The 115,343-nt window shown below is 64.7% G+C and carries 106 protein-coding genes, 1 tRNA gene, 1 other RNA gene and 6 pseudogenes (1 of these 114 only partly in view); 44 read left to right on the forward strand and 70 right to left on the reverse strand.

All coding sequences use genetic code 11. The features are described from left to right. On the forward strand, positions 1-952 hold the 3' portion of the coding sequence (gene lnt / locus E3O28_RS00295; RefSeq protein WP_241972946.1) for an apolipoprotein N-acyltransferase. 593 nt of this gene lie to the left of the window's left edge; the window shows 952 of its 1,545 coding nt (coding positions 594-1,545); its start codon lies beyond the left edge, outside the window; the stop codon is at positions 950-952. A gap of 34 nt (positions 953-986) precedes the next feature. Here the strand turns inward: lnt and E3O28_RS00300 are convergent, their stop codons facing one another. The 4 genes from E3O28_RS00300 to E3O28_RS00315 all read right to left on the reverse strand — a co-directional run bounded on the left by E3O28_RS00300 (position 987) and on the right by E3O28_RS00315 (position 3,679). Further along, a complete protein-coding gene (locus E3O28_RS00300; protein WP_104102069.1) occupies positions 987-1,352 on the reverse strand; it encodes an RNA polymerase-binding protein RbpA in 366 nt (121 codons plus the stop codon). A 90-nt stretch (positions 1,353-1,442) separates the two neighbouring features. After that, positions 1,443-2,186 carry a glycerophosphodiester phosphodiesterase family protein gene (locus tag E3O28_RS00305; RefSeq protein ID WP_134342887.1) on the reverse strand — a complete coding sequence of 248 codons (744 nt, stop codon included), beginning with the start codon at positions 2,184-2,186 and terminating at the stop codon, positions 1,443-1,445. Positions 2,187-2,192: 6 nt separating this feature from the next. After that, positions 2,193-3,209, reverse strand: a complete 1,017-nt coding sequence (locus tag E3O28_RS00310) for an SPFH domain-containing protein (RefSeq protein ID WP_134414990.1) — start codon at positions 3,207-3,209, stop codon at positions 2,193-2,195. Next, complete coding sequence (locus E3O28_RS00315) at positions 3,209-3,679, reverse strand: NfeD family protein (protein WP_174720217.1); 471 nt, start codon at positions 3,677-3,679, stop codon at positions 3,209-3,211. The genes E3O28_RS00310 and E3O28_RS00315 overlap by 1 nt, the downstream gene beginning before the upstream one ends. A 116-nt stretch (positions 3,680-3,795) precedes the next feature. Between E3O28_RS00315 and E3O28_RS00320 the strand changes: the two genes are divergently transcribed. After that, positions 3,796-4,587 (forward strand): SDR family oxidoreductase, encoded by a 792-nt coding sequence (locus tag E3O28_RS00320; protein WP_233191461.1) that lies wholly within the window; start codon positions 3,796-3,798, stop codon positions 4,585-4,587. 58 nt (positions 4,588-4,645) lie between these two features. On the opposite strand, the gene E3O28_RS00325 is transcribed toward E3O28_RS00320, so the two are convergent. The 5 genes from E3O28_RS00325 to dhaK all read right to left on the reverse strand — a co-directional run bounded on the left by E3O28_RS00325 (position 4,646) and on the right by dhaK (position 8,188). Continuing rightward, positions 4,646-5,170, reverse strand: a complete 525-nt coding sequence (locus tag E3O28_RS00325; protein WP_166784685.1) for a DUF308 domain-containing protein — start codon at positions 5,168-5,170, stop codon at positions 4,646-4,648. Positions 5,171-5,494: 324 nt separating this feature from the next. Beyond that, positions 5,495-5,707 (reverse strand): hypothetical protein, encoded by a 213-nt coding sequence (locus E3O28_RS00330; protein ID WP_134342890.1) that lies wholly within the window; start codon positions 5,705-5,707, stop codon positions 5,495-5,497. 133 nt (positions 5,708-5,840) lie between these two features. Next, a complete protein-coding gene (gene dhaM, locus E3O28_RS00335; RefSeq protein ID WP_104102056.1) occupies positions 5,841-6,527 on the reverse strand; it encodes a dihydroxyacetone kinase phosphoryl donor subunit DhaM in 687 nt (228 codons plus the stop codon). A gap of 1 nt (position 6,528) precedes the next feature. Next, a complete protein-coding gene (dhaL, locus tag E3O28_RS00340; protein ID WP_104102053.1) occupies positions 6,529-7,167 on the reverse strand; it encodes a dihydroxyacetone kinase subunit DhaL in 639 nt (212 codons plus the stop codon). 19 nt (positions 7,168-7,186) lie between these two features. After that, entirely contained in the window at positions 7,187-8,188 is a 1,002-nt protein-coding gene (gene dhaK, locus E3O28_RS00345; RefSeq protein ID WP_104102051.1) for a dihydroxyacetone kinase subunit DhaK, read from the reverse strand. 224 nt (positions 8,189-8,412) lie between these two features. Here dhaK and E3O28_RS00350 point away from each other — a divergent pair, with 224 nt between their 5' ends. Next, on the forward strand, positions 8,413-9,177 hold the full coding sequence (locus E3O28_RS00350) for an MIP/aquaporin family protein (RefSeq protein ID WP_104102049.1): 765 nt from the start codon (positions 8,413-8,415) through the stop codon (positions 9,175-9,177). Between the two features lie 123 nt (positions 9,178-9,300). Continuing rightward, a pseudogene (glpK, locus tag E3O28_RS00355) lies at positions 9,301-10,764 on the forward strand (glycerol kinase GlpK). A gap of 29 nt (positions 10,765-10,793) precedes the next feature. Here the strand turns inward: glpK and trpD are convergent. Then, positions 10,794-11,846, reverse strand: a complete 1,053-nt coding sequence (gene trpD, locus E3O28_RS00360; protein WP_104102046.1) for an anthranilate phosphoribosyltransferase — start codon at positions 11,844-11,846, stop codon at positions 10,794-10,796. Between the two features lie 144 nt (positions 11,847-11,990). Here trpD and E3O28_RS00365 point away from each other — a divergent pair, with 144 nt between their 5' ends. The 5 genes from E3O28_RS00365 to E3O28_RS00385 are packed head-to-tail and all read left to right on the forward strand — an operon-like array spanning position 11,991 to position 17,061. Beyond that, positions 11,991-12,620 (forward strand): heme-copper oxidase subunit III, encoded by a 630-nt coding sequence (locus E3O28_RS00365; RefSeq protein WP_233199315.1) that lies wholly within the window; start codon positions 11,991-11,993, stop codon positions 12,618-12,620. A 22-nt stretch (positions 12,621-12,642) separates the two neighbouring features. Then, positions 12,643-13,455, forward strand: coding sequence for a cytochrome c (locus tag E3O28_RS00370; RefSeq protein WP_104102040.1), 813 nt, complete (start codon positions 12,643-12,645; stop codon positions 13,453-13,455). A gap of 55 nt (positions 13,456-13,510) precedes the next feature. Next, positions 13,511-14,584, forward strand: coding sequence for a Rieske 2Fe-2S domain-containing protein (locus tag E3O28_RS00375; protein WP_104102037.1), 1,074 nt, complete (start codon positions 13,511-13,513; stop codon positions 14,582-14,584). 23 nt (positions 14,585-14,607) lie between these two features. Further along, positions 14,608-16,200 carry a ubiquinol-cytochrome c reductase cytochrome b subunit gene (locus tag E3O28_RS00380; protein WP_104102034.1) on the forward strand — a complete coding sequence of 531 codons (1,593 nt, stop codon included), beginning with the start codon at positions 14,608-14,610 and terminating at the stop codon, positions 16,198-16,200. Between the two features lie 30 nt (positions 16,201-16,230). Continuing rightward, positions 16,231-17,061 (forward strand): methyltransferase domain-containing protein, encoded by an 831-nt coding sequence (locus tag E3O28_RS00385; protein ID WP_104102031.1) that lies wholly within the window; start codon positions 16,231-16,233, stop codon positions 17,059-17,061. A gap of 280 nt (positions 17,062-17,341) precedes the next feature. Here E3O28_RS00385 and E3O28_RS00390 read toward each other — a convergent pair whose 3' ends face one another. From E3O28_RS00390 to E3O28_RS00410, 5 genes are all read right to left on the reverse strand, one after another. Beyond that, positions 17,342-17,764 carry a cytochrome c oxidase subunit 4 gene (locus E3O28_RS00390; protein ID WP_104102028.1) on the reverse strand — a complete coding sequence of 141 codons (423 nt, stop codon included), beginning with the start codon at positions 17,762-17,764 and terminating at the stop codon, positions 17,342-17,344. After that, entirely contained in the window at positions 17,765-19,507 is a 1,743-nt protein-coding gene (gene ctaD, locus E3O28_RS00395; RefSeq protein ID WP_104102025.1) for a cytochrome c oxidase subunit I, read from the reverse strand. It lies immediately after the preceding gene. A 3-nt stretch (positions 19,508-19,510) separates the two neighbouring features. Continuing rightward, positions 19,511-20,398, reverse strand: a complete 888-nt coding sequence (coxB, locus tag E3O28_RS00400; protein WP_104171124.1) for a cytochrome c oxidase subunit II — start codon at positions 20,396-20,398, stop codon at positions 19,511-19,513. A gap of 178 nt (positions 20,399-20,576) precedes the next feature. Next, positions 20,577-20,933, reverse strand: a complete 357-nt coding sequence (locus E3O28_RS00405) for an iron-sulfur cluster assembly accessory protein (protein WP_104102019.1) — start codon at positions 20,931-20,933, stop codon at positions 20,577-20,579. A 137-nt stretch (positions 20,934-21,070) separates the two neighbouring features. Further along, a complete protein-coding gene (locus E3O28_RS00410) occupies positions 21,071-22,492 on the reverse strand; it encodes a dipeptidase (protein ID WP_104102016.1) in 1,422 nt (473 codons plus the stop codon). 73 nt (positions 22,493-22,565) lie between these two features. On the opposite strand from E3O28_RS00410, the gene E3O28_RS00415 reads away from it, so the two are divergent. Next, on the forward strand, positions 22,566-23,126 hold the full coding sequence (locus E3O28_RS00415; RefSeq protein ID WP_104102013.1) for a DUF3043 domain-containing protein: 561 nt from the start codon (positions 22,566-22,568) through the stop codon (positions 23,124-23,126). Positions 23,127-23,146: 20 nt separating this feature from the next. Here E3O28_RS00415 and E3O28_RS00420 read toward each other — a convergent pair whose 3' ends face one another. Beyond that, positions 23,147-24,292: an alkaline phosphatase family protein gene (locus tag E3O28_RS00420; RefSeq protein ID WP_198411512.1), complete on the reverse strand. Its 1,146-nt coding sequence runs from the start codon at positions 24,290-24,292 to the stop codon at positions 23,147-23,149. A gap of 91 nt (positions 24,293-24,383) precedes the next feature. On the opposite strand from E3O28_RS00420, the gene E3O28_RS00425 reads away from it, so the two are divergent. Further along, entirely contained in the window at positions 24,384-26,867 is a 2,484-nt protein-coding gene (locus tag E3O28_RS00425; protein WP_104102007.1) for a DNA topoisomerase (ATP-hydrolyzing), read from the forward strand. A gap of 54 nt (positions 26,868-26,921) precedes the next feature. Next, the gene (locus E3O28_RS00430) at positions 26,922-27,620 is read left to right on the forward strand and encodes an SDR family NAD(P)-dependent oxidoreductase (protein WP_104102004.1); all 699 of its coding nucleotides are present in this window, start codon (positions 26,922-26,924) and stop codon (positions 27,618-27,620) included. Positions 27,621-27,638: 18 nt separating this feature from the next. Here the strand turns inward: E3O28_RS00430 and E3O28_RS00435 are convergent, their stop codons facing one another. After that, positions 27,639-29,720, reverse strand: a complete 2,082-nt coding sequence (locus E3O28_RS00435; protein ID WP_134373798.1) for a DNA topoisomerase IV subunit B — start codon at positions 29,718-29,720, stop codon at positions 27,639-27,641. A 173-nt stretch (positions 29,721-29,893) separates the two neighbouring features. Here E3O28_RS00435 and E3O28_RS00440 point away from each other — a divergent pair, with 173 nt between their 5' ends. Then, positions 29,894-30,130 (forward strand): hypothetical protein, encoded by a 237-nt coding sequence (locus E3O28_RS00440; RefSeq protein WP_104101999.1) that lies wholly within the window; start codon positions 29,894-29,896, stop codon positions 30,128-30,130. Between the two features lie 55 nt (positions 30,131-30,185). Here the strand turns inward: E3O28_RS00440 and E3O28_RS00445 are convergent, their stop codons facing one another. The 5 genes from E3O28_RS00445 to E3O28_RS00465 form a co-directional block, all read right to left on the reverse strand. After that, positions 30,186-30,914: a cobyric acid synthase gene (locus E3O28_RS00445; RefSeq protein ID WP_134414992.1), complete on the reverse strand. Its 729-nt coding sequence runs from the start codon at positions 30,912-30,914 to the stop codon at positions 30,186-30,188. Continuing rightward, positions 30,911-32,134, reverse strand: a complete 1,224-nt coding sequence (locus E3O28_RS00450; RefSeq protein ID WP_104101993.1) for a MurT ligase domain-containing protein — start codon at positions 32,132-32,134, stop codon at positions 30,911-30,913. The genes E3O28_RS00445 and E3O28_RS00450 overlap by 4 nt, the downstream gene beginning before the upstream one ends. Before the next feature lie 53 nt (positions 32,135-32,187). Further along, on the reverse strand, positions 32,188-33,495 hold the full coding sequence (locus E3O28_RS00455; protein ID WP_134570218.1) for an RNA polymerase sigma factor: 1,308 nt from the start codon (positions 33,493-33,495) through the stop codon (positions 32,188-32,190). 231 nt (positions 33,496-33,726) lie between these two features. After that, complete coding sequence (locus E3O28_RS00460; RefSeq protein ID WP_104101987.1) at positions 33,727-35,061, reverse strand: MFS transporter; 1,335 nt, start codon at positions 35,059-35,061, stop codon at positions 33,727-33,729. A gap of 54 nt (positions 35,062-35,115) precedes the next feature. Continuing rightward, a complete protein-coding gene (locus tag E3O28_RS00465) occupies positions 35,116-36,039 on the reverse strand; it encodes a PAC2 family protein (RefSeq protein WP_104101984.1) in 924 nt (307 codons plus the stop codon). Between the two features lie 96 nt (positions 36,040-36,135). Here E3O28_RS00465 and E3O28_RS00470 point away from each other — a divergent pair, with 96 nt between their 5' ends. The 3 genes from E3O28_RS00470 to E3O28_RS00480 all read left to right on the forward strand — a co-directional run bounded on the left by E3O28_RS00470 (position 36,136) and on the right by E3O28_RS00480 (position 40,669). Beyond that, positions 36,136-37,623, forward strand: a complete 1,488-nt coding sequence (locus E3O28_RS00470) for a leucyl aminopeptidase (protein WP_134414993.1) — start codon at positions 36,136-36,138, stop codon at positions 37,621-37,623. A gap of 99 nt (positions 37,624-37,722) precedes the next feature. After that, positions 37,723-39,093: a dihydrolipoyl dehydrogenase gene (lpdA, locus tag E3O28_RS00475; protein ID WP_104101978.1), complete on the forward strand. Its 1,371-nt coding sequence runs from the start codon at positions 37,723-37,725 to the stop codon at positions 39,091-39,093. Positions 39,094-39,163: 70 nt separating this feature from the next. Continuing rightward, on the forward strand, positions 39,164-40,669 hold the full coding sequence (locus E3O28_RS00480; RefSeq protein WP_134342903.1) for a 2-oxo acid dehydrogenase subunit E2: 1,506 nt from the start codon (positions 39,164-39,166) through the stop codon (positions 40,667-40,669). Here the strand turns inward: E3O28_RS00480 and E3O28_RS00485 are convergent. Beyond that, positions 40,666-42,273, reverse strand: coding sequence for a protein kinase (locus E3O28_RS00485; protein ID WP_166784686.1), 1,608 nt, complete (start codon positions 42,271-42,273; stop codon positions 40,666-40,668). The genes E3O28_RS00480 and E3O28_RS00485 overlap by 4 nt on opposite strands. A gap of 109 nt (positions 42,274-42,382) precedes the next feature. Here E3O28_RS00485 and lipB point away from each other — a divergent pair, with 109 nt between their 5' ends. From lipB to E3O28_RS00500, 3 genes are read left to right on the forward strand one after another with little or no spacing between them, the layout of a single operon-like run. After that, entirely contained in the window at positions 42,383-43,018 is a 636-nt protein-coding gene (lipB, locus tag E3O28_RS00490) for a lipoyl(octanoyl) transferase LipB (RefSeq protein WP_104101969.1), read from the forward strand. Further along, positions 43,015-44,004, forward strand: coding sequence for a lipoyl synthase (lipA, locus tag E3O28_RS00495; RefSeq protein ID WP_104101966.1), 990 nt, complete (start codon positions 43,015-43,017; stop codon positions 44,002-44,004). Before lipB ends, lipA begins: the two co-directional genes overlap by 4 nt. Before the next feature lie 48 nt (positions 44,005-44,052). Beyond that, positions 44,053-44,763 carry a DUF4191 domain-containing protein gene (locus tag E3O28_RS00500; RefSeq protein ID WP_104101963.1) on the forward strand — a complete coding sequence of 237 codons (711 nt, stop codon included), beginning with the start codon at positions 44,053-44,055 and terminating at the stop codon, positions 44,761-44,763. 22 nt (positions 44,764-44,785) lie between these two features. Here E3O28_RS00500 and E3O28_RS00505 read toward each other — a convergent pair whose 3' ends face one another. Then, positions 44,786-45,226: an RDD family protein gene (locus E3O28_RS00505; protein ID WP_134414995.1), complete on the reverse strand. Its 441-nt coding sequence runs from the start codon at positions 45,224-45,226 to the stop codon at positions 44,786-44,788. 144 nt (positions 45,227-45,370) lie between these two features. Here E3O28_RS00505 and glnA point away from each other — a divergent pair, with 144 nt between their 5' ends. Then, on the forward strand, positions 45,371-46,795 hold the full coding sequence (gene glnA, locus E3O28_RS00510) for a type I glutamate--ammonia ligase (RefSeq protein WP_104101957.1): 1,425 nt from the start codon (positions 45,371-45,373) through the stop codon (positions 46,793-46,795). Positions 46,796-46,876: 81 nt separating this feature from the next. On the opposite strand, the gene E3O28_RS00515 is transcribed toward glnA, so the two are convergent. Continuing rightward, positions 46,877-49,912 (reverse strand): bifunctional [glutamine synthetase] adenylyltransferase/[glutamine synthetase]-adenylyl-L-tyrosine phosphorylase, encoded by a 3,036-nt coding sequence (locus E3O28_RS00515; RefSeq protein WP_104101954.1) that lies wholly within the window; start codon positions 49,910-49,912, stop codon positions 46,877-46,879. Positions 49,913-49,931: 19 nt separating this feature from the next. Beyond that, a complete protein-coding gene (locus E3O28_RS00520; protein ID WP_104101951.1) occupies positions 49,932-51,269 on the reverse strand; it encodes a glutamine synthetase family protein in 1,338 nt (445 codons plus the stop codon). A gap of 101 nt (positions 51,270-51,370) precedes the next feature. Here E3O28_RS00520 and panB point away from each other — a divergent pair, with 101 nt between their 5' ends. Continuing rightward, complete coding sequence (panB, locus tag E3O28_RS00525) at positions 51,371-52,243, forward strand: 3-methyl-2-oxobutanoate hydroxymethyltransferase (RefSeq protein WP_134414996.1); 873 nt, start codon at positions 51,371-51,373, stop codon at positions 52,241-52,243. A gap of 18 nt (positions 52,244-52,261) precedes the next feature. Here panB and E3O28_RS00530 read toward each other — a convergent pair whose 3' ends face one another. Next, the gene (locus tag E3O28_RS00530) at positions 52,262-52,450 is read right to left on the reverse strand and encodes an SPOR domain-containing protein (protein ID WP_134414997.1); all 189 of its coding nucleotides are present in this window, start codon (positions 52,448-52,450) and stop codon (positions 52,262-52,264) included. A 12-nt stretch (positions 52,451-52,462) separates the two neighbouring features. On the opposite strand from E3O28_RS00530, the gene map reads away from it, so the two are divergent. Together map and ppgK are read left to right on the forward strand one after the other, a co-directional pair. Continuing rightward, positions 52,463-53,329, forward strand: coding sequence for a type I methionyl aminopeptidase (gene map / locus E3O28_RS00535; RefSeq protein WP_134401671.1), 867 nt, complete (start codon positions 52,463-52,465; stop codon positions 53,327-53,329). 19 nt (positions 53,330-53,348) lie between these two features. After that, on the forward strand, positions 53,349-54,113 hold the full coding sequence (gene ppgK / locus E3O28_RS00540; RefSeq protein WP_104101940.1) for a polyphosphate--glucose phosphotransferase: 765 nt from the start codon (positions 53,349-53,351) through the stop codon (positions 54,111-54,113). A 51-nt stretch (positions 54,114-54,164) separates the two neighbouring features. Here ppgK and rnpB read toward each other — a convergent pair. From rnpB to E3O28_RS00575, 7 genes are all read right to left on the reverse strand, one after another. Next, positions 54,165-54,541: RNase P RNA component class A (rnpB, locus tag E3O28_RS00545), an RNA gene on the reverse strand. Positions 54,542-54,585: 44 nt separating this feature from the next. Next, positions 54,586-55,323: a C4-type zinc ribbon domain-containing protein gene (locus tag E3O28_RS00550; RefSeq protein WP_104101937.1), complete on the reverse strand. Its 738-nt coding sequence runs from the start codon at positions 55,321-55,323 to the stop codon at positions 54,586-54,588. A gap of 68 nt (positions 55,324-55,391) precedes the next feature. After that, positions 55,392-56,213 (reverse strand): Nif3-like dinuclear metal center hexameric protein, encoded by an 822-nt coding sequence (locus tag E3O28_RS00555; protein ID WP_104101934.1) that lies wholly within the window; start codon positions 56,211-56,213, stop codon positions 55,392-55,394. 4 nt (positions 56,214-56,217) lie between these two features. After that, the gene (locus E3O28_RS00560; protein WP_241972947.1) at positions 56,218-56,736 is read right to left on the reverse strand and encodes a DMT family transporter; all 519 of its coding nucleotides are present in this window, start codon (positions 56,734-56,736) and stop codon (positions 56,218-56,220) included. Next, positions 56,733-57,236, reverse strand: a complete 504-nt coding sequence (locus E3O28_RS00565; RefSeq protein WP_104101929.1) for a DUF427 domain-containing protein — start codon at positions 57,234-57,236, stop codon at positions 56,733-56,735. The genes E3O28_RS00560 and E3O28_RS00565 overlap by 4 nt, the downstream gene beginning before the upstream one ends. Then, positions 57,233-57,916, reverse strand: a complete 684-nt coding sequence (locus tag E3O28_RS00570; RefSeq protein ID WP_104101926.1) for a response regulator transcription factor — start codon at positions 57,914-57,916, stop codon at positions 57,233-57,235. The genes E3O28_RS00565 and E3O28_RS00570 overlap by 4 nt, the downstream gene beginning before the upstream one ends. After that, positions 57,913-59,148, reverse strand: coding sequence for a histidine kinase (locus tag E3O28_RS00575; protein ID WP_134414998.1), 1,236 nt, complete (start codon positions 59,146-59,148; stop codon positions 57,913-57,915). Before E3O28_RS00575 ends, E3O28_RS00570 begins: the two co-directional genes overlap by 4 nt. Before the next feature lie 141 nt (positions 59,149-59,289). Between E3O28_RS00575 and E3O28_RS00580 the strand changes: the two genes are divergently transcribed. Together E3O28_RS00580 and E3O28_RS00585 are read left to right on the forward strand one after the other, a co-directional pair. After that, a complete protein-coding gene (locus E3O28_RS00580) occupies positions 59,290-60,204 on the forward strand; it encodes a universal stress protein (RefSeq protein WP_104101921.1) in 915 nt (304 codons plus the stop codon). After that, a complete protein-coding gene (locus E3O28_RS00585) occupies positions 60,201-60,911 on the forward strand; it encodes a universal stress protein (protein WP_134414999.1) in 711 nt (236 codons plus the stop codon). The genes E3O28_RS00580 and E3O28_RS00585 overlap by 4 nt, the downstream gene beginning before the upstream one ends. A 43-nt stretch (positions 60,912-60,954) precedes the next feature. On the opposite strand, the gene E3O28_RS00590 is transcribed toward E3O28_RS00585, so the two are convergent. From E3O28_RS00590 to E3O28_RS00625, 9 genes are all read right to left on the reverse strand, one after another. Then, positions 60,955-61,833, reverse strand: coding sequence for a universal stress protein (locus tag E3O28_RS00590; RefSeq protein ID WP_134401676.1), 879 nt, complete (start codon positions 61,831-61,833; stop codon positions 60,955-60,957). A 103-nt stretch (positions 61,834-61,936) separates the two neighbouring features. Then, a complete protein-coding gene (locus tag E3O28_RS00595) occupies positions 61,937-62,275 on the reverse strand; it encodes a hypothetical protein (protein WP_104171093.1) in 339 nt (112 codons plus the stop codon). A 79-nt stretch (positions 62,276-62,354) separates the two neighbouring features. Continuing rightward, positions 62,355-62,531, reverse strand: coding sequence for an ANTAR domain-containing protein (locus E3O28_RS16770; RefSeq protein ID WP_347232360.1), 177 nt, complete (start codon positions 62,529-62,531; stop codon positions 62,355-62,357). Continuing rightward, entirely contained in the window at positions 62,532-62,792 is a 261-nt protein-coding gene (locus E3O28_RS16775; protein ID WP_241972948.1) for a GAF domain-containing protein, read from the reverse strand. 396 nt (positions 62,793-63,188) lie between these two features. Continuing rightward, entirely contained in the window at positions 63,189-63,434 is a 246-nt protein-coding gene (locus tag E3O28_RS00605; protein WP_134415000.1) for a hypothetical protein, read from the reverse strand. A 267-nt stretch (positions 63,435-63,701) separates the two neighbouring features. Beyond that, a complete protein-coding gene (mtnN, locus tag E3O28_RS00610) occupies positions 63,702-64,427 on the reverse strand; it encodes a 5'-methylthioadenosine/S-adenosylhomocysteine nucleosidase (protein WP_134415001.1) in 726 nt (241 codons plus the stop codon). Then, positions 64,424-64,876, reverse strand: coding sequence for an S-ribosylhomocysteine lyase (locus E3O28_RS00615; protein ID WP_134415022.1), 453 nt, complete (start codon positions 64,874-64,876; stop codon positions 64,424-64,426). Before E3O28_RS00615 ends, mtnN begins: the two co-directional genes overlap by 4 nt. A gap of 86 nt (positions 64,877-64,962) precedes the next feature. Further along, positions 64,963-65,035, reverse strand: a tRNA-Val gene (locus E3O28_RS00620). 71 nt (positions 65,036-65,106) lie between these two features. Continuing rightward, positions 65,107-65,574 (reverse strand): peroxiredoxin, encoded by a 468-nt coding sequence (locus tag E3O28_RS00625; protein ID WP_104101900.1) that lies wholly within the window; start codon positions 65,572-65,574, stop codon positions 65,107-65,109. Between the two features lie 256 nt (positions 65,575-65,830). On the opposite strand from E3O28_RS00625, the gene aceE reads away from it, so the two are divergent. The 6 genes from aceE to E3O28_RS00655 all read left to right on the forward strand — a co-directional run bounded on the left by aceE (position 65,831) and on the right by E3O28_RS00655 (position 73,459). Further along, positions 65,831-68,557 (forward strand): pyruvate dehydrogenase (acetyl-transferring), homodimeric type, encoded by a 2,727-nt coding sequence (gene aceE, locus E3O28_RS00630; RefSeq protein ID WP_104101897.1) that lies wholly within the window; start codon positions 65,831-65,833, stop codon positions 68,555-68,557. Positions 68,558-68,565: 8 nt separating this feature from the next. Further along, the gene (locus tag E3O28_RS00635; RefSeq protein ID WP_134415002.1) at positions 68,566-69,771 is read left to right on the forward strand and encodes a helix-turn-helix domain-containing protein; all 1,206 of its coding nucleotides are present in this window, start codon (positions 68,566-68,568) and stop codon (positions 69,769-69,771) included. Positions 69,772-69,876: 105 nt separating this feature from the next. Further along, positions 69,877-70,803, forward strand: a complete 927-nt coding sequence (locus tag E3O28_RS00640; protein ID WP_104101893.1) for an ACP S-malonyltransferase — start codon at positions 69,877-69,879, stop codon at positions 70,801-70,803. 12 nt (positions 70,804-70,815) lie between these two features. Continuing rightward, entirely contained in the window at positions 70,816-71,820 is a 1,005-nt protein-coding gene (locus tag E3O28_RS00645; protein WP_134401680.1) for a beta-ketoacyl-ACP synthase III, read from the forward strand. Between the two features lie 64 nt (positions 71,821-71,884). After that, positions 71,885-72,133, forward strand: a complete 249-nt coding sequence (locus E3O28_RS00650; protein ID WP_104101888.1) for an acyl carrier protein — start codon at positions 71,885-71,887, stop codon at positions 72,131-72,133. 90 nt (positions 72,134-72,223) lie between these two features. Then, a complete protein-coding gene (locus E3O28_RS00655) occupies positions 72,224-73,459 on the forward strand; it encodes a beta-ketoacyl-[acyl-carrier-protein] synthase family protein (RefSeq protein WP_104101886.1) in 1,236 nt (411 codons plus the stop codon). A gap of 93 nt (positions 73,460-73,552) precedes the next feature. On the opposite strand, the gene E3O28_RS00660 is transcribed toward E3O28_RS00655, so the two are convergent. After that, positions 73,553-74,074, reverse strand: a complete 522-nt coding sequence (locus tag E3O28_RS00660; RefSeq protein WP_104101883.1) for a DUF3145 domain-containing protein — start codon at positions 74,072-74,074, stop codon at positions 73,553-73,555. 231 nt (positions 74,075-74,305) lie between these two features. Between E3O28_RS00660 and E3O28_RS00665 the strand changes: the two genes are divergently transcribed. Then, positions 74,306-74,890, forward strand: a complete 585-nt coding sequence (locus E3O28_RS00665; RefSeq protein ID WP_134401681.1) for a PadR family transcriptional regulator — start codon at positions 74,306-74,308, stop codon at positions 74,888-74,890. 51 nt (positions 74,891-74,941) lie between these two features. On the opposite strand, the gene E3O28_RS00670 is transcribed toward E3O28_RS00665, so the two are convergent. Both E3O28_RS00670 and E3O28_RS00675 read right to left on the reverse strand, forming a co-directional pair. After that, a complete protein-coding gene (locus tag E3O28_RS00670) occupies positions 74,942-76,726 on the reverse strand; it encodes a bifunctional 3'-5' exonuclease/DNA polymerase (RefSeq protein WP_233191458.1) in 1,785 nt (594 codons plus the stop codon). 58 nt (positions 76,727-76,784) lie between these two features. Further along, positions 76,785-77,474 (reverse strand): phosphoribosyltransferase family protein, encoded by a 690-nt coding sequence (locus E3O28_RS00675; RefSeq protein ID WP_134415003.1) that lies wholly within the window; start codon positions 77,472-77,474, stop codon positions 76,785-76,787. A gap of 229 nt (positions 77,475-77,703) precedes the next feature. On the opposite strand from E3O28_RS00675, the gene E3O28_RS00680 reads away from it, so the two are divergent. Next, a complete protein-coding gene (locus E3O28_RS00680) occupies positions 77,704-78,369 on the forward strand; it encodes a hypothetical protein (RefSeq protein WP_134415004.1) in 666 nt (221 codons plus the stop codon). Positions 78,370-78,413: 44 nt separating this feature from the next. After that, positions 78,414-78,617 carry a hypothetical protein gene (locus E3O28_RS00685; RefSeq protein ID WP_134415005.1) on the forward strand — a complete coding sequence of 68 codons (204 nt, stop codon included), beginning with the start codon at positions 78,414-78,416 and terminating at the stop codon, positions 78,615-78,617. A 359-nt stretch (positions 78,618-78,976) separates the two neighbouring features. Here the strand turns inward: E3O28_RS00685 and E3O28_RS00690 are convergent, their stop codons facing one another. Together E3O28_RS00690 and E3O28_RS00695 are read right to left on the reverse strand one after the other, a co-directional pair. Next, positions 78,977-79,864 carry a hypothetical protein gene (locus E3O28_RS00690; RefSeq protein WP_134415006.1) on the reverse strand — a complete coding sequence of 296 codons (888 nt, stop codon included), beginning with the start codon at positions 79,862-79,864 and terminating at the stop codon, positions 78,977-78,979. Positions 79,865-80,708: 844 nt separating this feature from the next. Further along, positions 80,709-81,110: a VOC family protein gene (locus E3O28_RS00695; protein WP_134371906.1), complete on the reverse strand. Its 402-nt coding sequence runs from the start codon at positions 81,108-81,110 to the stop codon at positions 80,709-80,711. Positions 81,111-81,536: 426 nt separating this feature from the next. Here E3O28_RS00695 and E3O28_RS00700 point away from each other — a divergent pair, with 426 nt between their 5' ends. After that, positions 81,537-81,863, forward strand: a complete 327-nt coding sequence (locus tag E3O28_RS00700; protein ID WP_198411513.1) for a hypothetical protein — start codon at positions 81,537-81,539, stop codon at positions 81,861-81,863. 107 nt (positions 81,864-81,970) lie between these two features. On the opposite strand, the gene E3O28_RS00705 is transcribed toward E3O28_RS00700, so the two are convergent. The 8 genes and pseudogenes from E3O28_RS00705 to E3O28_RS00740 form a co-directional block, all read right to left on the reverse strand. Next, positions 81,971-82,165 carry a hypothetical protein gene (locus tag E3O28_RS00705; RefSeq protein ID WP_134343049.1) on the reverse strand — a complete coding sequence of 65 codons (195 nt, stop codon included), beginning with the start codon at positions 82,163-82,165 and terminating at the stop codon, positions 81,971-81,973. Positions 82,166-83,353: 1,188 nt separating this feature from the next. Then, a pseudogene (locus E3O28_RS00710) lies at positions 83,354-83,674 on the reverse strand (hypothetical protein); the annotation flags it as partial. Between the two features lie 153 nt (positions 83,675-83,827). Beyond that, complete coding sequence (locus E3O28_RS00715; RefSeq protein WP_241972949.1) at positions 83,828-85,675, reverse strand: amino acid transporter; 1,848 nt, start codon at positions 85,673-85,675, stop codon at positions 83,828-83,830. A 244-nt stretch (positions 85,676-85,919) separates the two neighbouring features. Beyond that, positions 85,920-86,983 (reverse strand): annotated as a pseudogene (locus E3O28_RS00720) (magnesium and cobalt transport protein CorA). Positions 86,984-87,162: 179 nt separating this feature from the next. Continuing rightward, a pseudogene (locus E3O28_RS16780) lies at positions 87,163-87,966 on the reverse strand (magnesium transporter CorA family protein). 344 nt (positions 87,967-88,310) lie between these two features. Next, positions 88,311-88,592 carry a hypothetical protein gene (locus tag E3O28_RS16785; RefSeq protein ID WP_104101852.1) on the reverse strand — a complete coding sequence of 94 codons (282 nt, stop codon included), beginning with the start codon at positions 88,590-88,592 and terminating at the stop codon, positions 88,311-88,313. Positions 88,593-88,929: 337 nt separating this feature from the next. Beyond that, entirely contained in the window at positions 88,930-89,400 is a 471-nt protein-coding gene (locus E3O28_RS00735) for a class F sortase (protein ID WP_166785893.1), read from the reverse strand. Positions 89,401-89,660: 260 nt separating this feature from the next. Then, positions 89,661-90,431, reverse strand: a complete 771-nt coding sequence (locus tag E3O28_RS00740; protein WP_134415009.1) for a hypothetical protein — start codon at positions 90,429-90,431, stop codon at positions 89,661-89,663. A 393-nt stretch (positions 90,432-90,824) separates the two neighbouring features. Here E3O28_RS00740 and E3O28_RS00745 point away from each other — a divergent pair, with 393 nt between their 5' ends. Beyond that, on the forward strand, positions 90,825-91,058 hold the full coding sequence (locus tag E3O28_RS00745; protein WP_134415010.1) for a hypothetical protein: 234 nt from the start codon (positions 90,825-90,827) through the stop codon (positions 91,056-91,058). Positions 91,059-91,723: 665 nt separating this feature from the next. Here the strand turns inward: E3O28_RS00745 and E3O28_RS00750 are convergent. The 5 genes from E3O28_RS00750 to E3O28_RS00770 are packed head-to-tail and all read right to left on the reverse strand — an operon-like array spanning position 91,724 to position 99,769. Next, complete coding sequence (locus E3O28_RS00750) at positions 91,724-92,944, reverse strand: MFS transporter (RefSeq protein WP_104102218.1); 1,221 nt, start codon at positions 92,942-92,944, stop codon at positions 91,724-91,726. 27 nt (positions 92,945-92,971) lie between these two features. Beyond that, complete coding sequence (narI, locus tag E3O28_RS00755; RefSeq protein WP_104101842.1) at positions 92,972-93,727, reverse strand: respiratory nitrate reductase subunit gamma; 756 nt, start codon at positions 93,725-93,727, stop codon at positions 92,972-92,974. Further along, positions 93,727-94,374, reverse strand: a complete 648-nt coding sequence (gene narJ / locus E3O28_RS00760; protein ID WP_104171073.1) for a nitrate reductase molybdenum cofactor assembly chaperone — start codon at positions 94,372-94,374, stop codon at positions 93,727-93,729. Before narJ ends, narI begins: the two co-directional genes overlap by 1 nt. Further along, positions 94,371-96,092 (reverse strand): nitrate reductase subunit beta, encoded by a 1,722-nt coding sequence (gene narH, locus E3O28_RS00765; protein WP_104101839.1) that lies wholly within the window; start codon positions 96,090-96,092, stop codon positions 94,371-94,373. The genes narJ and narH overlap by 4 nt, the downstream gene beginning before the upstream one ends. After that, on the reverse strand, positions 96,092-99,769 hold the full coding sequence (locus tag E3O28_RS00770) for a nitrate reductase subunit alpha (RefSeq protein ID WP_241972952.1): 3,678 nt from the start codon (positions 99,767-99,769) through the stop codon (positions 96,092-96,094). Before E3O28_RS00770 ends, narH begins: the two co-directional genes overlap by 1 nt. 470 nt (positions 99,770-100,239) lie before the next feature. Between E3O28_RS00770 and E3O28_RS00775 the strand changes: the two genes are divergently transcribed. Next, on the forward strand, positions 100,240-101,088 hold the full coding sequence (locus E3O28_RS00775; RefSeq protein ID WP_104101834.1) for an alpha/beta hydrolase: 849 nt from the start codon (positions 100,240-100,242) through the stop codon (positions 101,086-101,088). A 50-nt stretch (positions 101,089-101,138) separates the two neighbouring features. Here the strand turns inward: E3O28_RS00775 and E3O28_RS00780 are convergent, their stop codons facing one another. Together E3O28_RS00780 and E3O28_RS00785 are read right to left on the reverse strand one after the other, a co-directional pair. Next, complete coding sequence (locus E3O28_RS00780; RefSeq protein WP_104101831.1) at positions 101,139-101,894, reverse strand: transposase; 756 nt, start codon at positions 101,892-101,894, stop codon at positions 101,139-101,141. Between the two features lie 649 nt (positions 101,895-102,543). Further along, positions 102,544-104,349, reverse strand: coding sequence for a choice-of-anchor L domain-containing protein (locus E3O28_RS00785; RefSeq protein WP_134415011.1), 1,806 nt, complete (start codon positions 104,347-104,349; stop codon positions 102,544-102,546). Between the two features lie 527 nt (positions 104,350-104,876). Between E3O28_RS00785 and E3O28_RS00795 the strand changes: the two genes are divergently transcribed. After that, positions 104,877-105,884, forward strand: a complete 1,008-nt coding sequence (locus tag E3O28_RS00795; RefSeq protein ID WP_134415012.1) for a transposase — start codon at positions 104,877-104,879, stop codon at positions 105,882-105,884. Positions 105,885-106,231: 347 nt separating this feature from the next. Here the strand turns inward: E3O28_RS00795 and E3O28_RS00800 are convergent, their stop codons facing one another. After that, positions 106,232-106,831, reverse strand: coding sequence for a TetR/AcrR family transcriptional regulator (locus E3O28_RS00800; RefSeq protein WP_104101824.1), 600 nt, complete (start codon positions 106,829-106,831; stop codon positions 106,232-106,234). 131 nt (positions 106,832-106,962) lie between these two features. On the opposite strand from E3O28_RS00800, the gene E3O28_RS00805 reads away from it, so the two are divergent. The 5 genes and pseudogenes from E3O28_RS00805 to E3O28_RS00825 form a co-directional block, all read left to right on the forward strand. Continuing rightward, positions 106,963-108,231, forward strand: coding sequence for a sugar ABC transporter substrate-binding protein (locus E3O28_RS00805; protein WP_241972950.1), 1,269 nt, complete (start codon positions 106,963-106,965; stop codon positions 108,229-108,231). Positions 108,232-108,332: 101 nt separating this feature from the next. Next, entirely contained in the window at positions 108,333-109,193 is an 861-nt protein-coding gene (locus E3O28_RS00810) for a sugar ABC transporter permease (RefSeq protein ID WP_233191454.1), read from the forward strand. A gap of 5 nt (positions 109,194-109,198) precedes the next feature. Beyond that, on the forward strand, positions 109,199-110,017 hold the full coding sequence (locus tag E3O28_RS00815) for a carbohydrate ABC transporter permease (RefSeq protein WP_104102212.1): 819 nt from the start codon (positions 109,199-109,201) through the stop codon (positions 110,015-110,017). A gap of 11 nt (positions 110,018-110,028) precedes the next feature. Further along, entirely contained in the window at positions 110,029-111,207 is a 1,179-nt protein-coding gene (locus tag E3O28_RS00820) for a family 1 glycosylhydrolase (protein ID WP_104101813.1), read from the forward strand. Between the two features lie 11 nt (positions 111,208-111,218). Then, positions 111,219-111,785: pseudogene (locus tag E3O28_RS00825) on the forward strand (transposase domain-containing protein); the annotation flags it as partial. Positions 111,786-111,882: 97 nt separating this feature from the next. Here the strand turns inward: E3O28_RS00825 and E3O28_RS00830 are convergent. Continuing rightward, positions 111,883-112,237, reverse strand: a pseudogene (locus E3O28_RS00830) (transposase); the annotation flags it as partial. 64 nt (positions 112,238-112,301) lie between these two features. Between E3O28_RS00830 and E3O28_RS00835 the strand changes: the two are divergent. Then, positions 112,302-112,655 carry a TetR/AcrR family transcriptional regulator C-terminal domain-containing protein gene (locus tag E3O28_RS00835; RefSeq protein ID WP_255409037.1) on the forward strand — a complete coding sequence of 118 codons (354 nt, stop codon included), beginning with the start codon at positions 112,302-112,304 and terminating at the stop codon, positions 112,653-112,655. Positions 112,656-112,664: 9 nt separating this feature from the next. Here the strand turns inward: E3O28_RS00835 and E3O28_RS00840 are convergent, their stop codons facing one another. The 5 genes from E3O28_RS00840 to E3O28_RS00855 form a co-directional block, all read right to left on the reverse strand. After that, the gene (locus E3O28_RS00840; RefSeq protein WP_134415015.1) at positions 112,665-113,120 is read right to left on the reverse strand and encodes a MazG-like family protein; all 456 of its coding nucleotides are present in this window, start codon (positions 113,118-113,120) and stop codon (positions 112,665-112,667) included. A gap of 226 nt (positions 113,121-113,346) precedes the next feature. Beyond that, positions 113,347-113,985 carry a GPP34 family phosphoprotein gene (locus E3O28_RS00845; protein WP_134415016.1) on the reverse strand — a complete coding sequence of 213 codons (639 nt, stop codon included), beginning with the start codon at positions 113,983-113,985 and terminating at the stop codon, positions 113,347-113,349. Between the two features lie 602 nt (positions 113,986-114,587). Then, positions 114,588-114,899, reverse strand: coding sequence for a DDE-type integrase/transposase/recombinase (locus E3O28_RS00850; RefSeq protein WP_166784689.1), 312 nt, complete (start codon positions 114,897-114,899; stop codon positions 114,588-114,590). 13 nt (positions 114,900-114,912) lie between these two features. Continuing rightward, positions 114,913-115,047 (reverse strand): hypothetical protein, encoded by a 135-nt coding sequence (locus E3O28_RS17160; protein WP_255570364.1) that lies wholly within the window; start codon positions 115,045-115,047, stop codon positions 114,913-114,915. A 49-nt stretch (positions 115,048-115,096) separates the two neighbouring features. Continuing rightward, on the reverse strand, positions 115,097-115,312 hold the full coding sequence (locus E3O28_RS00855; RefSeq protein ID WP_104101798.1) for a DUF2945 domain-containing protein: 216 nt from the start codon (positions 115,310-115,312) through the stop codon (positions 115,097-115,099). Positions 115,313-115,343: the final 31 nt, after the last annotated feature.

The raw sequence follows: 115,343 nt of genomic DNA on the forward strand, positions 1-115,343 counted from the left end.
CGTGCGCTCAGGCATCGCCGCAGGGACGATCGCGGTCGTATTGGTCGTACCGGCCTGGCCGACGGTACAGACGGGGGAGGTGCGTCTGGCTGCCATCCAGGGTGCATCGGATGCCGGTCTGTTCGCGCGCTACTCACCGGGGCAGATCCTGGCGGATCACACTTCGGCGACCTTGGCCGTCATCGACGAGGAGGTCGACTTCGTCGTGTGGCCGGAGAACGCCAGCGACATCGACCCCCTTCGTTCAACGGATGCCGCCAAGAACCTGGACTTCCTCAGCCGCCGGATGGGCGTCCCGATCATCGCGGGAGCGATAACGCAGCGGAACAACAAGATCTACAACAGCTCTCTGCTGTGGCAGGAGGGGGAGGGCGCCGTCGACATCTACGACAAGGTGCATCCGGTGCCCTTCGCGGAGTACATGCCGGACCGTGCGTTCTGGCGGCCATTTGCTCCCGAGCTGATCGACCTGGTCGCGCGCGACTACGCCATCGGCACCCGGGACAACGTTTTCGACATCAACGGGATCGTGGCGGGACTCGCCATCTGCTTCGATATCGCCGACGACCAGCTCGTTCAGGAAATGGTCGACGACAAAGCCGAGATCATCCTTGCCCAGACGAACAACGCCGACTTCGGCCGCACCGACGAGAGCGTGCAGCAGTTGGCCATCGCGCGACTCCGAGCCATCGAAGCCGGGCGCACGGTCGTGAATATCTCCACCGTGGGCACCAGCGCCATCATCACGCCGGATGGTGCCACGCTCGACAGTCTGCCGACCTGGCTGCCCGGAGCGATGGTGCAGTCAGTTCCCCTGAGCGACACGGTCACCCCCGCGATGGCTGCGGGACGGGTAATCGAGTGGCTGGTGTGCGGCCTCGGCCTTGCCGGGTTTGTACTGTGCTCTCGTAACGCGCTACGCGCCCGACGGAATCGGGCGCGTGGCATGTGATCCTGATCAGTTCAGCGGCACGAAAAAGAACCGATCAGGCGCCGATCTTCTGCTGTCCGCGACGCTCCCGCAGGAACGTCAGCCGTTCCTCAAGGAGTTCCTCGAGCTCGGCCCGGGTGCGTCGCTCCAGGAGCATGTCCCAATGCGTACGCGGTACTTTCTCGTCGGAATGGTCAACTATCACCGGTTTGGAGTCAACCAACCGGGTTGCTGTCTGTGAACAGAAGCGACATTCCCATTCGTCAGGAGCTTCCGCCTCTGCCGAGAAGATCATGACCGTCTCCCGTGCGCACGTCGCACACAGATACGTGTGACTAACTCGTGGTGAAAAGGTTACGCCCTCTTCGCTCTGAAGGCTTTGTGCGCCTAACCTCATGCCACGCAAACTGCGATCCGCCATCGTATGGTCTCCTCTCGCGATACAGCTTCTAGGTATAAACCATCAAGCTGGACGTTATCTTTCCGTTATGTGACTTCTCGGAGCGAACTCTCAGGCTCGCGCCGCGATGATCGCCACGGCCAGGTCGCACCGGTCGGTGACGATCCCGTCGACACCGAGGTCCAGGAGCCGGATCATGGACTCCGCATCGTTGATGGTCCAGACATGCACCTCCACCTCGGCCGCGTGCATGCCGCGAATGAAGCGGGGAGTGAGGATGCGAAGGAAACGAACCGACTCCGGCACCTGCACGGCGGCAAAGCTCCTCAGGGAGTGCCGAACCGGAGCGGCAAGGCCCAGTTCGGCGGCCAAAACGGCGCGCATCAAGACCGACGCGGATGCCGATGTGGCCACCCCGGGGAGCAGCGCAGCCGTGCGGCGACGGCGGTTCTCGGAGAAAGAGGTGATCAGCACCCGGTCGATGGCGCCGGCGTCCCGGACCGCCGCGGCCGTGGCCTCGACGGCGGCCAATGATTTGACGTCGATGTTGAACCGGGCCTCCGGGAAGACGTCAAGTCCCTCGCGAAGGGACGCGAAGGATTGCCCCTGACCGAGTCCGACCCGGCGCAGCTCGCCCATGGTGAGCTGATCGAGGCGAATGCGGGTTCCGGCCACGTCGTGTTCAGCGTCGTGGCTGAGCACGGCGATTCCGTCGTCCGTGGCGTGGACATCCGTCTCGATGTGGGTCGCGCCGACCGCGAGCGCGTGCCGGAACGCCAGCAGGGTGTTCTCCGGTGCATCAAGGGAGAGGCCGCGATGGGCGAAAACGCGCGGCCCGACCCCCTCGAGGTACATCGCCGCCTACGCCTCCGGGACGGCGGGGGGCCGGCCGGCCGGCCCGGCCGGCCCGGCCTGCCCGGTCTGCCCGGTCTGCGCGGTCTGCGCGGTCTGCGCGGTCTGCGCGGGGGCGGCCGAGCCGCCGACGGCATGGCCGAACGCCGCCCCGATGCCGTTCATCGCGGCGGTGAGTTCGCTGGGCACGATCCACAACTTGTTCGCACTGCCCTCCGCGAGCTTGGGGAGGGTCAGAAGGTACTGATAGGCCAGGAGCTTCGGATCCGGGTCACCGTCGTGGATCGCCCTGAATACCGTGGTGATGGCCTCCGCCTCACCCTGGGCGCGCAGAACGGCTGCCTTCGCGTCACCCTCCGCCGACAGGATGGCGGCCTGCCGAGCTCCCTCGGCCGTCAGAATCGCCGACTGCTTCGTGCCCTCGGCGGTCAGGATGACCGCGCGGCGGTCACGCTCGGCGCGCATCTGCTTCTCCATCGAATCCTGGATGGACAGGGGCGGGTCGATCGCCTTCAGCTCCACCCGTCCGACTCGGATACCCCACTTGCCGGTCGCCTCGTCCAGCACGATCCGTAGTTGCCCGTTGATATTGTCGCGGCTGGTCAGCGCCTCTTCAAGGTTGAGGCCACCGACCACATTGCGCAGGGTCGTCGTCGTGAGCTGCTCGACCGCGCCCAGGTAATTCGCGATTTCGTAGGTGGCGGCACGTGCATCCGTGACCTGAAAATAGACCACGGTGTCAATGGACACCACGAGATTGTCCTCCGTGATCACCGGCTGCGGGGGGAAGGAAACGACCTGTTCGCGCATGTCCAGCAAGGGTCGCACCCGGTCGATGAAGGGAACCAGGATGTTCAGGCCCGGCTCGAGCGTCTTGTGATACTTGCCCAGACGCTCGACGACGCCGGCGTTGGCCTGCGGGATGATCTTGATGGCCCGGACTAGAACGACGACGACGAACACCCCGAGTACCAAGAGGAGGGCGGCAATGAAGATTTGCCCAATGAATTCACCGGTGGAGAGCACTATGTGATGTTCCTTTCCGAGGGATGAACGACGGCGGTGGAGCCTTCGATCGCGGTCACGCGAACAATCTCACCGGGTTCGGCGGATTGCGTGTCGGTGTCGGGGGAGAGGCGGGCTGTCCAGGTTTCGCCGTTGGCCAGTTTGACCATTCCACCCGAGGGGCGAACGGTGGACAGTACTTGTGCGGTCATGCCGAGCAGTGCGGCGACATTGCTCGGTGTGTGATCGGCACCCTTCCTCATCAGCCGCAGGAGAACCGGGCGTATGAGCAGGATGAGGAGCACGGATACCACGGCGGCCGTGACGATCTGGAGCCACCACACGGCTCCCAGCAGGTTCGCCCCCAGGCCGGCCAGGCTTCCGACAGCAATCATCAGAAAGGTGAACTCGAGCGACAGCAGCTCGATGATCACGCAGACGAGGATGAAGACGAGCCACACGATCCACAAGTAGTCGGTCAGATCAGCCATCAATTTTGGAGCCTCTCACGTGACGTTTCCCTATCGAAGCTATCACCTGCTCGTTGGCCGGAGTCGAGACTGGCCGAGGCTGAGTCCCGCCGCTCATGTTGGTAGGGTTGGGCGTTGTGACTACTGCACCCAAAAATCCCCTCGACGCCGGCTCTCTCATCGGCAAACGCGCCCTGGTCACGGGGTCGTCCCGTGGTGTCGGAGCGGCCACCGTCGGCCTCCTCGCCGAGGCGGGCGCCAGCGTCGCGATCAACTTCCGTAACAAGGAGGCACGGGCGATCAAGGTCGCCGATGCGATCCGCGCCGCAGGTGGCACGGCAATCACGGTCGGTGCAGATCTGACGGATGCTGCATCCGTCGAGTCCATGTTCGAAACCATCCGTGCGGAGTTCGGCGGCCTCGACATCCTCGTCATGAACGCCTCCGGTGGCATGGAAAGCGGCATGGCCGAGGATTACGCCATGCAGCTGAACCGGGACGCCCAGGTCAACCTGCTGCACGCGGCACGGCCCTTGCTCGCTCCGGGTGCCCGCGTGGTGTTCGTCACCAGCCACCAGGCCCACTTCGTCGAGACCACGACCACCATGGCCGAATACGAGCCGGTCGCCCGGAGCAAGCGCGCCGGCGAGGACGCACTGCGCGCCCTCATCCCCGAGTTCGCCGAGGCCGGCATCGGTTTCGTCGTTGTCTCCGGCGACATCATTGAGGGCACGGTCACCGCCGTCCTGCTCGAGCGAGCCAGCCCGGGCACCATGACCGCGCGTAAGGATGCCGCCGGCCGGTTGTACAACGTCAGCGAATTCGGCGCCGAGGTTGCGTTGGCGGCCGTCGAGGCCGTGCCGGAGAACAACACCAGGTACGTCGGGGACATCGCGGACTACGTCGGCGAAGCCGCCAGTCGAAACTGACGTCGCGGGCAGCACGTGCAGTGCGGCCTGGCGAATGCCGTGCGGCCGCGCCGAGCGGCTACGCCGTATCGGGTGTCGCCGACCGGCCCCGGCCGAACATGAAGGCCTGCGCCAGTTGGATGATCCCGGACAGAACGAGGAACACTCCGCCGATCGTGACCAGAATGGTGACCGACTCGACGGGGGAGAAGAGCACCACGACGCCGGTCACGACGGCGATGGCGCCGAAGACCGCACCGAACCACCTGCTGGAGTCCCGAGCCGTCTCGACCAATCCGGCCACGCCTTCCACGATCCAGGAGATCCCGATGAGCATCCCGAGCACTGCCAGGATGTCCAAAGGGTTTCTGATTGCCATGATATCGCCCACGATCAGCAGCACGCCGAGCAGGATGTTCACAACCCGGCTACCGCCGGACGCACCCTGTGTGAATAATCCTCGGCCTACGTGAACAATGCCGCTGATCAAAAAGTACAGGCCGAACAGGATCTTGAGGGAGCCGACGGTGGCGTCCGGCCAGGACAGGATCAGGACGCCGACGACCAGGGCCAGCAGGCCGGTGCCAGCGATGGCCAGGCGCACACCGGTGATTTCTGACGTGCTGAGCGCTCTCTAATCCAACGACAGATCGAAGGCCGTAACGGTAGTGGGCATTTCAGCTGCCTCTCGGATTCTGGGAACGTGCCGTGCCGCACAAAGTAGTCGAGTCCGGCCAACACGTCCAGACCTCTCCACTGGTTGACCGATAATGCACATTATGTCAGCACAGACGATGCTTTCGCCTGACCAGGTGAGGCATAGGATCACTTCCGAAGCGTCATGCATCGTGCCGGAATGTGTCCAGCGGTGGATTAGGACCCTTGTGCAGACATTTGGCGACGGTTAGCCGAACCGCCGCCGCCGGACTCATTCTGGGCGGTCGATTTCCTTGTCGGTGTTCTCCGGTTCGTGCGGGCGCAGGACCATCCCGAATTCGTTCACGGGCAGGAACGCGTCCCGGTCCCACGCGCCCGGATGCGGCACGGGGCACGTAAGGATAGTGTCATGGGCGCCGCGCTCGATCAAATGTGCACGCATGGTCTGCCCACAGACCGGGCATTCCTTCAGATCAGTCGGCACGTCCGTATCCGCGAATCGCGGATCCACTCGGTCGGAGTGGCGAGTAGGACTGCTCACCGGCGGTTCCCTGTCTTTGTCCATGTGCTCAGACTACGCCGAGTTTCAAAATCGACCAGATGCGTGTGCTTTGCGTCTATTCTTCTCCGAAGCCCGATTCCAGAAGGTCTCCCAGAGCGGCTACGGCTGCCGCTCCGGCCTCATCCGAGGAGGAGATCTTCGCGGTCATGCCGCGGATGAGTCCGAGTGACATCACGGCGAGCAGACTGGATGCATCCCTGCCGTTCACGGTGACTCGTGCCTCGAACGTATTGGCGAGCTTCACGAAGTCAGCAGCCGGTCGGGCATGCAGACCATCCTTGTTCACCAGGGTAACGGTTCGCGTGACCACCGGCGGCAGCGCTGGTTCCGCCCCAGCTGCGGAGACGGCCCCGGCTGCGGATTGCGCGGCCCGCACGACAGACTCGATGTCTCCCCCAATCTCGGCGGCGGCGGCCGCAGCCACACCCCCCTCGACCAGAGGCGCATCCACGATTCGTACTCGGGCACGCGCCGCGTCTCCGAGGAAATCCAACGCGGTTTCGGCCGTCAGGATCGCGGAGCCCAGGTCGCAGAGGAGCACGACGCCGGCGCCGGCGTCAGCCTGTGCAATGCCGCTGACCACCTTCGTGAAGCTCGTGCCGATACCCCCGTCGTCTGTCCCACCGGCCGGGACCATCCTCGTTTGGGGTGCCATCTGAGTTGCCAGATCGAGGAGACCGTCGGCGATCTTCGAGCTGTGGGAGATGAAAACGAGGCCGACAAGCCCCTCTGTGGCGGTCATTTCAGGCGGTCGCTGCGGTGTCGGCAGCTGCTCGCAACAGCAGGGCCGAAGACTGCGCTCCCGGGTCGCGGTGACCGATGGCCCGTTCGCCGAGGTAGCTAGCCCGTCCCTTGCGCGCAACCCAGGGTTCCGTCGCCTCTGCCCCTGCCTCGGCGGCAGCTGCCGCCGCCATCAAAATCGCCAGGTCGTTCGCACCGTCGGCACGGGCTGCTTCGGCGGCGTCGACCGCCGGAGTCCAGGCATCGACCATGGTCTTGTCTCCGGGTTCCGCCTTGCCGCGCAGGACGATGCCGTCTCGCGCGGCCGCCAGGAATGCGACTAGAGCGGCCCCGTCAAGATCAGCCGAGCCGGTGATGGCCACGGCCGCCTTGAGGAACGCTGTTCCATACAGTGGACCCGCCGCACCGCCCACGGTTGAGATCAACGTGGTTGCGACGAGTTTGAAGACGTCCCCGGGGTTCGCCTCGGACGAAAGGTCATCGAGTTTCAACAGCACCGCCTGGAAACCGCGGTCCATGTTTTCGCCATGATCACCATCGCCGATTTCACGGTCCAGATCAATCAATTCCACACGGTGCTCATTCATTACCGCCGCGCTGGTCCTGATCCAGGCTTTCGCCCACGTGCCGTCTAGCTTCATTGGATCTCCTTCTACCGGCCTATCGTCCCCACCGTAGCGCTGCCGTCTGGACCGGCGCATCCCACAGGGCAGTCAGTTCGTCATCGAGTTTCAGCACGGTGATGGATGTTCCCTGCATCTCGAGAGACGTCGTAAAGTTCCCGACGAGTGTCCTGGATACTTCGATCCCCTGTTCGGCCAACACCTCGGCGGCCCGTCGAAACACGATGTACAGCTCGATTTGCGGTGTGCCGCCCATTCCGTTGACGAAGAGCAGCACCTCGTCCCCGGCTACGAACGGGATGTCCTCAAGGATAGGGCCGAGGAGCCGGTCGACGATGGCGTCGGCCGGCTCCAGCTTGATCCGCGCGCGCCCCGGCTCGCCGTGGATGCCGATCCCGATCTCTATCTCATCGTCGGCGAGCGTGAAGCTGCCTTCCCCGGCGTGGGGAACAACGCACGGCGTCAGCGCCACACCCATCGAACGCACACCGGAGATGACCCTCTCTGCGATCGCGGCGACAGTCTCCAGGGCGTCTCCGCGCTCAGCCGACGCTCCAGCGATCTTCTCGACCAGGACCGTTCCGGCCACGCCACGTCGCCCGGCCGTGTACAGCGAGTCCTTCACGGCGACGTCGTCGTTGACGATCACCGAGCGGACCTCGATTCCGTCCGCGGCGGCGAGGTCGGCGGCGGTCTCGAAATTCAAGACGTCCCCGGTGTAGTTCTTGACGATGTGGAGCACCCCCGCTCCCCCATCGACCGCCTTCGTCGCGGCGAGGATCGGGTCGGGTGTCGGTGAGGTGAAAACGGCCCCGGGTACGGCTGCGTCCAGCATCCCGAACCCGACGAACCCACCGTGAAGTGGCTCGTGTCCGCTTCCTCCTCCGCTGACCAGACCCACTTTCCCGGCAACGGGAGCTTCCGTGCGCACGATGTAGGTCGGTTCCGTCGAAATCCGGACGATATCGGCGTGGGCCGCGCCGAACCCGGCCACGGCCTCAGCGACGACGTTCTTGGGATCATTGACGAGTTTCTTCATGTCTCTTCCTTCGATCGAGGTGGTTGGACGGCCCGTCGACGGGCTGTTGTGGAGCGCTATGCACTTTAGGCTCAACCTACGCGCTGCCCTCGCTGCCGGTAAGGGGCGGTGAATTACGCGTCCACCGGCCCATTCCGCTGCGTTAATCGCCGCGCTATGGTAACGCCGATCGCTCACCGCTCTGGGTCGCTCCGGCATCTTCAGCCTCACCAAGAAAGGTCAACGTGGACAATATTGGAGTCGTATTCTTATCGGAAGTGCTGGGCACGGGGATACTCGTCCTCCTCGGAACCGGTGTGGTCGCCAACGTCGCGCTGGCCAAGAACAAGGGCCTCGGCGGCGGATTCCTCATGGTCACCATCGGGTGGGGTTTCGCGGTCTTCGCCGGTGTCATCGTCGCCTACAACTCTGGTGCACACCTTAACCCGGCAGTCACCCTCGGCCTGGTGACATCGGGTGCGACGGAGTTCGGTTCGGGCGTTCCCGTGAACTTCCTGTCTGTCCTCACCTACATCGCGGGTCAGCTCCTCGGCGCCTTCATCGGAGCCGTCTTTTGCTGGCTGGCCTACAAACAGCACTTCGACGCTGAGCCCAACTCCGCCAACAAACTCGGCGTCTTCTCGACCGGTCCGGCCATCCGCTCCTACGGATGGAACCTGACAACCGAGATCATCGGCACATTCGTGCTTGTCTTCGTCGTTCTGGCGTTCGGTGGCGGGCGCCAGGGCGAGAGTGGCGGACTGGCCGCGCTCGGCGCACTGCCCGTCGCGCTGCTAGTTATCGTCATCGGCACCTCGCTCGGTGGGCCGACCGGATACGCCATCAACCCGGCTCGTGACCTGGGGCCCCGCATCGCGCACTTCGTCCTGCCGATCAAGGGCAAGGGAACGTCTGATTGGGCCTATTCCTGGGTTCCTGTCGTGGGTCCGGTCATTGGCGGCATGCTCGCCGGATGGGCTTCCCTGTTCCTATTGCCCGTCCTCACGTAATCCTTCCCGCGGGCCGGTTCAGTCATTGAATCGGCCCGCGCTGTGTGGCTTCACGCAGCGGCGTGCGCCGCGTCAAGCACTGATTCTCGCAATCCAAGGAGGTATTCCAAGGCCGAAGACGTAATCGCAATCGCAATCGACCAGGGAACCACGAGTTCCCGAGCGATCATCATCGACAACGCAGGCTCGGTGATCGCGATCGGTCAGCTCGAGCACGAGCACGAGCACGAGCACGAGCACGAGCAGATCTTCCCTCGGGCCGGCTGGGTCGAGCACGACCCGATGGAAATTTGGGACAACACCCGTGAAGTGATCGGCCAGGCTTTGTCCAAGTTGAACCTGACTCGGCATGACATCGAGGCCGTGGGAATCACCAACCAGCATGAGACCGCAGTGGTCTCGGACCGCCGCACCGGGCTGCCCGTCGACAACGCGATTGTCTGGCGAGATACCCGCACCCAGCCCATCGTGGACCGTCTCGCCGACGACGACGGAGTCGAACGGTTCAAGGCCCAGGTGGGGCTCCCCCTGGCGACGTACTTCTCCGGAACGAAGATCGTCTGGATTCTCGAGGACGTGAATGTCGCGCGCGCAAGGCCGAAGCCGGCGATCTGATGTTCGGCACGACGGACTCCTGGGTGCTGTGGAACCTGACCGGCGGTCTCGAAGGCGGCGTGCACGCGACGGACGTGACCAACGCCAGCCGCACCAAGTTCATGGATCTCGAGACTCTGCAATGGGACGACGATATCCTCGCCGCCTTCGGGGAACCCAAGTCGATGCTGCCCGAGATTCGTTCGTCGTCCGAGGTCTACGGCATCGCGAGCGGCCACTGCCGGCCTTCGACCAAGGTGAGGCGAAGAATACCAACGGCACCGGTGCCTTCCTGATCTTCAACACGGGCACCGATATCATCCACTCCAAGAACGGTTTGCTCACCACGCTCGGCTACAAGCTCAGCGACGCCGAACCCCACTATGCGCTGGACGGCTCCATCGCGGTCACCGGCTCCCTCGTGCAGTGGCTGCGAGACAATCTGGGAATGATCAGTACCCCCGAGGAAATCGAGACGCTTGCCAAAACGGTCGATGACAATGGCGGCGCCTACTTCGTGCCCGCCTTCTCCGGACTCTTCGCGCCGAACTGGCGCTCGGACGCCCGTGATGCCCTCGTCGGCCTGGTCCGATTCGTGGACAAGGGCCACATCTACCGCGCCGCCCTCGAGGCGACCGCGTTTCAGACCCGGAAGGTCCTGGACGCGGTTGACGCCGACTCGGGTGTTCCATTGACCGAGCTGAAGGTTGACCGGGCATGATCGGCAACAACACGCTGATGCAGTTCCAGGCCGACATCATCGGCGTGCCAGTGGTGCGACCGGTCGTGGCCGAAACCACGGCTCTCGGCGCCGCGTACGCCGCCGGACTGGCGGTCGGGTTCTGGGGTGACCTTGACGAACTGCGGGCCAACTGGCAGGAGGACAGCCGGTGGACCCCGCAAATGGGCGAAGAAGAGCCGAACCGACAGATGCTCAACTGGAAGAAGGCCGTTACCAAGACGTTCGGCTGGGTTGACGAAGACGTCGTCTAGCTCGTCTCGTTTTGTCTGGGCCAGCCGGGTCACACCCGACTGGCCGCGACCCACTCAGCGAGCTTGGCCGTGGCCGCACCGGAGTCGACTGCCTCCGCGGCCACAATTATTTTAGTGCGAAAGCGCTCGATAATATTGACTTGAGACTGCGCGGGATCGTTTGCAAGGTCAAACGCGACCAGGCCGGCGGCCGCGTTCAGCAGGACGATGTCACGCACCGCACCGACCTCACCGGCCAGCACTGAATGAACGACGGCCGCATTGTGCTCAGCGTCCCCGCCAACGAGCTCATTGATCGAGGCCCGTCGGATTCCTAGGTCACGCGGATCGATGTCGTGCTCTGTCACCAGGCCCCGCGACACCTCCCAGACATGGCTGTGGCCCGTCGTGGTCAGCTCATCGAGACCGTCGTCACCGCGGAAGACCAGGGCCGTCGCCCCGCGTGTCTGGAATACACCCACGATGAGCGGAACTCGGTCCAGGTTTGCGACTCCCACTGCTGACGCCTCGGGACGGGCCGGATTGCACAACGGGCCGAGGTAGTTGAACACCGTGGGGATGCCGAGCTCCTTGCGCGCAAGCGCTGCGTGGCGGAACCCCGGGTGAAAAGCGGCAGCGAAGGCGAAGGTGATCCCGGCCGTATCCAGAATGGCAGCAACCTTGTCGGCAGACAGTGACAGGTCAATGCCGAGGGCAGCAAGCACGTCCGACGAACCGGACGCCGAGCTTGAGGCCCGGTTGCCGTGTTTGATCACGGGAACGCCGACCCCGGCGCAGACGATGGAGGCCATCGTCGAGATGTTGACGGTGCCGAACCGATCCCCACCAGTGCCGACGATGTCCAGGGCCATCGGGTTCACCGCCAGCGGTACGGCATGGTCGAGGATCGCATCCCGAAACCCGACGATTTCGTCCACGGTTTCGCCCTTGGCGCGCAGGGCTACGAGGAAGCCGGCCAGCTGCGCCGGAGTTGCCTCCCCCAGCATGACCTGCTCCATGCTCCACGCGGCATCGGAGACGCTGAGGTCCTTCCCCGAAAGCAGAGCACTGAGGACGTTTGGCCAGGACTGAATTTCAAGCATGGATCGATTTTAGCGAGATCGACGATCCGTCCCGAATTCGCTTCCCGGGGCGCGTTTGTTCCAATCAGGTAGTCATTCCGGTAATTGAGCGACAGGTCCGCCCCGATGACAATAACCGATACGCAAATCGGCCATAATAGAAGAGTGACGAGTCCATCAATTACCTACACGGTCAATGCGCCCGTTGTTAACCGGCCCAACAGCGTGGCTGTTGGCACAATCGTCTGGTTGGGCAGCGAAGTCATGTTCTTCGCCGGGCTCTTCGCCATCTACTTCACGCTGCGGTCGACGTCGCCTGAATTGTGGTTATTCGAGACGGAGAAGCACGGCTTCGGATTCGCCCTTGTGAACACACTGATCCTCGTGTCCTCTTCGGTGACCTGCCAGTTCGGAGTGTTTGCGGCAGAACGCCTGCAATCACGCTCGACCGGATGGAAACCGAGCCAGTGGGGCATGGTCGAGTGGTTCTTCCTCACCTACGCCCTCGGCGCCATATTCGTGTCCGGTCAGGTCTTCGAGTACGCGACTCTCGTTTCCGAGGGCGTCTCGCTTACCAGCAACGCGTACGGATCCGCATTCTACCTCACCACCGGTTTCCACGGTATTCACGTGACTGCCGGCCTGATCGCGTTCCTGCTCGTCATCGGGCGCGCCTTCGCGGTCAAGAACTTCGGTCACAAGGAAGCAACGAGCGCCATCGTCGTGTCGTACTACTGGCACTTCGTCGACGTTGTCTGGATCGGGCTGTTCCTCGTCATTTACGTTCTTAAATAGAAAGTCGGAGTGGACACCACGTATGACCACGATTAGCACACCGAAGCAGTCCGACGGTCGCAAAGCCGGCCGTCGCAGCCCGCTTGCCAGCGTCGCCCTCATCGCGATCGGACTCCTCTTCACCGGGGGCGCATACGCGGCTTTCAGCACGAGCACGGCCAGTGCGGAGACGAACGCTGCGTCGCAGCAAACCGTCGGCGAAGGGCAGAAACTCTTTGCGGCCAACTGCGCCACCTGTCACGGATTGGAAGCAGCGGGCACCAATGCTGGCCCCAGCCTGATCGGCGTCGGCGCTGCATCGGTCGACTTCCAGGTGGGCACCGGACGCATGCCGATGCAGTTGAACGGACCGCAGGCTGAGAAGAAGGCGGTCCAGTTCACAGACGAGCAGATCGTGTCGCTCGCCGCTTACGTGGCGTCCCTTGCGCCGGGTCCGGCACTTCCGGATCCGTCTCTCCTCGACGCCGAGGGCGATGCCGCCAAGGGCGCCGAGTTGTTCCGCATCAACTGCGCAATGTGCCACAACGTCGCCGGCGCCGGTGGTGCCCTCACTCAGGGCAAGTATGCGCCTGCCCTGGCCGGGGTTACGGAGAAGCACATCTACGAGGCCATGGTCACCGGCCCGCAGAACATGCCCGTGTTCAACGACATGAACATTTCCCCGGAGAGCAAGCGGGACATCATTACGTACCTCAAGTACCTGGACAACAACCCGTCCCCCGGTGGATTCGCTCTGGGCGCCCTCGGACCGGTCTCGGAAGGTCTTTTCCTCTGGATCTTCGGTCTTGGGTCGATCGTTGCCCTGACGGTGTGGATCACCGCCAAGTCGAACTGATCACCGACCAGGTCTGACACAAACTGTTTTATGAGAATTCCGATGAAGGAGAACAATGGCCAAGGACGATAACAGCGGGAAGGACTTGACCGCTGCTGACTCGTCGAGCGTCGGGCATGAGGGGGCTCCCGCAGGCACCGCCGTCGTCGTACGGGATGCCGTGGCCAATCCGGGTCTCCCCCCGCACCGACCGCGCGTCACCGACCTCAACCCCAGCGCGGAGCGTCGCGCCGAGCGAACCGTCTACACGCTCTTTTACCTGTCGATCGTGGGCAGTGTGTTCGCGATCGTGGCGTATATGGTCTTCCCGATCATCCCTGAGGAACCGGATTCGGTTCGTCTGAACAACCTCTTCATTGGTCTCGGCCTCACTCTCGCCCTGCTGGCGATCGGCATCGGCGCCGTGCACTGGGGCAAGGCGCTCATGTTCGACCACGAAGGCGTCGACGAGCGCCACCCGGTGCGGGGGTCGGACGAGACCCGCGAACGCGCGGTCGAGATCTTTCACGAGGCCAATGTTGAATCGGGCATCGGTCGCCGTACGCTCATCCGAAACAGCCTCATCGGTGCCTTGATCGCCTTTCCGCTGCCGGCCGTCGTGCTGTTTCGCGGCTTGGGCCCGCAGGACACCAATCCGGCTGCAGCTCTCGAACACACCATGTGGAAGAAGGGCACCAGGCTCGCGATCGACCCCACGGGCACACCGATCAAGGCCTCCGACGTCACCCTCGGCTCGGCCTTCCACGTGATTCCCGAAGGACTGCAGGACCTCGGCCACGGCAAACTCGAAGAGAAGGCCAAGGCCGCAGTTCTTCTGATGAGGCTGAAGCCGGAAGACATCAATGAGCCCGCCGACAAGAAGGACTGGTCGTACGACGGCATTGTCGCCTACTCAAAGATCTGCACGCACGTCGGATGCCCGGTCGCGCTTTATGAACAGCAGACCCACACGCTCCTGTGCCCCTGTCACCAGTCGCAGTTCGATGTGACGAACCAGTGCGAAGTCATCTTCGGACCGGCCAAGCGCCCGTTGCCGCAGCTGCCCATCACGGTAGACTCCGAGGGATATCTCATTGCACAAAGCGATTTCACTGAACCCGTCGGACCGAGCTTCTGGGAGCGGAATTGAGCACTACAACTACGACTACTGACTTGGTCGAAACAAAGAAGTCCGGTGGCCTCACCGGGGCCGCCGCGAACTACATCGACGAACGCACCAGCATTTCGACCGCAGTTAAGGAACTGGGTCGCAAGATCTTCCCCGACCACTGGTCTTTCCTGCTCGGTGAGGTTGCCCTCTACAGCTTCGTCATCATCCTGTTGTCCGGTTCGTTCCTCACGTTCTTCTTCAGCGCTTCGATGACGCCGGTGGAGTACGACGGTTCGTACATGCCACTCAAGGGTGTGGAGATGTCTGCCGCGATGGCATCCTCCCTGGACATCTCCTTTGATATTCGTGGCGGGCTCCTCATGCGCCAGGTCCACCACTGGGCAGCACTGCTCTTCGTGGCTGCAATCGGCTTGCACATGCTCCGCATCTACTTCACCGGTGCGTTCCGCAAGCCGCGCGAGCTCAACTGGGTCATCGGGTTTGTTCTGTTCATCCTGGCCATGGCCGAAGGATTCACCGGGTACTCCCTCCCCGACGACCTGCTCTCCGGAAACGGCTTGCGTATCATCGACGGAATGGTCAAGGGCATCCCGCTGGTCGGAACCTGGATTTCGTTCCTCCTCTTTGGCGGAGAGTTCCCGGGCGAGGCGATCGTTGGACGCTTGTACTCCCTCCACATTCTGCTGCTGCCGGCCATTATCGTGGCTTTGATCGCGATGCACCTGCTCTTCGTCGTCGTACACAAGCACACGCAGTACCCCGGTGCCGGACGCACCAACCAGAATGTAGTCGGCTACCCGGTTCTTCCCGTGTACGCGGCCAAGGCCGGTGGCTTCTTCTTCATCGTCTTCGGCATCGTGATGCTGATGGCGTCGCTGTTTACAATCAACCCCATCTGGAACTACGGTCCCTACGATCCCTCCCCCGTTTCGGCCGGAACACAGCCGGACTGGTACATCGGTTTCGCTGACGGCGCCCTGCGCCTGATCCCGCCGGGACTCGAGATGGTCTGGCTGGATCGCACCTGGTCCTTCAACATCCTGATCCCGTTGGTTTCGCTGGGCCTGTTCATCCTGGTCGTGCTTATCTACCCGTTCATCGAGGGGTGGGTCACCGGAGACAAGCGTGAGCACCACATCCTCGACCGTCCCCGGAACGCCCCGACACGCACCGCGATCGGTGCCGCCGGAGTCACGTTCTACGCGGCGCTGTGGGCCACGGCCTCCTCGGACATCATCGCAACGCACTTCAAGGTGACGATGGAAGGCGTGATCCACACCATGCAGTTCCTGGTGATTGTGGGGCCCTTCATCGCCTTCTTCGTGACGAAACGTATCTGCCTGGCTTTGCAGAAAAAGGACCGTGAGATCGTTCTGCACGGTTACGAGTCCGGGCGTATCGTGCGTCTACCCGGTGGCGAGTACATCGAGGTTCACCAGCCCGTTGATGAATACGAGCGCTGGAAGCTGGTCAGCTACAACGACTATAAGCCGCTCATGATCCGCCCGAACGCCAAGGGCAAAATCACGGTGGGCCAAAAGGCTCGTGCCGGACTGTCCCGCTGGTTCTTCGAGGACCGGATCGAACCGGTATCGACCACTGAACTCGTACGGACGCACGACCACCACCACTAGGCTCCGGCCGCGAACACAGAACGGGCATCGATGTCCCTCCAGACCCTGTCGGAGTGGCTTCGGTGCCCGAACTGTTTTCTTCCGCTTTCCCCCGCCGAGCCGCTGACGCTGCGCTGCGGGGCCGGTCACTCCTTCGACGTGAACAAGCGCGGATACGTGTCACTGGCAGGCGGTTCGCGCCGGCTGATCGGCGATAGCGTCGCGATGGTCGACGCGAGAGCACTTTTCCTCGAGACCGGCTGGTACGAGCCGCTGCGCAGCCGCCTTGCTGAGAGGGTGGCGGCTGAGAACCCCTCCCGGGTCATGGACATCGGCTGTGGAACCGGATACTACTTGCAGGGGGTTTTCGCGCTCTGTCCAGATGCGCGCGCCCTGGGAATAGACCTTTCCCCCGTGGCGGTCGGGCGCACAGTGAGCGGCCGGGACAACATCGACGGGCTCGTGGCGGATGTCTGGTCCCCGCTGCCGGTGCGGGACGCATCAGCAGATGTACTCCTTAACGTATTCGCTCCCCGGAACCCGTCTGAATTTCACCGGGTCCTGCGCGAAGACGGTCTGCTCGTCGTCGTCGTGCCGCACGCGTCCCACCTGCAGGAGCTCAGGGCGTCCGGTCTGGCGTTGGACGTGCCCGCGAACAAAGGCGAGCACCTGTCCGAGGCGCTGTCCCCCGCCTTCGAACTGGAAACACGGGACGAGTTGTCGTCTTCGCTGCGCCTCAACCCGGCCCAGACATCCGCTCTGATCGGGATGGGTCCGTCAGCTCACCACACGGATTTCGACGCGCTGACGGTCCATCTCAGCGGCGTGCAGACCGTCACGGCGTCCTTCGAGTTACTCGGCTACCGTCGCATCACGATCTGAAGCCCGGCAGCCACGCGTAGCGTCCCACGACCTGAGCGAATTCGACGGAGATTCTGTCAGAATCGCACCTCGACGGGCCGGAAAGACGCGTATACCGGAGAATCTCCGTCGAATTCGTTCGAGGCCGTGCGGGCGGGAACTGTGGATCAGGCTGCGTGGACCTGGGAAATTGCCCGAACGTGTCACTCCGAAGCGATGTGCCGGGCATGAACACAGGCGGCGCCCAGAACCTGGGTTCTGGACGCCGCCGCTTGTGCCCGAAGCACGTATTCGGTTCGGATCAGCGAGCGAAATTGCCCCGATAGTACTCGTATACCCAGCCGACGAGGCAGATGACCCCGATGCCCAACGCGATGATCGAGATCCACACGCCGACAGCCAGCCCCATGAAGAGCAGAGCAGCACTGGCAGCCAAGAGGATGGGCCACCAGCTCCACGGGCTGTAGAAACCAACCTCCGGGTCGCCGTCGTCGATATTCGCGTCAAGACGATCTTCAGGAAGCTCGCCACCCTGAGCACTGTGCACCCGGCTCAGGTAGAACGCGACGAAGCTGAAGAAGATCGCGCACAGGCCGAGTGTGAACGTCCCCGCCCACTCGATCTTGTTCTGGTTAGGGTCAAGAAGACCCCAGACCACATAGGCCGTCGTGACCACCACGAAGAACCCGCTCAGAACCCAAAGGAGATTGACGTTGGCTCTCATTTACTTCGTCCTTTTCGACGCTACGTCGTACGTGGGGGCATCCGGGGCGTCCTTCGCCGGCCCGATTCCGACTGTCATGGGCGCCTCCGGGTGGTTCAGGTCAAACGCGGGGCGCTCGGACCGGATGCGCGGGATGGAGGTGAAGTTGTGGCGCGGCGGCGGGCAGGAGGTAGCCCACTCGAGCGAGCCGCCGTGGCCCCACGGGTCGTTCACGGTGACCTGCGGTGCCTTACGGGCGGTGATATAGACGTTCAGGAAGAACGGGATCATCGAGATCGCGAGAATGACCGAACCGACCGTGGACAACTGGTTCATCCAGGTGAAGCCGTCTTCGGGCAGGTACGACGCGTACCGACGCGGCATGCCGACGACGCCCAGCCAGTGCTGCACCAGGAAGGTGGTGTGGAAACCGATGAAGAGGAACCAGAAGTGCCACTTGCCGAGGCTCTCATTGAGCATCTTGCCGGTCCACTTCGGCCACCAGAAGTAGAACCCGCTGAACATCGCGAATACCACGGTTCCAAAGATGACGTAGTGGAAGTGCGCGACGACGAAATAGGTGTCCGAGACGTGGAAGTCGAGCGGCGGCGAGGCAAGGATGACGCCGGTGAGGCCACCGAAGGTGAAGGTGACCAGGAAGCCGAGGGCCCACAACATGGGCGTTTCGAAGGTCAGCGAGCCACGCCACATGGTGCCGATCCAGTTGAAGATCTTCACCCCGGTCGGAACGGCGATCAGCATGGTCATCAGGGAGAAGAACGGCAGCAGGACAGAGCCGGTGACGTACATGTGGTGCGCCCAGACCGCCACGGACAGCGCCGCGATGGAGATGGTCGCGTAGATGAGGGTCTTGTATCCAAAGATCGGCTTGCGGCTGAAGACCGGGAAGACTTCCGAAACGATGCCGAAGAACGGCAGCGCGATGATGTACACCTCAGGGTGACCGAAGAACCAGAACAGGTGCTGCCACAGGATGGCTCCACCGTTGGCCGGATCGTAGATGTGCGAGAGGAAAATGCGGTCGGACGCGGCGGCCAGAAGGGCTGCGGCGAGAACGGGGAAGGCCATCAGGATGAGGATCGACGTGACCATGGTGTTCCACGTGAAGATCGGCATCCGGAACATGGTCATTCCGGGGGCGCGCATCGTGATTACCGTGGTGATGAAGTTCACGGCGCCGAGAATGGTGCCGAAGCCGCTCAGCCCGAGCCCGACCATCCACAGGTTGCCACCGACGCCTGGGGAGAACGTCGTACTGGCCAGAGGCTGATAGGCGAACCAGCCGAAGGATGCGGCACCCTGCGGAGTGAGGAATCCACCGACGGCGACGAGACTGCCGAAGAAGAAGGCCCAGAAGGAAAAGGCGTTCAACCGGGGGAAGGCCACGTCGGGGGCGCCGATCTGCAGCGGCATGAGGGAGTTGGCGAACCCGAAGAACAACGGCGTAGCGAACATCAGCAGCATGATCGTGCCGTGCATTGTGAAGAGCTGGTTGTACTGCTCCTTCGTCTGGACGACCTCGAGGCCGGGGGCGAAAAGCTGTGCGCGGATAACCAGTGCCATGACACCGGCAAGACAGAAGTAGACGAACGACGTGATCAGGTACATGTACCCGATGACTTTGTGGTCAGTGGAGGTGATCCACCGGACGATGACGTTGCCCTTGCGCTCGACACCGGTGGGCCGACGCGGGGCAGTGGGGGCTGCCGGCGCGGAAGGTGCCGTAGTGGTAGTAGTAGTCATGGACTAGTTGCCCTCCTGCTCGGTTGGTGCTGTCGTTCCTGGCAGATTTTGGTTGCGTGCGTAATCGAGGCCGAGCTGGCCGTCGTTGCCTGCAGCACGCAGGGAGTCGATGTACGACTCGTAGTCTGCCTCGGACACGACCTCGACCGTGAAGAGCATCAGCGAGTGATTCTCGCCGCACAGTTCGGCACACTTTCCGTCATAGGTGCCGATGCGCTCCGGGATGATCGACATGTAGTTGGTCTTGCCGGGGATCATGTCTTTTTTGTACAGGAAGTCAACGACCCAGAATGAGTGGATGACGTCGCGGGCGTCGAGCGCCAGTTCAACCTTCTGGCCGACCGGCAGGACGAGCGTGGGGATCTCAGACTGAACCAGCGAACCGGCGGGGCCGTCGACGTCGGGCTGGCCCTGGATGCCGGCACTGTAGACGTCTTCGTTGACGTAGTTGAAGTCCCAAGCCCACTGCTTGCCGATGACCTGGATTTTGACCTCCGGCTCATCGAAACGAGCCTCGATCTCTGCCTGGTCCCGCGCGGTGAAGGCGAAGAAGCCGACCACGAGAATAAGGGGAACGACCGTGTAGAAAATCTCGATCGGCATGTTGTAACGAAGCTGCACCGGAAGGCCGGTCTGACCCTTGCGGCGGCGGTAGACAACGACGGCCCAGATGATGAGCCCCCAGGTGATGAGCCCCACAATCATCAGAACGATCCACGACGTGGTCCACAGCCCGGAGATGCGCTCCGTCTGGTTGGTTACCGCCGGCTCACCCTCGATGAAGCCGGGGAGGTAGCCATGAAGCTGGGCTTGCGAGCAACCTGCGAGAACGAGGGCCAACGACGCTGCGATCGGAATTGCAGCCCATCGGAGACGATGGTTTTTGCGCACCAGTAACCTTTCGGTGAGACTCGACGACACTTAACTGGAAGTGCTTCTATAGACTTCCAGCCTACTGCGGGTGGCACGTTCCGTTGTGCAAGAACCGGCCTCCGAGATAACGAATTCGCCGCCAGTCATAGTATTTGCGGTGATACGAGCCCGTCGCGCTTTGTCTGGCGCCGGTGGGTCAGCTGAAGGAATCTCCACATGCGCAGCTTCCGCCGGCGTTCGGATTGTCGATCGTGAACCCCTGCTTTTGGATGGTGTCCTCGAAGTCGATGGATGCCCCGTCCAGGTAGGGGACACTCATTTTGTCAACGACGATCTCTACCCCATCGAAGTCGACGAGAGCGTCACCGTCGAGTAGCCTCTCGTCGAAGTAGAGCTGGTAGATGAGGCCGGAGCAGCCGCCGGGTTGAACGGCAACGCGCAGGCGAAGGTCCTCGCGGCCTTCCTGGGCGAGCAGGGTGCGTACCTTGTCAGCGGCGGTGGCGCTCAGGCCAACGCCATGGGCGGCTGTGCTGGCGACGACTGTGTCGGTCATGGTGCTCCTCAGTGTTCGAGTCGTTTTCACACGGTTTTTCGCGGCGGCTGGATGTCCGGTGGTGGCCACGAAGATTGTACCGACCACAACCGGGAATACACCCTCTGCATTCCCGGATTTCTGCGCTCTCGGTCGGGTCAGCTCCCGGTGCGCTGATTCAGACGGCCGAGTAGGAAGGCCTCACTGAGGATGGCCCGCTTGAACACTCCGAGATGCAGAGATTCGTTGGGGCTGTGCGCCCTGGAATCCGGGTCCTCGACCCCGGTGACCAAGATCTGAGCATCCGGAAACACCCGCACCAGGTCGGCGATGAAGGGGATGGACCCGCCGACGCCGATGTCCACCGGGCTTTCGCCCCAGGCTTCGGCCATGGCGCTCCGCATCTCAGCGACGGCCCAGCCGCCCGTGTCGACCAGGAAGGCCTCCCCCGTGTCGACGTCATCGATGTCGATTCGGGCGCCGAATGGAGCCTTGGCGTGCAGATGCGCCTCGAGCGCACGGAACGCTTCGTCCGCCGACTGACCGGGAGCGATCCGGGTGCTTAGGCGAACGGTGACGGCCGGGGTGAGCGTGTTCGACGCGTTGGCCACGGACGGCGCGTCGATCCCGGTGATTGTGATGGCCGGCTGGGACCAGATCCGGCTGAGCACCGAGCCGTGACCGATCGGGCCGACGCCGTCGGTGAGCCCGGTTTCCAGGCGGAGCTGCTCCACCGAGTAGTCCGGAGTCGGAACATCGATGCTCGTCAGCCCGCGGACCGCGACGGCGCCGTCGTCGGCGTACAGGCTGTCGAGCAGACGAACGACGGCCATCATTGCGTCGGGAACCGCTCCCCCGAACATGCCCGAGTGCGACGCGTGGTCAAGGGTGCGTACCGTCAGTCGGAACGTGACATTGCCGCGCAGCGCCGTGGTCAGTGCGGGGGTGTTGATGTCCCAATTGTTCGAATCTGCGACGACGATGGCGTCCGCGCGCAGGGACTCCCGGTTCTCCTCCAGGAAGGTGGTGAAGGACCGGCTGCCGAACTCTTCCTCGCCTTCGATGAAGAGCGCCAGGCCGAGGTCGAAATCGGGTCCTTCTGCTTCCACGAGAGCTCGGATCGACGCGATGTGGGCCATGACTCCCGCCTTGTCGTCCGCCGCACCGCGTCCGTAGAGGCGGTCGCCACGCACGGTCGGTTCGAACGGGTTGGAGTCCCAGTCCGCATCCTGGCCGGGGGGTTGCACATCGTGGTGCGCATAGAGCAGAACCGTCGGGCGCCCGTTGCGTGCCGCGCGCGTGGCCAAAACGGCCGGATGGCCGAGTTCGGCACCGCCCGGGATCCCGGCTCGCTTGATCTCGACCGATTCGAACACCCCGAGGTCGCGGACCAGGACCGCGACGGCATCCGCGCTGGTGGCCACCTGAAGTGCGTCGAAGGCATCCCAGGAGACGGAGGGAATCCGCACCAGGGAGCACAGGTCGGCAATGGTCGTGGGAAGGCCGCGTTCGACTGCCGCACGAAGAGCCGGGGCGGCCGGTGAGATTGCCGGGGGCGCTGTTTCTTGAATATCGGTCATCAGGTAATCTTAAGGCAACCAATTGCAAGGAACTGATGTGGCTAAGCCTGTGAACCCAGACGCACAACCATCCATGGAGACCCCGGACGAGACCAGGTCTCGCCTCGCGGCCACCCACCCTGTCGGCAAAGGGCAGGCGACGCCCAGCCGCAAGCAGCAAGAGGCTCTGAATCGGCGCCCGCTTGTTCCAGATGACCGCAAGCTCGCGGCCAAGCAGGCCAGAGGCAAGGCCGCCGAGGCTCGCGAGCGTGCCCGGGTGGGTATGGCTGCCGGAGATGAGAAGTTCCTCCCCGTGCGCGACCGCGGTGTGCAGAAGCGCTTCGTGCGCGACTTTGTCGACGCCCGCTTCAACGTGGGCGAATTCATGATTCCGGTGATGTTTCTGGTCATCCTGCTCAGCGTATTCCCCGACGCGGCCGTGCAGACGTACGGAATCCTGGGCCTGTGGGCCTTCGTCATCGTCGCCGTTGTCGACTCCGTCATCCTGGGCTTTATCGTCACGCGCAAGCTCAATGCCAAGTTCGGCGCTGAGAAAGCCGAGCGTGTGCGCTGGTACGCAGCGATGCGTGCACTGCAACTGCGTGTGCTTCGCCTGCCGAAACCACAGGTCAAGCGCGGCCGCTACCCCGCCTGACGCCGGAACTTCTCACGCGCTCAGGCGGAGAAGGTCCCCGACCTGATCAAGGGCACGCGGAGTTCCTCGTCCGTCAGCGATCCGTGCTGACCGATCATCGAACGTGCGGACTGATTCGGCTCGCGGGAGTCGTAGTAGGCGATGAGCTTGCGCGCGGCCACGATCACGTCGCCGATGCGAGGCAAAACCTCGGGTGCAACATCGCCGAACAGCCCGGACTCGACTGCTTCCGCGCGGCTGAAGACCCAGGCGCGGTGGCCTTCAATACCGCGCCACGTATCGGCGAGGGCCGCGCCTGAGTCGGAACCGAGTTCGGGTTCGAGGTAGAGGTGCAGGCACCGGGGATCCCCGCCGATGTGGCGGACGCCGCCGATGAGTTCGGGGACCGTGTCGAAGAGCACGTGTCTGGTCATCGGGACGTCGATGATTCCGTGGTCGGCCGTGACGAGGAGACCCTCATCGGCTTTCAGTGCGGCTGCGAAGCGGGCGGCCGCGCCGTCGAGGTTCTCCAGCGCGGCCAACCACCGTTCGGACTCCCAGCCGTGCGCGTGGGCGGCCACATCCAGCTCGGGGACGTAGACGTAGACGAGGGCGCGCGGCTCGGTGTCCAGAAGGTGTCGCGCGGCGGCAAACCTGTCGGACACGCTCTCCGCGGGTACGTAGTGCGCGCCGCGAAGCGCCGCCTGGGTGAAGCCGGATGTGGTGTACCGGCGGGGTCCGATGGCGAAACCGCGGATGCCGGCATCCGCGGCCCGTTCGAAGACGGTGCGCGCACGCTGCCAGGTCTCCGGTCGCATGTCGTCGTCCCAGCCGGTCAGCTGGTTCACCACACGGTCCCGGTCGGCGTCTCGGACCCGGTAGCCGACGAGTCCGTGCTGCCCGGGTGCGACACCCGTGGTAAGGGTCGTGATGCCTGCAGCCGTGGTGGATGGGAAGACGCCGTCGACCACGCTGGACTTGGTCAGTAGCGAGTTCAGGAATCGGGCGTGCCCAGGACGGGCTCGGAGGGAACTGACGCCGAGGCCGTCCGCCAGAAGGACGACCGCCTTGTTCGTCTGGCCGAGGTCCAGAATGTTGGAAAGGCCCTCGATCGATGACAGGGAACTTGTGAGAACGTCGGCAAGGCGCAGGGTGCCGAATTGGCGGGCCGGTAGCATGGGGGGCATCGTGCCAAGTCTGACATAGACAGGGCCGGATCGATCCAGCGCCTACCCGACAGCGCGCGTCCCTCAACGCACGCCTCACCAGAATTCACGAATGAGCCGTTCAGACAGCACCACGCCCGCCACGTTCACCGAGCGCATCGAAGACGTCGATGTCTCCACCGAGATGCAGGGCTCGTTCCTCGAATACGCCTACTCGGTCATCTACTCCCGGGCGCTCCCGGACGCCCGGGACGGGCTCAAGCCAGTGCAACGGCGCATCCTTTATCAGATGAGCGAGATGGGGCTCCGCCCCGATCGCGGCCACGTCAAGTCGGCGCGGGTCGTCGGCGAGGTCATGGGAAAGCTGCATCCGCATGGCGACACCGCGATCTATGACGCTCTCGTGCGCATGGCGCAGGCGTTCACGCTCCGGGTCCCTTTGATCGACGGCCACGGCAACTTTGGCTCGCTCGATGACGGGCCGGCCGCCCCGCGGTACACCGAGGCCAGGCTGGCCGCGCCGGCCCTGGCCATGACGGAAAACCTCGACGAAGACGTCGTCGACTTCGTACCCAACTACGACAACCAGCTCACCCAGCCGGACGTTCTCCCGGCCGCCTACCCCAACCTGCTCGTCAACGGCGCGAGCGGTATCGCCGTCGGCATGGCCACCAACATGGCTCCGCACAACCTGATCGAGGTCGTCGGCGCGGCGCGGCATCTGCTCGCCCACCCAGACGCGACCCTCGAGGACCTGATGGAGTTCGTCCCGGGGCCTGACCTGCCCACCGGCGGCACGATCGTCGGGCTGACGGGAATCATGGATGCCTACGCAACCGGGCGCGGCAGTTTCAAGACCCGGGCGCGGGTATCCGTCGAAGCCATCACCGCCCGCAAGGCCGGTCTCGTGGTCACCGAACTTCCCTATCTGGTCGGGCCCGAGCGGGTCATCGAGAAGATCAAGGACGGGGTCAATTCCAAGAAGCTCAGTGGCATCTCCGATGTCACCGATCTGACGGACCGCACCAAGGGACTCCGTCTCGTCATCGGGATCAAGACCGGTTTCAGCCCGGAGGCCGTGCTCGAGCAGTTGTACCGGGTGACCCCGCTCGAGGACTCCTTCAACATCAACGCGGTGGCCCTCGTCGACGGCGGCCCGCAGACACTGGGTCTGCGGGAACTCCTGCTCGTCTACATCGGACACCGAATCGAGGTCGTGACCCGGCGCTCGGCCTACCGACTGGCCCGACGAACGGAGCGTCTGCATCTCGTCGAAGGCCTACTGGTGGCAATCCTGGACATCGACGAGGTGATCCAGGTCATCCGCGCCAGCGACGACAGCGAGCAGGCGCGCGCCAAGCTGATCGACGTTTTCGACCTGAGCCAGATTCAAGCCGAGTACATTCTCGAGCTCCGCCTGCGGCGCCTGACCCGCTTCTCACGCATCGAACTCGAAACCGAGCGGGATCAGCTGCTGGCGGAGATCGCGGCGCTGAAGAAGCTTCTCGGCAGCAGGGCCTCCATCCGCACCCTGGTGTCCGACGAACTGGCCTCGGTGGCCGAGCGTTTCGGCACGCCGCGGCGAACCCTGTTGACCGAGGCCAAGGCGAATGTCGCCGGCGCCAACAGCGCCGCCGCCAAGCGGAAGGCCGCCATCCTCGAGGTGACGGACACCCCGACCCGGGTCTACCTCAGCGTGACGGGCAAGATCGCCCGGGTGGAGATTCCGGCCGGCACCACTGTCCAGCCGGAGCGGATCACGCCGGCTCAGAGGCGCAGCAAGCATGATGCCGTCCTGTCCGTTCTGGACACGACCAGTCGCACGGAGATCGGAGCGGTCACCAACCTGGGACGGCTCATCCGCTTCTCCCCCGTCGACCTCCCCTTGCTGCCGCCGACCTCGGTCCAGCTCGGGGCCGGCGTACGCGTGCGCGACTACCTGGCCCTGCCCAACACGGCGGAGAAGATCGTCGCGCTCGTCGCGCTCGATTCCAAGCATTCGATCGTTCTCGGGACCAGACAGGGCATCGTGAAGCGCGTCACCCCCGGCGACTGGGCAAACAAACCCGATTTCGAGATCATCGCGCTGAAGCTCAATGACATGGTGGTCGGCGCGGCGCAGGGTGCGGAAGACGACGAACTCGTCTTCATCGCCTCCGACTCACAGCTGTTGCGTTTTCCTGCCGGGTCGGTGCGCCCGCAGGGGCGCACCGCCGGCGGTATGGCGGGCATCAAACTGGCCGCGGACGCGCACGTGGTGTATTTCACCAGCGTGGAAACGCACGGCGCTGCGGCGCTCGTGGTTGCGACCGTCGCGACCGGCAGCCACACCCTGCCCGGAACAGACCCGGGCAGCGCCAAAGTGTCCGACTTCTCCGAGTACCCGGCGAAAGGCCGGGGAACGGGTGGGGTGCGCTCCCAGCGGTTCCTGAAAGGCGAGGACACCGTCTCCGTCGCGTGGGTGGGGCCTCTGCCGGCCCGGGCGGTCGCGTCGGACGGCACACCCCGCATGCTTCCTGAATCAGGGTCGCGACGTGATGCGTCCGGGGCCATGCTCGACTCCGTGATCGGCGCCATCGGCGCCCGGATCGGCTGACGCCCGAGCGCGATCTCCAGCCATGTGCGGAGGGTGGTGCGTTATGGTGGCCAGATGACACACCTCGACGATTCCGCCATTCTCGTCCTCGGCGCCTCGGGGGGTCTGGGAAGTGAAATTGCCCGACTTCTGGCTGCCGGCGGCGCCCGACTCGTCCTGAGCGGGCGCAACCAGGCGAAACTTGAGGCGCTCTCGATTCCCGGAACCCCGCTCGCCGCCGACCTCACCGATCCGGACGCAATCACGACTCTCGTCGCCGACGCGATCAGCGTGAACGGACGGCTCGACGGCATCGTCAACGCGTCGGGGGTCGTTGCCTTCGGACCGGCGATCGAGGTGAGCGATGAGACGCTCGCCGAGCTGTTCGCCGTGAACACGCTGGCACCGATCCGCCTGCTCCGTGCGGCTCGGGCCGCGCTGAGCGAATCCGCAGAGCAGGGGCGAGAGCCCTTTATCGTCACCCTCAGCGGCGTCGTCAGCGAGAGCCCCACTGCCAACCTCGCCGCATACTCGGCGTCCAAGGCCGCCCTCGCTGCCTTCGGCCAGGCCGCCGGCCGGGAACTGAGGCGTAGCGGCATCCGCATTCTGGACGCGCGGCCCGGTCACACCGAGACCGAACTCTCCACTCACCCGATCTCCGGAATCGCCCCCCGCCTGCCGGCCGGCTACCCTCCGGTCGTCGTCGCCCAACGCGTCGTCGACGCCATCATCAACGGCGAACGCGACTTGGCGAGCACATCGTTCCACTCGTAGCCCCCCCCGGTCGGGGCGTCACACGTCGATACGGTCGCGACTCAGTTTGTCCGAGCTCTCGATGATGAATTCCTTGCGCGGCGCGACGTCGTTGCCCATCAGAAGCTCGAAGACGTTTCCGGCCATCTCCGCGTCGGCGACCCGCACGCGGCGCAGCGTGCGATGCGCCCGCTCCATCGTCGTCGTCGCGAGCTGGTCGGCATCCATTTCGCCGAGGCCCTTGTAGCGCTGGATCGGATCCTGGTAGCGCTTGCCGCTTTTCTTGAGTCCGGCGAGCACGGCCTGAAGCTCCACCTCCGAATATGTGTAGATGGTCTCGTTCGGCTTCGTGCCCGGGTTCATCACCACGACCCGGTGGAGCGGCGGTACGGCCGCGAAAACGCGTCCCTCCGTGATCATCGGGCGCATGTAGCGGAAGAACAGAGTGAGCAGCAGCGTGCGGATGTGCGCGCCGTCGACATCCGCGTCGCTCATGATGATGACCTTGCCGTAGCGCGCGGCTGACAGGTCGAAACTTCGTCCGGACCCGGCGCCGATCACCTGGATGATCGACGCGCACTCGACGTTGGACAGCATGTCGGCAACGGATGCCTTTTGCACGTTCAGGATCTTGCCGCGAATGGGGAGGAGTGCCTGGTGCTCGCTGTCCCGGGCGAGCTTGGCCGTGCCCAGGGCGGAATCTCCTTCGACGATGAAGAGCTCGCTCGTCGAGACATCATTGCTGCGGCAGTCGACCAGTTTCGCGGGCAGGGACGAGCTCTCCAGCGCGTTCTTCCGGCGCTGGGTTTCCTTGTGGGCGCGAGCCGAGATTCGCGATTTCATCTCGGCCACGATCTTGTCCAGCACCACCGCGGCCTGCGTTTTGTCGTCGCGCTTCGTGGACACGAAACGCTCGTTCATGGCTTGGGCGACGACGTTGGCCACGATGGCGCGAACCGCGGGGGTGCCGAGCACCTCCTTGGTCTGCCCCTCGAATTGAGGCTCGGGAAGCCGCACGGTGAGCACGGCTGTGAGGCCGGCCATCACGTCGTCCTTCTCCAGCTTGTCCGACCCCATTTTGAGCCGTCGAGCGTTCAGCTCGACCTGCGCACGCAAGAACTTGAGCAGGCCCGCGTCGAACCCGGCCTGGTGCGTTCCGCCCTTCGGGGTGGCGATGATGTTCACGAAGCTGCGGACGACCGTATCGTAACCTGTCCCCCAACGGAGGGCGATATCCACGGCACAGTCCCGGACCAGCTCGGTAGGCACCATGGCACCCGTCGGGGTCAGCACCGGGACAGTCTCCCGGAAGGTCCCGTTTCCGGTCAGTCGCCAAGTGTCGGTGATCGGGCTGTCGGTGGCGAGGTGATCGACGAACTCCGAGATCCCGCCCTCGAACATGAAGGACTCGAGCACGTGCACGTCTGTGCGCTCGTCTACGATCTCGATCCCCAGGCCCGGGACGAGAAAGGCCGTCTGACGCGCTCGCTCGAGCAATTCCTCGGTCTGAAACGACGCACCCTTCGTGAAGATCTGACGGTCGGCCCAGTAGCGCACCCGCGTCCCGGTCACACCGCGCTTGACCTTGCCGATGACGCGTAGTTCGCTCTGCTTCTCAAAGGGCGTGAACGGCGCGTCGGGGCTCTTCTTCCCCGAGTCCGCGAAAATCCCGGGTTCGCCGCGGTGGAACGACATGGCCCAGGTCTTGCCGTCACGGTCGACCTCGACATCGAGGCGCTCGGACAGGGCATTGACAACGGATGCGCCCACGCCGTGGAGGCCACCGGACGCGGCATACGATCCGCTGCCGAATTTGCCGCCGGCATGCAGTTTGGTGAAGACGACCTCGACGCCGGTCAGTCCCGTCTTCGGCTCGATGTCAACCGGAACGCCCCGAGCCGTGTCGCGCACCTCCACGCTCTCGTCAGCATGGAGCACGATGTCGATGCTGGTGCCGAAGCCGCCCAGTGCCTCGTCGACCGAATTGTCGATGATCTCCCAGAGACAGTGCATGAGGCCGCGCGAGTCGGTGGACCCGATGTACATGCCCGGGCGTTTGCGAACCGCTTCCAGTCCTTCGAGGACTGACAGGTGGCGGGCAGAATAATCAGAAGAACTCACAACGATCAAGAATACCGAACCAACGCCCTCCCCCCGGTCATCAACACCCGATTGAAGTGCGCTACGCGGTGAGCGAAATAACGGGCAACCGACTCGATAACCTTGCCAGACCGTGTTTCCATTAGATACAGGTTAAATTGGTATCAGTTGGTATCAGTCTGGAGGAGGAAACCATGTCCCAGATCGCAGCCGCAAATGGTGCCGTCAACAACGAGAAGGCTCCCCACCAGCTCACCGCGGCAGACCGCTGTGATGCATGTGGAGCCCAGGCCTACATTCGTGTGGTGGTGAATAACAGTGAACTGCTGTTCTGCGCGCACCACGGCCGTAAGCACCAGGAGAAGCTCGCCGCCATCGCGGAGAGCTGGCACGACGAGTCGAGCCGACTCCTCGAGGACCAGCGCTCCTAGCGGTATCGGTCGGCCTCAGGCAGCTCTAGCTGTCCTGCGACCGGCCAATGGGCCTCTATTCCATGGGGAGTCCGAGCCGCACCGCAATCTGATTGCGTGCGGCTTGTGCCATTTCGTCGGCAGCCAGTGAATCGTCACCGGGCAAATACTCGTGACCGATACGAGCGAGGGCCGCACGCAGCAGGTGGTCGGCCAGTCCGGGGTTTTTGGCGAGAACGGGACCGTGAAGATGGGTCCCGACGACGCTACCCATGACCAGTCCCTCCGCACCCGCGCCATTGCCCGATCCGGAGAGCACCTGGCCGAGCGGTGCCGCCTCGCCACCGACATAGCTGCGCCGATGATTTTCGAAACCGATCAGACGTCCGAACCGGGAGGCGACCACGATGTCATCCGTGGCCCGTGCCGGCATCGGGACGGCGCGACCGGCCACGATGCCCAGCCCCTCGACAACGGATCCGTCGGCGAGTTCGATTCCCCAGCTCAGAAGTTCCCAGCCGGTTCCGACCAGGAGGATGGGGACACCCGCGGTGGCCCAGGTGCGCAGCTCCGTGGTCATCGTCGCGAGGATGTCCCTGGCGCGCACCATGTCGGAGTCGGAGCCCGATCCGACGACGACGGCATCGACCTGGTCCGGCAGATCGGCCGCGGAGCGCACCTCCACGACCGTGGCGTCGGCACCGGCCCATCGGGCCCGCTGGGCGAGAACGCGGGCGTTGGCGGCATCGCCGTTGGTGCCCAGGAGTTCGGGAAGCAGCGACACGATCGAGAGCGGACGGGTCATTCCTGCTCCTCCTTGTTAGTGACGAGCCCCAGATGCGTCCTGGTGCGTCGCATGGAGTCTGCGGAGAAGATGATCGTCTTCAAACCCGCCAGCGGTTCGGGCAGGGCCAGGAAATCGTCCAGGGCCAGGCCCAGGTTCGGCTCGATGCGGTCGACGACGACGTCGTCGTATACCAGCTGAAGGGCAATATCGTGCGCCTTCGAACCGGATGCGATACGGACCCGGCCCAGACCCGAGGTGTTGACGGGCCAAAAGTAGGACGGGTCGCGCACGTCTGACCCGATTGCGATGAGGATCTGCTCGGTCTTCGGCTCGAGGCTGTCGACGTTCAGCTGAAAACTGGCCGGGTTCTGCACCAGTACGAATTCCACCTGCTGGCCTCGAACCGTGACGATCTCACCACGGCCGAAGACCGGTGGGATGGCCGAGATGGCGTTGATGGCCAGCACCGGATCGAAGCGGTCGCCGAGCGCGGCCTGCGCCGTGCACAGCGCGGTCAGGGCGTCGACGGCATAGTGCGTTCCGCGGGCGGGCAACCCGAGCGGGTAATCCACACCCGCAATGCTCACGGTGGCGCGGCGGCCCTGCACCGAGGTGAGGAGCATCCCCTCCCCCGCGTCCAGCCTGGTGGCGGTGGTCGCACTGTAGCCTAAGCCCCGCGGATTGTCGGCGAGAACGTCGGCGGACACGCCGTAGCGCGCGACTGCCGAGGAAACGGGCAGGCGTGCGGCGAGGTCGGTCAAATACTGGTCGTCCGCGTTGACCACGACGGTTCCGGTGGCTCTGGCGGCGATCTTGGCGAGCATGGCCGCGACCATGTTCGAGTCATGAAATCGGTCGATCTGGTCGACCATGACGTTCGTCAGCGCAACGACGCGCGGCGTCAACGTACCAGAGATCAGGGCTCCGTGGCCCTCATCCATCTCCAACACGGCGATGTCGCCCGCGATATGACCGCTCAGGCTGGCCTGCTCGAGCAGCGCGGAGGTAAGACCCTGGCTGATGTTGGCCGTGGACTGGTTGGTGAAGACAACGGTACCGTGAGCGCGGAGCGCTGCGACCAGCATCTTGGTCGTCGTTGATTTGCCGCTCGACCCGGTGACGATGACCAGGCCGCCCGGAAAGCTGTTCAGGCTGCGCGGAAGGAATCCGGGTGCGATCCTGTTGACCACGAGACCCGGGATCGCGGATCCGCCGCCCGGCTTCCGCCACCGGGCCAATTTCCGTACGATGCGTCCCAGAAGAATCGCCGGTGCGTAGCGCAAAACGAGCTCTACTCGAGGTAGTCGCGTAGGGACTGCGACCGTGAGGGGTGACGCAGTTTGGCCATGGTCTTCGACTCGATCTGACGGATGCGCTCACGCGTCACGCCGAACGTGTCGCCGATCTGGTCGAGGGTCTTCGGCATGCCGTCCCCGAGGCCGAAGCGCATGCGGATGACGCCGGCTTCTCGTTCGGAGAGCGAGTCGAGCAGGCTTTCCAGCTGCTTCTGCAACATCGTGAACCCGACGGCGTCCGCGGGCACAACGGCTTCCGTGTCCTCGATCAGGTCGCCGAACTCGCTGTCGCCGTCCTCACCGAGCGGAGTGTGCAGGGAGATGGGTTCGCGGCCGTACTTCTGGACTTCGACGACCTTCTCCGGGGTCATATCCAGTTCGCGGCTCAGCTCTTCCGGGGTGGGCTCCCGGCCGAGGTCCTGAAGCATCTGGCGCTGGACGCGGGCGAGTTTGTTGATGACCTCGACCATGTGCACTGGAATACGGATCGTGCGGGCCTGGTCGGCCATAGCACGCGTGATCGCCTGACGGATCCACCAGGTCGCGTAGGTGGAGAACTTGAAGCCCTTGGTGTAGTCGAATTTTTCGACGGCACGGATGAGGCCCAGGTTGCCCTCCTGGATCAGGTCGAGGAATTGCATGCCGCGGCCCGTGTAGCGCTTGGCGAGCGAGACGACCAGGCGAAGGTTTGCCCCCAGGAGGTGGCTTTTGGCGCGGGCGCCGTCTTTGGCGACCCACATGAGCTCGCGTCCGAGGGCGCTCTTCTTCTCGGCGTCGCTCATCTGGGACATCTTGTCTTCGGCGAAGAGCCCGGCTTCGATTCGCATCGCGAGCTCGACCTCTTCGGCGGCGTTCAGCAGGGCGACCTTGCCGATCTGCTTCAGGTAGTCCTTGACAGGGTCGGCCGTCGCGCCCGTGATTGCACTGGAGTAAACCGGCACCTCGTCGTCGTCGTCGACCAGTGACAGTACCAGGGCGCCGCTCGGGAGCGCCTCGGTGGATGCTGCGCGCTTCTTTTTGGCCTCGTCGGAGTCGTCGTCGGCATCCGCGTCATCTCCGCGGGCGGCCTCATCGTGTTCGTCAGATGCCGGCTTGGCCTTCGCCTTCGTGCTGGCGGCGCGCTTGCGCGGCGCGGGCTTCTCTTCACCGCTTACTGCGGCCGCTGCCGCAGTAGCGGCCTTGGCCAGAGCGGCCTTGGTCGGCTTCTTCGCGGCGGCCTTGGCTGCCGGCGCAACTGCGTCTGAAACCTCAGTGGTGCTCACGGTGAGTTCTTCGGTCTGCTCGATTTTTTTGCGGGTTGCCATTCGAACACCTCTCATGCCGTGGCGCGGGAGCCTGCGGCGCTGCCAAGCGGGTCCCGACCGGGTGGGTCTAGCGGGAGAGGAGCCTGGGCAGTTTGGATTTTGGGCAGTACTAGGACCCATGTCAAGTCCCGGGCTATTCACACCGACACTGCTGTCGTTGCTCCCAGGACCAGAACGGGCCCTATTGACAATTATTGCATGCTTTGTGTAGGAGACAAGCCAGGCGCGCAGCTATTCAGGCTGCTGCCTCCGGCGCCATGCCCGCGCCACGGCGACCCAGAGCGGCGCGACTTCCACTCCCTCGTCGCGGGACAGCTGGCTGCGGGTGCGGGCCCGGGCGTGCAGCAGGAAAATCACGCCGAGTCCCACAACCAGGAACTGCACAGAAAACGCAACCCGAAAGGAGTCGAGCGAATACAGATCGCTCACCTCCCCCCTGGCGGTGCGCCAGCCGTCCTGCAGGTCAAGCAGTAGCCCGATGAGGTAGACCATCACGAAACTGGCGGTGAAGCCGCCCACGTTCACGACGCCGTTCGCCGAGCCGTGGCTGCGCTGGGGGTTGAAGGTGCGCGCGAAATCGAAGCCGATCAGTGAGCCGGGTCCCCCGATGCCAAGTGCGACGAGCAGCACCAGCATCAACCAGAACGGCGGCTGCTCCGGCCACAGCAGCACCGCGGCCCAGGCCGCGCCCATCAGCGCGACGACGCCGAGCACGATGGTGCTGCGGCGCAGCGGAAAGCGCGCCGTCAGGATCCCCAGGATCGGCCCGCACACCATGCCGGCACCCACCAGGACCATCAGCATCGCCGCGGCGAGGGACGGGTCGTAGCCAAGTCCGTACACCATGAAAGGGAATCCCCAGAGCAGGGTGAAGACGGTTCCGGAGGACTGTGTGACGTAGTGCGACCAGAAGCCGAGCTGGGTTCCAGGCCGCTTGAAACTGTGTGTGAGCTGCAGTAGCGCGCCACGCCAGCTGGTGGTCCGGTTCTGCATGGATGCGCGCTCCGGCTGGTCCGTCACCACGACGATGACCACGATCAGGGCCAACACGGCAACCGAGGCGGCGGAGAGGAACGTCGGCGTCCACCCCCAGGTGTGCAGCACCCACGCCAGCGGTAGGGCGGACAGCACCTGGCCGAGCTGACCGATGTTGCCCAGCCACTGCGAGAGCTGAGGAACGATGCGTCCGGAGAACCACGAGGCGATGAGACGAATCATCGAGATGAAGATGGCGGCGTCGCCGGCACCGACGAGGATGCGCCCGAGCACGGCAATCGGGATGTCGGGGGCGAAGGCGAGCGTGGTCTGGCCGACCACCATCAGCCCTGTCCCGGAGGCCACCAGCACGCGAGGCCCGTACCGATCGATCAGGACGCCCACCGGAATCTGTGCCGCCGCATAGACGGCGAGTTGCACGACGGCGAGGCTCGACAGCAGCGCGGCAGACCCGCCGAACCGTTCGGTGGCGGCGACACCGGCGATCCCGAGGGAAGAGCGCTGCAGGACGGCGGAGAGGTACGCGAACGATCCGACGTAAAAGATCAACCAGGACCGGCGCGAGTTCATTGCCCCAAACTTACCCGCGCCGAAGCATCCGGATTCACGGCGACGCGCGGCGGATCAGGCCGGCGAACCGTCGTCTCTGCTGCGCCGGGTGGCGAGGAAGTTCTCCAGTTCGGCGGCGATCTCATCGGCGCTGGGCAATTCGCCGGCCTCGTCGGTCAGTGGGGAGCGCAGCGTGCTGCCCTCCATATAGGCGTCGTAGCGCTCTTCGAGCGTGCCGACGAGCTTGCCCAGCTCGGGGTTGTCCCGCACTTGCTCGTCGATGCGGGCGACGAACTCGCGGTTCTTCTCTCGCACCCGATCGGTGGGGAAGATCAGCCCGGTGGAGGCACTCGTGCTGTCCAGGGCTGCGAGGGCGGCGAGGGGGAATTCCGTGTCGGCCAGATAGTGCGGGATGAGCAGTACGAACCCGACGACGGAGACGCCAGCCTCCTGCAGCCGGTATTCCACCAGGTGCAGCACGTTCGCCGGAACCTGGGTGTTCGGACGCCAGACCGACATGCTCTCGACCAGATCGGACCGGTTTCCGCTGACGGTCACGCCGATCGGACGGGTGTGCGGGACCGGCATCGGAATCGCGTGCACCCAGGTTGTGGAGGCCACCTTGAAGCGGCGCTCAAGCTGCAGCACCGCGGCGGTGAACTGTTCCCAGCGGAAATCCGGCTCGAAGCCGGTCAGAAGCAGGAACGGCTGGCCGATCTCGTCCCGGGCCTGGTACACCCTCAGGGCGGGAGGCTGATAGTCGGTGAGGTGGTCCTGGTCGAACTGGATGATCGGCCGCCGCGCCCGGTAGTCGAGCAGCACGTCGGCGTCGAAGGTCGCGACGACGGTGTGGTCAAGGGTTTCCAGAAGGTATTCCGTGAATTGCGAGACGGCGCCACCGGCATCCGCGAAGCCCGTCAGACCCGCCACAAGGTGGAGCCCCTCCGGGACGTTTTGCGCGTCCGCAGTCAGCTCGTAAATGTCACCAGGATCCCGCATGACATTAACTGTAAGCGCCAAATTCCGGGCGGTGCGGGAATCGACGACCCCGCCGTGATGCCGAGAGCGAACACACCCGGAGCGTACGATCGGGGGATGAACGCACCCCGTCTGACCATATCCGCAGCACCCGCCCTCGAATCGGAGGTGGACGTTCTCATTGTCGGGGCGCTCCAGTCCGGCGACTCCGCCGCCCTGTTCGCTGACGCCGCCTTCGCCGGCCTCGCGGACCAACTCGCCCCCCTGGGTATCACGGGTGGTCGCGATCAGGTGGTGCGACTGCCTGCGTCGATCGGCAACGCCCGCAGCATCGCCGTTGTCGGAATCGGCAAGGAGGTCACGGTCGATGCGCTGCGCCATGCTGCCGGGTCGGCCGTTCGCCAGCTGACCGGCGTGACCTCGGTTGCCTTCGCCTTCCCCATGACCACGGATGCCCAAGCGGAGGCCGTCCTTGAGGGTGCCGCGCTCGGTGCGTACTATTACACCGCGTACCGGCAGAACTCGCTCGCCGCGACCAAGATCCCGGCGCAGGAGATCACGGTGCACACCGCCGCGGAGGCGGCCGGAGCCTCCGCCCGCGTCGGAGTCATCGCCGAGGCCGTCAACCTGGTCAAGGACCTGGTCAACATGCCGCCCTCCGACCTCTACCCGGAGGCACTCGCGCGCCTGTCCATGGACGCCGCCGCGGGCCTTCCCGTCGCCGTGCGCGTCTGGGACGAGGCGGAGCTGGCCGCGGATGGTTTCGGCGGGATCGCGGGCGTCGGCCAGGGTTCCAGCCGGCCGCCGCGCCTGGTCAAGGTCAGCTACACGCCGGAGGGCGCGACGCAGCACATTGCCCTGGTCGGCAAGGGCATCACCTTCGACACCGGCGGACTCTCACTGAAGCCGCCGGCATCCATGGTCGGCATGAAATACGACATGACCGGCGCGGCGACCGTGCTGGCCGTGACCCTGGCGGCCGCCCGCCTGGGGCTCAACGTGCGCATCACCGCCTGGCTCTGCATCGCGGAGAACATGCCGTCCGGCTCGGCCATCCGACCCAACGACGTGTTGCGGATCCGCGGAGGCCGCACGGTCGAGGTGCTGAACACGGATGCGGAGGGTCGCCTGGTTCTTGCGGACGGTCTCGTCGCGGCCGGCGAGGAGTGCCCGGATGCGATCGTGGACGTGGCGACGCTGACCGGCGCCGCCCTCGTCGCACTCGGCACCCGCTACTACGCCGCCATGGGTGAGGATGCCCTGGTCGCCCGGGTGCTCACCGCCGGCAAATCGGTGGGTGAGCTGGTGTGGCCGATGCCGCTTCCCGAGGAACTGCGCCCTCTACTCAACTCGGATGTCGCCGACATCGCCAACGCGAAGATCGGCAGCACCCACGGCGGCATGCTGCTCGCCGGAGTATTCCTGCAGGAGTTCATCGGAACCCGCGGCAACGGGGACGGCACCGCGACGATCCCGTGGGCCCACCTGGACATCGCCGGGCCGGCCCACAACACCGGCAGCGGGTGGGGATTCACGAATGCCGGGCCGACCGGAATCTCGGTTCGGACTCTGCTCCGACTGGCCGAGGACTTTTCGCGCCCGTAGTACAGTCGAGTGGGCGAGAAATCTCGCCCACTCTCGCCTGCCCGGATGCGTATCCTCGCTGCGGGCAGACCGGGTTGTGATGTATGAGGGAGTATCTGGGTGTCGGAACAGAATTTTGACCTTGTCGTTCTCGGCGGCGGAAGCGGTGGCTACGCGGCCGCATTGCGTGCCGTTCAGCTGGGGCTCACCGTTGGCCTGATCGAAAAAGGCAAACTCGGCGGAACCTGTCTGCACCTCGGTTGCATCCCGACCAAGGCACTCCTGCACTCGGCCGAGGTGGCCGATTTCAGCCGCGACGCCGCGAAGTATGGTGTCAAAACGCAGTTCGAGGGCATCGACATGCCCGCCGTGAACGCGTTCCGCAAGAGTATTGTGGCGTCGAAGTTCAAGGGGCTGCAGGGTCTGATCAAGTCGCGCGGCATCACAGTGATCGAAGGTGAAGGTCGACTGATTTCGCCGAACACCGTGCAGGTCGGTGCCGACACCATCGTGGGTAAGAACATCGTCCTCGCGACAGGCTCCTACTCGCGCTCCCTGCCGGGGCTCGCCATCGGCGGTCGAGTCATGACCAGCGAGCACGCCCTCGAGCTCGAGTTCGTCCCGAAGAAGGTCGCCGTGCTCGGCGGCGGCGTCATCGGCGCCGAATTCGCGAGCGTCTGGAAGTCCTTCGGTGCCGACGTCACCATCATCGAGGCACTTCCCCACCTGGTTCCCAACGAGGAAGAGTCCATCTCCAAGCAGCTGGAGCGCGCCTTCCGAAAGCGTGGCATCGAATACTCGCTCGGCATCCGGTTCCAGAGCGTCACTCAGCACGAGAACGGCGTCGTCATCACCCTGGAGGACGGCACCGTCATCGAGGCTGAGATTCTGCTCGTCGCCGTCGGGCGTGGCCCGTCGACCGCCGGACTCGGCTTCGAGGAGGTCGGCGTCACCATGGACCGCGGCTTCGTCCTGACCGACGAGCGCCTCGCGACCAACATCCCCGGCGTCTTCGCCGTGGGCGACATCGTCCCCGGCCTGCAGCTCGCGCACCGCGGATTCCAGCAAGGCATCTTCGTCGCCGAGGAGATCGCCGGTCTCAACCCGATCGTCGTCGACGACCTCAACATCCCCAAGGTCACCTATAGCGACCCGGAGATCGCCTCCGTTGGCTACTCGGAGGCCAAGGCTGCCGAAAAGTTCGGCGCCGACCAGATCTCCACCGTCGAGTACAACCTGGGTGGAAACGGCAAGAGCTCCATCCTCGGCACGAGTGGCTCCATCAAGCTCGTCCGGGTCAAAGACGGCCCCATCCTCGGTGTCCACATGATCGGCGCCCGCGTCGGCGAGCTGATCGGTGAGGGACAGTTGGTGGTGAACTGGGAGGCCTACCCGGAAGACATCGCCCCGTTCCTGCACGCGCACCCCACCCAGAACGAGGCACTCGGCGAGGCCTTCCTGGCGCTGGCCGGCAAGCCGCTTCACGCGTAGCCGTCGAACCTCTGCATTCAGACACTCAGTACTCTAATTACAGACAATTCGTTTTGAAGGAGACAATCGCATGAGCGAATCCGTTAACCTCCCGGCACTCGGTGAGAGTGTCACAGAGGGTACGGTCACCCGCTGGCTGAAGAACGTGGGAGACCGCGTCGAAGTCGACGAGCCGCTGCTGGAAGTATCGACCGACAAGGTGGACACGGAAATCCCGTCCCCCATTGCCGGCGTGATCGAGGCCATCCTGGTTCAGGAAGATGAGACCGTCGAGGTCGGAACTCCGCTGGTCACGATCGGTGACGGTTCCGGTGCCTCCGCTCCCGTCGCGGAAGCGCCTGCGCCGGTGGACGCTCCCGAGCCCGTCGCGGAAGCGCCGGCACCGGTGGCCGCCCCCGCACCCGTGGCGGCACCCGCACCCGTTGCAGCACCCGAACCGGTCGCGGCACCCGCACCGGTCGCGGCACCCGCACCGGTCGCCGCTCCCGAACCGGTCGCGGCACCCGCACCGGTCGCCGCTCCCGAACCCGTCGCTGCACCCGCACCGGTGTTCGCGCCCACACCGGTCGCGGCACCCGTTGCTGCTGCGGCTCCTGTCGCTGCCCCCGTCGCCGCCCCAGCACCTGCCGCTGCCCCCGTGGTCGCGCCGGAGCCGGCCGTCTCCCGCGGATCGCACGCGGGAACATCCGGCTACGTCACCCCCATCGTCCGCAAACTCGCGAACGAGGCCGGCGTCGATCTGTCTCGCGTGGTCGGAACCGGTGTCGGTGGACGCATCCGCAAGGAGGACATCGCGCTCGCCCAGGCCAGCGCTCCCGTCGGGACGGCTGCAGCAACAGCTCCGGCCGTGGAGGTTTCCGCCCTGCGCGGGACCACCCAGCCCATGTCGCGTCTGCGCAAGGTCGTCGCCGAACGCGCCGTCATCTCGATGCAGTCATCGGCTCAGCTGACCACGGTGGTCGAGGTCGACGTGACCCGGGTCGCGATTCTTCGCGACCAGGTCAAGGCCGATTTTCACGCCAAGACGGGTAACAAGCTGTCCTTTCTGCCGTTCTTCGCTCTCGCTGCAGCCGAGGCACTTCAGGCCAACCCAATCATCAACGCCACCATCAACGGCGACACGATCGTGTACCCGAGCCAGGAGAACATCAGCATTGCGGTCGATACCGAACGCGGCCTGCTGACCCCGGTCGTGCGCAACGCGGGCGAACTCGATCTGGCCGGATTCGCCGCTCAGATCGCCGATCTCGCTCAGCGCACCCGCGACAACAAGCTCAAGCCCGACGAACTGTCTGGTGGAACGTTCACGCTGACCAACACCGGTTCGCGCGGTGCGCTCTTCGACACCCCGGTCGTCTTCCTGCCGCAGAGCGCCATCCTCGGCACCGGGGTTGTCTACAAGAAGCCCATCGTCGTCAGCCAGGGTGGCCTCGACGCGATCGCGATCCGCTCGACCGTGTTCCTGGCTCTGTCCTATGATCACCGCATCATTGACGGCGCGGATGCTTCACGCTTCCTCGTCACCATGAAGCAGCGTCTCGAGGCAGGTGCCTTCGAAGCAAACCTCGGCATCTAGTCGATGTCGTCCGTGAGACCGGACCTTGACCAGTAGTCGAAAATATCCCTGATTCGCCAGCCGGCCTCGCCCTTGACCACAAGGACCGAGGCCGGCTGTCGTTCTGCATCCGGGGCCTGAAGCGACACGAGCGCGACATCCCCCATTCGCTCCACCAGAACCGCCGCCCACGACGACCAATCCTCGAATTCGGCGACCTCGCCGCCCTGTTGCATCATGCGCAGGGTGTAGCTGTCGGCCGCCAGAGCCGCCGATTGCGCCTGGTGCACGGCATCGAGGCAGACCACCGAAACCTCCGCAAGGCACCGGCTGCGGACCCGCAGCAGGGCCGGAAGCGCGACCACCGGGTCGTCACCGGTCACCACGGTTTCCTCTCGGGGAGACCCGTCGCCGCCTACTTCGTCGCCGTCAGCGGTGGTCGACTCGGCCGGCTTTGAGGAGCCCTCCGGCCGCGCTCCGTCGGTGTGTGCGGATCCACCCGCAGCCAGCGCCATCACCGCCAGTCCCGTACTCAACAGGGCCACGAGGGCCACGAGGAGCAGCGGCCCACGGCGGAGGCGGAACCGCCGGCCCAGCAGCGACTTCAGCCCACCGGCCAGGTGACCTTCCCACAGCCGGCCAACCGCCGTGCGAGCACGCGAGACCCGGCTGCCGAGCATCCGTTTGGCCCGGGGATCCTCTGCGGCAAAGCGGACCTTCTCCGTGGGAGCACATCCGACGAAATCGTCACTCAGAGGTCTCCGGAGCCAGTCGACGGCCGGTTGCGGCCCGCTGACGGCCTCGGGGCTCCGACCCAGCCTCACCGGCCTGGCCTCGGCCCAGGCGAACAGGAGATGCTCGACCTCGCCCCAGGTACGGGCCGCCGAGCCAGCGGCCGGCACCGCACACCACCGTTCCAGGTCGCGGAGGACCGTCGGGACCGGCACGACGGGATCGACGTGGTCGAGCACCGTCCGGATGACCTGCGCGAGCCGGCCGTGCACCAGGGCGAGCGCCTCGGACCGCCCGCGACCGGCCTCGGGCAGCGCCCGGAGCTCTCCCAGCCCGGTCAGGACCGGGCGCCCGCTGGAGTCGAAGAGAATGCTCGCGAGGCTGACGGCCGGATGGATCAGGCCGATGGCCTGCAGCTCCGCCAATGCGGCCGCGATCGGCGCCAGGATCGTGACCGCCTCCCCGGGAAGCAAGTGGCTGCGGCCCTCCAGAAAGCCGCTCAGCGACCCGCCCGTGAGCTGTTCCAGTACGAGGCAGGTGCGGCCATCGGCCAGGGTGCCGACATCGACGAGCGTGGTCAGCCGTCCGACCGTCAGGGTGGTCAGGGCTTGGACCTCCCGTTCGATCGAGAGGTCATCCGTTCCCGGATGGAAGACCTTGAGCACGACGGACGTCGTGGAGCCACCCTGCTCCCACCCCCGCGCCTCATCCCCGGTCGAGGTCGACGGGGACGGCGCCACGCCCACATACAGGTCGGCCCGGTCGGTTGACGCCAAGCGCCGCAGAGCGCGGTAGCCTGCGACCAATGTGGGGCCGCCGCCGGGTACCGAGCCGGTCGAGTGCGGCGGGGACGCGGGCCCCGGATTGCGGACGCGTCGACCGCGAGTTCTCATACCGGACATGCTGGCCTCGCCGCTCCCCTCCCGGCCGACCCGGACTCGGTTCGGGGACAACCGGGCCGCCAACCCCGTGGGGAGGAGCGCCGGGGTTTAGGATGAGGGCATGCTCGACTTTGTCGTCGCGGGGCTAAGCGCCAACTCCGTGCCGTATGTTGAGGGCCTTGAGCTCCAACGCGCAGTCCACCGTTCCGTCGTCTCCGGGGAGAGGTCGGACACCGTCATCTTTCTCGAACATCCGAGTGTGTATACCGCCGGGAAGCGCACAGCTCCTGAGGAGCGTCCCCGAAACGGAACCCCCGTCATCGACGCGGACCGCGGTGGGAAGATCACCTGGCACGGCCCCGGGCAGCTGGTCGGGTATCCGGTTATTCGCCTCCGGGAGCCCGTCGACGTCGTCGGCTACGTGCGCCTCCTCGAGGGGATCCTCATCGACGCCCTCCTGGGCTTCGACATCGTCGGCTGCCGAATCTCGGGCCGTTCAGGAGTCTGGGTCGGCCCGGAGGGCCGGGAAGACAAAATCGCCGCCATCGGAATCCGCGTCGCGGAAGGAGTGACCATGCACGGCTTCGCCCTCAACTGCAACAACTCGCTCGAACCCTACGACCACATCATCGCCTGCGGGATCAAGGACGCCGGCGTCACCACCATCTCGAGAATGGTCGGCCACGACGTGAAACCGGCCGACCTCATCGCCCCCATCACGGCCCAGTTCGAGACCGTCTGGGCGGTGTCCGCATGAGCGCGGCGCCCGAGGGACGCAAGATGCTCCGCCTTGAGATCCGCAATATGGAAACGCCGATCGAACGTAAGCCCGCCTGGATCAAGACGGTGGCGAAGATGGGACCGGAGTACCGCAAGCTCCAAAACCTGGTGAAGGGCGAAAACCTGCACACCGTGTGCCAGGAGGCCGGCTGCCCTAACATCTTCGAATGCTGGGAAGACCGCGAGGCGACCTTCCTGATCGGCGGGTCACAGTGCACGAGGCGGTGCGACTTCTGCCAGATCGATACCGGCAAACCTGCCGAGTACGACACGGATGAGCCGCGCCGTGTCGCGGAATCCGTCGTCAAGATGAATCTGCGCTACGCCACGGTGACGGGTGTCGCCCGCGACGACCTGCCAGACGAGGGCTCCTGGCTCTACGCGGAGACCATCCGGCAGATCCATCAGCAGAGTCCCGGAACCGGCGTCGAGATTCTGGTCCCGGACTTCTCCGGCAACCCGGACCACCTCGGCGAGGTCTTCTCCGCCCAGCCCGAGGTCTTCGGCCACAATGTGGAGACCGTCCCGAGAATCTTCAAGCGAATCCGGCCGGCATTCCGCTACGAACGGTCCCTGGACGTCCTCACCCAGGGCCGCGATGCGGGACTTATCACGAAATCGAATCTGATCCTGGGCATGGGCGAGGAGCGCGCGGAGGTCAGCCAGGCCCTCCAGGACCTGCACGACGCCGGGACCGACATCATCACGATCACCCAGTATCTGCGGCCGAGCGCGCGTCATCTGCCCGTGGCCCGCTGGGTGAAGCCGGAGGAGTTCGTCGAACTCAAGGAGGAAGCCGAGGCCATCGGTTTCCTTGGTGTGCTCTCCGGCCCGCTTGTGCGCTCGTCCTATCGGGCCGGCCGGCTCTGGGCCCAGTCCATGCTGGCGACCGGTCGCGAAGTTCCGCCGCAACTGCGCCACCTGGCGGACGCATCCCTCGGGTTCGCGCAGGCGGTCTCCTGATCAAAAATCGGTCACAAGACATTCGGGTGACTGGGTAGTCTTGGAACCATGGCACGCAGCAAGGACAAGACTCCCCGCCCCCCCAAGAAGCCCGGCCGCATGAAGCAAATGTGGCAGGTGTTCCAGATGACACGCCGCTACGACAAGAAGATCGTGTTGTTCATGGTTCTCGGCTTCGTGGTGCCCGTCGCGGTCGCGCTGGGACTTGCCCTTATTCTGTCCCCCGGAAGCATCCTCAACATCGTCTTGTGGACGATTTCGGGTGTGCTCACCGGAATCCTCGCCATGCTCATCATCCTGGGCCAGCGGGCCGAGAAAGCCGCATACACGCAGATCGAGGGCCAGCCCGGCGCCGTCGGCGCGGTGCTGCGCGGTTCGCTGAAGCGCGGTTGGGTGGGAAGTGAGATGCCCGTCGCCGTCAACGGCAAGACTCAGGATGCCGTGTACCGGGCTGTCGGCCGCGGCGGCGTGGTGCTGATCAGTGAAGGGCCGCGCACCCGAACAGCCCGCATGCTCGAGGAAGAGCGCCGGATGGTGACCAGGCTCGGCGGCAGCATCGCCGTCACCATCATCAGCGTCGGCCCCGACGCCGATGCCGTGCCGCTGCACAAACTGGCCCGGCGCCTCACCCGGATCAAGCCCACCCTGACCAAGGCCGAGGTGCTCGCCGTGAACAACCGGTTGAATTCCATGACAAAGAAACTGCCGATCCCCAAGGGCGTCGACCCGATGAAGGCGCGTCCGCAGCGCGGAAACTAGGCACTTCCCCTCGCGGCTCAGGCTAGGAGCGGATGAGCACCGTTCCCGCGACCTTGTCGTGGAAACCGCGCTGGTCCGAGTCCCAGACCAGAGCCGGGGCCGCCAGCCCGAGCAGCAGGGACCGCACGACGGGGCGCCACAACCCGACCCAACCCGGCTGGAGCGGGACGACCCGGAGCCCGACCAGACGGTGGCCGATGCTGCCGCCGATGGTCGGGATGAACACGATCTGGAGCCCCACGAAAATGGCGGTCACAGCGAAGCCGTTGACCACGCCGCTCGTGCTGAAGAACAGTGCCGCCGCTCCGTAGGCCAGGGCCCAGTCCAGCGCGAGGGCGCCGATCCTGCGGCCGACACGCCCCACGGAACGGGTTCCCTCGTTCGGCAGGCCGAGGCGCTCCCCCGGCCAACGGCTCGGTGGAAGTTGTCCAAAAGTGGTCGAATTCGAGGCTGCGGCAAACACGGGCTGAGTCTACCGAGCGGGCCCCGCTGTAACATGTGTGAAACGTAAGCGTCACTGCCGGGTAATGGCATCCCAGTAGCCTCAAAGGAGCCGCAGCGCGCGACTTACACGTTCTATGCCCACGTCGTTTGGAGAAAAAACCGCATGTTCCGCGATTCGTCAGAAGTGCTCAAGTTCATCAAAGACACGGACGTCAAGTTCCTTGACATCCGTTTCACCGATTTGCCGGGTGTTCAGCAGCACTTCAACATCCCCGCGTCGACCGTCGATGAGGAGTTCTTCACGGTCGGGCAGATGTTCGACGGTTCGTCGATCCGCGGTTTCGCGTCGATCCACGAATCCGACATGCAGCTGATCCCGGACGTGACCACGGCCTACATCGACGCGTTCCGCACCGAGCGCACCCTCATCATGCTTTTCGACATCTACAACCCGCGCAACGGCGAGATCTATTCGAAGGACCCGCGTCAGGTTGCCAAGAAGGCCGAGAAGTACCTGGCTTCGACCGGGATCGCGGACACCGCATTCTTCGCTCCGGAGGCCGAGTTCTACATCTTCGACGATGTTCGCTACGAAGTGAACCAGCACTCCAGCTTCTACTCCGTGGACTCCAGCGAGGGTGCCTGGAACTCGGGCAAGGAAGAGGTCGGCGGGAACCTCGCCAACAAGACGCCTTTTAAGGGCGGCTACTTCCCCGTCAGCCCGGTCGACCAGCACGCCGACCTGCGCGACGACATCTGCCTCAAGCTGATTGACGCCGGACTCATCCTGGAACGCAGCCACCACGAGGTCGGCACCGGCGGCCAGGGCGAGATCAATTACCGCTTCGACACCATGGTGCACGCAGCCGACGATCTGCTCAAGTTCAAGTACATCGTCAAGAACACCTCGGCCGAGTGGGGAAAGACGGCCACCTTCATGCCGAAGCCTCTGTTCGGCGACAACGGCTCCGGCATGCACACGCACCAGTCACTGTGGGCCGACGGCAAGCCCCTTTTCTACGACGAGTCCGGCTACGGCGGACTGTCCGACGTCGCCCGCTGGTACATCGGTGGTCTGCTCAAGCACGCACCGGCCGTACTCGCCTTCACAAACCCGAGCGTCAACTCCTACCACCGTCTGGTGCCGGGGTTCGAAGCTCCCGTCAACCTCGTCTACTCGGCGGGTAACCGCTCGGCGTCCATCCGGATCCCGATCACGGGCACCAACCCGAAGGCGAAGCGCATCGAGTTCCGCGCTCCCGATGCCTCGGGCAACCCGTACCTCGCCTTCGCCGCCCAGCTGATGGCCGGACTGGACGGCATCAAGAACCGGATCGAACCGCACGAGCCGGTCGACAAGGACCTCTACGAGCTGCCGCCCGAAGAGGCCAAGAACATCCCGCAGGTTCCCGCATCGCTCGGCGAGGCCCTCGTAGCCCTCGAGAACGACCACGACTTCCTGCTTGCCGGTAACGTCTTCACGCCCGAACTGATCGAAACCTGGATCGACTACAAGCGTGAGATGGAAATCAAGCCGCTCGCGCAGCGTCCGCACCCGTTCGAGTTCGAGCTCTACTACGGCGTCTAGACCGTAGCCCCGGCAACCGGCTGGGTATAGGCAGGAGGACCTCATCCCCTCGGGGATGCGGTCCACCTGCCTATACCGGACCTACCCGCCGAAGGGGCCGGCGCGCTCCACCGGCCCGTAGAACAGGCGCTCGAACACCGCGCGGGCGCGGCGGGTCACCGAGAGGTATTCCTCCTCGAGCTGGTTGGCAGAGCCCGGCGGGTATTCCATCACCCGGGCGACGCCCTCGAGCTGCACGCGGTCGGTCGGGAGGACATCCGCGGTCTTGTTGGTCCAGAGGGTGATCGCGGACCGGCAGCGGGACGCGAAGAGCCACGCGGTGGTGAGAGTTTCGGCATCCGTCTCGTTGACCAGGCCCGCGGCGACGGCCGCGCGGAGGGCGCCGAGCGTCGACGAGGTACGCAGCTCGGCGATGTCGGCCGCATGCTGCAGCTGAAGCAGCTGCACGAACCACTCCACGTCGCTCAACGACCCTCGGCCGAGCTTGAGGTGCCGGTTGGGATCGGCGCCCTGCGGCAGCCGTTCGTTTTCGACTCTGGCCTTGATCCGCTTGACCTCACGGATCGCCTGTTCGCTGATCGATGACGGATACCGCACCTCGTCGGCGACGGCCTCGAAGTCGGCCAGGAGCCGGGCATCGCCGGCGACTCCTCTCCCCCGCAACAGCGCCTGTGCCTCCCAGGTGAGCGACCAACGCCGATAGTAGGCCTCGTAGGACTCGAGGGACCTGGCAACGGAACCGTTCTTCCCCTCAGGGCGCAGCCCGATGTCCAGGTCCAGAGGCAGGCGGTTGTCATCGGTGAGCCGCGACAATTCCTTGACGATGAACTTCGCCCGGTCGTGGGCTGCCTCGCCGGTGAGGGTGCCCGGACGAAAGACGTACATCACGTCGGCATCCGAGCCGAACCCCAGTTCCGAGCCGCCGAACCGGCCCATGCCGATCACGGCGAATTCGATCCCGTCGGCGTCCTGACCGTCTTCGGCACCGTCGAGCGTGGTGCCACGGATGGCGGCGAGCACCCCCTCGATGATGGTGGCGGTGACGTCGGTGAGCCCCGTCGCCAGCTCGTCGATGCTGACCTGGCCCAGGATCGCCGAGAACGCCAGCCGCAGCATTTCGCGGCGCCGGGCCGTGCGCAGGATCGAGGCGGCCGCATCCGGGCTCTCGTGCCGTGCCAGCACGGCGCGGGCCTCCTCACGGAGGGTGGCCGCGCTGCGGGGCCGCAGGTCGTCCTCGTCTTCCAGCCAGGCCACGGATTCGGGAATCGTCTCCAGGAGCTCGCCGACGAAACGGGATGAGGACAGCACCCGGGTGAGTCGCTCGGCGGCCCCGGATGAGTCGCGGAGCATGCGCAGGAACCAGTAGGTCGTACCGAGACTGTCGCTCAGGCGCCGGAACGCGAGCAGCCCGTAGTCGGGGTCGGCTCCCTCGGAGAACCATTGCAGCAGCACAGGCAGTAGATTGCGCTGAATCGTCGCCCGTCGGGACACCCCGCCGGTGAGGGCCGCGATGTGACCGAGGGCGCCCTTGGTATTGCGGAATCCGATGGCGGCCAGCCGGGCCTCGGCCTGGGCGCTGGTGAGGCCCAGCCCGTCCGCGGGAAGCGCGGCCACCGCCGACAGGAGAGGGCGGTAGAACAGGCGCTCATGCAGGCCGCGCACCCGGTGCTTGGTGTTCAGCCACCGGACGCTCAGCTGGGCGGCGTTCGGGGCGAGCCCGGTCGCCCGGGCGAGGACGCGCAGGCTCGACTCGTCGCGCGGGACAAGGTGGGTGCGCCGGAGCTTCTCCAGCTGCAGGCGGTGCTCCATCAGCCTCAGGATGCGGTACTCCTGAGCGAACTCGGCCGCTTCAGCGCGCCCGACATATCCGCTCTCGGCCAGCGCGGTCAGCGCTGGCAGGGTGCCGGCCTGCCGAACCGCCGGATCCGCCTGACCGTGCACGAGCTGCAGAAGCTGCACGGTGAACTCGATGTCGCGGAGGCCGCCGGGGCCGAGCTTCAGCTGCACGGCGACTTCGTCCTCCGGAATGTTCTTGGTGACGCGCTCGCGCATCCGCTGCACGGACTCGACGAAATTCTCCCGGCTGGCACTGGTCCACACCTTCGGGGACACCGCCGCCACATACCGGCCCCCGAGCTCGAGGTCGCCCGCCAGCGGTCTGGCCTTCAGCAGCGCCTGGAACTCCCAGCTCTTCGCCCAACGGTCGTAGTAGGCCAGGTGAGACTCAAGGGATCGCACCAGGGCGCCGGACTTGCCCTCGGGACGGAGGTTCGGGTCCACTTCCCAGAGCTCGGGTTCGACGGCGGGCTGATTCAGGCCCCGCATCAGCAGGATCGCGAGCCGGGTGGCGATATCGACCGCGCGCGGCGCTTCCAGGCCGGCGGCCGGGTCACCCTCGGCGACGAAGATCACGTCGACATCACTGACGTAGTTCAGTTCGCCGGCGCCGGCTTTGCCCATGCCGATCACCGCGAGCCGGGTGGCGCGCACCTCTTCCTCCGGGAATACGCCTCGCCCCGCGACCAAACCGGTGGACATGCTCCGCGCGACGGCCAAGGAGGCCTCCAGCGCGGCGGCCGCCAGGTCGGCGAGCGTGCGGGCGACGGCGTCCAGGCCCGCGACCGGGTCGGCCTGCTCGAGGTCGTAGGCGGCCAGCTGCGCCAGGCGGCGCCGATAGCGCACCCGCAGGGCGACCCAGCCCTCATCGTCGACGAGGCTGGCGAACCCGTCCCGGGTACCGACCGCATCCAGCAGGTCCTCGATCAGTTCCGGCAGGTCGGGAAGGGTCGTGAGCGGCTGGGCGAGAACCGTCAATTCCTCCGGATGACGCAGGAAGAACTCGGTCAGTCCGCTCGACGCGCCGACGACCCGCAGCAGCCGCTGGGTCTGCTCCGGGTGCAGCAACAACGCCCGCACCTCGTGCGGTGCCTGGCGCAGCAGCGAAACGAGGGCCGCGAGGGCGGCATCCGGGTTGGCAGTCTTGCCGAGCAGCGGCAGCAGTGCGGCCGATTCGGGTCCGCCCAGGTCACCGACCTCATCCAGCCGAAAACGCACCTCTCGTAGCTCGACGAAGCCTACCCGGGCGAGCTCGGTCAGGGTCAGCTGTTCCCGTGCCATCGGGTCTCGTCTCCCGCTGTTAGAGCATCTCGAGGTTCTTGTCGAGCTCGAAGGGAGTGACCTGCGAGCGGTACTCCTTCCACTCCTGGCGCTTGTTGAGCAGCACATAGTTGAACACGTGCTCGCCCAGCGTCTCGGCGACCAACTCGGACTCCTCCATGTACTGGATCGCGTGGTCCAGGCTCGCTGGAAGCTGCCGGTAGCCCAGGGCGCGCCGCTCGGTGTCGCTCAGGCCCCACACATTGTCCTCGGCCTCGGGGGGAAGCTCGTAGCCCTCTTCGATTCCCTTGAGCCCGGCGGCCAGCATGAGGGAGTACGCGAGGTACGGATTCGCTGCCGAGTCGATGGCCCGGTACTCGACGCGGGCGCTCTGCCCCTTATTAGGCTTGTAGAGTGGCACCCGGATCAGGGCGGACCGGTTGTTGTGACCCCAGCACACAAAGCTGGGGGCTTCGTCTCCACCCCACAGGCGCTTGTAGGAGTTCACGAACTGGTTCGTGACGGCGGTGATCTCCGGGGCATGCTTGAGCAGCCCGGCGATGAACTGGCGGCCGGTCTTGGAGAGCTGGTATTGCGCGCCCGCCTCGAAGAACGCGTTGGTGTCGCCCTCGAACAATGACAGGTGCGTGTGCATTCCTGACCCGGGGTGCTCCGACATCGGCTTCGGCATGAACGTCGCGTAGACGCCCTGCTCGATGGCCACTTCCTTGATGACCGTGCGGAAGGTCATGATGTTATCCGCCGTGGTCAGCGCATCCGCGTAGCGCAGGTCGATCTCGTTCTGACCGGGACCTGCCTCGTGGTGGCTGAATTCCACAGAAATGCCAAGGTCTTCGAGCATCCGCACCGACCGGCGGCGGAAGTCGTGGGCTGTGCCGCCGGGAACGTTGTCGAAGTAGCCGGCGTGGTCCACCGGCACGGGGCCGTTCTTGCCATACTTGGACGACTTGAGCAGGTAGAACTCAATTTCGGGGTGGGTGTAGAACGTGAAACCGCGGTCGGCTGCCTTGGCCAGCGTGCGCTTAAGCACATTTCGCGGATCGGCGACGGCCGGCTGACCGTCCGGCGTCATGATGTCGCAGAACATGCGGGCGGTCGGGTCGATCTCACCGCGCCAGGGCAGGATCTGGAACGTGGTCGGGTCCGGGTGCGCGAGCACATCCGCCTCGAACGACCGGGTGAGACCCTCGATCGCCGAACCGTCGAAACCGAGACCCTCGGCGAATGCGCCCTCAACCTCTGCGGGTGCGATGGCCACCGATTTGAGGGTGCCGACGACATCCGTGAACCAGAGTCGGATGAACTTGATTCCCCGCTCCTCGATGGTCCGAAGAACGAAGTCGCGCTGCTTGTCCATTCACGCCCTTTCTTGTCGCTCCCTAGGCTACTGTCTGGCGCCGGCTCTCGGGCGAAACCGGCCGCCGATCGGCCTGAACGCGCCCTGACTACACTTGAGGCATGCCAGAGTCGACCGTTCCGGATGAACCCCAGCCCGTCAGCGAGCTGAATCCCTTCGTTTCCGTGCAGTCCGGACCCAAACGGGTGCGCACGCGCCATTTTCACAACGCCAAGCAGCAGGGCATCCCGATAACGGGGCTCACCAGCTACGACATGCTCACGGCCCAGATCTTCGACCAGGCCGGCATCGACTTCCTGCTCGTGGGCGATTCGGCCGGTAACAACGTGTTCGGCTACGAGACCACCCTTCCGGTGACGGTCGACGAACTCATCCCGCTCACCCGGGCCGTCGCGCGCGCCGTGACCCGCGCACTCGTCGTCGCGGACATGCCCTTCGGTTCGTACGAGACTGGCCAGAGCGAGGCCCTGCACACCGCCGTGCGTTTCATGAAGGAAGCGCAGGCCCACGCGGTCAAGCTTGAAGGCGGGGTTCGCAGCCACAAGCAGATCAAGCGCATCGTGTCATCGGGGATCCCCGTCATGGGGCATGTCGGCTTCACCCCTCAGAGCGAGCACGGGCTGGGCGGACACATGATCCAGGGCCGCGGCGAGGCCGCGGAACAGCTGATCGAAGACGCCCTCGCGGTGCAGGACGCCGGCGCCTTCGCGGTCGTGCTCGAGATGGTCCCGGCGACGGTCGCGGCACTGGTCACCGCACGGCTCGACATCCCCACGATCGGGGTGGGTGCTGGGCCCGACGTAGACGGCCAGCTGTTGGTATGGACGGATTTCGCCGGCATGACCGAGGGGCGGGTGCCCCGATTCGTTCGGCAGTACGCCAACCTGCGCGGCGTGCTGACGGATGCTGTGCACCGGTTCAAGGACGACGTCGACTCCGGCGCGTACCCCGGGCCGGAACACAGCTACGAGTAAAACTCGCCGCTCGCGGGACTAGCGGTCGTTCTCGGCCTCTTCCGCGGCCCATTTGGCGCTGTTCGCGCGCAGCTTCTCCAGCGCGTGGACGGCCTCCTCCCGGGTGGTGAATGGCCCGACGCGGTCCGCGGAGGGGGACTGCATCCCCTGTTCGACCGCGCCCGTGCGCATGTTGTACCAGAACTGATGATCGGTGCCTTCGGACATAAGCTTGATCCTATGCCTAAGGATTCTGTTGGTCACCTCCTCCCGGGCGCGGTTTCTCCGCTCCGCTCCGTTCCCCGCCACATCGTGCGCCCGGAGTACGTCGGCAAGGGGATGCCCTCGCCCTACACAGGATCGGATCTGTACTCCTCCGAGCGCATCGAGCTGATCCGGGAATCAGGACGGATTGCGGCCGGGGCCATCGAAGCGGTCGCACAGGCCATCCGCCCCGGCGTGACGACAGAGGAACTCGACCGGATCGGCCACGAGTTCATGATCGAGCGTGACGCCTACCCGTCGACGCTCGGCTATCGGGGGTTCCCCAAATCACTGTGCAGTTCCGTGAACGAGGTCATCTGCCACGGCATCCCGGACGACACCGTTCTTGAGAACGGCGACATCGTCAACATAGACGTCACCGCCTACAAAAACGGTGTGCACGGCGACACGAACGCCACCTTCATCGTCGGCGAGGCACGGGACGAGGTCAGGCTTCTCGTCGAACGCACCCGGGAGGCTCTCGCCCGCGGTATCAGGGCCGTCGCTCCCGGACGCCAGGTGAACGTGATCGGCCGCACCATCGAGTCCTTCGCCAAGAGGTTCGGCTACGGGGTCGTTCGGGACTTCACCGGACACGGCGTCGGCGAGGCCTTCCACTCCGGCCTGATCATCCCGCACTACGACTCCGCTCCCGTCTACGACACCGTGATGGAGGTCGGCATGGTCTTCACGATCGAACCGATGCTCACCCTGGGCGGGACCGACTGGGACATGTGGGCGGATGACTGGACCGTGACGACCCGGGACAAGAGCATCACCGCCCAGTTTGAGCACACCCTCGTGGTGACCGACCGCGGCGCCGAGATCCTCACCCTCTCCTGACAACCGGTAGGTTTTGACTATGAGTTCAACCATGGCCATCGGCATTGACATTGGCGGCACCGGGATCAAGGGAGCAGTGGTCGATCTGTCCACCGGCAAGCTCCTGTCCGATCGCATGAAGCTTCCCACGCCTAAAGGCGGCCGACCAGCCGACATCATCGAAACGACCAGGACCCTCCTGACAACCGTTTCCGCCGAGGAGGGTGCCGGCGCGCTGCCGGTGGGCATCTGCTTCCCCGCCGTCGTCAAGAACGGCCACACCATGTCGGCCGCCAACGTCTCGGACAAGTGGATCGGCCTCTCCGCCGAGAATCTCTTCCAGAAGGGTCTCGGCCAGCCCATTCATTTCGTGAACGACGCGGATGCCGCCGGCTACGCGGAGGCGCAGTTCGGCGCGGCGAAGGGGGTGAAGGGAGTGGTCATCATGACGACCCTCGGCACCGGAATCGGAACCGCACTGCTCAACGACGGTTTGCTGGTGCCGAACACCGAACTCGGCCATCTGCAGATCGAGGGCGTCGACTACGAAACCAAGGCCGCGTACTCCGCCAAGGAGCGGGAGAACATGAGCTGGGAAAAATGGGCCGGTCGGCTGCAGAAGTACTACTCGACCTTGGAAGCACTGTTCTCGCCGGACCTCTTCATCGTCGGCGGCGGCGTGTCCAAGCACCACCAGGACTTCCTGCCCCTTCTGCGACTGAAGACAGCCATCATCCCGGCCGTGCATCGCAACAACGCGGGAATCCTCGGGGCCGCCGCACTCGCCGTCAAGCATCAGGACTGACCTGCCCGGGGCGGCAGAGCACCCCGGCGCAGAACCTGGCGGCCGGAAGGTGGAATGGGCCGGCTGTTACGCCGGGTTCTGTCCCGATGCCGAAGCACCCTGGACGGCCATCTATCTCGGGACTACGTTGCCGCAGCCCTCTAGCGGTCTACCCGGAAACTCGGCGAGCCGCCTTGGCGTTTCCTGTCTGACCTTGCTCCGGACGAGGTTTACCTAGCCGACCAGGTCACCCTGGCCTCTGGTGGTCTCTTACACCACCGTTTCACCCTTACCACCGGCCGAAACCGGAGGCGGTCTACTTTCTGTGGCACTGTCTCGCGGGTTACCCCGGGTGGGCGTTACCCACCATCCTGCTCTGCGGAGCCCGGACGTTCCTCGGCATCCGCTGACCCGAAGGTAGCGGATGACGCGACCGTCTTGCCGACCCATTCCACAGTCCAGAATACAGGCCGCCGGCGGGGCCCGGCTCCACCTAGATCCCGGACTCCTCCGTGCGAACCAGGATCGCCCCGCAGTCCGGGCAGAACAGGACCTCGTCGGCCGGCGAGGAACGCACGGCATCGAGGTCGCTGCCGGTGAGCGTCATCGTGCAGCCGCTGCAGGTGCGCGCCCGCAACAGGGCGGCAGCGTTGCCCCGCCCCGTCACGAAGCGCTTCTCGTACAGCGTGGCGAGGTCCTCGGCGACGCTGCCGGCGACGGCGGCCCGGTCCCGGCGGAGTTCGCCGAGCTGCCGGTTCAGATCGGCGAGGCTTTCGTTGCGCGCCTGCTCGGCGTCGTGGATCCGGAGCGCGATCGCGTCCCGCTCCGCCTCCACCGCGGAGACGGTCGCATCGCTCTCCTCGAGCCGTTCCATCACCGCGATCTCGATCTCCTCGAGCGCCAGGAGGCGCTTGCGCAGCGCCGCAAGTTCCGTCTCCAAAGCCTGCACGTCTTTCACCGAGGAAGTGTGCTGAACCCGGTCGGTGTCCCGCGCGATGCGCTTCTCGACCACTTCGACGTCGGATTCGATCCGCGCCAGCTCGGTGCGCACGTCATCACGTTCGCCGACGCGGGTGCCGAAGGCCATCCGAGTGGTGTCGAACAACGTGGTGAGTTCCCGGATCTCGGCGTGCTGGGGCAGGGCCTTCGTCTGATGCTCGACCTGCTGCAGCCGGATGTCGAGGGCCTGAAGCCGGAGAAGCTCTTTCTGTTCTACTGGGGATGCCTTCACGATGTCCTGACCTTTGCGAATAGAAATATGAACGAGCGTTGGGGGTGGATCCGAACTTCATCGGCAGGCTACTGCACGATCGCGAAGTCCCAGGGATCCGTGCGCAGGGAACTGCTGGTGATGCGCACACCGGGCAGAAGAGCCCGCAGCTGTTCGGCGGCCGGCTCGATCCAGAGCCATTCACTGGCCCAGTGCGACACGTCGATCAGGGCAGGGGTGCCCCCCGACAGCCCGGACTGCTCACGGGCCTCCGACGCCGGGTGGTGACGGAGGTCGGAGGTGATATAGACGTCGGACGCCTGCACGGCGGGATGAGGGAGAAGGGAATCGCCTGCACCACCGCAGAGCGAGACGGTTTTGACGACACTGCCGTACTCCCCCGAGACCCGGACGCCGGTGGCGGTCGCCGGCAGGAGCTGGGCGAGCCGGTGGGCCAGTTGGCCCAGGGTGATCGGGTGCGCGAGCCGGCCGACCCGGCCGATTCCCGTTCCCGCCGCGGCGCCCGCCGTGATGGGGGTTGCGTCAATGAGGCCGAGTCGGGTGGCGAGGATGTCCGAGACGCCGTCTACGACGACATCCGCGTTGGTGTGGGCCGCAAGGAGAGCGCAATTCGCTCGGATCAGACGACCGATCAGGGCGCCCTTGTAACGGTCTTCGGCGACCGACGTGACGCCGCGCAGCAGGAGCGGATGGTGCACCAGGAGCAGGTCTGCGTCATGTCCGACCGCCTCGTCCACGGTCGCGGAGACGGCGTCCACGGCCAGGTGGATCGATTCGACGGGCTGGCCGGGGTTGCCGCAGACCAGACCCGGGGCGTCCCAGACTTCGGCACCGGACAACGGCCACAGTTCATAGATGATCCGACTGACATCGGCGAGTGAGACGGGCACCTCGTCAGCCTACCGGTGACGAGGCGGTGCGCCCTCCTGACGACGGTTGACCGGAATTCCGAGGAACTGCAAGCGCGGTCACCGCCACCAGAACCAGCCCGAGCCCGGCCCAGCCGGACGGTGGCAACCGCTCGCCGACGATCAGGACCGCCAGCAGCGTAGCCACGAGAGGTTCGACCAGGGTGAGGCTGGTCGCCGTGCTGCCGCAGACCGTGCGCGGGCCGCGGCCGAAGAGCAGATAGGCGGCGAACATGGGCCCGATCGCGCGAGCAGCCCGAGCAGAACGCCCAGAGGAGCGGACCCGGCGGCCTGGTCCGACTGCCGGCCGGTGATCAGCAGAATCGTGCCGAGCAGAGCCACCAGTGTGCACAGTGTCCAGAGCCGTGTGACTGCCCTTGGTCGCCAGCGGGCTGGCGCTGACGGGCAGGAAGTGCGCGGCCGTGCCCGTCGTTCCCCAGAGCAGCGCAGCCAGAAAGATGGGGGCCACGCTGAGCCGGCTCGTGACGGTTCGCGGCGGCGTCACCATCCGAGAGTGCCGGGAGCCCCCTTGAACGGTCCGACGACCCGGGAGGTGATCCAGCCGCCGTAGAAGTCGCCCGGCTGAGGCAGCACCGCTTCCCCGTTCACGGTAACGAGGTCCATCCGTCCGGGGTACAGCGCGACGCGGTTCGCCAGATCCTCGAAGCCCCGCGTCGGCGACGGGTAGTACCACCCGGCCGCCTCCTCCACACGCCCCGGGGTGACCACGCTCAGGTACGACGCCTCGCCCTTGTACTCGCAGTACGATCGGCCGGTCACCGGTTCGAGGCTCCCCGCCCGGAACGCGGAGCGCGGCAGGTAGTAGACCGGCGGATGGCTGGTCTCGAGCACCCGGACGGCATCGTCGGTGTCGACCAGGACCAGGCCACCGAGGGTGACGACGACCCGGTCGGCACTCGTCTCCACGCGAGGCGGTCGCGGGTAATCCCAGACCGATTCCTGGCCGGGTCCGGGCACAACCCGGTTAGTGCGAAACGGCTTCATCCGGCCAGCGTACCGGGAGCGGCCGGGTGAATTCGAACATTGGACGAACCCTCCTGGCGCTGCAACTCCACGCCGAAGACGGCGGCCTGGGTGCGGCGCTCCATGCCGAGTTTGCTGAGCACCCCCGACACATAGTTCTTCACCGTCTTCTCCGCCAGGTCAAGGTGCTCGCCGATCTGGCGGTTGGTGAGGCCCCGGGAGATCAGATCGAGGACTTGCCGTTCCCGCGTCGTCAGCGCGCGGGCGGCAGGGTCGCCTCGGTCCAGCCCCAACGAGGTTGCCACCCGGCCGGCCAGCAGCGGGGTGAGCAGCGACTCCCCCCCTGCCACACGCCGGATTCCCTGCACCAGGCGATCACCGCGGATGTCCTTCAAGACATAGCCGGACGCCCCAGCCAGGACGGCGGCGCGGCTGGCCATGTCGTCGTCGAACGCCGTGAGCATCAGGCACCGGATGCCGGGATCCCTCCCCCGGATGTCCCGGCAGGCGTCGATGCCACTTCCGTCGGGCAGCCTCACGTCAAGGACCACGACGTCCGGCCGGGTGGCGGCGACCCTCGCCACGGCCTGCCGCCTCGTTGCCGCCTCCCCCACCACTTCCAGGTCAGCTTCGGCGTTGATCAGGGCAGCCAGGCCGATACGGACGACGTCGTGGTCGTCGACCACGAACACGCGCGTCATCGGGAAGTCTCTGCGGAAGCGTCGCTCACGCGCGCCGTCCAACGCAGTTCGGCACCGCGCGGCGCCCGGTCGCGCAGCGACACCATCCCCTGCCAGCGTTCGGCTCTGACCGCCAGATTAGCGACGCCGCTGCGCCGACTTGCGCCGGTCAGACCGACGCCGGTGTCGCCGATCTCGACCGTGAGGATGTGCGCTGCGACCGAGACGCGCACTTCAGCCTCCCGGGTTCCGGAGTGCCGGACCACGTTGGTCAGCCCCTCGCGCACGACCGCCACGACATCATCAGCCAGCGAGGTGGAAACGAGCAGATCGATCGCCCCGGAGAACACCACCCGCGGCGGGTGCGCAAAAAGAGGTCCGACCTCGTCGAGCAGGTCGACGATGCTGCGGCGAAGCCCGTGCCGGTCGGGGTCCGCCTGCGTCGACAACCCGAAGATCGCGGTGCGGAGGTCGGCGATGACCGCGTCGAGCGCTCCCACCTGGTCGGCCAGCCGCCGCCCGAACACCGGGTCGGCGGTCATCCCGCCGAGGGCGCGCACAGCGAGCCCGACAGCGAAGACCCGCTGAATGACCCGGTCGTGCAGCTCACGTGCGATCCGGTCGCGATCGGTGAGCACCGCCAGACGCGCCCGGTCCGTGCTGCTCCGCTCGAGGTGGCGGCCCGCATATGCCAGTCGGGCGAAATCGACGGCCGAATCGAGGTCCACGGCAGTGAACGGGGGCGCCCCGCTGGGCCGGGAGGCCGTGAGCACCACTGCGGGCGGGCCGGTTTCCCCGGCTTTGCCCAGCGGGACCACCAGGGTCGACCCGAGTATCAGGAGCGACTCGGGGCCCGCAGCCTCGCGCTCTTCCCGGCCGACGAGGACCGGCCGGCCGGTGGCCATCGCCCGGCCACACAGGCTCCCCGCCACGGGGAAGGCCAGGCCGTCCAACGGTCGAGTGGCGCTGCCATGAGCCGCGTGGACGACAAAACCGTCCCCCACGCCCGAATCAACACCAGGCGGCCCGATGACGCAGACTAGGTCCGCATCCGCAGCCGACGCGAAGATGTCTGCCAGCAACATCAGCGGGTCACCCGTTCGCTCACCCCGCAAACCCTCGATGAAATCGGCGGATGCGGCCACCCACCGCGACCGGCGCGGGAGGGGCAGGTGCGCCGGCAGGTCGATCACTGTCTCCGAGCGAGCCTCGGGACGTTCGTTCAGGGTGGCCGGGATAGTTTCGTGGGGCATGACCGCGGACCGCCTCTCGTCTGGTAGCGGGGATACTACCCGCACGGGACCTTCGGCCCTGTCCCGGTCCGGCAGGCACTGCGATCATAACGTGGGGCGGACTGTCCGGTGCGATTCCACCCCAGAGCAGGAGTCACACCCATGGTTGAAAAAGTGATCGTCGCCATTGACGGTGGGGCCGCGAGCAAGGCGGCCCTGGAGTGGGCCCTCGACCGGGTCGTGACGCTCGAACGGATGCAGGGCACGCCCGTGCAACTCGAACTCACCACAGTGGTGGAGCTGGGCTGGTACCCCGCTGAGGGATCGGACTATTCCAGTCAGCCTGCCTACGAGCGCCCGCTCGCGGAAGCCCTTCGACGGGTCGAACAGGTGGCACCCTCCTGCCGGAAGACGAGCTACATCCGCCATGGCGTCCCGGTCGATGAGCTGGCGCGGGCATCGGCGACCGCCGACCTTCTGGTCATCGGCACGAACAAGACCGGTGTTCTCGCCGGGACGGTCTTCGGCACCCTTCCCCTTCGCCTCGCGGCCCACGCCCGTTGCCCTGTCGTCGTCGTCCCCGTCAACTGGCAGGCACGTGGCGGCCACATCGTCGTGGGCATGGAGAACGACGTCACGGCCCTGGTCGCCGTTGACTTCGCGGCCCGCGAAGCCGAGCGTTACAAACTCCCTCTCGATATCGTCCACGCCTGGACCATTCCCGCGACCGTGGCCGTCGAATACGGTGCCGTCCTGCCCTACGAGGAGATACGGGACGCCCACGCGCGCATCCAGTCGGGGGCAACGAGGAGGGTTCGCGACGCGCATCCGGCGCTGCATATCGCCGAGGTTCTGAAACAGGGCACCGCGGCATCCGTGCTCGTGAATGCCTCCCAAACGGCGTCCCTCGTCGTCGTCGGCACACACGGCCGGGGTGCCGTCGGCAGCCTCTTTCTCGGTTCGGTCAGCCACGACGTGCTGATGAACCTGCCGTGCCCGGTCGCTGTGGTCCCCCGCCCGGCCGGTGAACGCGCCGAGTCCCGACCGGACTCCACGGAAGGTGTGAAGAAGCGGTGAACACCTCCTACATCGGATTCGACGGGTCGCCCGTGGTCCTGGTGCACGTCGTCGACGATGAGTGGGGGCTGCTGGGTCCCGACTACGCGCGGGAGGCCGAGCGCCGGGCGAGCAGTCTGCTCACGCAGGAGATCACCGCGGCGAAGACGCATCCCGGGCTGGACATCGGCGCGCTCGTCCTGCACGGATCTCCCGCCTGGACGCTCGCCGCGGTGCCGACATCCGACGATGTTTTGGTCGTCGGAACCCACAAGACCGGTTCCCTGAGCGGACGCGTGCTCGGCTCGCGCAGCGTTCAGATCGCCGCGGCGGCCGGCTGCACCGTCGCCGCGGTGCCGGAATCGACCACAGACAGCCGAAGCGGAGTCGTCGTGGATGTCGACCGTTTCGAGGGATCCACCTCGGCCGTCATTATCGGCGCCCAGGAGGCGCGCCGCCTTGGCCACGAACTCATCCTCGTGCATGCGCCGTCGACTTTGCGTGCGGAGCCCGGAGCTCGCGACTGCCGCGACCCCCGGCGCGTTCGTGAATCCCCGGCTGGTGCACCGGCCGCCGGCCGAGGCTCTGCTCGATGTCGGCAGCGAGGCTGCCATACCGTGCTCAGAGTTTCACATCCGAGGCCCGTGACCCAGTCGGTGATCGATTCAGTCACCAACGACGTCCTGATGAACATCAACGTGCCTGTGCTGATCGCCCGGTCCGACTGACACCCTCCGATTCGCACGCTCCGATTCGAGCGCTGTGGATAACTTAGACGGGTTCGCTGACCGGTCCGGTCTCGGTGCCGGCGACCCTGATCACGGCGACTGGGCAGGGCATGGTCAAAACGATCACATGACTGACCGAACCCAGCCAGAAGCGAGCGAACCCGTGGCGACCGTGGCTGCCCACAACGAGAAGCCGCGCACCGGTCGCCGCCGACACAAGTGCGTCCACCGGCAACTCGAGGTCGAGCCGCAGGTCAAGCACCAGGTCCGGATAGCGTTCGGCCAGCCCCACCAGCGCTTCGGAGAGGACCAGGCGGTCCGCCTCATCGGGCACCATCGGCCAGTCGATCATGGCGCGCTCTTCGGTCCAAGGGGCCGGCGCACTCCAGCAGTACAGCGCCGTCAACCGTTCGCCCGGGCGGTCCGCCTGATCCGCGGCGAATGTCACAGCGGCGAGGGATGCCTCGGAACCGTCCACCCCGACGACGACGCCGGTGCAGCGCTGTTCCTCCCGCTCGGGCACGACGACGACGAAACCGGCGGCGTAAGCAGCGATCTGCGCGGCTTGGGTGCTGAAGACATAGTCCCGAAACCGGCCCAGGGCGTGCGAGCCCACGACGAGGAGTTGCGCGCCGACGGCCCAGTCGGTGAGGGCCCCGGTGGGCGAGCCCTCGAGGACCGTCGTGCGAAAAGTCAGGTCAGGAGCGACACTGCGGGCCTCCTCACCCTCACGGGCGAGCAGCAGTTCGGCCTGCTCGCGGGCCGAGTGCAGAAACCCGGCTGGGGTCGTGCCGAAGGTCGCGTCGACGACGTGCACCAACTCGATCTCCAGGCTCCGGGGACGCGCATAGTCGAGCGCCCACTGGAGCGCAGCCCGAGCCGGCGGCCGACCGCTGACGCCCACTACAACACGGTTGTCCATGACGACCTCCTCCGCTCCCCGTCACAGCGGGCAGAACGGGGTCTACGATGTCGCGCACCGATCCGACAGAACAGGGCCGAAAGTCCCGGTGTCGGTCAGGACGTCAGTAGTCGAACTCGTCGAACTGTGGCGAATCCAGCCCGTCGCCCGTCCACGAGGCTCGGCCCGAGGCCGTGCCGACCAGGGCCTTATGGCGGAGAGTGTCCACCGTCTCCGGCTCCAACAGCTCTGACCGTGCGGAACCGGCAGTAACGCAGACCAATTGGCCGGATCCGCCGATCAGGATCTGGATGCGACCCAGCAGGCCCGTCTCTTTGACGATCGGGATGTCGACGACATCGACCTGGGGACGGAGACTTAACGCCTCGGCATAGTGCATGACGGCATCCGCAAGGTCATCGCCCGTGATGACCGATCCGCCGGGGTGAAATAGACGCTTCATGGTAGACCCCTGATTGTTCACGAAATGGACATGTGCAGCCAAGGTCTGGGGCATATTCCGATTCTAGACCGTGCGGGGTTTACAGGTCGAGAGTTCGGTTCACAACCTGTTCGGCAACCTCGACCAGCCACTGGCCGTTGTCGCGGGCATATTGACGCAGGGTCGCGAAGGCCTCTTCCATGTCGACGGTGTGGGTGAAAGCGACGACGCCCTTGGCCTGCTCGATCAGAACGCGGCTACTGAGCGCGCGTTGCAGCTACGCCCGAGCCACGCCGCTCTCCCTGATGGCGCGTTCCTGAAGAATGCCGATGGTGGCGGTGTCGGCCAGCGCCTGGACCGTGCGCAGGTCCCCCGCTCCCAGACCGCCGAGGTGATCCCAGAAGACATTGAGCGATCCGATGGTCGTCGCTCGCAGCCGCAGGGGGACCGAATGCATCGACTTGAAGCCAAGTTCGAGCGCTCCCGCCCGGAACCGTGGCCACGCCGGGGCGAGGACATCGAGGTCGGGAATGGCCACGGGTAGCCGGTCGTGTAGCACTCGACGCACGGCCCATTGCCGGCCCGCAGCTGCGATATTTCAATCAGGCGACTTCGTTCGTCGGTTGAGGCCACGACCTTGAGATCGTTGTCGTTGTAGGCGGAGAGGATGATCCCGACCGCGGACGCCCCGAAGAGTGTGGCGCAGGTCTCTACGAGTGTGTGCAGCAGGTCGACGACGTCGTACCCGACGACAAGCGGGTCGGCCAGCGTGACGAAGGTCTCAACCAACTGACCTTCACGTGTTCTGGTCACCATAATTCCATCCCAATACCCGTCTAATTCTGAAGTAAACATCAACCCTTCGCGCCACAACATAGTCCGCTACCTCGCGGACCGTGCGCGCGTGGGAGTGCGGGGGCGGCGGGAGTACAGGTCAACCGCTCCGATGTCCAACGTTCCGACGTTCCGACGTTCCGACGACCATCGGGAACGCGAACACGCCTTCGACGTCGCTCGCGCACACGGTTTCGGCGCCGAACGGTGCGCCGAGGGTGGAGATCGCCACGCCGGTGACGGGCAGCACCCGCAGGAACGGCGAACACAGGTGCGTGCTGTTCAGGTTCGCGTTGCGCAACTCCTCGACAGCGAGGCCGAACGATTGACGGTCAGACCGGGACATGACGACGTTCACCCCCCCCCGGGCATCCGTTACTCGGATCGAAATTACTCACATCGAAGTCGCTCGCGCGTGAGTGTGAACGGTGCCTTCACGACCACTCGGCTCCGCGGGAAAGCAACGATTATTCCGCGGCGGGCAGCGACTTTCTCAGTCACGCCGTTTCCAGCGTATCGCGCGGAACCCGGCTCCGTAGAGCTATTGAAGAACCTGCGTCCGACCTTTGCACGCACCGAGGATCGGTCACGGCCGGACGGGGCGTAGGCCGAGTCAGTCGGCGAACCTGCGCAGCATCTCCAGCACGACCGCGGCCGAGCGGTCGGCCGCGTCGTCGATGTGGGTGAGGTGATCGTCAACCGGTCCGCACAGGTCGGAGATGCCGCGGACCGCCACGAACGGTACGCCATGAGCGAAGCAGGTTTGAGCAGCGCCCACGGATTCCATGTCGGTGGCGAGAACCCCGGGGAACAGCACGCGGAGGCTCTCTGCGCGCTCCACGCTCACGAAGGCGTCGTTGGAGACCAGCAGCCCGCGGCGCACGACCAGCGCCGATCCGTCGGGCATCCGGGCAGCCGACTCGGCGCCCCGCAGCGCCTCAGTCGCGCCCTCGTAGCGAGCCGGCATGCCGGGCACCTGGCCGAGCGCGTACCCGAAGACGCGTGCGTCAGCGTCGCTGTTGAGGTATTCGCTCCCGATGACCACCTCGCCCACCCGCACCTGGGCGCCCACCCCGCCGGCCGAACCCGCGCTGATCACCAGCGGCGACGCCTCGGGGTCCTCGGCGCGCACAAAGAGGAGTGCGGATGTCGTCCCACCGGCCGCGTTGACCAGCCCGATGCCGCTCTGCACGAGCAGCACTTCACGCCCGGCCAAGGTGAGGCGGTGCCGGCGGGCCCAGCCGATGGCGACCGGCGGCGCGGAAGCGGTGGCCGCCGCCAGGAACGGAGCGGCCTCCTCCTCCATCGCGACCAGAATGATCGCGTCGACGGTCGTCATGCGGTGACGGTGGCCCAGGCGCCGCGGGCGGCCAGGAAGACCTTCACGGCGTCCTGGGCGGCTGCCAACGAGTGGTTGGCTCCCCAACCGCACTGAACCTCGTTGGCGGCGGGCACCTCGGTGGCGCCGAGGATGTCGGTCATGGTGGCCTCGATCAACTCGAGGACCTCGGCGTACTCCGGCTGCCCCTGCAGAATGAGGTAGAAACCGGTTTGACAGCCCATCGGCGAGAAGTCGATGACTCGGGTGGAATGGTTGCGGGAGTGCTCGGCGAAGAGGTGCTCGATCGAGTGCACTGCCGGCATCTCCAGGTGAATGACGTTGGGCTGGGTGAAGCGCACGTCGTACTTCACGATGGTGTCCCCCTGCGGCAGCATCTTGGTATCGGCCAGGCGCACGTAGGGTGCGACAACCGTGCGGTGATCGAGGTTGAACGATTCGACGTTCATTCGTGGCTGATTCACGTGTTCTCCCTGGAAGCTGTCGTGGCACTCGGCTGGGGCTCGTTCGCAACGGACGTGATCAGGGGTTTATGTGGGCCCTACCGGGCTCGAACCGATGACATCCACGGTGTAAACGTGGCGCTCTACCAACTGAGCTAAAGGCCCCTGACGCAACGGCCGGTGAAGGCCGTGGTCCATCATACAGATTCTGCGCGCCGGGTGGACCGCGGCCGGGTTCAAGCCGGCTGGAGTTCGCCGATCGCAGCCCGGTAGGCCTCCAGCGACCGGGGCTCGCCCGGCGCGGTGATGAAGCTGGCCCGGATGATCCCCTCAGGGTCGATCAAGAACGTGGCCCGGTTCGCAAAGCCCTTTTGCTCGAGGAACACCCCGTATTCCTTAGCGACCGCACCGTGCGGCCAGAAGTCGGCCAGGAGGTCGAAGGTGTACCGTTCCTGTTCCCCCCAGGCACGCAGGGCGTGACGGGAATCGACCGAGATGCCGAGCAGTTCCACCTCGTTGGCGACGAACAACGACAGATTGTCCCGCAGCTCGCACAACTCGCCACTGCAGATTCCGGAGAACGCGAGGGGGAAGAAGACCAGGGCGACCGACTTCTTCCCGCGGAACTCGCTGAGCTGCACCCGCTCGCCGAACTGGTTGAAGAGCTCGAAATCAGGAGCCTGGGTGTCATTTTCCAACGCCATGGAGCGCTTCCTTTCGTGCGCCCACGGGAACGATGCAAGGCGACGCCACAGCCTAGCCCCGCCTTCTGCCGGAACCAAGAGGAGCGTCCCGAGGGACCCTCGATTCCCGGCCCGAACGGCGCTCACCGACCGCGCACAAACCGAAGGCAAAATCTGTAGGCTTGCGTGGTGCCATCGGTCGTGATCCGACCGTCATCCGGCACCGCTAACTTGGCAGGTTCGCTTCGATGGTCTGCCCAACAGAGAGAGGTCGAGTGTGACTGTCAACGACCAGGACCCGTATTCGGTTAACAGCACGGATGCGGACCCGGAGGAAACCGCCGAATGGTCGGAATCGCTGGACGCGCTCGTATCGGCCCACGGTCACCAGCGTGGTCGGGAGATCATGCTGACGCTCCTGAAACGCTCCAAGGAACTGCACCTCGGCGTGCCCATGGTGCCGACCACGGACTACATCAATACCATCGCGGCCGGCAATGAACCCGACTTCCCCGGCGACGAAGACATCGAGCGCCGCTACCGCGCCTGGATACGCTGGAACGCCGCCGTTCTCGTGCACCGTGCTCAGCGCCCCGGAATCTCCGTCGGCGGCCACATCTCGACCTATGCATCCTCCGCTGCCCTCTACGAGGTCGGCTTCAACCACTTCTTCCGCGGCCAGGACCACCCGGGCGGCGGAGACCAGATTTTCATCCAGGGCCATGCCTCCCCCGGAACCTACGCGCGGGCCTTCCTCGAGGGCCGCCTGAGCACCGACCAACTCGACGGATTCCGCCAGGAGAAGTCCCACGGCCCCAACGGGCTGTCCTCCTACCCGCACCCGCGACTGATGCCGGAATTTTGGCAGTTCCCGACGGTCTCCATGGGACTCGGCCCGATCAACGCTATCTACCAGGCGCAAACCAACCGGTACCTCACCAACCGCGGGATCAAGGACGCCAGCGACCAGCAGGTCTGGGCGTTTCTCGGCGACGGCGAGATGGACGAGGTCGAGAGCCGCGGGCAGCTGCAGGTTGCCGCCAACGAGGGTCTCGACAACCTCAATTTCATCGTCAACTGCAACCTCCAGCGCCTCGACGGCCCGGTACGCGGCAACGGCAAGATCATCCAGGAACTGGAAAGCTTCTTCCGCGGCGCCGGCTGGAACGTCATCAAGGTCGTCTGGGGTCGCGAGTGGGACGAGCTGCTCTCCCGCGACACCGATGGCGCCCTGCGCGACCTGATGAACGCCACCCCCGACGGCGACTACCAGACGTACAAGGCCGAGAGCGGTGCGTACGTGCGTGAGCACTTCTTCGGCCGCGACCCCCGCGCGCTCAAGCTCGTCGAGGGTTACACCGACGACGACATCTGGAACCTCAAGCGCGGTGGCCACGACTACCGCAAGGTCTACGCGGCATTCAAGGCCGCATCCGAGCACAAGGGCCAGCCGACCGTCATCCTGGCCAAGACGGTCAAGGGTTACGCCCTCGGCCCGAGCTTCGAGGGCCGCAACGCGACCCACCAGATGAAGAAGTTCACCCTCGACAACCTCAAGACGTTCCGCGACAGCACCCACATGCCGATCACGGATGCCCAGCTCGAGGAGAACCCCTACCTCCCGCCGTACTTCAAGCCGGACGAGGACGATGAAGCGATCCAGTACCTGCATGAGCGCCGCCGCGCGCTCGGCGGGTACGTGCCGGAGCGTCGCAGCAAGTACACGCAGATCACCCTGCCGGGCGACGCGACCTACGCCCCCACCAAGAAGGGTTCCGGCACGCAGGAGATCGCGACCACGATGGCCTTCGTACGGCTGCTCAAGGAACTGCTGCGCGCCAAGGACTTCGGACACCGCATCGTGCCGATCATCCCGGACGAGGCTCGCACCTTCGGCATCGACGCGTTCTTCCCGAATGCCAAGATCTACAACCCCAGCGGCCAGCAGTACACCTCGGTCGACCACGCGCAGCTTTTGGCGTATAAGGAGAGCCCGCAGGGCCAGATCCTGCACGTGGGGATCAACGAAGCCGGCGCGATGGCTGCTTTCACCAACGTGGGCACGTCGTACGCAACGCAGGGTGAGCCGCTCATCCCGATCTACGTCTTCTACTCGATGTTCGGCTTCCAGCGCACGGGCGACGCCATGTGGGCCGCGGGCGATCAGATGACCCGCGGGTTCATGATCGGCGCAACCGCCGGACGCACCACCCTCACCGGTGAAGGCCTGCAGCACGCCGACGGCCACTCGCCGTTGCTGGCCTCGACGAACCCCGCCGTGGTCTCGTACGACCCGGCCTACGGCTACGAGATCGGGCACATCGTGCGGTCGGGACTCGAGCGGATGTACGGAGGAACGCACGCCGACCCCAACGTCATGTACTACATCACGGTCTACAACGAGCCGCAGGTGCAGCCGCGCGAGCCCGACGACGTGGACGTGGACGGCATCGTGCGCGGCATCCACCGCGTCAGCGTGTCCGATGTGTCCGGTCCGAAGGCGCAGCTGTTGGCCTCCGGCGTCTCCGTGCCCTGGGCGCTCGAGGCCCAGGCCCTTTTGGCCGAGGACTGGGGAGTGTCCGCCGACGTCTGGTCGGTCACCTCCTGGGCCGAACTGCGTCGCGATGGCATCGCGGTCGAGGAACACAACTTCCTCTACCCGGACGACGCGCCGCAGATCCCCTATGTGACGGAGAAGCTGGCCGGCACCGCCGGACCGTTCATCGCCGTCACCGACTTCATGCATGCGGTGCCCGATCAGATCCGGCAGTTCGTGCCCGGCGACTTCGCGACCCTCGGCGCCGACGGGTTCGGTTTCTCCGACACCCGCCCGGCGGCCCGCCGCTACTTCAAGATCGACGGACCGTCGATGGTGGTGCGCGCACTCGAACTTCTCGCTCGCCGAGGCGAGGTCGACCGCAGCGTCGTCGGCCAGGCGATCGCGAAGTACCGGTTGCACGACGTAACGGCGGGAACTACCGGTTCCGCCGGGGGCGAGAGCTAACAGCCCCCGTGGCACCCACACCGAAGACGAAGGAACAGACGCTCAGCTGGCTGCGAACGATATCCGGGGAGCTTTCCACGGCGACGCTGAAGCGTCTCGAGGACACGCTGCCCTGGTACGGCGATATGCCGCCCGGGCGGCGTTCCGCCGTGGGCCTGGTCGCCCAGGCCGGGATCACGTCGTTCATCTCGTGGTTTGACGACCCGCGGTCCACCCCCTGGATCGCGGCCGACGTTTTCGGTGCCGCTCCGCGAGAACTGCTGCGCTCAATCAGCCTGCAGCAGACCCTGCAGCTCATCCGCGTCACCGTCGAGGTGGTGGAGGAGCGGGTCAAAGACGGCGGGGAAATCCTGCGGGAGGCCATCCTGCTGTACTCCCGCGAGATCGCCTTCGGCGCGGCGGATGTCTATGCCCGGGCAGCCGAGGCACGCGGCCTCTGGGATGTCCGCCTCGAGGCCCTGGTCGTCGACTCGATCCTGAGCGGCGAGTACGACGACGAACTGCCCAGCCGGATCGCGGCCCTCGGCTGGCACGGGCACGGCGAGGTCTGCGTGCTCGTGGGCACGACACCCAAGATGCTCGACGTCGACCAGCTGCGTCGCTCGGCCCGCCACATGGCCGCCGACGTTCTGATCGGGGTGCAGGGCAACCGGCTCGTCCTGGTCATCGGCCGGGCCCACCCGTCGCCGATCGAGACGGATGACGCGATCGGCACGGCCTCCGCCCTCAGCTTCATGGAGATCGCGGTGCAGCTCGAGCCGAGCTTCGGCGCCGGCCACCTGGTGCTCGGCCACGAGGTGCCGAATCTGGTCGACGCGTCCAAGAGCGCTAAGGCCGCCTTGGCCGGCTTCGCCGTGGCGCGCTCCTGGCGCAACGCCCCACGCCCTGTACAGGCGGACGATCTGCTCCCCGAGCGGGCGCTGGCCGGCGATCCGCTTGCCCGCGCCACGCTGATCCACCGGATCTACCGCCCGCTGCAGGCGCATTCGACCGAGCTGCTCACCACACTCTGGTGCTACCTGGACAACGGTCGCTCCCTGGAAGCCACCGCCCGGGAACTGTTCGTACACCCGAACACCGTGCGCTACCGCCTGAAGCGGGTGTCAGAGGTCATCGGCTACGACGCCACGGGCGCCCGTGAGGCCCTCATCCTGCAGGCCGCCCTGATCATCGGGTCGATCAGCGACCACGACGGCTCAACACGCCGGCGTTAATCGCGGCGTCAGAGGTGCCGAACTAACGAGATTCGACAAACACTCCGCGAATAGTTGGTGGATCTCCGACATGCCCGCAACAAACGAGGTTGGGAGACTGGATTAATGATTGTTGTCGTCTGCCCCGGTCAGGGCTCACAAACCCCCGGCTTCCTCGAGCCCTGGCTTCGGAACCCCACTTTCGCCGCCGGCCTGGACGAGATCTCCGCGGCCTGCGGAATTGATCTGATGCGCCACGGCACCGTGAGCGACGCCGACACCATTCGGGACACCCGAATCGCCCAGCCACTGATCGTGGCCGCCGGACTCCTCACGTTGAACGCACTCCTCGCCGACGGCCGGCGGGAGCGCATCACCGGTATCGCCGGTCACTCGGTGGGCGAGATCACCGCCGCAGCCGGCGCCGGCATCCTCAGCGCGGTGGACGCCGTGCGTTTCGTGCGCGAGCGCGGCACCGCCATGGCCGAGGCCGCGGCGCTGGAGCCCTCCGGCATGAGCGCCGTGCTGGGCGGCGATGAGACCGAACTCCTGGCCCGCCTCGACGAACTCGACCTCGCCCCGGCCAACTTCAACGGTGGCGGACAGATCGTCGTCGCCGGCTCACTCGCGGCTCTGGCCGCTCTCGGCAAGAACCCCAATCCGCGCACCCGGGTGATTCCGCTGCAGGTGGCTGGTGCATTCCACACGCGGTATATGCACCCGGCGGTGAAGCACCTCACCCGTGTCTCCGCGCTGCTCGCGCCCGCCGATCCCACGCTTTCGATCTGGACGAACCGGGACGGCAGCGCGGTGTCCAACGGTGTCCGGTTCGTGGAGTTGCTGGTTGATCAGGTGTCCTCGCCGGTACGGTGGGATATGTGCATGCGTTCGTTCGCGGATGCCGGCGTGACCGGAATCATTGAGGTCGCACCGGCCGGGGCTCTTGTCGGCCTCGCCAAACGTGCCCTCAAGGGCGTGCCCAGCGTAGCGATCAGGACGCCGGACGACCTGCCCGCTGCGTTCGACCTGATCGACCAGCAGAACCTAGTCTGACCGAAAGAGAATATGTCCAAGCCAACACTCCAGCAATCGCACGGTCCCCGGTACACCCGGATTCTCTCGATCGGCGCCGCCCGCGGGGACCTGGTCGTGCCCAACGACGACCTGGTCGGTCCGATCGATTCGTCTGATGAATGGATCCAACAGCGCACCGGCATCATCACCCGCACAAGAGCGAGCCAGGACATCCAGGCCGTCGACCTCGCGACGGATGCCGCCCGCGAAGCCATAGAGAGGTCCGGCATCCAGCCACACCTGATCGACGCCGTCATCGTGGCCACGATCAGCAACGGCCGGCAGACACCGTCCATTGCCGCCGTGGTCGCCGATCGGGTCGGCGCCAACCCCGCCGCCGCCTACGACGTCAACGCCGCCTGCGCCGGATACACCTACGCCGTGGCGCAAGCCGATTCCCTGATCCGCACGGGCACCGCCCACTACGCGCTCGTCATCGGCGCCGAGAAGCTATCCGACCTCGTCGACCCCACGGACCGCAGCATCTCGTTCCTCCTCGGCGACGGCGCCGGCGCCGTCGTCATCGGCCCGAGCGACTTCCCGGGGATCGCACCCACCGTGTGGGGATCCGACGGGTCCAAGGCCGATGCCATCACCATGAATCACACCCTGCAGGAATACCGACGCGGAGAATCCGAATGGCCCACCCTGCGCCAGGAAGGCCAAACGGTTTTCCGCTGGGCCGTCTGGAACATGGCGAAGGTGGCTAAGGAGGCTCTCCAGGTCGCGGGAATCGAGAGCGACCAGCTCGCCGCTTTCATCCCGCACCAGGCCAATATGCGCATCATCGACGAGTTCGCCAAGCAACTGAAGCTTCCCGACTCGGTCGTCATCGCCCGCGATGTCGCCACCACCGGGAACACCTCGTCGGCGTCGATCCCGCTGGCCACCCACCGTCTCCTGGTAGAGCACCCCGAGCTCAGCGGTGGCCTCGCCCTCCAGATCGGCTTTGGAGCAGGACTGGTGTTCGGCGCGCAGGTCGTCGTGCTTCCCTAGATTTCACTCAACTCCCCTCTAAACTGAATCTCGGTCATACGAGACACCCCCAAGGAGAAATAACATGGCATTGTCCACCGAAGAAGTTCTTGCCGGCCTGGCCGAACTCATCAACGACGAGACTGGCATCGCGACCGACACAGTTGAGATGGGGAAGTCATTCACCGATGATCTGGACATCGATTCCATCTCGATGATGACCATCGTCGTCAACGCGGAAGAAAAGTTCGACGTCAAGATCCCCGACGAAGAGGTCAAGAACCTCAAGACCGTCGGCAACGCTGTCGACTTCATCGTCAAGGCTCAGGTCTAGTCCACAAATGAACAGGCCGGTCGGCATCTGCCGACCGGCCTGATCTGTGGGTGATGCCCACGTTTGCACGCCTCACGGAGAGTTAACGTTATGACCAAAAAAATCGTTATCACCGGCATCGGTGCGACTTCCCCTCTCGGCGGCACGGCCGCCGACAGCTGGTCGGCCCTGCTCGCCGGTGAATCGGGGACGAGCACGCTAGACCACGAATGGGTGGCCCGGACTCAGCTCCCCGTGACCTTCGCCGCCCAGGCCAGGGTTCCATCCGTCGACGTTCTGGCCCGCCACGAGACGAAGCGTCTCGACCCCTCCAGCCAGTTCGCGTTGATTGCCGGGCGTGAAGCCTGGGCGGATGCCGGCTCCCCCGAAGCAGACCCCGAACGGCTGGCCGTCGACTGGGCGACCGGAATCGGTGGAGTCTGGACCCTTCTCGACGCGTGGGACACCCTCCGCGAACGCGGTCCGCGCCGCGTGCTGCCGATGACCGTGCCCATGCTCATGCCGAACGGCCCGGGAGCGGCCATCGGAATGGACCTTCACGCCCGGGCCGGAATCACCACAGTTGTGTCCGCGTGCGCCTCGAGCACCGAGTCTCTCGTGAACGCCTACAACCGCCTACAGGCCGGGCTCGCCGACATCGTCATCGCCGGTGGCTCCGAGGCCGCAATTCACCCGCTTCCGATCGCATCCTTCGCTGCCATGCAGGCCTTGTCCAAGCGCAACGACGACCCGGCCACGGCGTCGCGCCCCTACGACATCACCCGGGACGGCTTCGTTCTCGGTGAGGGTGCCGCGGCGCTCGTCGTCGAGACGGAAGAACACGCCAAGGCCCGCGGCGCGCGCATCTACGCCGAGCTCCTTGGTGGTGCCGTGACCAGTGACGCGTACCACATCACCGCTCCAGACCCCGATGGCACGGCTGCGGCCCGCGCGATGATCACCGCGATCAGGAATGCCGACGCGAGCCTGGCGGATGTCTCGCACATCAACGCGCACGCGACCAGCACTCCGGTCGGGGACATCGCCGAGTACAACGCACTGCGCCGCGTGTTCGGCGACCTGCTCGACGGAATCCCGGTGTCGGCGACCAAGGCTTCCACCGGTCACCTCCTCGGTGGTGCCGGGGCGATTGAGGCCCTGTTCACGGTTCTCGCTCTGGCCAAGCGCATGGCCCCGCCGACCATCAACCTGCTGAACCAGGATCCAAGCATCCCGCTCGACGTGGTGACCATGCCGCGCACGTTGCCTTCCGGCGATCTGCTGGCCATCAGCAACTCGTTCGGTTTCGGCGGTCACAACGCCGTCGTGGCGTTCCGGTCGGTCTAGCTCCACCCGGCGGAAAACCTGCCTGCACCGGGATGGCCCCGACCGGCACCGGTCGGGGCCATCCCGTGTTCGGGAGCGACCTTGCGCTGCACGTCAGCCCACCTGGTGCAACCACACGACCGAGTTGAAATCGCCGGCGTGCCGGAACGGTTCGAGCTCGTCGTCCCAGGCCTGCCCGAGCGTAATGCGGAGCTGCCGGTGGAGCTCCAGCGCGTTTGCCCCGGCCAGGTCCATGGCGTGGCGCAGCCGGTCCTCCGGGATAACGACGTTACCGGCCGTGTCGGTCTGGGCGAAGAAGATGCCCAGGTCGGGGGTGTGCAGCCAGCGCGCCCCATCGGCGCCGAAACCGGCGTCCTCGGTGACCTCAAAGCGAAGGTGGTCCCACCCGCGGAGCGCCGAGGCGAGCCGCGCCCCCGTACCGCAGGCGCCCTCCCACTGGTACTCGGCCCGCTGCGCTCCGCGGAGCACGGGCTGCTCAGACCAGTCGAAACTGACGGGCACGCCCAGGGCGCGACCCACCGCCCACTCCACATGGGGGCTCAGAGCGCGAGGCGAAGAATGCACGTAAATGTAGCCGCGCGCAGTCGCTTCCTGCCGAGCGTGTGTAGCCACCATCGTTTCTCCCGTTCTGTGAGGTGCGTCTTCCCCAACGACCTCTGAACGAAACAATGCGGCGTGCTGTGAACTTATCGAGAACTTGAACCTATGACAAACGGTCGACGCACCGCGCAGGCGCTGCATCCATGAATTATGCCTCAGCGACCCCTGCGATCACAAGACTCGAGCCGGGACCGGATCTCCGTTCGCTATACTCAGTATGGTCATACCTTGGCCACCGGAGGTCCCATGTCTGTTCGCAGCTGCCTGCTGGCGATCCTCACGATCGGTCCGGCCTATGGCTTCCAGCTTCATGGCGAGCTGGAGTCTCGAACGGCCGGTCGGCGGGCGGTCAACGTCGGGCAGATCTACGGCACTCTTGAGCGGCTGGTGAAACAGGCGGCCGTTGAATCGGCCGGCAGCACCGCAGACGGCCTACCGCTGTACCGAATCACCGCGCTCGGCCAGGCCGAGGCGCTCCACTGGCTGGCCGATACCGAGAGCGCTCCCGGCAACGAGTGGAGCGACCTGGTCGACCGGGTCCTGATCGCCATCTCCCTCCCTGATCCTCAGGTGCTGGGCATCGATGCGCGCGGCAACGTTGCCCGGTACCGCCGGCGGTGGCAGTCAACTACCGAGACTGCGACCATGGACGCCGCGGCCACGGGCGCGGAGCGCTTGGCGGGCGCCGCCCGGGCCGCGCTGTCCTCCGCTGCGCTGGACTGGCTTCGGGACGTCGACGCGCTGCTCGAGGACGGCCACGCCGCGGGTTTTCGGCACGGTCTGAACGACGTGCGGCCGAAGCGCGGACGACGACCGGCATCCGTCGCCTGACCTGGGCGACACGCACCGTCGGAGCTGCCGTCGCCTCTGCGGTGGTTGCACCTACTTCGCCTGCGCGTAGCTGTCGACCGTCGCAACGGTGAGCAGGAAATCGACCGGGAAATCGCCGAACAAGTGCCGGCCGGCGGTATCCGCCGCGCGCCGGATGATCTCCTCGACGGTATCTGCCAGCGCGGCGGGCGTGTGCACCATGACCTCGTCGTGCAGGAAGAAAACCAGGTGCGGGGCCCGGTCGAATTCCGACCCGGAGGCACCCTGAGCCCACTGGGAACCCTGGGCACCCTGGGGCAGCATTCGCAGTTCCCGGCGCACCTCCGCCATCCAGCACAGCGCCCATTCCGCGGCGCTGCCCTGAACGATGAAATTGCGGGTGAAGCGGCCCCAGTCTCGCGCCTGACTACGGGCCCGGCGCTCGTCGGCATCCGTCGCCCCGGGGTCGTAGGCCTTGGCCTGGGTGGCCAGCCAGCGTTCCCCGGGCCGCGGGGAGGAACGCCCAAGCCGTGTCGTCACGCTCTCGCCGCGTTCCCCGGCGCGTGCGGCCGTTTCGGTGAGGGCCAGTGCCCTCGGAAAGGCCTTCGCGAGCCGGGGCAGGAGGCGCCCGCTCTCCCCGCTGGTGGCGCCGTACATGGCCCCGAGCATGGCCACCTTGGCGTGGTCGCGGGTCTCCACGACGCCCCCGGCGACGATCCCGGCGTACAGGTCCGTTCCTCGGCCGGCCTGGGCCATGGCCGTGTCGGCCGATAGGGCGGCGAGGATACGCGGCTCGAGCTGCGCGGCGTCCGCGACCACGAGCTTCCAGCCCGCATCGGCGACGACTGCGCCGCGCACCTGTTTGGGCAGCTGCAGGGCTCCCCCGCCCCGAGTGGCCCAGCGGCCCGTCACCACCCCGCCGGGGATGTACTCGGGATGGAACCGGCCGTCGACGATCCAGGTGTCCATCCAATACCAGCCGTTCGCGCTGAGCAGCCGGGCCAGCTTCTTGTATTCGAGCAGCGGATCGATCACAGGGTGGGTGAGCTCCTTGAGCTCCCAGGCGCGGGTGGACGTCACCTTCAGGCCGACCTTCTGCAGTGCCCGCATCAGATCGGGCTGGGAGTCGGGGTTGAGACCGGGTTCGCCAACAGCGTCACGGATGCGCCGAGCGAGGTTTTCGAGGCGTTCGGGCCGGATGCCCGGGGCGACGCGGGGGCCGAGTTCGCGGGTCAGCAGAGCGTCGTGCACGTCGGTGCGCCACGGCAGGCCGGCGAACTGCATCTCGGCGGCGATCAGCGCCCCGGCCGATTCCGCGGCGAGCAGCAGGCGGAGGCGGCCGGGCTCCGCAGAGGCGCGGACCGCGTCGAGCTGGCGCCGGTATTCCGCCTGCGTACCGAACCCGGCGGCCGCGCTGCCGGCGTCGCGGCCGGTCACGCCGTCGGCGGCGGTCTCGGTGTCGCTGCCGGCGGCGCTGTCACCGTCGCTGTCGAACAGGTCGAAGAGTGTCACCCCGGATGCGGACGCGGCCGGTTCGAAGGCCACCGCCCGATCCCAGCGGCTCGGCTCCGCCCGGGCCAGCGCGCTTGCCTGGGTCAGCGACGACTGGCGCAGGATCGCGTGGCACAGGCGCAAGTCGTGGGCGCGGTGCACCCTGATTCCGGCCGCCAGGAGCAGCGGGTAGATGCGGGCCGTGTCCTCCCACACCCAACGGGGCCGGTCTCGCTCCTGACCGAGCACATAGCCGGGGAATTCGTGTGAAGGCAAACGGAGTGCTGGCCCCGCGACGTTGCCCTCGGCGTCGAGCGACAGCACGAGGATCTCCCCGTTTCCCGTTCGACTCGCCAGAAGGTGCACCTGCCCATTCTGCCGGTTCGGGACCGTGCCGGCGGGAAAAGCATCCGTCATATGACCGTCAGTTCGTCCGGCCGTCTGTCGTTGGAGTGGCGTCGGCCTCAGCCCACGCCTCCTGCAGCAGGGCGACGGTCTCGTTGTCTGAGAGTTGGTGGAAGTCGGTGTAGAAGGGCCCGATTGCCCACAACTCCTGCGGGGCGTGCAGCACGACGATGACATCCGCATACTGCCGCATCTCCCCGAGCAGCTCGGCGGGTGCGACCGGGACCGCGAGCACCGTGAGTGCGGCGCCCTGCCCTTTCAGGGCCGCGAGGGCTGCCTTGGCCGTGGCTCCCGTCGCGAGGCCGTCGTCCACGACGACGGCGACACGGCCCCGCGGACTGATCTGCGGGCGGTCATTGAGGTAGAGGGTGCGACGTCGTGCGATTTCGGCCAGCTCGCGACGGCGGGCCCGGGCCAAACCCATCGAGTCGCCCCCGGTGGCGGCGAGCACGTCCTCATTGACGATCGCCTGCGGACTAGCACCGTCGACGACCGCCCCCATCGCGACCTCCGGATAGCCCGGGGCCCCGATCTTGCGCACCAGGATGAGGTCCAGCGGGGCATGCAGGCGCCGAGCGACCTCGATCGCCACAGGCACACCGCCCCGCGGGAGGGCGTAGACCACCGGGTCGTGCGCCTCAAGCTCGGTCAGTCGTTCGATCAGTGGTTCGGCCAGCAGTCGGCCGGCCTCGCTCCGATTCGTGAACATGAGGCTCCCACCCGGCGAATACCTCCTGCGGGTCCGCCTCGTCCGATTCTGCCGCCGACCCTCGGCTTTGTCGAGGGCCGCCCGGGGCTCAGGCGCGGCGACCCGATTCGAGCTGACGGGCACACATGCCACTTCGGTGGTCCCGGGCACTGGACGCGTCCGGGGACCGAGGGCAGACTCGGTTCAACCAGAACAATCACGGCACCATCGAACGGAACCTGGATCAGCTGTGTATCGACGACTCACCACCCTGATTGCCGCGACCGGGCTCACGGCCGGGATCGCTCTCCTGCTGACGCTCGGCACCGTGATGCCGAGTGCGACGCGCGTCTCCGCCGACGAGTGCCCGGGCGAAACCGTGCCGATCGTCGATGTCGACGGGGAGTCACAGTGTGTGGCCCTGACCGAGGGTGAAACCACCCCCGGACCGACACCGACGCCGCCGCCCCCTCCCACTCTCACTCCGACCAAGTTCCCCTCGCCAGCACCAGAGGAACCCGCCACCACTCCCCCGGCAGAGCCGGCCCCCTCGGCCGGGCCACAGTCCACGCCGGCTGTCGTTCCACCGTCGGCGACGGCGGGGGCACCGTCGGAAGCCCCACCTGCCAAGAACGTGGATCCAGCCCCGACCTCTGCTCCCGCTTCAGACGAGCGCGCAGGAACGACCAACGAGCCGGAGAACACCAGCACGCCGACTCCGGCGATGATGCCCACGGAGCCGCCCGTGAACGCCGACATCACCGGCGTGATCGTGCCCGGCAACGGGCCCCGGCTGCTCTGGAGCGTCGCCGTCGGGGCATCCGCATCGGGGTTGCTGGCCGCGCTCGTCGCCTTCTACCTGGTGTCGGTGCGACCGTTCTTCATCGCACGCAGACGGCCGGGAGCAGTCGGCTGACTCGCACAGGTTTCTTTGGCGCCGACCGGGTCAGCCTGATGTCGATGACGAACGCCTACCGCGGCCGGGGCACCTCGCGATACGCCGGCCTGGCCCTGGCCCTGAGCCTGTTGGGCGAGATGATCGACGCGATCGCCAAACAGCCATGGCGCATCGTCGCGCGCGCCTTCCGCCGCGCCGTCGACGGGAGGCCGAGCTGGCCGCCGACGTGCGGCGGTCGGATCAGTGTGACCTGCTGGTCGACCTGACCGCCAAACTCGACCGGCTCCCCCGGTATTTCTCCGTGCACCCCGGCAGGGTCATCCTCGCCGATGCGTCACTGCTGGATGGCACCCCGGTGCAGGGGTCCGGCATGGGGAGGTGATGCCCGACTGTCTCCGTCACCCGGGAGAATCTGTGGGACCTGCGTGAGGTCGCTCGCCAGAGTCAGCGGCGTGCGGGGGCCCCGGCTCGCGCACCGCGCACGACGATCGATGCAGGGGCCCGCCTCAACGCACACTGAGCCTTCCACTCGTTCGACTGTGGAGCAGCCAGGAGCATGACCCTCCACCTCGACCTGCGGCTCACCCCCAAATCCGTTGCCCCGGTCGGGTCAGGTCAGGTGCGGTCAATACCAGTTGTTGGTCACGGAATGCGCCCAGGCTCCGCACGGGGTGCCGTACCCGGCCTTGATGTAGCCGAGACCCCAGGAGATCTGCGTCGTCGCGTTCGTGGCCCAGTCGGATCCCGCCGTGGCCATCTTGCTCCCGGGCAGGGCCTGAGGGATTCCGGTGGCGCCGCTGGGGTTGTTGGCCGTGTACGACCAGCCGGATTCCTTGTTCCAGAGCTGTACGAGGCAGGAGAACTCGGACTCGCCCCAGCCGTACTTGGAGGCTGCCATCGCCCGGGCCGTCGCCTTCGCCTCGGCGGGCGTGTTGCCGCCGGCGTCGGGCTGGGACTCAGCAGCTGGAGCGGAATCGCGCGACGCATCCGCGGCCGCGGCCCGGGCGTCCGCCTGAGCCTGAGCCTGAACGGCAGCCTCGGCCTGGGCGCGAGCGGCCTCGGCGGCGGCCGCTGCTGCGGCCTCGGCGGCGGCTCGGTCTACCTCGGCCACAGCCGAACGGGCCGTGTCGGCCGCCTCCTGAGTCTGTTCGGTGAGCTCGATGACGGTGTCCGTCTCCAACGACTTGTAGTCCCCGAGCGCGGCGACGGATGACGCCAGTGGGGTCGGATCCACCTTGTTCGCCATGGCCGTGATCACCGTTCCGGCGTCACTGAGGGTGCTCTCCGCCCGGTCATGGGCGGTTTTTGTGGCTATGGCGGAGTAGACACTGAGCTGCTCGTGATGCAAACCGGTGCTTTCGGAGAGCTCCGTCGTCGCGGCGATGCCGGCAGAATTTACCGCGGATGCCTGTGACACCGCACCGATTCCCATGATCAGGCCGAGGAGACCGAGAGCTGCTCCGGTGCCGACAGCGACGGATCTGGTGCGCGAACGTCTACGTTTGGCGTTCATTTCTCGCCGGGCGGTCAGAGGTGAACGGGGTGAAGCAGAGCGCATGACTTCCAAATGCGATGCGGCCGGGCTACACGATCCTCGGCGCACCTTGATCGGTGGACTCACGGCCAGATGAAGCCGCATGGACGAAAGTTCCAGCTTGCACTCACTTTCTGGACAGATGCTCAGTTATAGCTGGCAAAGTCATCCGTACTTGGCCGCCACCGATGCCGGTGCACGTCGACAGGCTCGAGTCAGGACAACTCGTTGTCCGCGTAACGGGGTGATACAGGTGAACTTCGGCAGATTTGTTTTGAGGGAACTTTAGGTGTGGAGTTCGCAGCCCTAAGCTCTCAGCCTGCCGTCAGGCGCCCCTCGGCTTCGCGACTTCACAGCCTCGCTCAGGCTTTGGGTGCCTCTCGCCGTGGTCGTCGGTACTTCGCTGACCCGGCGTGATGCGCTGCCAGACCTGTCGCGGCATATCCAGGCCAGAGATTGTGACGGATGCCACGCTCGAGGCGAAATACGGGGTGCACCCGATGCAATAAGTTGCCCGGCTTCGACGCCCATATGCGGGTGGGCACTCGCGGACAGCCGGTGCGTTGATCACGACTTACTGTTGGCCACCGTTGGTGATCAGGTCTCTGACAGCGAGCACGTCCGGTCGGGACCGGTCGGGCCGCCGCGGACGGGCCGGGCACGGCATCCGCTTCGAGGCACTCCAAAAGGGCGACAGGGGGCAAGCTCGGTGGAGATCAGCAGCGATCGAGAACACTTGTCGGAGGGGTTCAACAGGGAGGGACATCCAGATCGATCCTCACGAGGACCTTGTCGCTCTCCACGATCGAGCGTTGTGGGCCGCTCATTGCCCGAGTTCGTATCCGATGAGCCAGTGCAGTCCATGACGGTCGATGACTTGGCCATCCGAAGCACCCCAAGGCTTTGGGGCAAGGTAGTCAACGATCTGGCCGCCCATCGCGAGTTTGTCAAACCACTCGTGGAGAATTTCCGGTTCGGCGGCGCCCAGCAATGAGAGCTTGACGCCATCAAGCCGAACACTTTTTTCACCTGCGGCTGCATCGGATCCCATCAATACAACTACGCCCTCGAGCACTCCGTGAGCTATGTTGTGGGGCGGGCCGTCGCTGCGACCGAAATCCTCGTAGGTATGCAGGGTGAGCTCTCCACTGAAAACATCCGCGTAGAAGCGGAGCGCTTCGCGCGCTGTACCGGGGAAAGTGACATAGATCTGCGGCGCCGTCATATGCAAAGCATACAGATCGACCTACCACCGATCGCTAGAACGCTGTGAGGGTTCGTTGTCTGATCGAGCTGGTGATCGTCGATTCGCTGAAGTAGGACATCCCTTGGCCGCGGTCGCGCCCTGGCATTGGTGCACGTCATCAAGATCGGCGACGGTGTACCGTCCTCTACGGTTTCGGTATCGGCTATTCACTGGCAATGGTCGCGCCATGATGCGATGGTACTGTCAGCTCGCCCGAGCGACACAGCCGCAACGATGGTGTCAGTCGGAAAACGAGAGAGGCACACCACTCAGGCCAAAATTCGTGCACAACACCCACTTCAAGATCAGCGGCGACCCGACATGATCCGTGGAGACTCGTTACGGCGCATGTACGCCGGCGGGCGCCCGAACCGGTGGGCGCGTTTCCTGAACCGAATAAGCGCGATGGTGTTCTCGCTCGGTATCGTTGGCCACGGCGCGGTAAGCCTCGAGACCGTCAATCCGAAGTCGCACACCCTGCTCACCCTGCCGCTCGTGGTGGCCCGCTACGAAGGTTGTGAGTACGTGGTTTCGATGCTGGGCCAGGGCTCGCGGTGGGTGCGCAATGTGCGGGCCGCGAATGGGAGCGCCGTCATCCACGCGGGGCGCAGGCGACCGGTGCTACTTGAAGAGGTTCGCGCGGATGCCCGCGCACCGATTACCAAGTCATACCTGGCGCAAGCACCCGGCGCCCGACCGCACATTCCGGTCGATCAGTCGGAGCCAGTCTAGGCATTCGAAACCATAGGAGCCGACTTCCCGGTGTTCATGATCCGGGATGTCCAGTAAGGCGCAACGGGCACCACTGGTGGTCGCGCACTATCCCGCTGAACCGTGGCTCACTGTTTGCGTAAGCGTTCCTTGACCCCGTGTTCGACGAGAACGGGAACAAAGTCACGTATCGGGCGGCCGGAGAAGTTCTGATGCTCCTCGCGGACAGCTCTTTCAACGCTCGACCGTGGCACATTTGGGAATCGTTTCGTGAGTCGATCCACCACTTTTTCGACGGCCTGCAATTCATCGTTGAGGTTCACAGTCTCCAGTGTGGCACCGTCGGGAGCTGCCTATCAAGGCGTTGCTGTCACCGAAAGTTGCGCACTCTGCCCATCGCTTTCGTCAGCGACCAGCACGAAACGGGAATTACGCATCTCCCGGTCGAGGGTGCACGATGAAGTCATGGGATCTTCACAAGATGCGCCTTGAGTTCGGGCCTTGCGTCCATCGCGATCAAGCCGGGACGAGCGAATACCGGGCCGAGACTTGATGGGGTCCGACGGTTGCCGCTGCCGCGCCGGCCTTCATTGGCAGCGTGGTTGGGCGCGCAATTGACGGGATAGACGACAGCCTGATCTCGCCAACCCGATCGCCACGGCCTTCCTAGTTTTTCTTCTCCTGACGTGCCCGCCGATTCTGATCACACTCTTCATGCAAGATCATCGCCGTGCTCGCACTCCTCGGCATCATCCCAGCAATGGTCAACATCTCTGGTACTCGGCGTCGTTCGAGTTATTCCCGGGCAGGAGCTATGACGAGACGGACCTGAAGACGTCGATGCGCCACAAGCCGGTCGCGCGGGTCACCCTGGCGAAGCACGCATCCGTGGCCACCGAGGACTACTCATCCCTGTTCCGGTCCGACACGAACCGCGCTCCCTACACCCAGGCACCCCTCAGCACGTCGCAAACGAACGCTCTGATAACCCTCGACCGACAGCTCCGCGTGGGTCCTGGCCGCATCCTCGCTCAAGCGGTTGTCGATCTCCTCGTGCCGATGCCACTCTCGTGGGGGCTCCTTGCGACCCTCGATGCGCACCGCCTCATCAAGCGGGCGGTCTTCGAGCCATTCCCAGACCCTCAGCAGTCAATGATCCTCGACGGTTCCCGATCCCTGTCACCGCTGCGAAACAAGGTGAGAGGTTGCGATCGGCTCCCTGGCTGTCCCCGTGGCCTCGACCCCGGATGACAGCACGGGTCCGCCGCACACCGCGGTATGCGGCGGACCCCCGACTTGCCGGTGCTGTCCCGCAGGTGGTTCTACTGTACGTCCGTCGGTTCTGGTTGCCCCGGTACTTCATCCGAAGTCGAGTGCCGTCCGGGTTGAGACGGATCGCTCGTGGTCGCGCCGCGCGCATCCGGTCTTCGTCCCATTCGGCGTCGGACGGGTCCGCGGTCAGATTCTCGTGCGCGACGCCTCCGGAGCCGGGTTCGTCATTCCGGTCAGGTTCAGGCGGCGGCAGCACAGGCGCTCTCGATCACCGATCCCCAGTACGGCACGAACATGGTGTTCGCGACGTTGTTGTAGCCGAGACTGTTGACCGAGTTCTGATAGCCGGCCGAACCGCTGCCAATGAACCGCGGGCCGCCGGATGTTCCACCGGTCATGTCGCAGGGGATGCCCTGCGATTCGGACTGGGCGTATGGGGAGTCCGTGGCGGTGCCGGAGCAGGACTGCAGGGTGTTGCCGGTGAACGGTGCCGCTGCCGGGTAGCCGAAGGCCGAGTAGGTGAACCCTCTGCCGTCATTGAAGGCCACGCCCGATGCGCCGCGACAAAATCGACACCAGGCAGGTGGGCACCGGCACCGTCCACAACGACGCATCCGATACGCTCTGGCTCGACGGGGAGACGAACGGCCCTGCGTGAGTCACGATTTCCCGACCGTGCAGATTTCTCTGAACCGTCGCCGTACGGGGCGCCGTCAGCCGCCGCCGACGTGGATTCCGGGTCGGCGGGCCGGATCAGCTTCGCTCTGGCGAAGGATTTCGCGCACGACGGGTGCGGTATCTCCTTGGCCGAGGAGGAGGTAGCGCAGGAGGTGCCCTAGGGGGTTGCCCTCTGACCATTCAAAGTAAGCGTGAGGTCGCACTCCGGATGCGTCCTGCAATGCCAAGAGGATGGCGGCGATGGCGTTCGGAGCCGCGGGGCTCTGGGCTCGAAGCACCCGAAGCCCGTTGACTTCTTCACCGCGAACATGGAGCGTCTCGCTGAAACTAGACGGATCCACCACCTCGATCTCCAGGAACAGCACGTCAGCGCGACCCGGCACGGGATTCATCCCCCGCTGCGCCGTCTCCTTTCCGGCATAATCGGTCTGTTTGCCCGGCTTCGGCTTGTTCGCAATCAGGTTCAACGCGCCATCGAAGGCGAGCGAGTCGGTGATGAAGCGCCGCGCCTGTTCGTCCAGTTCGACCGTTTCCACCCGCAGTTCGGTGGTGCGTGAAACTCGGGATACGAGTGAAACGACGATGATGCCCAGAATGAAGAACGCAGAAATGGCTATGCCGTCTGGCTTCTCCAAGATGTTCTCGCCCAGGGCGTACAGGAGGATTAAGGTCAGAATGGTGAATGCGACACTGGCTCGGCGCTGGTGGCGTCGGATCGCCGAGATCGTGACGGCGACGGCTCCGGACACCATCATCGCCAGAATGCCGGTGGCGTAGGCGCCCGCCTGCGCGTTGACGTCGGCGTTGAAGCCAATCGTGATCAGGATGCTGATGCCGGTGTAGACGAGAACCACGGGGCGCACGGCGCGGCTCCACTCGGGGGCCATGCCGTAGGACGGCAGGTAGCGCAGGACAATGTTGATCAGGCCGGCCATCGCGGACGCCCCCGCAAACCACAGGATGAGGATGCTGCTCACGTCGTAGACGGTGCCGAAGGTGTTTCCGACGAGTTCGTGGGCCAGGTAGGCCAGTGCGCGGCCGCTCGCTTCGCCACCGTCTTCGAAAGCTTCCTCGGGGATGAGGAGGGTGGTGACGAAGGTGCTCGAGAGGAGGTAGGCGCTCATGATGAGGGCCGCCGCGGTCAGGAGCTTGCGGGTGTTGCGGATGCGTGAAGCCAGGCGCTCCTCGGTGGTTTTCCCTGCCGAGGCAACCAGGGGCATCATGCTCACCCCGGTCTCGAATCCGGACAGACCCAACACGAGCAGCGGGAAAGCGATGATGGCGGGACCGAGAAGATCACCGAACCCCCCGCTGCGGGAGGTGAGGGCGTCTGTCCATCCGGCGAGAGCGGCTGGTTCCGTGAGGACGTCGTAGAGGCCGACGCCGATGACGACGGCGTTTAGGGTGAGATACACCGCCACCAGCGGGATGGCAACCGCCACGGCTTCGCTGAAACCGAGAAGGAAGACGCCGCCGAGGGTGAGGAGCAGGACGATCGTGATCGTCACGGCATGCCCCTCGAGGAAGCTGGGCGCATATGGATTCTCAAGAAGGTGGACCGTGGCATCCGCCGACGACAGGGTGATCGTGATGATCCAGGACGTTGCGACGAAGCCCAGAAGTACCAGCACGAAGAACTTGCCCTTCCAGAACGGGAGGAGCCGCTCGAGCATCGCCACCGAACCCTGGCCGTGCGGGCTCTCCTTCGCCACCCGCCGGTACATCGGCAACATCCCCAGCAGGGTCAGTGCAACGATCAGCAGGGTCGCCAACGGCGCCAGTGCTCCGGCAGCCAGCACGGCGATGCTCGGCAGGTACGACAACGTCGAGAAGTAGTCGACGCCCGTCAGACACATGACCATCCACCAGGGACGCTTCGTCACCGTGTCTTCGTGGCTCTCCGGTCCGACGGGCTGCACACGGTTCCGAAGCAGCCACCGCACAAGGCTGCCCGCTGGCGCTCCCGAACGGACGGGGCTGGCAACGCTCGCCGGGATGACCGGAACGTCCAATGAATCCACTGTGATCTTCCATCCCGCCCGCGCCGGTCACTAGAGGGTGCGAGCAGATCTATCGAATGCGAACAACACCTCTATTGTGAGCCACACACGAGCGAGCGCCGCACGCTCAGGGCAAAGATCTGAGCTCGAAGTGCTGTCGGCCTCGAGCGCGGGTCACAGCCACTATTTTCTCGAAGACCACGTACCGGGCAACGCCAAGGAAGACCATCTCTCCGAGTGCGATCGGGTATCCGAAAGTCCAGTGCAGTTCGGGCATGAAGTCGAAGTTCATGCCGTCGACCGTGCCGACGAGGGCTGGGGCGAAGAGGATGGCCGCCCAGGAGGAAATCTTCTTGACCTGTTCGTTCTGAGCGAGGCTCGTCTCAGACATGTGGCGCATTTCGTCATTCTGCCGTTGATTCACCAGGGTGGAGTGCACGGTCAGTGCGTTTTGTAGGATGGCGCGGAATGAGTCCGCTCGATCGACGACGCGGATGGCGTGGTCCAAGACGTCGCGGAAGGAACGTTGGAGCTCCAGTTCGACCTGGTATTTTTCCGAGCCGCGGAGGAGCGCTTGGAGCATCCCGATAAGGAGGGGTGCACCGCGCGCTGGAACTCGATAACTTCCCGGGAGAGGTCATAGATGCGTCGGGAGACGCTGGGGTCGCCGTCAAAGAGTTGGTTTCCGATTTCGTCGATATCGTTCTCGAGTCCGGCGATGACGGGTGCATAGTCATCGACTACCTCGTCGAGGATGGAGTACAGCACGGCTTGTGGACCCTTCGCGATAAGCGGGAGATTCGCCTCGAGGCGGTGCCTGACCCGGCTGAGGGTCGTCGATTCGGCGTGGCGAACGGTGACAACAAAGTCCTCGCCGATGAAGAGGTGAAGCTCACCGAATTCCACCTCTTCCTTCTCGTCGATGTATCGTGCGGGGCGCAAGACGAGGAACAACGTGGATCCGTACCGCTCGAGCATGGCTCGTTGATGGCCGGTCAGGGCGTCTTCGACGGCCAGCGGGTGGAGATCGAATTCGCTGGCAACCGAACGTATCTCGGTGGCGTCCGGTCTGTAGAGTCCGATCCACGCCATGCCAGCGTTCTCGCGGAGGGCCTGGTACGTTTCCTCACGGCTGCGGGGGCTCTCCGCGCGGTGTCCGGCTAAGTAGATGCCGTTGTCAATCAATGCCATGGTCGTGACCCACCGTTCAGTCGTGCGAGAAAGTGTGTGAGCAGAGCCCAAAGACGGCGTGCAATCAGGGCGTCGATCAGGATGGGGCGGGAGAGCACCGCACGTGAGTGCGGGTCAGGATCCTAGATTCAGTCGTTGCGTTTGAGAAAACAACAGCGTGGAGAAGCCCACGATAAACGCTACCGAACTGAAGAAGCCTCCGATCTCGCTAAACCCGGGGTAGGGCACGTTTTGGCCGTAGAAGCCGGTGACGGCCGTCGATATGGCGATGATGGCAGTCCCGTCACCTTCTTGGTGATCACGTTGAGCCGGTTTCCCTGGAGGGCCAGATTCGCTTCGAGGATACTCGTGGCGAGGTCGCGCAGGGTCTCCGTCCATTTCATAGCGCGCAGTACATGGTCGTAGACATCCTGACAGTAAGGACCCATCTCGTCGGCCACAAGGTGAAGGTCGCGACGGAGGAGCGTGTTCACCACTTCGCGCATCGGTAGGATCACCCGCCGAGGCGTTACCAGGCTCTTCCGGAGCGCGAAAGAACTCCGTTGCAGGGCTTCCTGGTCGGCCGAGGGCACGAATAGCTGGTTCTGGAGCTCTTCGATCTCCTCGTCGAGGGCGTCTACCGCCTCGAAGTACCCGTCGACAAGTTAGTCCAACAGTCCGTGCAAAAGGAAGGCGACACCATGCTTCGCCAAGTCCGGGAAAGAGTCCCATCTGGCAACCACATTGTCCAAATCGATGCTCTCCTCCTTGTGCACGGTAACCAGTGCACGGGCCGTGATGAAGGCGGCAATCTCGTCGGTGGTAACCGCTTTTAAGGCCGGATCGAAGCCGACAGCGCAAGCAGACAAAAACGAGTGATCGGGATAGTGATCGAGCTTCGGCCGCTGACGCAGTTTCGTGGCGTCTTCGACGGCCAACTCGTGCAAACCCAGCTCCTCGGTGAATAGTGCGAGGTCGGCACCATCCGGGGTACAGAAGTCCACCAAACCATGGAGTTGGGCAACTCAAGATGTTCGGACACATCGGCCAGCGCAAAGTTCTCGTCGATGAGGACATCATCACGGTAACAGCGGGTACGAAGAGTGGAAACAGCATAGTCAACCATGTACACCCGTGATCTTCTGGGACCCCGTTTCGCGATTCACGAAGGTGCATTGGGCGACTATCCCTCTCCAAACGGCATGGTCTTCGCACTGTTACGCCTCTGGCATGCGCAAGAACCCAGTCCCTGGTGGCCAGACAGATCCCCACCAACCCCCGGCTGGATCATAGGACGCGAGTCCCGCTATAGGCGGCCCGGGCTTGGCTAACTCGACGCGCGGCCGGACTAGTGTTCGGTCCAGCAGCCCAGGATGGCAGTAGCTACTTGATAGGAAAACGCGGTGCGGGTGACGCCATGCGGCCCGACCCTATCCGTCAACTTTCTGGCGTCAACTTGTAACGTCATGTTGTCTTTGAGGAAGACGACCACGCCGCCTGTGGTTTCGTAAGCAGGCAATCCGAGATTCGCGAGTCCTTCAATGGGTTGGACTGGGGCAAGGTTTCCTTGCATTGTGTCGAAGTAGCTGCGGGCAGACGCTGCGTCCGAGGATTCCTGCACCGAGATCACGAATTCTCCATCAGTCAGATGGTATGTGCAGGTGTATTGGCGATTGATCCAGCTGTCGACGGAGTGTGGCGGGGCGGCGAGAGTTAGCGCACGTGTGATGTTGTCGCGTGTTTCGGTGCCACAAATCATCTGTGATGCTGCGGACGGTCCTGCCTCCGCGCTGCCTGCCGAGCTCGACTGCGGAGTCGGGGAGGCCGACGTGCCTGGCATGGACATTCCGGGGGCCATTGTGTTCACGGCGCCGGAGGAGGTGGTGGCGCATCCAACCAGCAAAGCCGTGGAAGCCACCGCGATCGCAAGCAGCCAGTCGGGCCTGTTGATACGCGTCTTTGTCCTGCTACGCCGCATGGCTGGACACCAAGCTGGCGTAGACAACAACATTATCTGGGTACGTACGAGTGGTTTCGTTGAACTCTCCACCGCAGGTGATCAGCCGTAATCCCGCATGATCGGTGTTGCCGTAGACGGCGAACTGCGGAAAATCATCTTTCGGGTATTCCTCCACTCCGTCGACCACGAATACCGCCACTGTCGCATCGGCTCGGGTAACCAAAATCTCGTCGCCGGGACGCATCTCGCCAAGTCGGTAAAACACCGCGCGCCCCTGCACCCTGGAGTCGACGTGACCCAGAATGACGGAAGGTCCGATCGCGCCAGGGGTGGGCGAACCGGTGTACCAGCCGGCCGGAGAGGCCTCGTCCAACGACGGCGTCTGCACCGTGCCATCAGGATTCTGTCCCAATTGCATCAGGACAGAGTCCACTTCAATCGCGGGGACATTGATCTGAGTGGGCTCGGAGTCGGTCAAGGTCGGGCCGACAACCTGGTCAACCCGCGGAGTCGGCGGATCTGAGATGGGCTCCGGTGAGGGTGTAACGGAGACGGACTCCTGCGATGGGGCTGATACGGCAGCCGAGGCAGGCGGCCGTGGAGGAGGAGGGTTGCCCCACAGGGCGAAACCGATCGCCGCACAGCCGACGGTGAAGAGCAGAACCGCCGCCGCGGTAGCCAGACGGCTACCGCGGCGACGCTTTTCAGCCGGGATAATCACCGGGGATCAAACCGATCTCAGCCTCGTGCGGCAAGACGCCGACGAATCATCACCGCGCCACCTGCCGCGGTCAGGGCCCCGGCACCGAGGGCGAGAAGGCCCATGTCAGCACCGCTCGAAGTGCTGCCACCACCGGTTTCCACGCCACCGTCAGGCATGTTCGCCTGCGACGCGCTCAGGGCGCCACACAGAGCCGGCGACGTTGCTGCCAAGGGCAGACTCGGAACCAAGTCACTCTTTGCGTCCTGTGCTGCTTTCGTCAACGTGGCCGGGTCTAGCCCGTGGACCACCACAACCGCCGTGCCTGCCTCCAGCGAGGCCGCGGTGGCGGCATCCAGAGTGAAGGTTCGGTTGTAGTCGTAGTTTGCACCCATCCCGGCAAGCGTTAGATCAGTTCCGGCCGCCGGACTCGTGTCGCCGCTCGTGGACAACGTTGTGCCAATCTCTCCGTAGGACGGCTGACCTTCGGTCGTGCTGATCACACCATCTCCATCGGTGTCAGCTGCCGTGGTGGGACATTCCCCCTTCGCACCGATGTGGATGTGCTGTACGTGCGGGTACGGCTTACCGTCGAAGGTCTCGGCCAGACCCTTGACGGTCTGGGTGACTGTGGCCTGATCACCGGAAACCACAACGGAGATGGTGCCGCTGCCGTTGCTGCCGTTGATCGCATCGAGCGTCCCCTGGTAGGACGCGTCACCAGTGGCTGCAAAGGCTGGACCACTCGTCAATACGGCGACACCTAAAGCAAACGCGGGCACAAAAAACACTGCTGTTTTCTTATTCATCAAAGTCCCTTACTAGGAGGTAGTTTCGAAAACATATCGGAGCGAAAACATAAAAGAGTATTCTTCAGTTGAGTTTGTGCGTACAGGCCTTATATGTCAAGAGTGGCCCTGGCCCTGGTGGCCGACAACTCACAGGACACACTGTTTACTCTGGAAAGAACACGTCGAGAGTTCACTTTTGAGTAAGCAGACGAGGCCGTGAAGCTGATCATCACCACCGGCAAAACGGTCGCGACCGTCACCCGAGAGCGGAGTCGACGAGGCAACCCTGGGCCGCATGGTGACCGCGTTCAAGGCGCTCAACGAAACCCGACGGGCCGAAGTGATGGAGTCTGAAGGGGCCGAGCTGCAGCGGCTACGGCAAAAAGACGCGGATCTGAAGATGGACAGGGCGTGCTCGAAAAAAGCGTCGACCTTCTTCCACCAGAAAGCATCGAATACGAGGTCCAGGCGTATGAATCGATTGGCGTAATAGAGATCAATTTCACCATCACCCGCATGGTCCGCCTCGTCGACATCGGCCGTCCGCCATCGCCGGCGTCGATTGGGGGTGGAAATCATTTCCCGAAGAACTGTCGCCACGACCAGGAAACGCCTAACGATGGCGAGATCTGTCCGAAGAAATAGAAGACCTCCACCACCGCCACCACCCTTGGCCGAGACTTCTGTCGCGGCACCGCCGCCGGCGCCACTCCTCGATCGGGCCTGTCACACCAGTGGACTTCGAGTTGCCAGAGCTAATCGGACCTTCAAAGGTCGACCCGGGCGCTCGCTGGCAGAGCGTCATGAAGCCAGTCTCTAAGCGCCAATTACGTCGCTGCATCACAACATCGCTCGCGGACCGGATGCCCTACTTAGCTCATATCCTTCGTCATCGGTGAGGCACACCTGCTCGCCAACACCCACCTCAAAATGCTCCGCATGCTCACAAACGTCGACATGGACACCGGATCGCACATCGCGATACGCCTTATCGGGCAGCACACACTTCGGCGTCGGTGAGCTCAAACTCGCGGTGCTCCCAGCGCCAGACCGAAACATCTCCACCCGGGACAATGATCGGGATGAACGCAGCCGATACGACCGATTACATCCGCAGCACCTTGAAGCTGCCGGCCAGTCCAACCCACACTTCGCCAACGACACCATCCACGCCGTCACGCCATCCACCTCGCACCGGAAACTTCCGACAAGGCTTTAACAAACCCGGTCGACGTCACCGACGGTGACCCCGCCACCGTCAAACAACGCGACGGGCGACACCAACGAGCGGGCGTAGGTCTTTGGAAATGTCACTGAGTCGTGGTGGCAGACGGTCGGTTTTTCACAAAAAGGATCGTGAAAATCAGAGCGGCCAGAGCGGTACCAGCGAGGAGAATTAGTCCGATCGCATAGCTGTTTTCCGCAGCGTTGTAGGTGGCCCCCATCACCAGTGGCGGGAAGTATCCGCCTAACCCACCGGCAGCGCTGACGATGCCACTCACCGCCCCCACTCTGGCGGGCGGTGCGCTCCTCCCGATCCAGGCGAACACTCCCCCAGCACCGAGACCGAGTGCAGACGCCATCGCGACAAAGGTGAGGCCGGCGGGGATCTCGCCATCGGGACGGAGGTTCACCACCCAAGCGAGAACGGCCACCGCCGCCAGCGACCCGATTACCACTGGCTTCGGACCGATGCGGTCGGCAAGAATTCCGCCGATGGGGCGGAGAATAACGGCGGCAACCGCAAACCCAGCCGTTCGTGTCCCCGCGGCAGTGAGGTCGAAATCGTATATCTGGCGGAGATACGTGGGCAGGTAGGTGGAAAAAGCGACGAATCCGCCGAAGACCAGCGCATAGAGAAAACTCATCTGCCACGTCACGCTGAGCCGCGCCGCCGCGGTGAGCTTGGGAAGGAATGGATCAGTGCTGGCCGTGAATCCGGGGGCCTCTGCCATAAGTGTCCATACGCATATTGCGGTGACAAGGAGGAGCGTCGCGATGATGAGGTGAGTTGGAACGTATCCGAGCCATTCCACCAAACGTGGAGTGAAGAAGGCCGACACTGCGGTGCCGCCCATCCCTGCCCCGAAGACGCCGGTTGCAAAGCCTCGGCGGGATGGTTGGTACCACTGGCTCACGAATGGAATTCCCACGGCGAACACGGTTCCGGCTACGCCGAGCAACAGCGCTGCCACGACCAGGAAGGCAAATGCGTTGAGGGTTCCGGCAAGCGCGACGAGCAAGAGGGCGGGGACGGATGCAAGCAGTACCAGTGTGAATAGGAGGCGTCCGCCGAATCGGTCGGTGAGCACGCCCACTGGAATGCGGCCGATCGATCCGACTAGTATGGGCATCGCCACGAGTACAGACGTCTGGGCCGACGAGAGATTCATCGACTCGGTATAGCGGATGCCGAGCGGCGAGACACTCGTCCACGCCCAGAAGCACACGACGGAGGTGAGAGTCGCGAGGGTGAGGTTCACACCCTTGCTGTGGTGTGCCTTCTGCCGTGCAGTCATTTTCGAGCCCATCGGTGTGCCCATTACCCGCCTCTCCGATCAGCGTTTGTCCCGGGTGCGATCCTGGGTTCCGATGGGCGCCCACCCGCGGCGCACCGGCCGAATCTGCCCGGGCTCTTGATCTCTGGACCGGTAGACGATGTAGGGCCGGAACAGGTAGTGCAGAGGTGCGGTGAAGGCGTGCACCAGCCGGGTGAAGGGCCACACGACGAACAAAATCATGCCCACGAGGGTGTGAATGTGGAAGGAGAACGGAGCTGCGGCCATGGCCGCGATATCTGGTTGCAGAATGAAAAGCGAACGAAACCAGGGCGACACGGTTTCACGGTAGTTGTGGCCATGCTCGCCGCTGAAAACGCTAGCGAGGGTGGTCCAGAGCCCCAGGACGATCGCGGCGGTCAACACGATGTACATCATCTTGTCGTTGGTGGTCGTGGCCATGAAGACCGGCCCGGTTTTGCGGCGCCGATAGATCAGGATCACAATGCCACCGAGAGTGCAGACCCCCGCAACGCCGCCGACCAGCAGAGCGTTGAGGTGATAGAAGTCCTGGCTCATCCCGAAAAAGAGTGTCCAGGACATCGGGATCACCAGGCCGAAGAAATGCCCGGCGATGACGGCGAGGAACCCGAAATGAAATATTGGCGATCCAATGCGCAGGAGCCGGGATTCGTAGAGCTGGGACGAGCGGGTGGTCCAACCGAATTGGTCGTAACGGTAGCGCCAGATAGTTCCACTGATCAGGATCGCCACCATCACATAGGGGAGAATTCCCCAGAGCAGCACGTCCCACATCACGAGCTCGCGTTCAAAGGAAGCAGGCGCGGGTCGTACGGTTCAAGTCCGACACTTTCGGCGGGGGGGCCGACGCCGGCCATGGCTTGCACGGCCTGCCGGTCGGCGGGCGAGGGGCCTGGAAGTGTGGCGCAAATGCCGTCCATCACGGTGGCGTACGGCGACCCGTGCTCCGTGAGTGAAAGCCGGAGCATTTCGACGCTGGGCCGGTACTGGATGAGCAGGTCCCGGCCTGCTACTGGGCTGGCCACAGCCGCGAACTCGAGCACCAGCGGCAAGAAGTCGGGCAACTCACCGTGCGTATTGGTCAGATAGTCGCTCCCCCGGTACACCTGCTTGAACGCAGCCAGCACGTCGCCCCTGCGCCGGGTGTCGCCATCCGTCCAATAGGACAGATAGAGCGGATGATGCTTACTGAGGTCGAACGTCTCAACGTAGGAGCGCTGGAGGGTGCCGATCGCGGTGTTCTCAAGGTACGCGATGACCGCGGTGAGATCAGGTGCTGCCGGGCCCTGTTCGGCCAGTGCGGACCGCATCAACTCGCACCTTCCCACGAGTTGAGCGTCCGGATACGACAGGCACCACGAGGCAGCCTGGTAGAAGACCCGCTGCGCCAGGCTATGAGCTGCAGCCCGGTCACGCCTCACAGCGCACCGCCATCCGTCGGTGGGCGCAAATCAGCCGGTGACGGCGGTGCAGCGCGCGGCTGGTCGCGTTTCTCGGAGAAAGAACCCACGGGGCTTCCGTTGCCGTCCCAGTTGAGGAGGTTTACGCGGCCCCGGAGCGACTGCTCGCCGGCGGGAGTGTCGGAAGTCTGCCGATCTTTGAGCGCGTAGAAGTTCTCCACGGCGACGGGCGTCGGTCGACCACTCGCCTCCCCGAACGGCGAGTCTTCGTACATGCCCGGCCCGCCCTCGAAATCGACCGAGCAGCCCATCTCCTCCAGGTCATGCGCCTGCTCGACGTGCGCCTTGGGGATAACGTAGCGCTCGTCGTACTTTGCGATCGCCATCAGCCTGTACATTTCATACATGTTGCCTGGCGTCATCCCCACAGCCGCGGGGATCGACGGGTCAGGTTTTTGTCCCATCGTGATGCCGCGCATGTAGGCGCGCATCGCCGCGAGTTTGCGCAAAACCTCGGTGATCTTGTCGGTGTCGCCAGCGGTAAAAAGTTCGGCGAGGTACTCGACGGGAATGCGCAGCGCGTCGATGGCGCCAAAGAGGTTGCCGTTGTCTTCGGCATCGTGGCCCTGTTCGCTCAGGAGATCGACAATGGGAGACAGCGGGGGCACGTACCAGACCATGGGCATCGTGCGATACTCCGGGTGCAGCGGTAACGCCACCTTGTACACCTTCGCGAGAGCGTACACGGGCGATTTCCGTGCGGCGTCCAGCCAATCGCTGGGAATGCCTTGGTCGAGGGCGGCAGCGGCCACTTCGGGGTCGTTCGGGTCGAGGAGCACGTCCATCTGCGATTCGTACAGGTCGGTGACATCCGTCACCGCTGCGGCGTCGGTGACGCGGTCGGCGTCATAGAGGAACAAGCCGAGATAGCGGAGGCGCCCGACACACGTTTCGGAGCAGACTGTGGGGAGGCCAATTTCCACCCGCGGATAACAGAAGGTGCACTTCTCGGCTTTGCCGGTTTTGTGGTTGAAGTAGATCTTCTTGTACGGGCAGCCGGTGATGCACTGGCGCCAGCCGCGGCACTTGTCCTGATCGACGAGCACAATGCCGTCTTCCACGCGCTTGTAGATGGCACCGGATGGACACGATGCCATGCAGGAAGGGTTGAGGCAGTGCTCACAGATCCGCGGAAGGTAGAACATAAAAGTTTGTTCAAAGGCGAACTTAATCTTGTCCTCCGACTCCCTCCGCACCTTCTCCACGATGGGGTCAAGGTGACCCATCTCAGGGGCGCCGCCGAGGTCGTCGTCCCAGTTCGCCGACCAACTGATTTTGGTGTCCTCGCCCGTGATCAAGGATTTCGGGCGGGCCACTGGGAAGTCGTCTCCCAGCGGTGCGTCGATCAGTGTTTTATAGTCATAGGTCCAGGGCTCGTAATAATCCTTCAACTCGGGCTGCACGGGGCTTGCGAAGATTCCGAAAAGCTTCTTCAGGCGTCCGCCCCCCTTCAGCACAAGTCGGCCCTTCTTGTTTAGCTGCCAACCGCCCTTCCACTGTTCCTGGTCCTCGTAGCGACGCGGGTACCCCTGCCCCGGCCGGGTTTCCACGTTGTTGAACCAGACATATTCGGTTCCGGCGCGATTCGTCCACGCCTGTTTGCAGGTCACCGAGCAGGTGTGGCACCCGATGCATTTGTCGAGGTTCATCACCATGCCCATTTGAGCCATCACGCGCATCAGTACCGCACCTCCTGGGAACGCTTTCGGATTGTGGTGACCATGTCACGCTGGTTCCCGGTTGGGCCCAGATAGTTGAAGGCGTACGACAGCTGCGCATACCCGCCAATTAGGTGGGTGGGTTTGACGAGCAGGCGGGTGGGCGAGTTGTGAATTCCGCCCCGGCGGCCCGTCGCCTCCGACTTGGGTACATCGATTGTGCGCTCTTGCGCGTGGTAAACGTAAACGACTCCCGCGGGCATCCGATGGCTGACCACGGCGCGGCACACGTACACGCCGTTGAAGTTGACACACTCGATCCAGTCATTGTCAGAGACCGAGATGGCCGCCGCATCCATGGGGCTAATCCAAGCCGTCGGTCCTCCCCTCGATAGAGACAGCATAAAAAGGTTGTCCTGATATTCTGAGTGGATCGACCACTTCGAGTGCGGAGTCAGATAGCGCACTGTGATCTCGGTTGTTCCGTTCGGGCCAAACCGAGGTTCGCCAAACAGGCGCTGCATATCCAGCGGTGGTCGGTAAATCGGGAGGGCCTCCCCGAGGTCGCGCATCCAGTCGTGGTCGAGGAAGAAGTGCATCCGGCCGGTGAGGGTGTGCCAGGGTTTCAGCCGCTCGACGTTGATCGTGAACGGGGAATACCGACGCCCACCAGTCTCCGACCCGGACCACTCAGGCGAAGTGATGACAGGGACGGGCCCCGCTTGCGTCTGCGCAAAGGTCACCCGCTTCTCTTCGGATCCCTCGGCAAGGTCGACGAGCTTCATGCCGGTCTGCTCTTCCAGTTCGCGAAACCCCTGCACGGCCAGTTCGCCATTGGTGGTGCCGGAAAAGCTCAGGATGGCCTGGGCGAACTTCGCATCGGTATCGATGGCCGGGCGGCCGTTCCCCGCACCACCGAGCATCACCCCGTTGCTTCGGGCGAGCCGCTCGATCTCGTGCCCCATCCGATAGGTGATGTTCTTCACGGTGAAACCGCGTTCCTCCGCGAGGGGTCCAACCGTGGCTAGCTTCTCCGCGATAGCGGTGTAGTCCCGTTCGACGATCGAGAAGACAGGCATATTCTGACCGGGGACCGCCGGTATATCGGTGTTCCGCCAGTCGCGCACCACTCCACCCGGCTGCGCTATCTCCCCCGGCGTATCGTGTTGCAGCGGCACACTGACCAGGTCCCGTCGGGTGCCGAGGTGCGTCACCGCCTGCCGGGAAAACTCCTCGGCGAGCAGTCGAAACGTGTCAAAGTCGGTTTTCGCCTCCCACGGTGGGTCGATTGCGGGGCTGAAGGCGTGCACGAAGGGGTGCATGTCGGTAGAGGAAAGGTCGTGTTTTTCGTACCAAGTTGCAGCCGGAAAGACGATGTCCGACAACAGTGTGGTTGACGTCATCCGGAAATCAGCTGAGACGAGCAGGTCCAGTTTTCCTTCCGGAGCCTCGTCGTGCCATTTCACATCACGCGGTCGGGCAGCGTTCATGTGGTCGGCACCCATCACGTTGTTGTGAGTGCCGAGAAGGTTGCGCAAAAAGTACTCGTTGCCCTTGGCAGATGAGCCGAAAAGGTTGGAGCGCCAGAGCACCAGGGTGCGCGGCCAATTTTCGGGAGCGTCGATATCGTCGATGGCGGGGGTCAGCCGCCTGCTTTTGAGGGCATCGGCGATCCAGGTGGGGGCGTCGGGCGCCTCCCCCGCATCCACCGCCGCTTGCGCCTCATCGGCGAGGTCAAGCGGGTTGCGGTCGAACTGAGGGTAGAACGGCATCCAACCGAGCCTGTTCGACTGCGCGATCGTGTCCGCGGTGTGCATACCGTCGAAGTGCCCATCAGCGAGAGGGGACTTGAGCGAGTCGGCCGAGTACCCATCTGAGCGCCATTGGTCGGTGTGCATGTACCAATACCCGGTACCGATCATGGTGCGCGGCGGTCGACTCCAGTCCAGAGCGTTAGCGAGAGAAATCCATCCCGTGATCGGACGGGTTTTCTCTTGGCCGACGTAATGCGCCCATCCGCCGCCGTTTCGCCCCATACATCCGGTGAGCATCACGAGCGAGAGAACCGCACGGTAGGTGGCGTCACCGTGGAACCACTGGCAGATACCGGCCCCCATAATGATCATGGACCGCCCCTTCGATTCCTCAGCGTTGCGGGCAAATTCTCGCGCCACCCGGATGCACGCGGCGGCCGGCACGCTCGTGATCTCCTCCTGCCAGGCCGGCGTGTACGGCGTCGACGCGTCGTCGTAGTCGGTCGCCCAGTCGCCCGGCAGTCCTGGACGCCCAACCCCGTATTGAGCGAGCATCAGGTCGAACACCGTGGTTACCAGGTGCCCGGCCACTCGCCGGACGGGAACGCCGCGAGTCACGATCGACCCCTCCCCGGAGGGTGCCTCGAAGCAGGGCATCCGGATCTCAGCGGTCTCCGGGGGCTGGCCTGAGACGGACTCGTCGAGAAGGCTCAACGCCGGGTCGACACCCTCGAGGTCGAGGTTCCACTTGCCCTTACCCGCTTCACCGTACCGGTAGCCGATGGAACCATTGGGCACCACGGGAGCGCCAGTGGCTGAGTCAAGCAAGACCGTTTTAAACGCAGCATCCGGAATATGCGCCTTGTCGGGCAAGTCAGCCGCCATCAAAAATTTCGTGGGCACCAGCCCACCGCCAGCGTGCTCCTCGAGCCGGACAAGGAAGGGCAGATCTGTGTAGCGGCGCACATAGCCGCTGAAATAGGGCACCTGCCGGTCGACGAAGAATTCCTTGAGCATCACGTGCCCCATCGCCATCGCAAGCGCCGCGTCAGTGCCGGCCTGGGCGGGCAGCCACTCGTCGGCGAACTTCGTATTGTCGGCATAGTCGGGGCTGATCGCGACCACCTTTGTGCCGCGATACCGCACCTCCGCCATAAAGTGCGCGTCAGGCGTGCGCGTCACGGGAACGTTTGATCCCCACATCATCAGATAGGTGGAATCCCACCAGTCACCTGATTCAGGCACGTCTGTCTGGTCGCCGAACACCTGCGGAGAGGCCACGGGAAGGTCGGCATACCAGTCGTAAAAAGACGTCATCACCCCGCCGATGAGCTGGATGAACCGGTTACCCGCCGCGTGCGACACCATAGACATGGCCGGGATCGGGGAGAACCCGGAACACCGATCCGGACCGTACTTCTTGATCGTGTGGACGTGGGCGGCGGCGGCGATTTCGATCGCCTCCTGCCACGGAATCCGGACGAGCCCGCCCTTCCCTCGCGCTTGCTGGTAGCAACGACGTCGTTCAGGGTCGTCCACAACGTCGGCCCAAGCGAGCACGGGGTCCTGGAGACGAACCTTCGCCTCACGGTACATTTCGACGAGAACTCCACGGGCGTACGGATACCGCACCCGCGTGGGTGAGTAGGTGTACCAACTGAACGCCGCACCACGGGGGCACCCCCGCGGCTCGTACTCCGGACTGTCGGGGCCCACCGACGGGTAATCCGTCTGCTGCGACTCCCAAGTGATAATGCCGTCCCGAACGTAAACCTTCCACGAACACGACCCCGTGCAGTTCACCCCGTGGGTGGAACGCACCACCTTGTCATGGCTCCACCGGTCGCGGTAGAACACATCGCCCTTGCGCCCGCCTTCACGGAACACTGCGCGCCCATCATCTGTTTGGTCCCACCGAGTGAAAAAACGGCCTAGCGCCAACATGGTGTCCGACGCTTTTCCGTCCAAACCGGCAGGCACTGGAGCAGCTGCCATGGGGAGATTCTATATATCGCCCTTGCAGTCCGCTAGTGGTGCCCGTGAACGCGGATGATCAACACCTAACACGAGACTGTCATCCTGGGAAACAGGGTTGAACCGGGTTTCTCAAAAACACCTCACTTCTTAATCCAGGACGCCATGGATAGTAGAGCTAAGTGTTCGCACTGACGTCGGTTGAGAAGACGTACTTCAGCAGCGTCCGCAAGGAAGTGCGCCGTGCGTGGAGGGCTGCGGCTCGCCAGGCAATTCGTTTCGGCGTCCGACGGTTTTAAGCTGCCCCTTCCGCGGAGCGGTGATGGTGACACGGTTTGCCTCTGTGCTCATCAGCTCAGCGTTCTCCCAGCGAACCCCTATTGTCTCTATTGCACATTTCGATTGCCTCCAACGAACCGCCCCGATTAAGAGGAGAGACCATGCCCTTCATCACCGCCCCGGATCACAACGGTCCCGACGTCGAACTGCACTACGAAGACGTCGGAGCCGGTAAGCCCGTCGTACTGATCCACGGTTGGCCCCTGAGTAGTAGGTCCTGGGAGGGGCAGGTACCCGCACTGGTCGAGGCCGGCTACCGGGTCATCACTTTTGACCGTCGCGGGTTCGGCCAGTCGTCACAGCCTTGGGATGGGTACGACTACAACACGTTCGCCGCCGACCTGAAGGCCGTGATCGATACCCTCGATCTGCGGGAGGTCACCCTCGTCGGATTCTCGATGGGCGGTGGAGAGCTCGCTCGATACGTCAGTACCTATGGCACCGCCCGCATCGCCAAGCTCGTCTTCGCCAGCGCCGTGCCGCCTTACCTCTGGAAATCGGATGACAACCCTGACGGGGGCGTCGACGCCGATTTGGCTCAATGGTTCCACGACGGCTTGACCGGAGACCGGCCGGCGTTCCTGCACGAATTTTTGCAGATGTTCTTCACCGCCGGCAAGCCGTCCCCGGTCAACACTCCAAAGGTTAGCTCCGAGCAGATTGCCTATAATCTCGACATCGCTCAACTGGCATCGCCGAAGGGGACGCTCGACTGCGTAACCGCATTCTCCACTACCGACTTCCGCGACGACCTTACGAAAATCACGGTGCCGACTCTGGTCATCCACGGTGACTCCGACACCATCGTGCCATTCGAGGTGAGTGGCAAACGTACTCACGAGGCCATTGCCGGCAGCAAACTCGTCGTGATCACAGACGCCCCGCACGGGGTCACCGTTTCGCACAAGGACGAATGGAACCAGCACGTACTCGCATTCCTCGCGAAATAGCCAACCGCGTAAGGACCTCGCCGACGGGGTTACGTACCCTTTAAGCAGGATTATTTCGCCTTGTGATAGGTCGTAGCCATGCATGAATAGCCCGACACTAAAGTCTTGTCCCGGGCTTTCTTATCCGCGTCCTTCCGAGCCAGAGCGGCCGCGTCGGCCTCCAATGCAGCGCGCGCCTCGGCAAGTTTCACCAGGCGGGACTCCCGCCGCGCGAGCTCCGGCGGCAACTCATCGCCGCGTTTGTCTTTCCCGAACCGCGCATTCTCGGCAACGCCGATCGCGTCCGCGTCAGCCAGCAGCGCGGAGACTTCAGCGGCGAGGACCTTCTGCTTCTCTGTCAACCGACCGTGACTCATCGCCTTGCGCAGGGACGCGTTCGCGCACACCTTCGTGCCGTCCAACGCGACCTGCCCGAGCGACACCATCCCGGCAGTGCGGCCGAGTTCCAACGCCTGCAAGAACACGTTCCCCAAGCTGGAGAGGTGGCGTTTCCGGAACTGGGCAATGGAACGAAAATCTGGGGCCTGCTGCGCGGCCAACCAGCGAAACGCGACCATATCCACGCGGACCCGTGCCAGCTCCCGCGATGACCGGATCCCGACGCAATACCCGTAGAGCAGGACACGCACCATCAGCCGGGGGTCATACGGCGGCTGTCCCTTCGCCTTTGCATACGACGCGTAAACCTTCGTCAGGTCGAGCTGGGTTTCGACGATATCCGCGATGAAGGGAGAGAGGTGATTCTGCGGCAACCACTCAACCAGCGATGTGGCACCAACATCACCGCCGCCGGCTCGAACACTCAAAACCGTTTATTCACATTAGCGCCAGCCTCAACACCGTCATCCACGACCAGGTCAACATGCTCAAGCTTCGTCCCGGGAAACAGACCATCCGAATCGCTCACAAGTAGTTTTCCAAACCCCATACCAAAGCCCGGGAACGCGACCGGCGTTTTAAACACTGCTACGACTGGCCCACGCTCCTAAGGCTTGTCGCTGACCCCGTTGCCGAGTCCGGGGACTCCCCCGCGCTACCCCGACTGCTCGCCGAACTGAAGGTTTCCGTGTTGCCTTCCAAGGATGCCCAGACCGGGTCCGCGCGGACAAGGCGTACCCGTGCCGGGTCATCTGCACCCAACTATGCAACCGCAGCATCCCTCGCGGTCACCAAGCCCGACGACCAGATTGGACACGCGTTGTGCCGAGGATCCCGCGGCAGGCGCCCGCCACGATTGGACAGCGATTATTGCGCCACCCCTGTGGCGCTGCGCGCGCTTCCCGTATAGGTCACCGCGGTGGCGTTGGTCGTCTCTACGCTTCGGTCAGACGGTGTCGGCGCAGAACCGCCCATGTTCCGCGTCGCTGGCCGCGCTGAGCCCGCAGTCAGAGCCATTGCCGTCACCCGCGCAGAGGTTGTGCGGCCAGCACCCAGCTGGCCGCACAACTCCTCGGTTCAGTGGATGGTGATGTTGCCGCCCCTGAGGGCCACCGGCGTCGAACCCGTGGTGAAGACCACGGTACCGGAGGGGTTCTTGATCACGACCTTGATCGTGTCGCCCTTCTTCCCCCCTGAGGCCCCGTTGTCCACGACCGACACCTGGAAGGTGTAGCCCGCGATGCCGTTCCACTTCCCGCCGCCGGTCCACGTCGCCGTGTTCCCTGAGACGACCAGGCTGATCGCGGTGTTGCCGTGGAACTTGGCCTTGTCGGCCTTGGCGCGCAACTGGAACTGTCCCTTGAAGCCGGTGGCTTCGGGGATCACGTTGAACCCGAATGACGTACGGCCCGTCGAGATGGATGTCCAACCGCCACCGGTCACCTTGGCCCCGGCGGCCTGGACGGTGACCAGCGTGTCGGCAGCAGTCGCAGATCCCAGGTAGTAGTCGTTGCCAGCGAACTCGGCCTTGACCGCGTACACGCCCGAGGCGAGCGGCACGGTGATGCTGGCCACTCCGCTGGCGTTGGTCGTCGCGGAGAACGTCTGCGTCACCATGTTCGAGTCGGTCACGGTAAAGACGACCGTCTTGTTCGACAGGTCACCGAGAGTCGAGTCAAGCTCACCCAGAGTGGCGGACAACGTCGTGCTGGCCATCGTGGCAATCAACGTCTCGCCGTTGTAGGCCAAGGTGGAGTCCTCCTTCGCCACCGTCACGGAGTCGGTGTCGGACGAGGCTGCAAATCCTGCATCGCCTGCGAACGAGGTTGTCACCTGGTACGCCCCGGGGGGCTGCGACACGGCGATCGAACCGCTGGCCGTTCCGGCGGCGCCGGTTGAGCCCGCGGTCGACTGCGTCCCCAGGGTGAACGTCAGGTCCTTGCCGCTCACGGCGGCATCGGGATCGGCCGTTGTGTCGGTCAAGACGCCGGACAGTCCGATTGGGTCGGAGTACTGGACTGTCGTGGACCCGGTGTAGGCGGTGTTTGCCGCCGCTGGCCCGGAGACCACGCAGTCAGGGTCGGCACCGTCAACGAGCCCATCTCCGTCGTTGTCGACCGAGTCGTTGCAGATCTCCGGCTTCGTGGTGGTGATCCCGCTGGCGCTGAGCACGACCCAGCTGTCGAGGATAGTGTCGCTTCCGTCCGCGATGGCCAGCTTCATTGTGTTGGTCTCGCCGTTGTTGACGGCAGACTCGCATACCAGTCCAACGGTGAGTCCGTCGGCCTGCGTGTCTATCGTTGGCGTTCCATCGCTCAGATCGTTGTTCCGGTACAGCTGTGGGCGTACTGGGTCGGTGCCCAGCGGTTTGCCGCCATTGATTGTGTTGATCGACACCGGGACGTCATCCACCGTCGCGCAGTTCTGGCCGTTGACGAAAAAGGCGAAGGTGTCGTTGAACGAACTGTTCGAGAACTCGTTGTACTCCTCAGAGGCGAAGACGTAACTCACGTACACCGTCGCCGCGTTGGGGACGAAGTCGAAGGTCAGCACCGAGGCGTCGAATGTCTGGAATCCGGCCAGCGTCGTGAGGTCAGTGTCTCCCGCGCCCCCGAAGGTGGTGGTGGTGCCGTCTGCGTCGTTCGGGCCGACGATGGATGCCACCTCGCCCGACGACAGGATGACACCCGAGTCGAAGCCGAAGACGGTGGGATCGGTCTCGGCGAAGGTCCCCGCCGCCCGTTCGTCTCCGGTGTAGGTGACGTTGCTGACGGACACGCCCTCGCCCGCCAGCGCCTGCGCCAGTTCGAGCGGGGTCTGTGGGCCGGTGAGGTTCGCAGTGGTGGTGGCGGCGTTGGCTGGTCCCGTTCCCAGGACCAACATCGATGCCGCGAGCGCAATCGCTACCGCGCCTGAAATTAGCCTTGATTTCACGATCGTGCTCCCTCGTCTCGGTTGTTGCCGCGGGCGTTCTCGAGGCAGTGCTCCTTCGCCCGTGGCAGGGGGTCATCTCCCTTTTTCGGGAGCTAGTTTCGGCTCCCTTTTGGGGAGGTGACCTTCCGTAAATTAGGCCTACCTCCCAACCATGGCTAGGAGCGTGGGTCAGTAACGGCAAAGTTTAAAACGCCGGTTGATTTGCCGGGCTTGGCGTGTTGGTCTGGGAAAATTGCTTATGAGCGATTTAGGAGGTCTGTTTCCTGCGGCTGAACTTGAGCACGTTGATCCGGTCGTTGATGACGGTGTTGAGGCTGGTGCTGGAGTGAACAAGAGGTTTCGGGCGTTCGAGCCGGCTTGCGTCGTATGCGAAGTCGAAGGGGCAGCCGCCGTATGACCCCAGGTTGATGGTGCTTGTCCTGCTCTACGGGTATCGCGTCGGGGTTCGATCGTCGCGGGAGTTGTAACGGGTCTTCGTGGACGTGGTCGCGTTTCGGTGTTTGGCCGCGCAGCAGGCACCAGATTTTCGTTTGATCGCCCGGTTTAGGAAACGGCACCTCTCCGGCCTGGACAACGTGTTCTTGCACTCGTTGGAACTGTGCCGTGCGGCCGGGATGGTGTCGCTCGGGCAGGTCGCGTTGGACGGCACGAAAGTGCGCGCGAACGCGTCCAGACGCAAGGCCATGAGTTACGCCCTGGTGACAGAGAAGCAGAAAGTCCTCGCCGACGACGTCTCCGCCCTCCTGGCCGACGCGGACGCGATCGATGGGGCTGAGGATGCCCGGTTCGGGAAGGATAAACGCGGCGACGAACTGCCGCCCGAGCTCGCCAGGCGGGAGTCGCGTCTGGTGAAACTGGCGGAAACGCGCGCCGCGTTGGAGGCCGACGCGGCCGCTCGGGCACGGCAAGACGCGGAGAAGAAAGCTCGGGAGGAGGACGACGATGACGACACTGCCCTGCAGAAGGGTGAGGCGGCGGCGAAGAACGCGGTCGTCGCTCCGAAGGCTCAACGCAACTTCACCGGCCCGGACGCACGGATCATGAAGACCGTCGACGGGTCCTTTCACTATGCCTACAACGCACAAGCCATCGTGGACGGGGAACATCAAGTCATCGTCGCGACGACGCTGACGGATATTGCTGTGGATGTGGAACAGGTCGTTCCACTGATCGAGAAACTCCATGCCACGGTAGGTGTCCTGCGCCAGCAGATCCTCGCAGATGCGGGGTATTGCTTAGCAGCGAATCTGGACTACGCCAAGACCGTCGAGGCGGCCAGCGGCGGCCGGACCGAGTTTTTCATCGCGACCGGCCGGGTCAAGCACGGTGAACGTTTTCCGGAGGTTCCCCGCGGATGGATCCCCGCCAATGCGACGTTGCGGGAGCGGATGGGCCGGAAATTGAAGACGAAGAAGGGCCGCGCCGTTTACACACGGCGCAAAGCGATCGTTGAGCCCCTATTCGGGCAGCTCCACACCCGGTAAGGAAAATTTGTACTGCTGCGCGGGTTGGAACAGGCAGCCCACGAGTGGGACTTGATCGCTGACTGCCACAACCTGATGAAGCTACACACCCTGCAAGCCAAGGTCCGCTTGGCCGCGCACAACGCCCTGACAGCCCGCCCAGCAACCCAAAAACCCGGCGGATCCGCCCTGACGGGGGCAGCGACCCCGGCTTGCGCCGTCAGTGCGCTCGTGGCCCCGTTTTCGATCGGCACAAGGACAAAAGCACAGCCACAGTCCCTGACGATTGCGCCGGCAAAGTCCCACCCAACAGACGATATCGACCGCCATTTCGTGCAATCAACATCATTCGCCGGGGTCAAAGGCGGTCAGGACGGCGGCAACAGGTAGCCGCGCAGGAACTCATCGAATGCGGCGGGCATGTCGACGCTCCCGTCGAGAAGCCACTGCTGCTGGAGCCCGTCCATCACGGCAGTGATGAGACGCGAGGCATGCCGCACGTCGAGGTCGGTGCGCACGAGGCCGTCGCGCTGTGCCTCGGAGAGCACGCGCTCGGTGTCGGCGGCCGTCGCCGCGTACCGTTCGACGAAGTACTCGTGCACCGGATACTCATAGTCCGTGGCCTCGGCGGAGATGACCGTGTATAGCGATGTCAGCCCGCGCGTGGTCTGGTTGTAGGCGACGACCTTGCGCATCTGCTCGAGAAGTGTGATCTCGCTAACATCGCCGACGGCAGCGCGCACGCGCTCGTCGCGCTGTCTCAACACCTCCGTGAACAGGTCTTCCTTCGAGGCGAAGTGGTGCAGCACCCCCGCGGGGGTCAGCTGGACGCGCTTGGCGATCTCACGCAGTGAGCCGCTGTGGAAGCCGCTCTTACCGAACACGAGAAGCGCGGCATCCAGGATTTCCTGACGTCGGGCTTGGCCCTTGGGGTAGCTGCCGCGCTTGCGGTCCTGAGTGTCCGTCATAGAAGAAACCTATCGTATGTAAGGTTTTTGGGCTAGGGTCGAAACTCAACGAGGGGCTTCACCCCTCTGCGGCCGTTACGAGCAGTCGCAACTCTGCCATACGGCAGGAGTCGAACCAATGGAGGCACGACATGAATCGATGGGGATCAATCGCGGCAATGGGCCTGGTGGGGGTTATCGCCCTGACCGGCTGTGGCCGTGCCGAAGGCGGGAGTACCGCCACGAGCGGCGCCGCAATCGACGACAAGCCGGCAACGGGCGAAGTCACGTTCTGGGCGATGGGCAACGAGGGCGAAGTACTCGACCAGCTCGCGACCAAGTTCGAGGACGAGAATCCGGATGTCACGATCAACGTCACTGCGGTGCCGTGGGATTCCGCGCACGACCGCATCGCCACGTCGATCGCCGGCGGCGAGACCCCGGACATCTCGATGCTCGGCACGACCTGGGTCGGCGAGTTCGCTGCAACCGGTGCTCTCGAGCCCACCCCGGAAGGCCTCGTCGACGAGGCATCCTTCTTCGAGGGCTCTTGGAGCACCGCGGTCGTCGACGACGTCGCCTACGGTGTGCCGTGGTACGTCGACTCGCGTGTTCTCTACTATCGCACCGACCTCGCCGAGGCCGCCGGCGTCGAGGCGCCCACCACGTGGGACGAGTACAAGGCCTTTGCCCTGGCGCTCAAGGGCGGCGGCGCCACGTCGGGCGTCTCCCTTCCGCCCGGCGGATTCGACTCCTGGCAGTACGTTGCCCCTCTCGCCTGGCAGGCCGGCGGCGATATCCTGAACGAGGATGGCACCGAGTTCACGTTCGACACCCCAGAGTGGGCCGAGGCGTTCGAGTTCTACAAGAGCTTCTTCGACGAGGGCGCCTCCGAGGCGGTTCGCCTCGAGGGCGGCGAGATCGAACAGAAGTTCATCGACGGATCGGTCGGCTCGTTCTTCAGCGGCCCGTTCCACGTCGGACTGCTCCGTGAGCAGGGCGGCCCGGACTTCGCCGACAAGTTCGCCGTCGCCCAGGTTCCCGGAGCCGACACCCGCACGAGCTTCACGGGAGGCGGCAACCTCACCGTCTTCGGCGACAGCGAGAACCGTGACGCGTCGTGGAAGTTCGTGCGCTGGCTCAGCCAGCCCGAGACGCAGCTCGAGTGGTACGACATCTCCACCGACCTCCCCTCGGTGCAGGCCGCGTTCGAGGATCCGATCTTCACCGACGACCCCTACCTGAGCGTGTTCGCCGCGCAGCTCGCCGACTCGAAGGCGCCGCCCGCGATCCCGACCTGGGCCCAGGTGTCTGCCGTCATTGACCAGGAGCTCGAGAAGGTCACGCGCGGTGACCAGACCGTCGACGCCGCCCTCAAGACGATCCAGCAGCAGGCGGACACGATCGGCACCGGCAACTAGCCATGGCCGTCTTCGCACCAGAGACCGGGCGGGCGCCCTCACCGCGTCCGCCCGCGCCGCCTGCGCCGACGGCGCTTCGACGCTCGCCCGGTCGGCGCAAGATGACCTGGATCGCGTGGGGCTTTGCCGCCCCTTTCATGATCCTGTTCGTGGTCTTCATGGCCGGCCCGATCTTCGCGTCCTTCGTGATGAGCTTCACCGACCTCACGACCCGCGACCTTCGATCGCCGTTCAACGTGAACTTCATCGGCCTCGAGAACTACCTAAACCTCTTTCAGGACCCCCGGTTTCTCAAGGCCCTCTCCAACACCGCGGTCTTTGTGATTGTGGGCGTCCCGCTCACGATCGTTCTCGCCCTGCTCGTGGCCCTCGCCCTCAACAACGGCATCAACAAGTTCCGCACCGTGTTCCGCGTGGGCTACTACGCCCCCGTCGTCACGAGCATCGTGGCGATCGCGATCGTCTGGAAGTTCATCCTCCAGCCGGACGGGTTGCTCAACGGGTTTCTCTCGATCTTCGGAGTCTCCGGCCCCAACTGGCTCGAAGACACCACGTTCGCCCTCCCATCGCTCATTGCCATGGCGATCTGGCGCAACATCGGAACCCTCATGGTGATCTTCCTCGCCGGGCTCCAGGGCGTGGGGCAGGAGCAGCTCGAGGCAGCCATGATGGACGGCGCCGGTCCGGTTCAGCGATTCTTCAACGTCGTCGTGCCTGCCCTGCGACCGACCCTGCTGTTCGCGGCGGTCATCACCGGCATCGGGTTCCTGCAGTTCTTTGAGGAGCCCTTCGTGATGACCCGCGGCGGGCCGCTCGACGCGACCCTCTCGACCGCGATGTACACGTTCAACCAGTTCGGATTCGGCAACTACTCCTATGCCTCCGCAGCCAGTTACGTGCTGTTCCTCGGCATCGTTGTCCTGTCGCTCGTGCAGTTCCGATTCCTCCGACAGAAGGACTGACCATGATGAGACGCAAACCGAGATGGTGGCTCTACATCGTGCTCGTCACGGGATTCGTCGCGATGATTTTCCCGTTTATCTGGATGCTACTCGGCTCGTTCAAGACGAACGCCGAGATCCGCAGCGCCCCACTGAACTTCTTCCCGGAGAACCCGACGCTCGAGAACTACGTGCAGCTCTTCGGGCGGCTCGACTTCACGACCTACTTCACCAACAGCGTTGTCGTCGCGGTCTTCGTGACGCTTGGCAACATCGTGTTCTCGTCAATGCTGGGCTACGCGCTCGCGAAGCTTGAGTTCGCCGGCAAGAAGGTGCTGTTCGGTCTTGTGCTCGGCACGCTCATGGTGCCGGGCGTCGTGACCTTCGTGCCGCTGTTCGTGCTCACCTCGAACCTCGGCCTCGTGAACTCGTACCCCGGCCTCATCCTGCCGTTCCTGATCACGCCGCTCGGCGTGTTCCTGATGCGGCAGTTCATCCTGAGCCTTCCCGACGACATTATCGAGGCCGCCAGGATCGACGGTGCCAGTGAGTGGCGGATCTTCCTCCGGGTGATCATGCCGCTGTGCGGACCGGCCGTCGCAACCCTTGCGATCCTGACCTTCCTGGGCAGCTGGAACAACTTCCTCTGGCCGCTCGTTGTCGCCACGAGCGAGGACAAGTACACGCTTCCGGTCGCCCTCGCGCTCTATTCGGTCGGCCAGAACGCCTCGCAGTACGGCCTGATGATGGCGGGCGCCGTCGTGGTCGTAGTGCCCGTGCTCGCAATCTTCATCGCCCTGCAGCGCTACTTCGTTCAGGGCATCGCCCTGACCGGGATCAAATAGTAAGGAACACAATGACTTTTCCCAACGGATTTCTGTGGGGTGCCGCCACTGCGCCGCACCAGGTCGAGGGCAACAACACTTCCAGCGACTGGTGGCTGCGCGAGCACGGGCAGCTGCCGAGCCCGCATCCGGTCGAGTCGCCGAGTGGCGATGCCGCGGACAGCTACCACCGCTACCCGGAGGACATGCGCCTGCTCGCCGAGGCCGGGCTCACGAGCTACCGGTTCGGCATCGAGTGGGCCAGGATCGAGCCAGAGGAAGGCTTCGTCTCCCGGGCGCAGCTCGACCACTACCGCCGGATGATCGACACGGCGCTCGGCCTCGGACTCACGCCCATGGTCACACTGCACCACTTCACCAACCCCGCGTGGCTCGCGCGGGACGGCGACTGGCGCAACCCCGCGGTCGTCGACCGGTTCGCGCGTTTCGTCGAGTCGGCTCTGCCGATCCTCTCCGACGTCGACCTCGTCTGCACGATCAACGAGCCGAACATGGTCGCCATCATGGCGAACTCGCGCGAGGCGTTCCCGCACGTCGGCCTCCGGGCCGGCGACCCCGTCGTCACCGAGAACCTCATCGCCGGACACACGCGCGCGGTCAACATCCTGCGCGGCGCCGGCAAACGCGCCGGGTGGTCGGTCGCGACGCAGGCCTACCAGCCCGAGCCGGGCGCCGAGCAGGCGGCCGACGACTACGGATACTCGCGCGAAGACGTCTTCATGGACGCAGCGCGCGGTGACGACTGGATCGGCATCCAGGCCTATACACGCACGAAAATCGGCGCGAACGGGCCGATCGCGATTCCGGCTGCTGCGGAGCGCACCCTCACCGGTTGGGAGTACTACCCCGGAGCGATCGAATTCGGCATCCGCCGCTCCTGGCAGCGCAACGGTGGCGTACCGATCTACGTGACGGAGAACGGCATCGCGACCGCCGACGACGCGCGCCGCATCGACTACACGACGGGAGCGCTCGAGGGGATTCTGAGTGCCATCGCGGACGGCATCGACGTGCGCGGCTACCTGCACTGGAGCGCGCTCGACAATTACGAGTGGGGCAGCTACGCGCCCACCTTCGGGCTCATCGGCTGGGACGCCGAGACGTTCGAGCGCCACCCCAAGCCAAGCCTGGCGTGGCTCGGAGAGGTCGCCCGGGCCGGGCGGCTCTCAACCTCAACACCGTTCAGTTAAGCGTTCTCGTGTTGCGTTGTGGTTATGCGCGTACAGGGTGGGTGAAGCCGGTCTCCGACCGTCGGTTGCCGGATGTTTTGTCGGTTAGTTTGTTGACCCGGGTGTTCCCGGCTGATGTCATCGACGAGGTGGTCCAGGCCGCGGGGCGGACTGTGCAGCGAAACCGGTCGTTGTCGGCGCGGGTGATGACGTATTTTTTAATCGGGATGGGCTTGTATGCCGAAGAGTCCTACGAGGACGTGTTTGCTCAGCTCACGGATGGGCTGTCGTGGTCGTCTGGTTGGTCCGAGGCGTATGCGCCGCCGTCGAAGTCCGCCATCTTTCAGGCGCGTCAGCGGCTGGGGTTTGAACCGGTTCGGGACCTGTTTGCCCGTGTCGCACAGCCGCCGGCAGGTCCTGACACGCCGGGGTCATGATTGGCTGGATGGCGTTTGATGTCCATCGACGCGACGATTCTGGATCTGGCGGACAGCGTGGTGAATGCTGAGTTCTTTGGTCGCCCACCCGTCAGTCGCGGGGAGCAATCTGCTTTCCCGCAGGCACGGTTGGTGGCGTTGGCTGAGTGCGGAACGCATGCCAGTCTGGACGCGGTGATGGGCCCGTGCACGGCGTCGGAAGAGCTTGCCAAGTGGTTTGTGTAAGTGTTTCGGAATTGGTTGAGGTGTGGGTTGCTGGGTCTGGGTGGGCCAGGGCGAGCTGGTTGAGGGCGAGCTTCCAATTCGTGGTGATTTTGGCCTTCGACGAGGCGGCCTTCGGCCTTGCGTTTGGTCGTGCGGTTGCCTCCTCGTTCTTTGGCTCGGTCGCGGGCGCGTTTGTCTTCGATGTTGCAGATCGCCAGCCAGAGCATCTTGATCGCGGCCTCATCGTTGGGGAAGTTACCGCGGTTCTTCGTCACCTTCCGCAGCTGGTAGTTCAACGACTCAATGCTGTTAGTCCTGTAAATCACGCGTCTCAAATCGGGTGGAAGCGCGAGGAACGGAGTGAAGCGTTCCCACGCGTCCTCGAACGTTTTCACCGCTGCCGGGTACCGCATGCCCCGGGGTGATGACGCGGACGACGAAGCAGATCTCGCGCCCTACTTCATGCAATACGCCATGGACGAGATGCGAATCGTCATGACACCGAGGCTGCTCCGCCTACGACGCCTAGTGATCGGAGAGGTCAGCCGCTTCCCCGAACTGGCCCGAGCCCTATTCGAAAACGGTCCGCAACGATCGATCCAGTCATTGGCCATCGTCATCTCCAAGCTCGTACAGCGCGGACTCCTGAGCGCACCGAGCCCAGCAGTAGCAGCCACGACCCTGAATTGGCTGGTACTCGCCGCGCCGGTCAACGAAGCCATGCTCCTGGGCGACGACGCCATCCCGACTACCACCGCCATGAAGGCCCATGCAGCGGAGGCCACGCGTGTATTTCTCACCGCCTACGACAGCGATACCGCCGCTTAGCTTTGCGACTCACACACTTGTTCGGGGGTCTGTCGGACTGGTCTCCCGGCTGCTAGACAAAACCCGTATGGATGGTCGCCTGGGCGAATTGACGTGGGGCCACATGGGGCATGGTCCTAGAGACTGGAACCCGCCGGGATATTGGGACGCACCGAGGGCCGCCACATCGTCGATGAGCAGCTCGTCGAGGATGTCAGCGCGGGTGTGGGTGGCGCCCTTCCGTGGGTTCGCGCCGATGCTCCCGATCATGGCTTTGATGACGTCGCCGCCCTCTTCATTGGCCTTCGCGATCCGACCCCAGCGTCCGGCGGTATAGGCCGCGCCGACACCTGCAAATACCTGTCCCGCGGGCGGAAGGGCGAACGAACCGATGCTCGTGATCGTTCCCGCGACACCATCGGCGAGAGCCCACCTGTCGTCTGAGCTGACGTCGCCGTCCAACATCCCGTTGACGCCGGTAGCCATGTTGAGAACGCCCACACCGACCCCGAGAACCGAGAACACCGAAGCCCTTGCCGATCCGCGCTGTCTCCCGGCGAGATGCTGAACAGATACTGCAGCTCGTGCACCCAGAAACCGATGTCATCCACATTCGGGGACGCCGGCGTCGCGGGTAACGAAGACGTGGGGGTCATCGTTTCGGTATCGGTCATGTTCATCCTCTCCCGTGGAAAGTCGTACGGTCACGCATTCATTGCGATGTGGACATATGGCGGACGCCGCGAAGTATCGACGAGATGACGTCCCTCGTCGCTGGCGGGTACCAGTCCCCGGCGATGATCGACAGCAGACCCGTCTCTCCACGGTACGTGCCGTTGTTGCGCAGCAGGTCGATGACCGCCCCGATTCGGGGATCCGACACCGTTGCTGGCAGGGTCCGCGCCCGCGCCAGAACGGACTTGCGCTCGAGGAACACAGACTCGTCAGCGATCTCGAGTCGATCACGTCCGGTCGGATAGCCGCCGGTTTCGCGTACGACCCCGCGCTCGACGAGTGCCACATAGAGGTGGGGCACCACGGCGACAGTCACCGGCTGAAGCACCTTGTAGGCGAATGGGGGTCGTCGCCGAGCAGATACCGCTGCAAGGGCGTCATCCAACATGGCGGACCCGGTCGGCGAGTCGTCGACGACCACGAGGCGGGCGTTGTCAGCGGGCTCGGTTAGAAATCCGGCCTTCGGGTCTGTCAGGATGCGTCCTTCGAGCGCGAGTTCGATCAAAGCGCCGGCGCCCGGCATGATCTGGTCGGGTTCGAGCTGTCCCGGCCTCTGCTGGAGCATCAGCTGGATGTCTTCGGCGATGCTCGGCATCGACGTGGTGGCGTCTGTCATGGTCCTATTCTTTCAGGCCGACGGGGCAAGGTCACCATGGCCACGCATCCTCGACGAAGTCGCCTACTGCTTCGGCGCCATCAGAGACGGCATTTCCGACGTCCGATGCGACATCGGATACGACCCCCGCCGTCGCCTGTCCGAAGTCGCCGATCTTGTCGATCTCCCGATTTGCCGAATCGGGGAGGAGTCCCCAGCGGGAATGTCGCTGCTCAAGGTCGATGAGCTGCTGACTCTTTCTCCAGCGGACGGCCGAGGCTCATGGTTTGGCCCGGCGCCGGTAGATCGTGGGGCCCGTGTCTCCGAACTCCTGGAGGGAGTTCGATAGATCGAGGAGGTTCTCCAGCGACAGGCTGAGCCGGTCGAGTTTTTGTCACGACGAGCGGATCGCCGGTCCGGTTCGCTGAGCGAGCGCCTTGTGGCCTTGCCCACGGTTAGTGGATACGGGGTTACGCGGCTTTAGCGAAGACCGCGTTCTGGTTTGAGTATTGCAGTTCGAAGTCGATGGGGCTGATCTGGCCGAGGGATGTGTGCCGGCGGCGCCGGTTGTAGCGGTCTTCGATCCAGGCGCCGACTTCCCGGGATACCTTGTTGTTGCTGGGCTAGACGCGTCGGTGGTAGAACTCGGTCTGGAGCGTGGCGAAGAAACTTTCCGCCATCGCGTTATCCCAGCAGACCCCGGTATAGCCCATCGACCGGGTGATGCGGTGCGCTTTAGCGAACGCGGTGATCTGCGCTGACGCGTATTTGGTGCCGCAATCGGAAAGAAAGATCACCTGCTCGGGCCGCTCACCGCAGAGCGCCATGGCCATGACCAGGGCGTCCTGGATGAGGTCGGTTCGCATGTGGTCGGCGATGGCCCAGCCGATCACGCGGCGCGAGTGCGCGTCGATCACGGTGGCTAAATCAGCCACCCTTCCCAGGTCCTCAGGTGGGTGATATCGCCCACCAGACCTGGTTCAGAGCCCCGGTATCCCACTGCCGTTTGACGGCGTCGACCGGATAGGCGTCCTCGGTTTGGCTGACCGTGGTGGTGCGCCAGCGTTTGGGGCTGATGCTCACCAACCCAGGCGGCGCATGGTGCTGGCCACGGTCGCGCGCCGAGTTGCCCCTAACGTGGCGACAGCTTGCGAAGGGCACCGGCCTTATGCGCGGCTTCGGCATCCGTTTTCTCAGATTTCACGATAAATGCAGGGTCATCTTTCGAGGCGTGGAACGTTTTGCCCGCGAAGTCAAAATCGCTCGTCTTCTTCTCGATTACCTCCCCCTGAGTTCGCCCCTGAGACGTCGCCCAACTGACCCGGTCGCCTGTGCTGAAGTCTGTCATCCTTGAAGCATACGGACGGAGACGGACCTGG

It is taken from the genome of Cryobacterium sp. TMT2-14 (genome assembly GCF_004402465.1).
Lineage (GTDB): Bacteria > Actinomycetota > Actinomycetes > Actinomycetales > Microbacteriaceae > Cryobacterium > Cryobacterium sandaracinum.

Bases quoted from the DNA above. Each gene is read 5' to 3' on its own strand.
- E3O28_RS00845 (WP_134415016.1), bottom strand. From the start codon at position 113,985: ATGACAGACGCCACCACGTCGATGCCGAGCATCGCCGAAGACATCCAG.
- E3O28_RS00645 (WP_134401680.1), top strand. From the start codon at position 70,816: ATGTCCAAGCCAACACTCCAGCAATCGCACGGTCCCCGGTACACCCGG.
- E3O28_RS00640 (WP_104101893.1), top strand. From the start codon at position 69,877: ATGATTGTTGTCGTCTGCCCCGGTCAGGGCTCACAAACCCCCGGCTTC.
- E3O28_RS00690 (WP_134415006.1), bottom strand. From the start codon at position 79,864: ATGAACGCCAAACGTAGACGTTCGCGCACCAGATCCGTCGCTGTCGGC.
- E3O28_RS00605 (WP_134415000.1), bottom strand. From the start codon at position 63,434: ATGTCCCGGTCTGACCGTCAATCGTTCGGCCTCGCTGTCGAGGAGTTG.
- E3O28_RS00315 (WP_174720217.1), bottom strand. From the start codon at position 3,679: ATGGCTGATCTGACCGACTACTTGTGGATCGTGTGGCTCGTCTTCATC.
- E3O28_RS00815 (WP_104102212.1), top strand. From the start codon at position 109,199: ATGAGACGCAAACCGAGATGGTGGCTCTACATCGTGCTCGTCACGGGA.
- trpD (WP_104102046.1), bottom strand. From the start codon at position 11,846: ATGCTTGAAATTCAGTCCTGGCCAAACGTCCTCAGTGCTCTGCTTTCG.
- E3O28_RS00590 (WP_134401676.1), bottom strand. From the start codon at position 61,833: ATGGACAACCGTGTTGTAGTGGGCGTCAGCGGTCGGCCGCCGGCTCGG.
- glnA (WP_104101957.1), top strand. From the start codon at position 45,371: ATGTTCCGCGATTCGTCAGAAGTGCTCAAGTTCATCAAAGACACGGAC.
- E3O28_RS00805 (WP_241972950.1), top strand. From the start codon at position 106,963: ATGAATCGATGGGGATCAATCGCGGCAATGGGCCTGGTGGGGGTTATC.
- map (WP_134401671.1), top strand. From the start codon at position 52,463: ATGCCTAAGGATTCTGTTGGTCACCTCCTCCCGGGCGCGGTTTCTCCG.
- E3O28_RS00800 (WP_104101824.1), bottom strand. From the start codon at position 106,831: ATGACGGACACTCAGGACCGCAAGCGCGGCAGCTACCCCAAGGGCCAA.
- E3O28_RS00375 (WP_104102037.1), top strand. From the start codon at position 13,511: ATGGCCAAGGACGATAACAGCGGGAAGGACTTGACCGCTGCTGACTCG.
- E3O28_RS00300 (WP_104102069.1), bottom strand. From the start codon at position 1,352: ATGGCGGATCGCAGTTTGCGTGGCATGAGGTTAGGCGCACAAAGCCTT.
- E3O28_RS00580 (WP_104101921.1), top strand. From the start codon at position 59,290: ATGGTTGAAAAAGTGATCGTCGCCATTGACGGTGGGGCCGCGAGCAAG.
- ctaD (WP_104102025.1), bottom strand. From the start codon at position 19,507: ATGACTACTACTACCACTACGGCACCTTCCGCGCCGGCAGCCCCCACT.
- E3O28_RS00835 (WP_255409037.1), top strand. From the start codon at position 112,302: ATGGACGAGATGCGAATCGTCATGACACCGAGGCTGCTCCGCCTACGA.
- panB (WP_134414996.1), top strand. From the start codon at position 51,371: ATGCCAGAGTCGACCGTTCCGGATGAACCCCAGCCCGTCAGCGAGCTG.
- E3O28_RS00615 (WP_134415022.1), bottom strand. From the start codon at position 64,876: ATGAACGTCGAATCGTTCAACCTCGATCACCGCACGGTTGTCGCACCC.
- E3O28_RS00385 (WP_104102031.1), top strand. From the start codon at position 16,231: ATGTCCCTCCAGACCCTGTCGGAGTGGCTTCGGTGCCCGAACTGTTTT.
- dhaK (WP_104102051.1), bottom strand. From the start codon at position 8,188: ATGAAGAAACTCGTCAATGATCCCAAGAACGTCGTCGCTGAGGCCGTG.
- E3O28_RS00660 (WP_104101883.1), bottom strand. From the start codon at position 74,074: ATGGTGGCTACACACGCTCGGCAGGAAGCGACTGCGCGCGGCTACATT.
- E3O28_RS00665 (WP_134401681.1), top strand. From the start codon at position 74,306: ATGTCTGTTCGCAGCTGCCTGCTGGCGATCCTCACGATCGGTCCGGCC.
- narI (WP_104101842.1), bottom strand. From the start codon at position 93,727: ATGTGGGACGTGCTGCTCTGGGGAATTCTCCCCTATGTGATGGTGGCG.
- E3O28_RS00700 (WP_198411513.1), top strand. From the start codon at position 81,537: ATGGTGTTCTCGCTCGGTATCGTTGGCCACGGCGCGGTAAGCCTCGAG.
- E3O28_RS00305 (WP_134342887.1), bottom strand. From the start codon at position 2,186: ATGTACCTCGAGGGGGTCGGGCCGCGCGTTTTCGCCCATCGCGGCCTC.
- E3O28_RS00415 (WP_104102013.1), top strand. From the start codon at position 22,566: ATGGAGACCCCGGACGAGACCAGGTCTCGCCTCGCGGCCACCCACCCT.
- E3O28_RS00785 (WP_134415011.1), bottom strand. From the start codon at position 104,349: ATGTTGGTCCTGGGAACGGGACCAGCCAACGCCGCCACCACCACTGCG.
- ppgK (WP_104101940.1), top strand. From the start codon at position 53,349: ATGAGTTCAACCATGGCCATCGGCATTGACATTGGCGGCACCGGGATC.
- E3O28_RS00750 (WP_104102218.1), bottom strand. From the start codon at position 92,944: ATGGGCTCGAAAATGACTGCACGGCAGAAGGCACACCACAGCAAGGGT.
- E3O28_RS00740 (WP_134415009.1), bottom strand. From the start codon at position 90,431: ATGAATAAGAAAACAGCAGTGTTTTTTGTGCCCGCGTTTGCTTTAGGT.
- mtnN (WP_134415001.1), bottom strand. From the start codon at position 64,427: ATGACGACCGTCGACGCGATCATTCTGGTCGCGATGGAGGAGGAGGCC.
- E3O28_RS00480 (WP_134342903.1), top strand. From the start codon at position 39,164: ATGAGCGAATCCGTTAACCTCCCGGCACTCGGTGAGAGTGTCACAGAG.
- E3O28_RS00570 (WP_104101926.1), bottom strand. From the start codon at position 57,916: ATGACGCGCGTGTTCGTGGTCGACGACCACGACGTCGTCCGTATCGGC.
- E3O28_RS00820 (WP_104101813.1), top strand. From the start codon at position 110,029: ATGACTTTTCCCAACGGATTTCTGTGGGGTGCCGCCACTGCGCCGCAC.
- E3O28_RS00565 (WP_104101929.1), bottom strand. From the start codon at position 57,236: ATGAAGCCGTTTCGCACTAACCGGGTTGTGCCCGGACCCGGCCAGGAA.
- E3O28_RS00675 (WP_134415003.1), bottom strand. From the start codon at position 77,474: ATGTTCACGAATCGGAGCGAGGCCGGCCGACTGCTGGCCGAACCACTG.
- E3O28_RS00695 (WP_134371906.1), bottom strand. From the start codon at position 81,110: ATGACGGCGCCGCAGATCTATGTCACTTTCCCCGGTACAGCGCGCGAA.
- E3O28_RS00775 (WP_104101834.1), top strand. From the start codon at position 100,240: ATGCCCTTCATCACCGCCCCGGATCACAACGGTCCCGACGTCGAACTG.
- E3O28_RS00390 (WP_104102028.1), bottom strand. From the start codon at position 17,764: ATGAGAGCCAACGTCAATCTCCTTTGGGTTCTGAGCGGGTTCTTCGTG.
- dhaM (WP_104102056.1), bottom strand. From the start codon at position 6,527: ATGACCGCCACAGAGGGGCTTGTCGGCCTCGTTTTCATCTCCCACAGC.
- E3O28_RS00465 (WP_104101984.1), bottom strand. From the start codon at position 36,039: ATGCGGGATCCTGGTGACATTTACGAGCTGACTGCGGACGCGCAAAAC.
- E3O28_RS00460 (WP_104101987.1), bottom strand. From the start codon at position 35,061: ATGAACTCGCGCCGGTCCTGGTTGATCTTTTACGTCGGATCGTTCGCG.
- lipB (WP_104101969.1), top strand. From the start codon at position 42,383: ATGCTCGACTTTGTCGTCGCGGGGCTAAGCGCCAACTCCGTGCCGTAT.
- E3O28_RS00810 (WP_233191454.1), top strand. From the start codon at position 108,333: ATGACCTGGATCGCGTGGGGCTTTGCCGCCCCTTTCATGATCCTGTTC.
- E3O28_RS00625 (WP_104101900.1), bottom strand. From the start codon at position 65,574: ATGGCGTTGGAAAATGACACCCAGGCTCCTGATTTCGAGCTCTTCAAC.
- E3O28_RS00370 (WP_104102040.1), top strand. From the start codon at position 12,643: ATGACCACGATTAGCACACCGAAGCAGTCCGACGGTCGCAAAGCCGGC.
- E3O28_RS00520 (WP_104101951.1), bottom strand. From the start codon at position 51,269: ATGGACAAGCAGCGCGACTTCGTTCTTCGGACCATCGAGGAGCGGGGA.
- E3O28_RS00530 (WP_134414997.1), bottom strand. From the start codon at position 52,450: ATGTCCGAAGGCACCGATCATCAGTTCTGGTACAACATGCGCACGGGC.
- lipA (WP_104101966.1), top strand. From the start codon at position 43,015: ATGAGCGCGGCGCCCGAGGGACGCAAGATGCTCCGCCTTGAGATCCGC.
- E3O28_RS00420 (WP_198411512.1), bottom strand. From the start codon at position 24,292: ATGCCCCCCATGCTACCGGCCCGCCAATTCGGCACCCTGCGCCTTGCC.
- E3O28_RS00840 (WP_134415015.1), bottom strand. From the start codon at position 113,120: ATGGCTACCGGCGTCAACGGGATGTTGGACGGCGACGTCAGCTCAGAC.
- E3O28_RS00425 (WP_104102007.1), top strand. From the start codon at position 24,384: ATGAGCCGTTCAGACAGCACCACGCCCGCCACGTTCACCGAGCGCATC.
- E3O28_RS00655 (WP_104101886.1), top strand. From the start codon at position 72,224: ATGACCAAAAAAATCGTTATCACCGGCATCGGTGCGACTTCCCCTCTC.
- E3O28_RS00410 (WP_104102016.1), bottom strand. From the start codon at position 22,492: ATGACCGATATTCAAGAAACAGCGCCCCCGGCAATCTCACCGGCCGCC.
- E3O28_RS00650 (WP_104101888.1), top strand. From the start codon at position 71,885: ATGGCATTGTCCACCGAAGAAGTTCTTGCCGGCCTGGCCGAACTCATC.
- E3O28_RS00500 (WP_104101963.1), top strand. From the start codon at position 44,053: ATGGCACGCAGCAAGGACAAGACTCCCCGCCCCCCCAAGAAGCCCGGC.
- E3O28_RS00515 (WP_104101954.1), bottom strand. From the start codon at position 49,912: ATGGCACGGGAACAGCTGACCCTGACCGAGCTCGCCCGGGTAGGCTTC.
- E3O28_RS00770 (WP_241972952.1), bottom strand. From the start codon at position 99,769: ATGTTGGCGCTAGGCCGTTTTTTCACTCGGTGGGACCAAACAGATGAT.
- E3O28_RS00405 (WP_104102019.1), bottom strand. From the start codon at position 20,933: ATGACCGACACAGTCGTCGCCAGCACAGCCGCCCATGGCGTTGGCCTG.
- dhaL (WP_104102053.1), bottom strand. From the start codon at position 7,167: ATGAAGCTAGACGGCACGTGGGCGAAAGCCTGGATCAGGACCAGCGCG.
- E3O28_RS00575 (WP_134414998.1), bottom strand. From the start codon at position 59,148: ATGCCCCACGAAACTATCCCGGCCACCCTGAACGAACGTCCCGAGGCT.
- E3O28_RS00440 (WP_104101999.1), top strand. From the start codon at position 29,894: ATGTCCCAGATCGCAGCCGCAAATGGTGCCGTCAACAACGAGAAGGCT.
- E3O28_RS00430 (WP_104102004.1), top strand. From the start codon at position 26,922: ATGACACACCTCGACGATTCCGCCATTCTCGTCCTCGGCGCCTCGGGG.
- E3O28_RS00470 (WP_134414993.1), top strand. From the start codon at position 36,136: ATGAACGCACCCCGTCTGACCATATCCGCAGCACCCGCCCTCGAATCG.
- narH (WP_104101839.1), bottom strand. From the start codon at position 96,092: ATGCGCGTGATGGCTCAAATGGGCATGGTGATGAACCTCGACAAATGC.
- E3O28_RS00595 (WP_104171093.1), bottom strand. From the start codon at position 62,275: ATGAAGCGTCTATTTCACCCCGGCGGATCGGTCATCACGGGCGATGAC.
- E3O28_RS00855 (WP_104101798.1), bottom strand. From the start codon at position 115,312: ATGACAGACTTCAGCACAGGCGACCGGGTCAGTTGGGCGACGTCTCAG.
- E3O28_RS00455 (WP_134570218.1), bottom strand. From the start codon at position 33,495: ATGGCAACCCGCAAAAAAATCGAGCAGACCGAAGAACTCACCGTGAGC.
- E3O28_RS00445 (WP_134414992.1), bottom strand. From the start codon at position 30,914: ATGACCCGTCCGCTCTCGATCGTGTCGCTGCTTCCCGAACTCCTGGGC.
- E3O28_RS00685 (WP_134415005.1), top strand. From the start codon at position 78,414: ATGACGAACGCCTACCGCGGCCGGGGCACCTCGCGATACGCCGGCCTG.
- E3O28_RS00485 (WP_166784686.1), bottom strand. From the start codon at position 42,273: ATGAGAACTCGCGGTCGACGCGTCCGCAATCCGGGGCCCGCGTCCCCG.